Annotated in this window: 84 protein-coding genes and 7 tRNA genes (1 of these 91 running past the window's edge); 22 read left to right on the top strand and 69 right to left on the bottom strand. The window is 38.6% G+C overall.

The features are described from left to right. Positions 1 to 142 precede the first annotated feature (142 nt). The 4 genes from AB4J89_RS08385 to AB4J89_RS08370 all read right to left on the bottom strand — a co-directional run bounded on the left by AB4J89_RS08385 (position 143) and on the right by AB4J89_RS08370 (position 5566). Complete coding sequence (locus tag AB4J89_RS08385; protein ID WP_088493478.1) at positions 143 to 490, bottom strand: YfiM family lipoprotein; 348 nt, start codon at positions 488 to 490, stop codon at positions 143 to 145. Positions 491 to 629: 139 nt separating this feature from the next. Beyond that, the gene (pssA, locus tag AB4J89_RS08380; RefSeq protein ID WP_088493477.1) at positions 630 to 1988 is read right to left on the bottom strand and encodes a CDP-diacylglycerol--serine O-phosphatidyltransferase; all 1359 of its coding nucleotides are present in this window, start codon (positions 1986 to 1988) and stop codon (positions 630 to 632) included. 178 nt (positions 1989 to 2166) lie between these two features. Then, positions 2167 to 4836 carry a bifunctional acetate--CoA ligase family protein/GNAT family N-acetyltransferase gene (locus AB4J89_RS08375; protein ID WP_368468872.1) on the bottom strand — a complete coding sequence of 890 codons (2670 nt, stop codon included), beginning with the start codon at positions 4834 to 4836 and terminating at the stop codon, positions 2167 to 2169. A 28-nt stretch (positions 4837 to 4864) separates the two neighbouring features. After that, positions 4865 to 5566, bottom strand: coding sequence for a tRNA-uridine aminocarboxypropyltransferase (locus AB4J89_RS08370; protein ID WP_088495955.1), 702 nt, complete (start codon positions 5564 to 5566; stop codon positions 4865 to 4867). A 231-nt stretch (positions 5567 to 5797) separates the two neighbouring features. On the opposite strand from AB4J89_RS08370, the gene AB4J89_RS08365 reads away from it, so the two are divergent. Further along, a complete protein-coding gene (locus tag AB4J89_RS08365; RefSeq protein WP_368468870.1) occupies positions 5798 to 6961 on the top strand; it encodes a tRNA/rRNA methyltransferase in 1164 nt (387 codons plus the stop codon). Positions 6962 to 7064: 103 nt separating this feature from the next. Here AB4J89_RS08365 and emrB read toward each other — a convergent pair whose 3' ends face one another. The 8 genes from emrB to AB4J89_RS08325 all read right to left on the bottom strand — a co-directional run bounded on the left by emrB (position 7065) and on the right by AB4J89_RS08325 (position 16619). After that, positions 7065 to 8582 carry a multidrug efflux MFS transporter permease subunit EmrB gene (gene emrB, locus AB4J89_RS08360; RefSeq protein ID WP_368468868.1) on the bottom strand — a complete coding sequence of 506 codons (1518 nt, stop codon included), beginning with the start codon at positions 8580 to 8582 and terminating at the stop codon, positions 7065 to 7067. A 15-nt stretch (positions 8583 to 8597) separates the two neighbouring features. Then, a complete protein-coding gene (gene emrA, locus AB4J89_RS08355) occupies positions 8598 to 9776 on the bottom strand; it encodes a multidrug efflux MFS transporter periplasmic adaptor subunit EmrA (RefSeq protein WP_102949398.1) in 1179 nt (392 codons plus the stop codon). Between the two features lie 192 nt (positions 9777 to 9968). Then, positions 9969 to 10496, bottom strand: a complete 528-nt coding sequence (gene mprA, locus AB4J89_RS08350; RefSeq protein ID WP_023581117.1) for a transcriptional repressor MprA — start codon at positions 10494 to 10496, stop codon at positions 9969 to 9971. A 492-nt stretch (positions 10497 to 10988) separates the two neighbouring features. Then, positions 10989 to 12197 (bottom strand): MFS transporter, encoded by a 1209-nt coding sequence (locus AB4J89_RS08345; RefSeq protein WP_311755091.1) that lies wholly within the window; start codon positions 12195 to 12197, stop codon positions 10989 to 10991. Positions 12198 to 12363: 166 nt separating this feature from the next. After that, the gene (locus AB4J89_RS08340; protein ID WP_368468866.1) at positions 12364 to 12771 is read right to left on the bottom strand and encodes a hypothetical protein; all 408 of its coding nucleotides are present in this window, start codon (positions 12769 to 12771) and stop codon (positions 12364 to 12366) included. A 10-nt stretch (positions 12772 to 12781) separates the two neighbouring features. Continuing rightward, positions 12782 to 14113: a phosphatase PAP2/dual specificity phosphatase family protein gene (locus AB4J89_RS08335; protein WP_368468865.1), complete on the bottom strand. Its 1332-nt coding sequence runs from the start codon at positions 14111 to 14113 to the stop codon at positions 12782 to 12784. A gap of 104 nt (positions 14114 to 14217) precedes the next feature. After that, on the bottom strand, positions 14218 to 15987 hold the full coding sequence (locus AB4J89_RS08330) for a bifunctional alpha/beta hydrolase/class I SAM-dependent methyltransferase (RefSeq protein WP_311755092.1): 1770 nt from the start codon (positions 15985 to 15987) through the stop codon (positions 14218 to 14220). Then, complete coding sequence (locus tag AB4J89_RS08325; protein ID WP_088493468.1) at positions 15984 to 16619, bottom strand: CDP-alcohol phosphatidyltransferase family protein; 636 nt, start codon at positions 16617 to 16619, stop codon at positions 15984 to 15986. Before AB4J89_RS08325 ends, AB4J89_RS08330 begins: the two co-directional genes overlap by 4 nt. A 549-nt stretch (positions 16620 to 17168) precedes the next feature. Here AB4J89_RS08325 and AB4J89_RS08320 point away from each other — a divergent pair. Next, entirely contained in the window at positions 17169 to 19502 is a 2334-nt protein-coding gene (locus tag AB4J89_RS08320; protein ID WP_102949397.1) for a TonB-dependent hemoglobin/transferrin/lactoferrin family receptor, read from the top strand. A gap of 83 nt (positions 19503 to 19585) precedes the next feature. Here AB4J89_RS08320 and AB4J89_RS08315 read toward each other — a convergent pair whose 3' ends face one another. The 8 genes from AB4J89_RS08315 to AB4J89_RS08280 form a co-directional block, all read right to left on the bottom strand. Beyond that, complete coding sequence (locus AB4J89_RS08315) at positions 19586 to 19936, bottom strand: ribonuclease G (RefSeq protein WP_088493467.1); 351 nt, start codon at positions 19934 to 19936, stop codon at positions 19586 to 19588. 285 nt (positions 19937 to 20221) lie between these two features. Continuing rightward, a complete protein-coding gene (gene proX / locus AB4J89_RS08310; protein WP_088493466.1) occupies positions 20222 to 21217 on the bottom strand; it encodes a glycine betaine/L-proline ABC transporter substrate-binding protein ProX in 996 nt (331 codons plus the stop codon). Between the two features lie 121 nt (positions 21218 to 21338). Next, a complete protein-coding gene (gene proW, locus AB4J89_RS08305; protein ID WP_368468864.1) occupies positions 21339 to 22538 on the bottom strand; it encodes a glycine betaine/L-proline ABC transporter permease ProW in 1200 nt (399 codons plus the stop codon). Then, positions 22531 to 23730: a glycine betaine/L-proline ABC transporter ATP-binding protein ProV gene (proV, locus tag AB4J89_RS08300; protein WP_088493464.1), complete on the bottom strand. Its 1200-nt coding sequence runs from the start codon at positions 23728 to 23730 to the stop codon at positions 22531 to 22533. Before proV ends, proW begins: the two co-directional genes overlap by 8 nt. Before the next feature lie 623 nt (positions 23731 to 24353). After that, entirely contained in the window at positions 24354 to 25322 is a 969-nt protein-coding gene (gene nrdF, locus AB4J89_RS08295; protein WP_088493463.1) for a class 1b ribonucleoside-diphosphate reductase subunit beta, read from the bottom strand. Positions 25323 to 25346: 24 nt separating this feature from the next. Beyond that, positions 25347 to 27473, bottom strand: coding sequence for a class 1b ribonucleoside-diphosphate reductase subunit alpha (gene nrdE, locus AB4J89_RS08290; RefSeq protein WP_088493462.1), 2127 nt, complete (start codon positions 27471 to 27473; stop codon positions 25347 to 25349). A 5-nt stretch (positions 27474 to 27478) separates the two neighbouring features. Beyond that, on the bottom strand, positions 27479 to 27898 hold the full coding sequence (nrdI, locus tag AB4J89_RS08285) for a class Ib ribonucleoside-diphosphate reductase assembly flavoprotein NrdI (protein ID WP_088493461.1): 420 nt from the start codon (positions 27896 to 27898) through the stop codon (positions 27479 to 27481). A gap of 11 nt (positions 27899 to 27909) precedes the next feature. Next, positions 27910 to 28134: a glutaredoxin family protein gene (locus AB4J89_RS08280; RefSeq protein ID WP_075671554.1), complete on the bottom strand. Its 225-nt coding sequence runs from the start codon at positions 28132 to 28134 to the stop codon at positions 27910 to 27912. 283 nt (positions 28135 to 28417) lie between these two features. Here AB4J89_RS08280 and AB4J89_RS08275 point away from each other — a divergent pair, with 283 nt between their 5' ends. Continuing rightward, the gene (locus AB4J89_RS08275) at positions 28418 to 28891 is read left to right on the top strand and encodes a methylated-DNA--[protein]-cysteine S-methyltransferase (RefSeq protein WP_088493460.1); all 474 of its coding nucleotides are present in this window, start codon (positions 28418 to 28420) and stop codon (positions 28889 to 28891) included. Between the two features lie 197 nt (positions 28892 to 29088). Continuing rightward, positions 29089 to 29298, top strand: coding sequence for a transcription antiterminator/RNA stability regulator CspE (cspE, locus tag AB4J89_RS08270; protein WP_023581133.1), 210 nt, complete (start codon positions 29089 to 29091; stop codon positions 29296 to 29298). 213 nt (positions 29299 to 29511) lie between these two features. Here cspE and crcB read toward each other — a convergent pair whose 3' ends face one another. The 10 genes from crcB to rsfS form a co-directional block, all read right to left on the bottom strand. Further along, positions 29512 to 29886: a fluoride efflux transporter CrcB gene (crcB, locus tag AB4J89_RS08265; protein ID WP_368468863.1), complete on the bottom strand. Its 375-nt coding sequence runs from the start codon at positions 29884 to 29886 to the stop codon at positions 29512 to 29514. A gap of 13 nt (positions 29887 to 29899) precedes the next feature. Beyond that, complete coding sequence (gene lipA, locus AB4J89_RS08260) at positions 29900 to 30865, bottom strand: lipoyl synthase (RefSeq protein ID WP_075671558.1); 966 nt, start codon at positions 30863 to 30865, stop codon at positions 29900 to 29902. Between the two features lie 101 nt (positions 30866 to 30966). Beyond that, positions 30967 to 31611: a lipoyl(octanoyl) transferase LipB gene (lipB, locus tag AB4J89_RS08255; protein WP_088493458.1), complete on the bottom strand. Its 645-nt coding sequence runs from the start codon at positions 31609 to 31611 to the stop codon at positions 30967 to 30969. 160 nt (positions 31612 to 31771) lie between these two features. Beyond that, on the bottom strand, positions 31772 to 32035 hold the full coding sequence (ybeD, locus tag AB4J89_RS08250; protein WP_036912266.1) for a DUF493 family protein YbeD: 264 nt from the start codon (positions 32033 to 32035) through the stop codon (positions 31772 to 31774). Between the two features lie 200 nt (positions 32036 to 32235). Continuing rightward, entirely contained in the window at positions 32236 to 33447 is a 1212-nt protein-coding gene (gene dacA / locus AB4J89_RS08245) for a D-alanyl-D-alanine carboxypeptidase DacA (RefSeq protein ID WP_088493457.1), read from the bottom strand. A 121-nt stretch (positions 33448 to 33568) separates the two neighbouring features. Continuing rightward, complete coding sequence (gene rlpA, locus AB4J89_RS08240) at positions 33569 to 34564, bottom strand: endolytic peptidoglycan transglycosylase RlpA (RefSeq protein WP_311755096.1); 996 nt, start codon at positions 34562 to 34564, stop codon at positions 33569 to 33571. A gap of 10 nt (positions 34565 to 34574) precedes the next feature. Continuing rightward, entirely contained in the window at positions 34575 to 35687 is a 1113-nt protein-coding gene (gene mrdB, locus AB4J89_RS08235) for a peptidoglycan glycosyltransferase MrdB (RefSeq protein ID WP_088493455.1), read from the bottom strand. Positions 35688 to 35692: 5 nt separating this feature from the next. Next, positions 35693 to 37588: a peptidoglycan DD-transpeptidase MrdA gene (gene mrdA, locus AB4J89_RS08230; protein ID WP_088493454.1), complete on the bottom strand. Its 1896-nt coding sequence runs from the start codon at positions 37586 to 37588 to the stop codon at positions 35693 to 35695. Between the two features lie 38 nt (positions 37589 to 37626). Beyond that, on the bottom strand, positions 37627 to 38097 hold the full coding sequence (gene rlmH, locus AB4J89_RS08225) for a 23S rRNA (pseudouridine(1915)-N(3))-methyltransferase RlmH (protein WP_004246050.1): 471 nt from the start codon (positions 38095 to 38097) through the stop codon (positions 37627 to 37629). A 2-nt stretch (positions 38098 to 38099) separates the two neighbouring features. Next, complete coding sequence (rsfS, locus tag AB4J89_RS08220; protein WP_006537732.1) at positions 38100 to 38426, bottom strand: ribosome silencing factor; 327 nt, start codon at positions 38424 to 38426, stop codon at positions 38100 to 38102. 390 nt (positions 38427 to 38816) lie between these two features. On the opposite strand from rsfS, the gene AB4J89_RS08215 reads away from it, so the two are divergent. After that, positions 38817 to 39563, top strand: coding sequence for a DUF1722 domain-containing protein (locus AB4J89_RS08215; protein WP_349473131.1), 747 nt, complete (start codon positions 38817 to 38819; stop codon positions 39561 to 39563). A gap of 6 nt (positions 39564 to 39569) precedes the next feature. On the opposite strand, the gene nadD is transcribed toward AB4J89_RS08215, so the two are convergent. From nadD to AB4J89_RS08175, 8 genes are all read right to left on the bottom strand, one after another. After that, entirely contained in the window at positions 39570 to 40241 is a 672-nt protein-coding gene (gene nadD, locus AB4J89_RS08210; protein WP_368468862.1) for a nicotinate-nucleotide adenylyltransferase, read from the bottom strand. Further along, a complete protein-coding gene (gene holA, locus AB4J89_RS08205) occupies positions 40234 to 41268 on the bottom strand; it encodes a DNA polymerase III subunit delta (RefSeq protein ID WP_368468861.1) in 1035 nt (344 codons plus the stop codon). Before holA ends, nadD begins: the two co-directional genes overlap by 8 nt. Next, complete coding sequence (gene lptE, locus AB4J89_RS08200; protein WP_088493449.1) at positions 41265 to 41813, bottom strand: LPS assembly lipoprotein LptE; 549 nt, start codon at positions 41811 to 41813, stop codon at positions 41265 to 41267. Before lptE ends, holA begins: the two co-directional genes overlap by 4 nt. A gap of 12 nt (positions 41814 to 41825) precedes the next feature. Beyond that, positions 41826 to 44408: a leucine--tRNA ligase gene (gene leuS / locus AB4J89_RS08195; protein WP_194952036.1), complete on the bottom strand. Its 2583-nt coding sequence runs from the start codon at positions 44406 to 44408 to the stop codon at positions 41826 to 41828. Positions 44409 to 44734: 326 nt separating this feature from the next. Continuing rightward, entirely contained in the window at positions 44735 to 45460 is a 726-nt protein-coding gene (locus AB4J89_RS08190) for an amino acid ABC transporter ATP-binding protein (protein WP_088493447.1), read from the bottom strand. Beyond that, a complete protein-coding gene (gene gltK, locus AB4J89_RS08185) occupies positions 45461 to 46135 on the bottom strand; it encodes a glutamate/aspartate ABC transporter permease GltK (protein WP_006537724.1) in 675 nt (224 codons plus the stop codon). Next, positions 46135 to 46875: an amino acid ABC transporter permease gene (locus AB4J89_RS08180; RefSeq protein WP_069370058.1), complete on the bottom strand. Its 741-nt coding sequence runs from the start codon at positions 46873 to 46875 to the stop codon at positions 46135 to 46137. Before AB4J89_RS08180 ends, gltK begins: the two co-directional genes overlap by 1 nt. A gap of 115 nt (positions 46876 to 46990) precedes the next feature. Further along, positions 46991 to 47884, bottom strand: a complete 894-nt coding sequence (locus AB4J89_RS08175) for an amino acid ABC transporter substrate-binding protein (RefSeq protein ID WP_088493446.1) — start codon at positions 47882 to 47884, stop codon at positions 46991 to 46993. A 365-nt stretch (positions 47885 to 48249) separates the two neighbouring features. On the opposite strand from AB4J89_RS08175, the gene AB4J89_RS08170 reads away from it, so the two are divergent. The 4 genes from AB4J89_RS08170 (at position 48250) to AB4J89_RS08155 (ending at position 51997) form a co-directional block, all read left to right on the top strand. Then, a complete protein-coding gene (locus tag AB4J89_RS08170) occupies positions 48250 to 48639 on the top strand; it encodes a metal resistance protein (RefSeq protein ID WP_088493445.1) in 390 nt (129 codons plus the stop codon). A gap of 84 nt (positions 48640 to 48723) precedes the next feature. After that, positions 48724 to 50763 carry a protein-disulfide reductase DsbD gene (locus tag AB4J89_RS08165; protein WP_088493444.1) on the top strand — a complete coding sequence of 680 codons (2040 nt, stop codon included), beginning with the start codon at positions 48724 to 48726 and terminating at the stop codon, positions 50761 to 50763. Continuing rightward, positions 50763 to 51494 (top strand): DsbA family protein, encoded by a 732-nt coding sequence (locus AB4J89_RS08160; RefSeq protein WP_023581150.1) that lies wholly within the window; start codon positions 50763 to 50765, stop codon positions 51492 to 51494. The genes AB4J89_RS08165 and AB4J89_RS08160 overlap by 1 nt, the downstream gene beginning before the upstream one ends. Next, positions 51494 to 51997: a protein disulfide oxidoreductase gene (locus AB4J89_RS08155; protein WP_088493443.1), complete on the top strand. Its 504-nt coding sequence runs from the start codon at positions 51494 to 51496 to the stop codon at positions 51995 to 51997. Before AB4J89_RS08160 ends, AB4J89_RS08155 begins: the two co-directional genes overlap by 1 nt. Before the next feature lie 8 nt (positions 51998 to 52005). Here AB4J89_RS08155 and AB4J89_RS08150 read toward each other — a convergent pair whose 3' ends face one another. The 6 genes from AB4J89_RS08150 to miaB form a co-directional block, all read right to left on the bottom strand. Then, on the bottom strand, positions 52006 to 52692 hold the full coding sequence (locus tag AB4J89_RS08150; protein WP_088493442.1) for a hypothetical protein: 687 nt from the start codon (positions 52690 to 52692) through the stop codon (positions 52006 to 52008). A 71-nt stretch (positions 52693 to 52763) separates the two neighbouring features. After that, a complete protein-coding gene (gene lnt / locus AB4J89_RS08145) occupies positions 52764 to 54287 on the bottom strand; it encodes an apolipoprotein N-acyltransferase (RefSeq protein WP_088493441.1) in 1524 nt (507 codons plus the stop codon). 7 nt (positions 54288 to 54294) lie between these two features. Beyond that, a complete protein-coding gene (gene corC, locus AB4J89_RS08140; protein WP_023581153.1) occupies positions 54295 to 55176 on the bottom strand; it encodes a CNNM family magnesium/cobalt transport protein CorC in 882 nt (293 codons plus the stop codon). Between the two features lie 71 nt (positions 55177 to 55247). Further along, entirely contained in the window at positions 55248 to 55715 is a 468-nt protein-coding gene (gene ybeY, locus AB4J89_RS08135; RefSeq protein WP_075671597.1) for an rRNA maturation RNase YbeY, read from the bottom strand. Further along, a complete protein-coding gene (locus AB4J89_RS08130; RefSeq protein WP_088493440.1) occupies positions 55708 to 56769 on the bottom strand; it encodes a PhoH family protein in 1062 nt (353 codons plus the stop codon). The genes ybeY and AB4J89_RS08130 overlap by 8 nt, the downstream gene beginning before the upstream one ends. A gap of 28 nt (positions 56770 to 56797) precedes the next feature. After that, on the bottom strand, positions 56798 to 58228 hold the full coding sequence (gene miaB / locus AB4J89_RS08125) for a tRNA (N6-isopentenyl adenosine(37)-C2)-methylthiotransferase MiaB (RefSeq protein ID WP_088493439.1): 1431 nt from the start codon (positions 58226 to 58228) through the stop codon (positions 56798 to 56800). 205 nt (positions 58229 to 58433) lie between these two features. Between miaB and ubiF the strand changes: the two genes are divergently transcribed. Next, the gene (ubiF, locus tag AB4J89_RS08120; protein ID WP_088493438.1) at positions 58434 to 59621 is read left to right on the top strand and encodes a 3-demethoxyubiquinol 3-hydroxylase; all 1188 of its coding nucleotides are present in this window, start codon (positions 58434 to 58436) and stop codon (positions 59619 to 59621) included. A gap of 54 nt (positions 59622 to 59675) precedes the next feature. Here the strand turns inward: ubiF and fghA are convergent, their stop codons facing one another. The 13 genes from fghA to nagB all read right to left on the bottom strand — a co-directional run bounded on the left by fghA (position 59676) and on the right by nagB (position 66689). Further along, entirely contained in the window at positions 59676 to 60506 is an 831-nt protein-coding gene (gene fghA / locus AB4J89_RS08115; protein ID WP_088493437.1) for an S-formylglutathione hydrolase, read from the bottom strand. A gap of 53 nt (positions 60507 to 60559) precedes the next feature. Continuing rightward, positions 60560 to 61672, bottom strand: a complete 1113-nt coding sequence (locus AB4J89_RS08110; RefSeq protein WP_088493436.1) for an S-(hydroxymethyl)glutathione dehydrogenase/class III alcohol dehydrogenase — start codon at positions 61670 to 61672, stop codon at positions 60560 to 60562. Positions 61673 to 61691: 19 nt separating this feature from the next. Beyond that, entirely contained in the window at positions 61692 to 61967 is a 276-nt protein-coding gene (locus tag AB4J89_RS08105) for a metal-sensing transcriptional repressor (RefSeq protein ID WP_036938507.1), read from the bottom strand. A 261-nt stretch (positions 61968 to 62228) separates the two neighbouring features. Beyond that, positions 62229 to 62313 (bottom strand) — tRNA-Leu (locus AB4J89_RS08100). Positions 62314 to 62363: 50 nt separating this feature from the next. Beyond that, positions 62364 to 62438, bottom strand: a tRNA-Gln gene (locus AB4J89_RS08095). 5 nt (positions 62439 to 62443) lie between these two features. Beyond that, a tRNA-Met gene (locus tag AB4J89_RS08090) sits at positions 62444 to 62520 on the bottom strand. Positions 62521 to 62552: 32 nt separating this feature from the next. After that, positions 62553 to 62627: transfer RNA gene (locus AB4J89_RS08085), tRNA-Gln, on the bottom strand. Positions 62628 to 62668: 41 nt separating this feature from the next. Next, positions 62669 to 62743, bottom strand: a tRNA-Gln gene (locus AB4J89_RS08080). A 27-nt stretch (positions 62744 to 62770) separates the two neighbouring features. Then, positions 62771 to 62855, bottom strand: a tRNA-Leu gene (locus tag AB4J89_RS08075). 7 nt (positions 62856 to 62862) lie between these two features. Then, a tRNA-Met gene (locus AB4J89_RS08070) sits at positions 62863 to 62939 on the bottom strand. A 412-nt stretch (positions 62940 to 63351) separates the two neighbouring features. Beyond that, complete coding sequence (locus tag AB4J89_RS08065) at positions 63352 to 64584, bottom strand: N-acetylglucosamine repressor (protein ID WP_088493435.1); 1233 nt, start codon at positions 64582 to 64584, stop codon at positions 63352 to 63354. Between the two features lie 13 nt (positions 64585 to 64597). Next, positions 64598 to 65758: an N-acetylglucosamine-6-phosphate deacetylase gene (gene nagA, locus AB4J89_RS08060; RefSeq protein WP_270756642.1), complete on the bottom strand. Its 1161-nt coding sequence runs from the start codon at positions 65756 to 65758 to the stop codon at positions 64598 to 64600. Positions 65759 to 65882: 124 nt separating this feature from the next. Continuing rightward, positions 65883 to 66689: a glucosamine-6-phosphate deaminase gene (nagB, locus tag AB4J89_RS08055; protein WP_368468854.1), complete on the bottom strand. Its 807-nt coding sequence runs from the start codon at positions 66687 to 66689 to the stop codon at positions 65883 to 65885. A gap of 354 nt (positions 66690 to 67043) precedes the next feature. Here nagB and nagE point away from each other — a divergent pair, with 354 nt between their 5' ends. The 4 genes from nagE to AB4J89_RS08035 all read left to right on the top strand — a co-directional run bounded on the left by nagE (position 67044) and on the right by AB4J89_RS08035 (position 74374). Further along, the gene (gene nagE, locus AB4J89_RS08050; protein WP_088493433.1) at positions 67044 to 69086 is read left to right on the top strand and encodes an N-acetylglucosamine-specific PTS transporter subunit IIBC; all 2043 of its coding nucleotides are present in this window, start codon (positions 67044 to 67046) and stop codon (positions 69084 to 69086) included. A gap of 197 nt (positions 69087 to 69283) precedes the next feature. Then, positions 69284 to 70951: a glutamine--tRNA ligase gene (gene glnS, locus AB4J89_RS08045; protein WP_088493432.1), complete on the top strand. Its 1668-nt coding sequence runs from the start codon at positions 69284 to 69286 to the stop codon at positions 70949 to 70951. A gap of 638 nt (positions 70952 to 71589) precedes the next feature. Further along, positions 71590 to 72984: an OprD family outer membrane porin gene (locus AB4J89_RS08040; RefSeq protein WP_088493431.1), complete on the top strand. Its 1395-nt coding sequence runs from the start codon at positions 71590 to 71592 to the stop codon at positions 72982 to 72984. 550 nt (positions 72985 to 73534) lie between these two features. Beyond that, positions 73535 to 74374 carry a DUF817 domain-containing protein gene (locus tag AB4J89_RS08035; RefSeq protein ID WP_088493430.1) on the top strand — a complete coding sequence of 280 codons (840 nt, stop codon included), beginning with the start codon at positions 73535 to 73537 and terminating at the stop codon, positions 74372 to 74374. Between the two features lie 79 nt (positions 74375 to 74453). On the opposite strand, the gene fur is transcribed toward AB4J89_RS08035, so the two are convergent. From fur to ybfF, 4 genes are all read right to left on the bottom strand, one after another. Further along, positions 74454 to 74900: a ferric iron uptake transcriptional regulator gene (gene fur / locus AB4J89_RS08030; RefSeq protein WP_023581171.1), complete on the bottom strand. Its 447-nt coding sequence runs from the start codon at positions 74898 to 74900 to the stop codon at positions 74454 to 74456. A 189-nt stretch (positions 74901 to 75089) separates the two neighbouring features. Next, positions 75090 to 75617, bottom strand: coding sequence for a flavodoxin FldA (gene fldA, locus AB4J89_RS08025; RefSeq protein WP_004244384.1), 528 nt, complete (start codon positions 75615 to 75617; stop codon positions 75090 to 75092). Between the two features lie 274 nt (positions 75618 to 75891). Further along, a complete protein-coding gene (ybfE, locus tag AB4J89_RS08020) occupies positions 75892 to 76200 on the bottom strand; it encodes a LexA regulated protein (RefSeq protein ID WP_036912278.1) in 309 nt (102 codons plus the stop codon). A 212-nt stretch (positions 76201 to 76412) separates the two neighbouring features. After that, entirely contained in the window at positions 76413 to 77195 is a 783-nt protein-coding gene (gene ybfF / locus AB4J89_RS08015; RefSeq protein WP_088493429.1) for an esterase, read from the bottom strand. Positions 77196 to 77654: 459 nt separating this feature from the next. Here ybfF and seqA point away from each other — a divergent pair, with 459 nt between their 5' ends. From seqA to AB4J89_RS07980, 7 genes are all read left to right on the top strand, one after another. Beyond that, positions 77655 to 78206, top strand: a complete 552-nt coding sequence (seqA, locus tag AB4J89_RS08010) for a replication initiation negative regulator SeqA (RefSeq protein ID WP_069370079.1) — start codon at positions 77655 to 77657, stop codon at positions 78204 to 78206. 74 nt (positions 78207 to 78280) lie between these two features. Further along, complete coding sequence (gene pgm, locus AB4J89_RS08005; protein ID WP_088493428.1) at positions 78281 to 79921, top strand: phosphoglucomutase (alpha-D-glucose-1,6-bisphosphate-dependent); 1641 nt, start codon at positions 78281 to 78283, stop codon at positions 79919 to 79921. 146 nt (positions 79922 to 80067) lie between these two features. Next, positions 80068 to 80550, top strand: coding sequence for a DUF1456 family protein (locus AB4J89_RS08000; RefSeq protein WP_036938475.1), 483 nt, complete (start codon positions 80068 to 80070; stop codon positions 80548 to 80550). Between the two features lie 155 nt (positions 80551 to 80705). Next, entirely contained in the window at positions 80706 to 80948 is a 243-nt protein-coding gene (locus AB4J89_RS07995) for a type II toxin-antitoxin system ParD family antitoxin (protein ID WP_088495954.1), read from the top strand. After that, a complete protein-coding gene (locus AB4J89_RS07990) occupies positions 80941 to 81234 on the top strand; it encodes a type II toxin-antitoxin system RelE/ParE family toxin (RefSeq protein WP_088493427.1) in 294 nt (97 codons plus the stop codon). The genes AB4J89_RS07995 and AB4J89_RS07990 overlap by 8 nt, the downstream gene beginning before the upstream one ends. Positions 81235 to 81600: 366 nt before the next feature. Further along, entirely contained in the window at positions 81601 to 81807 is a 207-nt protein-coding gene (locus AB4J89_RS07985) for a YbfA family protein (protein WP_036912074.1), read from the top strand. Between the two features lie 222 nt (positions 81808 to 82029). Next, complete coding sequence (locus AB4J89_RS07980; protein ID WP_165125216.1) at positions 82030 to 82773, top strand: type 2 GTP cyclohydrolase I; 744 nt, start codon at positions 82030 to 82032, stop codon at positions 82771 to 82773. Between the two features lie 93 nt (positions 82774 to 82866). Here AB4J89_RS07980 and AB4J89_RS07975 read toward each other — a convergent pair whose 3' ends face one another. The 7 genes from AB4J89_RS07975 to AB4J89_RS07945 form a co-directional block, all read right to left on the bottom strand. After that, entirely contained in the window at positions 82867 to 84939 is a 2073-nt protein-coding gene (locus AB4J89_RS07975; protein ID WP_368468847.1) for an SWIM zinc finger family protein, read from the bottom strand. Next, positions 84936 to 86090, bottom strand: coding sequence for a VWA domain-containing protein (locus tag AB4J89_RS07970; RefSeq protein ID WP_088493424.1), 1155 nt, complete (start codon positions 86088 to 86090; stop codon positions 84936 to 84938). Before AB4J89_RS07970 ends, AB4J89_RS07975 begins: the two co-directional genes overlap by 4 nt. Beyond that, positions 86077 to 88659: a DUF5682 family protein gene (locus AB4J89_RS07965; protein ID WP_368468845.1), complete on the bottom strand. Its 2583-nt coding sequence runs from the start codon at positions 88657 to 88659 to the stop codon at positions 86077 to 86079. Before AB4J89_RS07965 ends, AB4J89_RS07970 begins: the two co-directional genes overlap by 14 nt. 99 nt (positions 88660 to 88758) lie before the next feature. After that, a complete protein-coding gene (locus AB4J89_RS07960) occupies positions 88759 to 89868 on the bottom strand; it encodes an AAA family ATPase (RefSeq protein ID WP_088493422.1) in 1110 nt (369 codons plus the stop codon). Positions 89869 to 89893: 25 nt separating this feature from the next. Further along, complete coding sequence (locus AB4J89_RS07955; protein ID WP_088493421.1) at positions 89894 to 93625, bottom strand: DUF4132 domain-containing protein; 3732 nt, start codon at positions 93623 to 93625, stop codon at positions 89894 to 89896. 397 nt (positions 93626 to 94022) lie between these two features. Next, positions 94023 to 96641 carry a DUF4132 domain-containing protein gene (locus AB4J89_RS07950; protein ID WP_368468842.1) on the bottom strand — a complete coding sequence of 873 codons (2619 nt, stop codon included), beginning with the start codon at positions 96639 to 96641 and terminating at the stop codon, positions 94023 to 94025. A 109-nt stretch (positions 96642 to 96750) separates the two neighbouring features. Next, positions 96751 to 97881 carry a multidrug effflux MFS transporter gene (locus tag AB4J89_RS07945; protein ID WP_311755113.1) on the bottom strand — a complete coding sequence of 377 codons (1131 nt, stop codon included), beginning with the start codon at positions 97879 to 97881 and terminating at the stop codon, positions 96751 to 96753. A 101-nt stretch (positions 97882 to 97982) separates the two neighbouring features. Here AB4J89_RS07945 and AB4J89_RS07940 point away from each other — a divergent pair, with 101 nt between their 5' ends. Next, positions 97983 to 98744, top strand: coding sequence for a helix-turn-helix transcriptional regulator (locus AB4J89_RS07940; protein WP_368468840.1), 762 nt, complete (start codon positions 97983 to 97985; stop codon positions 98742 to 98744). An 80-nt stretch (positions 98745 to 98824) separates the two neighbouring features. Here the strand turns inward: AB4J89_RS07940 and AB4J89_RS07935 are convergent, their stop codons facing one another. Next, on the bottom strand, positions 98825 to 99429 hold the 3' end of the coding sequence (locus AB4J89_RS07935) for a citrate synthase (RefSeq protein WP_088493417.1). 679 nt of this gene lie beyond the right edge of the window; the window shows 605 of its 1284 coding nt (coding positions 680-1284); its start codon lies beyond the right edge, outside the window — the gene reads right to left on this strand; it ends in the stop codon at positions 98825 to 98827.

Below are 99429 nucleotides of genomic sequence, written 5' to 3'. Positions count from 1 at the left end.
AGTGAAACGTTGTAGCGCCGATGGTAGTGTGGGGTCTCCCCATGTGAGAGTAGGGAACTGCCAGGCATTAAATAAGACGAGAAAGCCAACCCAATGGGTTGGCTTTTTTGCGTTTGGAAGTTTAGGTACTCTGAATAAAAAACTATTTTAATTGCTGATAAAGCAATGAACCCGCAACTGCTCCTGCAACATCGTAAGCAAAATCATGCCAACTCCAGCCAGTGCCTTCTGGACGACTATCATAAAGCTCTTTCGCTGCACCTAAACTAATCGAAAATGAGAGCCCTATTAATAATCCCTCTCTATGACCATAATTTTGATGATCTGCATACGCATTTGCACCCGCGGATGCTGCCATTGAAAATAAGAAATGCTGAGCTTTATCTTTGCCTTTCCAATTATCATTGGAAAAATGAAATGACTGGCAACCATTTAAAGTCATTATTGAGAATAAAATAATCAGAGAGTGACATTTGAGCTTTAGTTTCATAAAAATAAAAGCCTTTTCACTGATAACAATGTTTTTAATATAGAAGATTATTAAAGATAAGGGATGATTTGAGAAAATAATTTTATTAAACAAAAAAGCCTTGCTGTAATTTAGCAAGGCTTATCAAATGAAGCGTCAATTAAAGTATGCGGCTGATTAATCTATCAACACGAATACGGCGTAATCGCTTAATTAATTTCTTCACTTTTAGAGGATAAAGCTTAATACTTTCTAGATCTTGGTAATGTTTCACGACAATAGTATGTTGGCGAATGCATTCTAACTCTTTGTGTCGTTGCTCATGTAATTCATGTTTAGGATCATGAATTAATATGGCATTCTCTAAATCTAATCCCCATGCACGTGGATTAAGATTATTACCAGTAATTAATTGCCAGCTATCATCTACCCACATACCTTTTAAGTGATATGTATTATCGCTATCTTTCCAAAGTCTTACTGTTAATTGGTTGCTATCAATAAATCGTTGGAAACGTTGGGTAAATTTACGCAAATTCATTTCATAGAGATAAGGTAGAGCACCAATAATTTTAAATGGTTCTTCTGGTGGAATATAGAAGTCATTTGCTGTTTTATCACCAATAATAATTTCAACTTGCTTGCCATTTCTTAATAAATGACTGATTTGGCGTACAAGGATTGCAGGTAAATTAAAATAAGGTGTACAAATAACAAGTTTCTCTTCAGTAGAAGCCATAAGGTGAGAAATTGTCTTATTTAAGATATTTTTCTTACCTAAACCCATTAAAGGTGTTACTGCTAGCTCGTTGTTAGAAGCATTGGCTTTAATATCATAGCCATCACGAGTACGTAAATTGAAACGAAATTGACGAATACAATTTTTAATTTCGGCACAACGAACTCTATCTTTGATATCCAGTCGTTGAATCGCTTCTGATTGCAAAAGATCAGACACGATAAATTGCTTCATTGTGGAAGCTAATTCGCTATTTTGGATAATGTGATATCTGTCATAACGATACTTATCAAGCTTGTGCAAATAAACATTATTAATACTTGCACCACTATAGATAATCGTATCATCAAAGATAAAGCCTTTAAGGTGTAATACACCTAATGCTTCGCGAGTGTTTACGGGAATACCGTAAATAGGGATCTCGATATCAGGGTGTTGCTGTGCAACATGGTAGTACCAATCTGCATTTGTTGCATCAGCAGAGACACCAATACGCCCACGTTGAGCACGGTGCCAGTCAACAATAACGGTAATGGATAATTCAGGACGTTGTTGTTTTGCGGTGTAAAGCGCATCAAGGATCTCTTCACCAGCCTCATCGTGCTCTAGGTAAAGAGCTGTAATAAAGATCTCTTTTTTTGCTTGAGCAATGTATTTCAATAAGGTGCTGCGAAACGCGGACGTCTGATAAAGCGTTTCAACATCAGCAACTGACTGAGCTAATTTAGGCAGTTGTGCAAGGTGTTGTTGATGCTTAGCAAGTTTTAGTTTAGACAACATCACAGTGCTTAATTCTCTTGTTTATGATGGCAGATGGAGCCATCGTCCATGTAGATTTTCTTTAACCGATCTTCTGATCATAACATTAGTTATATGGGATGTACGCATAAAATCATCATATATAGCTAATTTATCAAAGGATGCGTGAACAATCACATAAAGAAACTTTCTCTAATGATTATAGCGTTGGGTTATCTTTTGAAGGTCCAAGCTGTAAATCAAGATTGACTATTCCTTCATCAAATTGTACTTCAACAGAAAATCCCAGTTTTTTCGCTAAACTTATCATGTTGCGATTTTCAGGCATTGTAATCGCGGTTAAACGTTTAATGCCATGTTCTCTAGTATAGTTGATAAGTTTAGTCATAAGTTGATGACCTAGAGTATTTCCTTTTAAATCAGAACGCACAAGAATAGCAAATTCTGCATGCTGATTATCGGGATCTGCCATTGCACGGGCAACACCAATGATTTCAGGCCTTTCTTCTCGATTTCGGATCGCGACAAAAGCCATTTCTCGATCGTAGTCAATTTGCGTCATATTCGCGAGATCGTCATGTGTAAACTCACTGATCTCACTAAAATAGCGATAATAAAGATCTTCTTTTGTTACTTGGTTTATAAACGTTTTCAGTAACGGTTCATCTTCCGGCAAAATAGGGCGGATAAAGCAAGGATTGTTATCTCTTAGGAAAAAGGTTTCTTCTAATTCATTGGGATAAGGGCGAATAGAGAGTCTCTGATGAGGATCGCCTTGCAGTGGCGCTAACTCCATCGCGACATCGAGTAATGTAAAATCATTACCTGAAGCTAATAGGGGATGAATATCTAATCTGACAATTTGTGGGCAATCTAAAAGTAAGTGAGAAACCTGCACTAAAAAATGACTTAGGCTTAAGATATTTAGAGGTTGTAAAGCACTTCTTGGCTGTATCTTTCCACTTTTTATCGCATTAATAACCAGATAACGGGCAAGTGCCATATTGAGTGGTGGCAGAGCAACAGCAGCTTTAGTTTCTATTTGCCACTCAACCCCCCCTTCACCCAACACAATTAATGGGCCAAAAATAGGATCTTGTTCTATGGCGACGCGTAGTTCTTGAGAGCCAGCGCGATTTGCCATACTTTGCACCAATAAACCCTGAATTTGTGCTTGAGGGTAGAGTTCTGTAACGCGCTCTATAATGGCATGTGCTGCTGATGATACTTCTGTGCTATCTCGAAGATAAAGCATAACACCTTGTACTTCGGACTTATGAGGGATATCAGGAGAACGCAATTTTAGTGCAACAGGATAACCAATCTTTTCAGCGATATTGACAGCTTCTTGTGCATTATGAGCAATCCAAGTCGGAAGTGTATTAAAACCGTAAGCTTCCATAATTGGCTGAACTTGGTGTGTGTCTAATCGATATTGCTTATTTTTTAATGCCTCTTCAATGCAATGGTGCGCTTGTTGCGTATTCATTTTGACATCTAAAGGCAATGCTGGTGTTTCTTTTAGCTGCTTCTGATTTCGACGATATTCCACCATATGCATAAATGCGGTGACAGCACCTTCAGGTGTTCGATAGGTTGGAATTCCAGCTTCACTAAATAATTTACGCGATTGTTGAGATGAATATTCTCCGCCCCAGTTAGTGAAAACGGTAAGCCATTTACGTCGAGGGTGTTTATTGATGGCTTCTATAACTCGTTGTGCCGTTTCAATGCTAGGGGCTATGGCACTAGGTGTGTGAATAAGAAGTAATGCATCATGATCATGGCTATCTAACAAACAATTCAATGCCAAAATATAACGATCAACCGTTGTATCATCACCTAAATTTAGCGGATTACGAATGGCATTTTCTTCTTGAATAATACTTTGTAGCTTTTGTTTTGTTTCATCCGTAAGTTGTGCAAGCTTTCCTGAATGCAAAAATAGCTCATCAACGGCCATTGCAGCAGGTGCCGAGCCATTACTTATAATCATCAATCTTTCGCCTTTTAAAGGCGTCATATAGCTAAGTGTTTCAACGGCAGAAAACATTTCATGGGTATCTTGTACTCGTAATAAACCTGCACGTTGAAAAGCTGCATCATAGGCTACGTCATAACTCGGTGTATCTCCCAATAGCAGTTGAGCTTTTTGGGTACGACCACTTTTTATCACCAGAATCGGTTTGTTGCGCGAAGCACTACGAGATGCTGACATAAAACGCCGAGCATCTTTTATATGCTCAAGATGCAATAAAATTGCACTGGTTTTACTGTCTCTTGCTAGAAAATCTAGTAAATCATCGACTTGGATATCTTGATTGTCACCTAACGCAATAAAATAGGAAAAGCCAATATTGCGATAATAAGCCCAATCTAAAATCGTATTGGCGACAGCCGCTGATTGCGAAATAAAAGCGAGCTTTCCTTTTTTAACTGGAAGAGGTGAAAAGCTGGCATTTAAACCTTGCCATGGTGCTAAAAGCCCCAAACTATTTGGGCCAAGTAAACGGATGTGATATTGCTGGCAAAGTAATTTTATTGGCTGAAATTGTTCAGGTTGTGCAGAAAGTACAATTACGGCTTTGCAGCCAGACTCACCTAATTGTTTCAGTAGTTCAAGGTTGCGACGATGGTGTGTACAAATAATCGCGAGATCAGGTACTTGAGGTAATTTATCAATAGAGGGATAAGTAAAAACACCAGAGACAGAGCCACGAGCGGGATTAATCGGAAACACTGGACCATTAAATCCACCACTGAGCAAATTTTTCATCATGGTGGTTCCTGCTCGACCTAATTTTTCAGAGGCACCAATCACCGCAATAGATTTAGGACGTAATAGTGCTTCAAGACCTCGTTGGCTCATATCTACTCCAGAGTTTCATTATCAACTGCTATTCAATGTAGCTGATTTGATCTTCTTTTGCCTGACTCCGGTCTGGTTTTCCAAGTAAATATTGTTGACGAAAGTAACTAAAATGAGAAAAAAGTTGTTGTGAGGCTTGAATATCGCCGACATTTTCTAAAATAGAAGCTGCAACTTCTGCTGTACAATGTTGATCTTCTCTTGCTGCTTGGCGAAGCACATACTCACATTTAATTGCTTCATTTAAAGAAAAAAGAGGCAATGAATCGAGATAAGGGCTTTTGCGAAACATCTTACGAGCTTCACTCCAAGTACCATCGAGGAGGATAAACAAAGGCGGTTTGCTATTGGTTGGAAGTTGGTTGTATACAACACGTTCATTTGATGCATAGCTTTCAGGGAAGACAACATAAGCTTGTCTATCAGGTGTATTGATTAGATCAAGCAAAGCTTGTTCAGGCTCGGTTCTAGACCATAAAAATGCCTGCGTATCTGGTAATACATCGGCAATTAATTTTCCTGTATTACTTGGCTTCATCACTTCAGTATCATACATCAATAAACAAAATTGGCTTTTTGCTGGTTGATTGATAATCGTGTCACAAAGGCACTGTTTTTCAGGTAATAAGCAAAAAGAGCAACGTTTTGTACGAAAACCACGCGCTTTAAAAGGGCGAGTTGAAATCGAAAGTCGATATTGACGAAGTCGAGAGACTGCATTGTCATGCATAACAGATTGACCAATACTCATAAAAAAGAATCGAATATTATCATGTTCAAAACAAACAAACTATTCAGTGTGTTTTTATCATAAAAATCATACTGATATATTAGTTATCTATGAGATGAAGTTAATTATCAATTGATCCTGATTAGTTTATCGATTCCTGTGCGTGATTCTCTCGGTGACAGTTGCTAAACTATCATGTAATCTGCGCCCCTATTGCAGTTGGAGAGACAAATGAACGATTCTTATGAAGGTAAAAACGGCAAAGTAAAAGTGATGTATGTCCGTAGTGAGGACAATGCCGATAATAAACCTAAAAAACCATCCCGCCGTCCTGAAAATAGTCGTGGTGATAGCCGTGATAACAAACGCGGTGACAACCGTGACGACAAAAATCGTGATAATAGACGTGGTGACAACCGCGATGATAAAAATCGCGATAACAGACGTGGTGATAACAAATTTTCTCGTCGTGATGACCGCGGTGCAGGTAAGCCTTCAGGGCGTGGCGCATCACGTAATGAATCAAAACCTTCTCGCGATAGCGAAGGCGGAAATTTTTCTCCGTGGAAAACGGTTTCTCGCCCAGCTGGTGAAGAGGCAATTAAAGAGCACGATGGCATTACAGGTAAGAGCCAAATCGATCCTGAACAGCTACGTCGCCAGCGTTTAGAAGAAACGCGTATTTATGGTGAAAATGCCTGCCAAGCAATGTTTAAGAATCGTCCTGATGCGATTGTTCGTGCTTGGTTTTTACAAGATGTGACACCACGTTTTCGTGATGCATTGAAATGGATGGCAGCAAACCGTAAAGCTTATCACGTTGTTGAAGAAGAAGAGATGGTGAAAGCCGCTCGTACCGATCACCACGGTGGCGTGTGCTTCTTAATTAAAAAACGTATGGGTCATGATGCAGAAACTTATCTGAAAGATGCACCTGAACATGATTGCGTATTAGCACTTGAAGATGTGGGTAATCCACATAACGTAGGTGCAATTATGCGTAGCTGTGCGCACTTTGGTGTGAAAGGGGTTATTTCTCCTGATTCTGCTGTATTAGAATCTGGTGCTGCTGTTCGTACCGCAGAAGGTGGTGCAGAATATATCCAAGGTATTGATGCTGATAATTTTGCTGAAACTTTAGATAAATTTAAAAAAGCGGGTTATACGCTGGTGGCAACATCAAGCCATAAAGGCAGCGTGCCATTATCAAAAGCACAATTACCGGCGAAAATGGTTCTTATCTTAGGTCAAGAGAAAGATGGCTTAAGTGAAAGCACTTTAAATCAAGGTGATATGAGCATTTACATCGGTGGTACAGGTCACGTTGAAAGCTTAAACGTCTCTGTGGCTTCTGGTGTGTTATTAGCTGAATGGTGGCGTCAGCACCAAGGCTAATTGCTTTAAAAAATACTTGCTTTTTTAAAGCAGAGTACAAAAAATCCCGCTTAGTCATTATGATTTAAGCGGGATTTTTATTTATACAGCTATGCTAATTGTATTATTTTCCTGGTGAGAAAGGCGGTTTAGCAAACCAAACCACGATCATCATGATAAGGAAAATACCGGCTGCTAACCAAAAAATCTCATTGGCTGAAATAATTAATCCTTGTTCTGTAATAGTTTTCGCTAAATATGCAGACGCTTGTTCATTTGAAAAACCAAGATCATTCATTTGTTGGTACGCCATTTGCGAATCAGGATCGAGTGGATTAATTTTTTCTACAAAGGTTTCATGGTGAAGTGATTCTCTTTGTGTCCAAATTGTTGTGGTTAACGATGCACCAATTGCCCCTGCCAATGTTCTTAAAAAGTTTGAAAGACTTGAGGCTGATGCCATTTTTTCTGGGGGTAATCCAGATAATGTCATTGTCGTTAATGGCATAAAGAAACACGCAACCGCTAAACCTTGCCAGAATTGAGGCCATGCCACAGTGGCAAAATCCATTCCTGGCTCGAAGGTATAAGCTCGCCAATAAAAACACACAGAAAACATAATAAAGCTAAAGCTGATGATATAGCGTAAATCCACTTTACCACCAAACTTACCTATAATCGGTGTGATAATTAAAGGTAATAAACCTATTGACGCTGATGCTAATCCAGCCCATGTTGCTGTATAACCAAAGACTTCTTGTAAAAGCAGTGGTAGTAAAACAATGGTGCCAAAATAGATCATATAAGCGAGGCTGAGCGTGACACAACCAATGGTAAAGTTTCGACTCTTAAAGAGTGAAAGGTCTATCACTGGATGATCGTCCGTTAACTCCCAAACAATTAAGAAGCTAAGCGCAACCACGGCAATAATAGTGAGGACTATAATTTCTGTCGAATTAAACCAATCTAGCTCTTTACCCTGATCGAGCATGATTTGTAACGCACCAATACCCACGACAAGTAAAACAAGGCCGATAGTATCTATTGGTTTAATTTCAGTTTTTGTTTCGCGTCCAGCTAAGGTGTTTGATATACACATAATAATCAACACACCAAATGGAACGTTAATAAAAAATATCCATCCCCAATGATAGTTATCGCTGATGTAGCCACCTAAAATAGGTCCTAAAATAGGTGCTACAACAATGGTTACTGACCATAGCGCAAGCGCCATATTTCGTTTGGCAGGTGGATAGTTATTCAATAACAAACTTTGTGATAAAGGAATTAGTGGCCCTGCAACTAAACCTTGAAGCACACGAAAGAAAATAAGCATTTCAAGGCTTTGTGAAATACCACAAAGCCAAGACGTTAACGCAAAAAGCGCTGTTGACCACATAAAGAGTCGAACTTCACCAATGCGTTTTGCTAACCAACCTGTAATTGGGATAGAAATAGCATTTGCCACACCAAATGAGGTAATAACCCAAGTCCCCTGTGAGTTAGAGGCACCTAAGTTTCCTGCAATAGTTGGAATGGCTACGTTAGCGATTGTAGAATCGAGAACTTGCATAAAGGTTGCCAACGCAAGGGCGATGGTCATTAAGGCAAGTCTTCCTCCTTGTAATGGCTCTTTGATCACCTTTACACCTCGCCTTTATTGTCCTGCATTTTGTTCAATGATTTCATTGATCAGTTTATTAATCTCTGACATATCAATTGTTAAAGCATCAGTATGATAAGCAGGTGCTTGGCGTTCGCTGTGTGATAATACTTTTCCATCAAGGTTAATCGTATCGACAGTCACTTCAGAAGAAAGACCAATACGCAAAGGTTTTTCTGCTAATTCTTTTTCATCTAATGAAATACGAACGGGTAAGCGTTGAACCACTTTTATCCAGTTACCACTAGCATTTTGCGCAGGTAATAATGAGAAAGCACTACCTGTTCCCATGTCTAAACCTAACACAGTGCCGTGATAAATGACTTTTTTACCGTAAAAGTCAGTTGTTATCTTTGCAGGTTGACCAATTCGCATATTCGCGAGTTGGGTTTCTTTAAAGTTGGCATCAATCCACATACCTGTTACAGGAACAACGGCCATTAAAGGTTTACCCGGTGAGACTTGTGCACCAACTTGAACGCTACGACGTGAAACATAGCCATCTGTTGGGCTTAAAATTTTAGTACGTTCTAAGGCAAGCCATGCATTACGAACATCAGTTGATGCTTGTAAAACAGAAGGTTGTTTTGCAATTGGTGTATTTAAGATAATGGCTTGATTAGCATTATATTGCTCTCTTGCAACTTCTAAAGCCGCTCTTGCGGTAGAAACAGCTTCTCTGGCGTGTTGAAGTTCTTCTTTACCAATGACATTGCGTTCACCTAAAACTTCACGGCGGCGAAGATCATTTTGTAATTTAGTGAGCTCAGTTTCGCGTAAAACGATGTTTGCTTTTAATTGACGACCATTGATGATTTGCTGATGCATTTGACGAACACTATTAGCTAATGCTGTTTTTGCTTTTTCTAATGCGAGTTTTTCATCACTTGAATCTAATAAAACTAAGGGTTCACCTGCTTTTACAAAATCGGTGTTATCCACATAAACAGTGGTAACAGAACCAGAAATCTGTGGCATTACCATGATCTGATTGCCAGTCACATAAGCGTTATCTGTTGTTTCATGATGTCTTAACACCATAAACCAATAAGCTGTGTAAGCTGCACCAGCAACAATAAATAGGATAGTTAGCAACAGTAGAACGTTTCGGCGAGTTCGTTTTTTATTGCGAATGGGAGCCTGAGGGGGGGTAGTTTCCTCATTAACACTCATTTAGAAGATCTCCATAAAACCAGAAAAACATCATTAGATATGTTTCCAGTATTAAAACTGGAAACATAATTATAAAGTCAATCTTAGAATAATTATTAGCGTGAAGGTAAATTATAAATGCTAATGGGTAAGTATGTTTGCCGATTTATGGCGTAAATAGGATTAGATCAATAAAACTATTTATTATGCTACTTATTCACAACCTTTTTCAGCCAAAGTATCTAATTGTAATAATAACTTACGCATTAGCGTTTCAAGCTGTCTTTGTTCTGATTGATCTAATACAGACCAGATTTGTTTTAAACACTGATGTTGCGGTGGTAATAAGCTATTTAAAAACTCTTCACCTGCATCAGTTAAATGGAGATGTAAACAACGGCGGTCATTATGACTTTCACGACGTTCAATCCAACCTTGCTTTTCAAGCTCATCAGCAATACGTGTTGCGTTTGTTCTTGAAGAGCCTAAAGCTGCACTTAATTCTGATGGTTGAATACTACGATTTTCTGTCGTATCTAAAATCATTAGTGCCATAAATAATGTCTCGTTAATACCCTGAGACTTCAACATATTATTACGACTTTCAAGAAGTTTGCTTTGAACATGCATAGAAAGGCGAGTTAACAAAATTTCTTGATAAGGAATATCTTTGTTAAGCGATTTCTGTTGTGTAGCGCGAGTGTTTAGTAATTCTTCTGTTGGCGTAAATGAGCTTTCCATTTTTAGACACCTTGTTAGTTTCGAAAATTAGGATAATGCTGTTATCAACATGTTAAATGGTATATTAAACACACAATTTAGCAATTTTTATTATTTATAGTCACTATGTTTTTTTGATTATGTTACCTGATTCATAAATTTTCTGAATGATAACACAAAAAAAAGAATAGGTACTTATCTCTTTACAATAAGTTAATAAAATCAATTTATCACTTATCTGACAATGAATAGTAGTCTATTTGCGAAAAAAGGGATCATTTTTTACGATAAAACACGTAATAAATTTATTATCACTGCCAATGGTTGTTATGCAGATAATACCGAAGTGAAATTATTTATATAATGCTTTATTGATGAGATTGATATAATTTTCTTAATAAAGAATGGGATGATGATATACATTAATAGTAATCACGCTGTTAAAACATTCACATTTTATTCTGATTAGAGTGGGATTGAAGAAATAATGTAACCCATCCTTGGGTCTAAAAATTATTCAGCGTGGATTATTGGATCATTTTTATAACCTAAAAACCAAACAATAAGACCGATAACGCCAATGACTAATCCAGCGATGGAAACACCAGTCCATCCATATTGATGATAAGCATAGCCTGATAGTAAAGATCCTAATGCACCACCAATAAAATAGCTTGTCATATAAGCGGCAGTTAGGCGGTTTCTAGCATCAGGTAAAATACGGTATATGGTGCTCTGATTAGTGACATGAACACCCTGAACAGCTAAGTCTAGCAGGACAACGCCAATAATAAAGCTGATGAGTCCAATCCAGTGATAATAAGGCGCAATAATGATAAAACCCCAAGAAAGAAAGAGGATGATTAATCCTACAGTGGTGGTTTTCTTGCCTTTTCCTTTATCCACTAATACGCCAGCTTTACCCGCCATTAATGCACCTGCGGCACCCACAAGACCAAATAAACCAATAACAGCGTCAGAATAATTAAAAGGATCAGAAGCCAATAAAAAAGCCATTGAGGTCCACAATAAACCAAAGTGAGCAAAAATAAGTGCGCCAACTAATGAACGAGTTCTTAAGACAGGAGTTGTTGCAAATAATTTGAAAATAGAACCTAGCAATTGGAAATAATTTAAGTTTGTTTCACTTTTATAAGTAGGTAAACAGCGCCATAAAGTGATAGCTAAAATCGCCAGAAAAATACTTGCTACCCAAAAAATACCCTGCCAATTAGTAAATGACGCCATTAACCCAGATGCAGTTCTTGCCAGTAAAATTCCGAGTAAAAGACCACTCATAATCGTGCCGACTGCTTTGCCTCGTTGATGAGGTGCGGCAAGGGTTGCAGCAAAAGGAACAAGAATTTGAGCCACAACGGAGAACATCCCTGAGAGCGCAGTTCCTATTAACATCACCCAAATATTGGATGCCATAGCGGTAATTAATAGGCCACTCGCTGAAATTAATGTCATGGTAATAATCAGTGAGCGACGTTCAAAAATATCGCCAAGAGGCACTAATAACATTAACCCTACGGCATAACTTAATTGCGCAGTGGTAACAATAAATCCAGCCAACGTCGCAGATATGTGGAAGTAGTTTGCGATTGAATCTAGTAGCGGTTGTGCGTAGTAGTTACTGGCAACAACCATACCTGTGGCAACCGCCATAAGTAAAATAAGACCTTTGCTTAGCGATGTTTGTGGTGCGGTGTTTTCCATAATACTCATAACAAATCATTTATAAGGTAAATGATAGTAACATGAGTCATTTTTTTGAGAAAAGAATTACTGTGATAGAGATGTTCAATTAATTTGAGATAAACACTTAGATTTTATTCTTATAACATATTGTTTTATATAATAAATAAACGTTAGCCTTAGCCTGTTAATAACTAAAAAGTGTAAAAAAGAGCATAACCAGACACCATATCCATTGAACTGAAACACCAATCACGGCAAAAGAAAATAGGCGCTTAGTCCCTAGCCAGCGAGCTTCTATCGTCTGTTTTTTGGGGCGTTTAGGGAATAATATAGAGAGACTTTCATCAAAGCTAACATCATCTTGATAGCGATAAAGTGCTTGAAAAAAATGACTATCAAGCCATAAACGAAAAAGGTGATATTGCGTAAATAAAAATAAAATAGAAGCTACGAAGAATGCCAGCTTATTATGAAAATGAAGGCTAAATACAGGCGATGTACTTATATAAGGTAATAGTGATAAAAGCAGTAAATAGCGCCAACTTTGTGTTAAAGACACAATCACTTTACCGCTTGTTTTTGTTGTCAGCATCGTTATCTCGTCATCTATTTTGTTGGAAATGCGAATACCAAATTTGTAATGCCTCTTGTGTTTCTGGATTTAAAATCACTTGAGGACGAACTTGATACACCTGTTTTATTGCGTCTTCCAAAGTATCTACTGTGCCACTGTAAACTAACCATGCAACTACAATGGTTGCACTGCGCGAATAGCCTAATTTGCAATGAATATAAACAGTTCCTACTTGGCTAAGTTGTTCCATAGACAACATGGCTTTGCTGATATCATCAGGAGATAATGGTAATAAATCGATTTGAGGTTGCGCTAAATAAAGCTGATTTTGGCTAAATTTGTTTCTTGGCCACTCACAGGTTAAATCAAAGACGGCGTTCGCTTTTAATTTATAAAGAGGGCGTCCGCCTAATAAAATACCTTCAGCTACTAAACTGGGTGTTTGGCAACGTGTTAAATAATAGCGATAAGTACACCAAGCAAAAAAGCGATATGGTAATAGGATTATCTGTGCGGAAAGGGGAATTTCACCCTGTGCATTTTTTTGAAAAATAGAGGCTCCTGCGCCTAAATAACCTAAAGTCACAAAAGTTAATGTGATTGCAGGCCAGAGAAAAATCCAAAAGAAACCTTGTAAGCCAAAAGATAACAGATAAAACACCATTGCTGATAACGCATAGTTTTTACCAATACGTAAACTGCGTTTACTGCCAGTAAAATGCCATTTCCAACGAGAGTTTATTGGTAATAAATAACAAATAAACACGCCGACACCAAAACCCGTAATAATATCGATAAAGTGATGTTGCCACGTTGTCAGTACAGAAACAGCAATAAGCAATGACCATAAATTTAAAAACCATTGCCATGATTTTGGAGTATGTGCGCGAAAACGTAACCAAAGTATCCACAATAAGATTATGTGCAAAGAAGGAGCTTGGTTATAAGGTAAATCGAAACCTTCTAATTGGGTAAATAACCAACCAGAAAACCCTTCTGTTGTTGGGCGAATAAAACTAAATTTTAAAGGGAATAATAAAAAACCAATACAAGCAATAAGAGAGGCAACAATTAAACGTAGTCCATGTATAAATTGTTCTCTTAACGTTGTACAAATAATCAGTGAAATACCATAGGCAATATTCACACTCCAATAAGGAATGATTGTCCAAGGTAAAAAGGGGATCGCTTTTTCCCAGGAGTAAACAAAAGAAGGAACATCAGATAAAGTGGAAGTATAAGTGTTAACTTGCATATAAGTTAAATAGAAAAATGGGGCAAGAAACAACAGCCATACAATACCAGCAAGCCAGATACTTTTTCTTGATGATGTTATTTGAGTGTGTTGGGTTCCACCCATACTAAAATTCCTTTCTTTATTTATGTTTATATTTTTACAATGACTTAAAACTATCGCTATGTGTTGCTATATAGCGATAGTTTGATTATTTATGGCGCATTCCGTTAGCGACGTTTTGCTATCGATACACTAAAAATACCCCAATGATCAATTTGTTGATCTAACTTTTCAAAACCTGCTTCATTGACTAAAGCATCCATTTCACCTTGACTACGGCAACGCATGATCCAAGGTTGTCCGTTTTGGTGACTAGGTAATACACGTGCAATCATTTCAAGCTGAGGGTGCCAAGGTTGGCAGGTATAAATCAATAAACCGCCACTTGGGATGGCTTGCGATAGTCCTTTTAAAGACTCTTTTAGCAGATGATTTTCAGGGAATAATTCATAAAGTCCGCTGACAATACCTAAAGTTGGTGACGGAGAAACAGCACTCAAGCTTTCTGCATCAAAGGCGTTACCTTCTTCAAAACGTACTTTGTCTTCTAAGTGGCGCTCTTTAATCGCAATGTTGCCTTGTTCAACGTTAATGGCGCTATAATCACGCATTAAAATTGAATCGACCTTACCATAATCGTTAATTGCATCAAAAAGATAGCGTCCTTGTCCTGCTGCGATATCCATAATATGCACCGGCATATTATTTTGTATTAATTGGCGAATTGCGTAGCGGATTGTATTTTCAATATTGATTTTACGTTGGCGAATACCTTGCCAACCAATGCTATTTAAATATTGTCTATCGACAATACGACCAAATAATCCTTTCCCTTGAGGCTGATTACGGTAGACATAATCCAGCGTCGATCCGGAATCAAAACCTTTATCATAACCCAGAGCAACACCTTCAGATGCCTTTCCTAAAGTGCTCATAGAGCGACTAAGTACTTTGTAATAAAGTCTTTTTGGACAATATTTAGGAAGTGGCGTTTGTAATGCGCGATAAACATCAGCACTATGACTCCAAGTATCTTCATATTGGTAATCATGTTGATAAAGTGGTTGTGCAAATAAGGTTTCAATAAAACTGCGCATTTTATTGATAGGAATAACTCTGTCTTTCTCACCTAAAGTATCGTGATAAAAGCCCGGTAATACATGCTTTTCTTTGATAGATGTGTTTAAACGTTCATAGAAAAGATGTTGAGGTTTGGCGTGAACCACATGATCATTGCCTGAAATAAATAACTGTGTTGGTAAAGTAATTGCACTTGCATCTTCAACAACACGATCAGCCGTTTTATAAAGCTCTAATAAAATATTGACGGCAATAGGGCGAGTGATCAGCGAGTCTTGATTAAAAGAATCGATGCGGCTTTGGTCATGGGTTAAGTATTTTGCTTTTACGTATGAATTGACATAGAAAAGCCCACGAATTTTTTGCATCAAGGCAAGACCTGTGCGTGCAAAAGGAACATATAACTTCACTTTAAATGCAGGAGAAGCCAACACCATGCCGCGGATCTTAGGGGCATAATCATGTACCCAACCGGTAACTAAAACGGCACCTACACTTTGACCAACAACCAGAATATTCTCCATTGGAATATTATAGTTGGATGAAATGTAATGAACGAATTCGTCTATATCTTTTATTGAAGTTCCCATTGATGGGCTATAACCGCGAGCACCTTCATTTTTACCATGTCCACGAGCATCCCAAGCAAACATTGAAAAATCAGGAAGATCTAACTCATCCACTAGATGAGAAACACGACCTGAGTGTTCATGACCTCGGTGAAATAAAATAATTGCTTTTGGTTCAGTGGTAATTTGAGCAGGCCAATGGCGATAATACAAAGGTGTTTTATCGCTGGTGGTAAATTCAGACTCAATCATATTCCTTTGAGTTTGATATTGCGGTTGTTGATTCATAACGATGTATCCTTATCTTTATCTGTCATCGTTGCTTCTTTTAGTGCGCGATGAATTCGGTGATAACAAGTCAACAAAAGTAATAAATTAATAATAATAAAAAGATAATGCGTGTTTTCTGATAATGTCAGTGAGGGGAATAATCCGATAAAAAAGGCGATTGCACCGAAAATAAAGGCTCTATCACTTTTTCCCATCGGGCCATCATAACGACGAGAAGCATGTATAGTTTGGGCAAGCACACCTAAGAACTCAGTCATTATCATTAAAAAGAGTGCCAGCATGATCCACCAATAGGCTTGTGGAAAAATAAAAGCAAAGGGTAGATAGAGTGCAATGTCTGAAATAACATCGCTGGCTTCATTTAATATCGCTCCAAGCGCACTTTTTTGATTATGTTCTCGTGCAAGCATGCCATCTATGGCATTAAGTGCCATACGAAAAAAGAGAACAAAAGGGAGCAATAAAAATAAACGAGGGTAAGGATAGAGCAAAAGTAACCCACCAACAGCAATGGATAACAGTAAGGCAAAAAGCGTGATCTGATTTGCTGTGATCCCTTTTGTGAATAACTGTTCTACATAAGGGCGTAATAGAGCTTGGAATTTGGGTTTTAGGTCATAAATTGTCATGACGCATCCTTGTGTTCAAAAGTGCGTATATACCTCATAATTATAATTTTATTATTAGCTGATTTTTATCTCATTGAATATCTTTATTTCAATGCTTTAATTTATTTACGATTTAAACATAAAACTAAGACTTAAAATTTACTTGAGTTAATAATTATTTAGCTCTCAAAATAAAGAGAAAATAAGATCCGCAAAACTGTAATTATCAGACTGTTCCGTGTCTGCTCTATTCTTTTTATTTTAAAAATCATTAAATTTTCTTTAGTAATATGTACGTAATTATAATTAGTAAATTAAATGAGGAAAATAAAAATAAGAGATATTAAATACCTTATAATAACTAATGAAATTAGTTTAATTTATAATAAATATTATTTTAGATAAAATTTAAATCTAACAAGAGTGTATCGATAGTGTAGTTATCTGTATTGAGTGATAAGTGCAAAAAAACTAGATAATGATAATTATTATCATTATCATAATTGGCGCTGTTAGTTACAGCTCTAATCATCTATCAAACTAATAACCATACAAAAAGATACTACTATTATGATCCATTTCTTAGCAAAAAATGATGCTTATCGTCAGGGAATTGGGATATTTTCATTTTCGTCATCAGCGATAGCATTATTATTGACTTCACTCACTTCGTTAAATAGCTATGCAACTGAAAGTGTAAAACCAGAAATAACGACATCTACAAAGTCGGAAAGTCCTGCACAACTAAAATCGCGTGAAAAGATTATTATTGAACCTATCTATGTATCAGGTGAACTCAACTCGAGTGTTGATGCGGGAAGTACCGTTCTGACATTAAAAGATATCGATAGAATTCAGCCTAATAATATTGCAGAGCTGGTGGATAAATTACCCGGAATTTCATCATCGGGTTCACCAAGACCAGGCGGTCAAACATTAAATATCTGGGGGATGGGCAATCCTGAAGATATTAAAATTACCCTTGATGGTACGCCTAAAACCTTTGAGAAATATCGCCAAGGTTCAATTTTTATTGATCCTGAATTAATCCGTCGTATAGATGTTGATAAAGGGCCTCATAATATTACTCAAGGAAATGGCGGTTTTGGTGGTTCGGTGAGAATTGAAACCAAAGATCCCGATGACTTATTACTACCCGATCAGAATATTGGGATGTTTTTAAAATATGGGCATCATACCAACGATAGACAAAACCGTTATAGTGGCGCGGTATACGGTAAATTACTGGATGGGCAAGCAGACGGATTGTTCTATTTTAACCGTCGTGAAAGTGACGATCTGCGTCGCCCTGATGGGACTAAATTTGGCTATTCACAATCAGATCAAGATTCTTTTTTAATTAAAACTAATATCTATTTAACTGAAGCACAAACATTAACGTTATCAGCATCACGATCAGAAAGTGATGGTTGGACGCCTTGGGCGGCTAAACGTGATGAATTAGCTAAACCTAGCCAAGCTGAAGTGGATAAATATGGTTTTGATGCGGCGATGAAACGCAAATTAGTTTATCGTGATCAAAAAGATGACACCTTCAGTGTGAAATGGAATCTTCAGCCAATTGATTCTGATTTAATTAATCTAACGCTTACCTACGGTTATTCAAAAACCAAACAAAATGATAGTCGCCCAGAGACTGCTAGCTCCTATTTTAGTGGCAGTATGGGCAATCAAAGCTGGGTAGATTATCGAAATCATCAAATTGAAATTAAAAATGAAAGCACAGTTATGCAAGGTGCTTTAGAGCATAAGGTATTAGTAGGAACACGTTGGCATCGTAATGATCGTGATGTCTTAATGTTTACTCGCGATAAAGCTAAAAATCCAAATTATAACTATGGATATTATGCGCCTCCTTATATGCCAGAAGGTACGCAAACGACAACCAGTTTTTATCTTCAAGATTCGATGAGTTATAGAAATCTGACGATAACACCGGGCGTTCGCTACGATATCGTTAAAAATCAAGGCAAGGGAAGTCGGGCTATTACCTATCAAGATCCAGATCCCTATTATGGTCATGATTACTCTGATGTGACTTATAGCGGGGCAACACCTCATTTAGGTTTATTATGGAAAATGAATCAGAATTTCAGATTCTTTGGTGATTTAACCTATACATGGCGCGCTCCATTGATTGATGAGCAGTATGAAGTACAAGGAAGTATTTCTAGCTTAACAGGAACGAGTCGTCATCTAGACAAAGAAACTGTAAGGGCTGCACGAATTGGTGCAATTGCGGATTTTGAAAGTGTTATTCAGCAAGAAGACCAACTGCAATTAAGAACAACACTGTTTGATACTCGTGGTAAAGACGAAATTTTCCGTCGCCGTGGTGTCTATTGTGAAAGTCAAAAGGTGGATGGACATAATGGAAATTGTCCACCTTCGATTGGTAATTACCGTAATTTACCGGGCTATCATATCCAAGGGTTGGAAATCGAAGCCTTTTATAATAGCCCTAATGTATTCGGCCGTTTAGCATATTCAACAATGAAAGGAAAACGTGACCAATCACCGCGTGACCCGTGGTTTGGTCAAAAAACATGGATTGCTGAGATACAACCTGACGCTTTACATGCCACTCTTGGCGTAAAAGTACCCAGTATTAATGTCAATATGGGATGGACAGGTGATTTTATTGGTGCTCAACGCCGTTCACCAATGGATGCCGATCCTGATGCAGGATATTGGTCACTACCAAAAAGTAAAGGTTATGCAATTCACGGTTTATTTGCGAATTGGGAACCCTCTTTTATAGATAATACAGAAGTTCGTTTTACGGTCGCAAATTTATTTAACCGAGATTATTACCCTTATTTAGGTGAATCAGTTTCGGGTGTAGGGCGTGATTATCGATTTACTGTGGTAAAACGTTTCTAATATTACTGAAAATAAAAACAGATAAACCCCATAGATATTATGGGGTTTATTGTAATTAAGAATTCAATATTCGATATATTGCATTAATAACCATGTGATGCAGAAGTTGCAATCATCGCCATCATAGTCGTGAAGAAGAAAATAAAGAAAAGAACAGCCATAACAATACTAATAATAAAGTAAACAAAGCCAGCTCTGTTCCATGTTTCTTGCACTTTCATAAAGGTTTCAACAGAATCATAATCACCACTTTTCCAAGCCCACTCATTTCCTTTAATACCACAGACAAAAATCCAAACAAGATTAAGTAAAGGAACAAGCGCTAATAATGGAAGATAGGATTTATTACCAAAACCCCAAATAATATTAAACATGAAAGCACCCCAGTTCCAACGTTTAATTTCTTCAGGTACAGGCTTGTTAGTGTAAGACACAGTTTATTCCTTATCTAAAATAATAAATATAAAAATGAGAATGCCAAAATGGCAACTGGAGAAAAGGATAATCATAATTGAAGAAATGAGAGAATGAAAGGTGGGTATGTCTCTGCCATTAATAAAAAGAATAATCTTAATAATAAAATAGTATTAAGATGACTTTTAATTTTTATATAAACTTATTTTATCTAATTACATGTAAATTTAGTTTTTTATAAATAAAAACAGGCCACAATAATGTGACCTGTTTTGTGACAATCTTAAATGAAGATTATTTATTGATTATTTTGCAGCAGCTTGAGCTTGTTCAATCCAACCATCAAAGGTTTTTTGATGTGCTTTGATCCATGCATTAGCATGACGTTCAATATCTGCCTGTGATTTTTGACCATTATGCATACGTAAGTTTTGCGCATTAATATCGGCAACAGACACTTTCATAACTTCAAAGAGTTTTGCCGCAGCGGGATTTTCTTCAGCCCATTTTTTATTTGCTGCAATATGCATGGTACTTGGCGGGAAGCCATAGTTTTTACCATTTGCTAATGTGGTATCGGTTTTATCATCACCCGGTAATGAAGAGAAAGGCACTTGTAACCAAACAACATCTTTACCCGGTTTTAATACATCACTTATCCAGTAAGGTGTCCATGTGTAATAAAAAATGGGTTTGCCTTCTTTATAGCGAGTAATGGTATCTGCCATCATTGCCGCATAGTTACCTTGGTTATGTGTAACAGATTTTTCTAATCCATAGGCTTTTAAGTGATTGTTAATCGCTTCTTCACAACCCCATCCCGGATTACAACCCGTTAAATCGGCTTTACCATCACCATTGGCATCAAATAATTTGGCAATTTTAGGATCTTTTAATTGCTCAATATTCGTAATGTTATATTTCTCTGCCGTTTTCTTATCAATCAAGTAACCTTGAGCGGCATTAACGACATAATCCCCTTTACGATAAAAGGTATTATCACCTCCTGCCGCTGCATATTGTGAATTATGAAGAGGAACCCAACTGACTGCCATAAAAGTGGCATCACCATTGGCGATAGAGGAATAAGCAACGTTATAGTCAACTTCTTTAATTGGCTGAACGGTGTAACCTAATTGTTCTAGTGCTTTATTAACGATTAAAGTTTGAAATGTTTCTTCAGAAATCGTACTTTGCACGGGTTGAACCGAAATCCCTTTTCCAGGTAAATCAGCAGCGGATAACTGGGTGCTTATCAGTGTGGCGGACAATACTGTTGCCCAGAGAACTGGATTACGCATAGTTTTTCCTTCTGTTGTTATGGTAAGAGATAAATAGCGACAGCGAACTGTCGCCTCTATTTCTTATATTGATTGAACGTGATGTTCTTTATTGATTTTTAATTAATAGTAAAAATATTTATTACGATGCTTTTTTGCCAAAGAGTCGATAAATTAAACCGATAGGCCCTGTCATATACCAGCATCGATTGCCTTTATGACGGCTGTTTTGACCTAAAGATTGTGTTAATCGGTCAAGGATAATGGCAAGAATAACAATACCTGCACCCCCTACGGCAGCCAGTCCCATATCAAGACGACCTATACCGCGTAATACCATTTGACCTAATCCACCAACGGCAATCATTGAGGCAATAACAACCATTGAAAGCGCTAACATTAGCGTTTGGTTTACACCTGCCATAATCGTTGGCATGGCGAGAGGTAATTGCACTTTAAACAGCATTTGACGAGGATTTGCACCAAATGATTGTGCTGCTTCGATTAAATCTTCAGGGACTTGTTTGATCCCCAAAATGGTCAATCTCACAATTGGAGGTAAGGCAAAAATAATAGTGACCACAACGCCGGGTACGTTACCAATACCAAATAACATGACGATAGGAACTAAGTAGACAAACGCAGGTGTTGTCTGCATCGCATCGAGTAAAGGCCGAACAATTTTGGATGCTCTATCACTGTTAGCCAGCCATATTCCTAATGGAAGCCCGATAATAAGACAAAACAGTAACGAGGTTAGTACCAATGCAAGGGTAACCATGGCTTCAGACCAAGCACCAATCGCCCCAATTAATATTAATGAGATAAAAGAAGTGACACCCATGACTTTGCCTGAAAGCTGCCATGCAATCAGAGAAAACAGAATAATGGCGATAGGTGCTGGCATTGAAGTTAAGGAATTTTCAAAACCACTTAAGACCAAATCAACCGGTACACGGATACCTTGGAAAACAGGGCGAAAGTGCAACACAATCCAGTCAATCGCATCAGTAACCCATGAATCTAAGGGGATCAGCGTATTATGAAACGGCTCCATTAGATTGAATGAATCGGGTGCTACATCTGTTGGTGTTGCATCTAACCAATCACTGCCAGTGGATGAGGTATCAATATTTTCAGTACCACTGCCAGCACCCCAAGGATCAGCATCTGTTGATGAACTGTCGGCACTACTCCAAGGATCACTTTCTGTTGTAGTGGTATCAGTTGTTGCCCAAGGATCATCATTTACGTTATTGGTTGTCTCTGGTGCCGTTTTGTTTGTTGTGGTTTCTTGGATATTTGTATCCAAAGCCACATCTTTATCTGTTGTATTACTCATTTGGCGTCTCCTTATCCAGTGCTTGTAGTAACATTCCTTTAGAAATTAAGCCGATATAACGGTTTTTTTCATCAATAACAGGAATTGCACAGGGAGATTGTGCAACAGTTGAAATCAGCTCGTTTAACGGTGTATCACCATTAATGGCACAAGGCTCAGATAAAATAGCTGACTCTATAGGTTGTTTATTTTTCAGCGCCTCTTCAAGAGATGTGACAGAAACGATGCCAACAAATTTTCTTCCTCGTTCAATGAGATAGCCAAAGTTTCTATCTTCATCTTCGAGTACTTTTAAGGCAGATCGAGGACCAAAACCGGGCGCAACATGCAGTAAGGTTTCAGGGCGACGTTTGGCTATATCTTTTGCACTAAATACGTGGCTAATATCAACACCACGGAAAAAAGTACGCACATAATCATTTGCTGGATTGTTAAGTATTTCATCTGGTGTACCCGTTTGAACAACAACGCCACCTTGCATAATGGCAATTCGGTCGCCAATACGCATAGCTTCATCCAGATCATGGGAGATAAACACAATGGTGCGCTGTTTATCACCTTGTAAGCTTAATAACTCATCCTGCATTTCTGTACGAATTAATGGATCGAGTGCTGAAAAGGCTTCATCCATCAATAAAATATCGGGATCATTAGCTAGTGCACGCGCAAGACCGATACGTTGACGCATCCCACCAGAAAGCTCATCAGGCCAAGAGTTTGCGTAACTGCCCAAGTTGACTTGCTCTAAGGCATCCATCGCTTTTTTATAACGCTCATCTTTGCTTAATCCCGCGAGATCCATTCCAAATGCAGTGTTATCAAGCACGTTCATATGGGGCATTAATGCGAATGACTGAAACACCATACTGATTTTTTTACGGCGCACTTGTCGTAATTCTTTATCCGACATAGTGGCAATATTTTCACCATCAATAAGCACCTCTCCCTTTGTTGGAGAGATCAGACGATTGAGAAGGCGGACTAGTGTGGATTTACCTGAACCAGATAATCCCATGATGACAAATATTTCGCCTTCTTCAATTGCCAGATTTGCATTTTGAACGCCCACTGTAAGCCCTGTTTTATCAAAAATCTGATCTTTATTCATACCAGATCTTAATAATTCAAAAGCGCGTTTAGGGTGCTCGCCAAATACCTTGTAGAGATTTTTTACTTCGAGTTTAATTGCCATGCAATATATAGTTTCCTATTTAAATATTGAAAGGAATAAATTAGATATTAATTAATAAGTGTTGTTATTTTTCCTAAATAAGATTTTTAGTAAGGGAAATACCCTACCACAATGATTGAGTCTGACAACCCTATGTTAATTATAATTAACTAAATAATTCAGCTGTATTTTCTTTGTTTTTAATATGATTAATAATTAAATAAAGTGAAATAAATAAAATTTATTAAAAGATATATTTACCGCTAACTGACTGAAATAACTTTATTTTTAGAGATATTGCAAATTTGATTAGGATCTCAATAAAAATGAAGACTCAATATCAAAATAGAAGGGAAATAGAGAGATAAATTAAATGAAAAAAAATCCGAATTCATTAGATAAACTAATATTTAATATCTTGTGATAAGGTTTATATACTAGAAATAGGCTGAAATAATTCGAAAAAAGTTGATTTTTTGACAATATTGAACGGCAAAAATCAATCAATTAGATCGTTTAGTGAACAAATAAAAATACACCAAAAAATAATCTATATTTTTCAGTGTATTATGCTTTATATGGAATACATAATTAAATTGAATGTATTGTGTGGTTTCTTTTACCTTCAATTAGGTTAATAAACCTTAAAAATCCCAATCGTCATCTTCAGTGTTAATGGTTTTTCCAATAACATAAGATGAACCTGAACCAGAGAAGAAATCGTGATTTTCATTTGCATCTGGTGATAATGAAGAAAGAATAGCAGGGCTTACATCAGTTATTTCATCAGGGAATAAAGCTTCATACCCTAAATTCATTAATGCTTTATTTGCATTATAATGAAGAAATTTTTTGACATCTTCTGTCCAACCTACCGTGTCGTAAAGATCTTCGGTATATTTCACTTCATTGTCATATAAATCTAATAATAATGAGAAAGCAAAATCTTTAATATCTTGCTTCTCTAATTCGGATTTATTTAATAACTGATTTTGAAATTTATAGCCAATATAATAACCATGAACGGCTTCATCTCGAATAATAAGACGAATTAAATCGGCTGTATTGGTTAATTTTCCTCGGCTTGACCAATACATTGGTAAATAGAATCCTGAATAAAATAAAAAGGATTCTAAAAAGACGCTGGCGATTTTTTTCTTTAAAGGATCTTCATCTTGATAATAACGCAAAATAATTTCTGCTTTCTTTTGTAAGTAAGGATTTTCCTCACTCCAACGGTATGCTTCATCGACATCGGTTGTTAAACAGAGTGTAGAAAATATCGAGCTGTAAGAGCGAGCATGAACCGCTTCCATAAAACAGATATTAGATAACACGGCTTCTTCATGAGGCGTGAGTGCATCAGGCATCAAAGTCGGTGCGCCTACGGTATTTTGGATCGTATCAAGCAAAGTTAACCCTGTAAAAACACGGATTGTGAGTTGTTTTTCAGCTTGGTTCAGGGTGTTCCATGAAGGAATATCATTAGAGAGTGGAATTTTTTCAGGTAACCAAAAATTCATGGTTAAGCGATTCCAAACTTCTAAATCTTTTTCATCTTCAATGCGATTCCAATTAATCGCATTAACGTGACTTAATAAAGGTGATGACATGCTATGTTCTCCTTATTGTTATTATTAAAGTGCGCACGAAACACAGCCTTTGATTTCAGTACCTGCTAATGCAGATTGTCGGATACGAATGTAATACAAGGTTTTAATACCTTTACGCCATGCATATATTTGCGCTTTGTTAATATCACGGGTTGTTGCTTCATCAGAAAAGAATAATGTGAGCGATAAACCTTGGTCGATATGTTGAGAAGCCTCAGCATAGGTATCAATAATTTTCTCAGCCCCAATTTCATATGCATCTTGATAATACTGACGGTTTTCATTGGTCATAAAGGGGGCTGGGTAATAAACTCGCCCAATCTTACCTTCTTTTCTAATTTCTATTGGTGCGGCAATAGGATGAATACTCGATGTAGAGTGGTTGATATAGGAAATAGATCCTGTTGGTGGTATCGCCTGTAAGTTTTGGTTATAGATCCCATGCGTCATAATAGATTGCTTGAGAGCCTGCCAATCTTCCTGTGTTGGAATATGAACATTAGATTGACTAAATAGCTGGTGGACTTTTTGTGTTTTAGGCAACCATTGTTGTGATACATATTTATTAAAATATTCACCCGTTGCGTATTTCGAATTTTCAAAGCCTTTAAACTGCTGTTTTTTTTCAATAGCTAATTGATTTGAAGCTAACAACGCATAGTAAGTGACGGTATAAAAATAGATATTAGTGAAATCTAATGCTTCTTCAGAGCCGTAATAAATCCCTTCACGCGCTAAGTAGCCATGTAAATTCATTTGTCCTAAACCAATGGCATGAGAAGCGAGATTACCTTTTTCAATAGAAGGAACGGACTCAATTTTCGTCATTTCAGAGACATTGCTTAATGCTCTAATTGCCGTGCTGACGGTATGTGCAAAATTAGGTGAATCCATTGCCATAGCAATATTCATAGAACCTAAGTTACAACTGATGTCATGACCAATATGGCGATAGCTTAAGTCTGGGTGATACTCACTGGCGCTGTTTACTTGTAAAATTTCAGAGCAAAGATTGCTCATATTAATTCTACCAGCGATAGGATTGGCACGATTTACCGCATCTTCAAACATGATATAAGGATAGCCAGACTCAAATTGAATTTCGGCAAGTGTTTGGAAAAACTCTCTCGCTTTAATTTTCTTCTTACGAATTTGCGCGTTATTCACCATCTCACTGTATTTTTCACTCACACTGATTTCCGACATAGGTACGCCATAAACACGCTCTACATCATAAGGTGAGAAGAGATACATATCTTCATTGCGTTTCGCTAATTCAAACGTGATATCAGGGATAACAACGCCTAAAGAGAGCGTTTTTATTCGCACTTTTTCATCTGCATTTTCTCTTTTTGTATCAAGAAAATGGTAAATATCTGGATGATGAGCATGAAGATAAACAGCGCCAGCTCCTTGTCTTGCACCTAACTGATTAGCATAAGAAAAAGCATCTTCAAGCATTTTCATAACAGGAACAACGCCAGAAGATTGATTTTCTATACGTTTAATCGGTGCACCTGCTTCACGTAAATTAGTGAGCAAAAATGCAACACCACCGCCACGTTTAGAAAGCTGTAACGCGGAATTTACCGATCGACCGATAGATTCCATATTATCTTCTATACGCAATAAAAAGCAGGAAACCAACTCACCGCGTTGTTGTTTTCCGCAATTTAAAAAAGTCGGTGTAGCGGGTTGAAAACGACCACTAATAATTTCATCTACAAGATGAATAGCAAGATCAGTATCGCCTTGTGCAAGCGTGAGAGCCACCATACAAACGCGATCTTCATAGCGTTCAAGATAGCGCTCTCCATCAAAGGTTTTTAAGGTATAACTGGTGTAGTACTTAAAAGCGCCAAGGAAAGATTGAAAGCGAAATTTTTTACTATAAGCATGTTTGAATAGCTGTTTGATAAAGGCAAATTCATACTGTTCTAACACTTGCGCTTCGTAATAGTGTTGTTGTACTAAGAACTCGAGTTTTTCTTTTAGATCATGAAAAAATACAGTGTTTTGATTGACATGTTGACGAAAAAAATGGTGTGTCGCTAATTTATCTTTATCAAACTGAATATTACCTTGCTCATCATAGAGATTTAGCATGGCATTCAATGCATGGTAATCCAGTTGTTCTGTTGATTGTGTCATGTTAATTATCTCGTGACGCATTGGTCAGTAAGACTTGACCAAAATGTACTTAAACCTGTTTTTACGCGATTCACATCTTCTGGCGTACCTAATAATTCAAATCGATACAAAAAAGGGATTTGGCATTTTTGTGCAATAATATCGCCAGCTAATCCGTAAGCTGCACCAAAGTTAGTATTTCCAGAAGCAATGACTCCACGTATTAATTGGCGGTTTTCAGGAATATTTAAAAACTGAATAACTGCTTTAGGAACTGCACCTTTAGTACCACCACCACCATAAGTTGGGCAAAGCAACACAAAGGGTTGTGTTGCAAGCAATGTTTCATCTTCAATAATTCTGGTCGCATTTAAATTGAGCTTTTGTACAAAGCGATGGCAGTTTTCAGAGCGACTTGAAAAATAGATCAAAGGTGCAGTTTGCATGAGATGCTCCTTTAGAGCGTGATCTGTCTGATTTTATCAGGACAGAAACCTGACCAATGCTGTTCACCATGAACCACAACAGGTACTTGGCGATATCCCATAGAAACGATACGGGCGAGAGCTTGTGTATCTTTGGTGAGATCGACTGCAACAAACGGAATATTTTTCTGTTTTAAAGCGCGTTCTGTGGCACTGCATTGAACGCAATTCGGTTTGGTATAGAGGATAACAGACATAAAAATAACCCTTATAAAAATATGGATGCGTCTGTTTTCACATCCATAATGAGAAGTACTTAAATACTATATATAGAGTTATTTATTTTCAACCACACAATATATGGTGATTTTCATTTTTGATAATGATTATCATTAAAATTAAACAGTTAGTGAACTAATTTTATTTTTAGATCGCTCGATTGATCAATTTTTATTAGATATACGAGTAATTAGATGATTGCTTTATCAATCAAGCATGATTTAATCTGATTGCTAAAGACAAATCAGCAGAGAAAACATTATGTACCAAGACTATCTCGATGCACCTAAAGGCTTCCCAAAACCTTATATCTCTATCACTGCAAATGAAAAAGGGATCACGAGTCTCTATTTTGTGAATGACAAAGAGGCTGCCGTAAGTTCGAGCCCTGTTATTAACCAATGTATAAAACAATTAAAAGAGTATTTTGCAGGTAAACGCACGACATTTTCGGTGCCATTAGCGCCAGAAGGAACGGAATTTCAAAGCCGTGTTTGGAAAACATTACAAACCATCCCTTATGGTGAAATTTGGAGTTATAAAAAATTGGCGCTTACATTAGGTTCGGTCAATTATTGCAGAGCGGTCGGAATGGCAAACTCACGCAACCCAATATCTTTAATTATTCCTTGTCATCGAGTTATTGGTCATAACGGTAAGTTAGTCGGCTATACCGGTGGATTAGATATTAAGCGTTGGCTACTTCAATATGAAAAGGTAGAAGTCGATGAATAGTTCAGATTGTAAGTATTAAGTATTGTTTCTTAAGTGAACTATGTGTTAAGGCATGGGATTTGTCTGAATATTAATCATTTGGCAGAAAAAAAATGTGAGTTTCGTGATCTAGACTGTGGACAGGGAATCATCATTTTTGTTTTACTATAGCCAACGCAAAACGCTTGCGTTTATTTTCTATTTTAAAGGTAAACTTGATGTCTAAATTAAAAGGTAACGTTAAGTGGTTTAACGAAACTAAAGGTTTTGGTTTTATCACTCCAGAAGATGGCAGCAAAGATGTATTTGTACACTTTTCCGCTATTACATCAGAAGGCTTTAAAACCCTTGCTGAAGGTCAAAAAGTAGAGTTTGAAGTTACTGACGGCGCGAAAGGGCCATCTGCTGCAAACGTTGTCGCTATCTAATTAACGACTTCTTTGAGACAAGTAAAAACCCGTTGAATAACGGGTTTTTATGTATCTAGAGCAAAGCCCGTTGAATAACGGGTTTTTATGTATCTAGAGCAAAGCCCGTTGAATAACGGGTTTTTATGTATCTAGAGCAAAACCCGCTGAATAACGGGTTTTTATGTATCTAAAGCAAAACCCGTTTTATAACAGGTTTTTATATTCCAAGCATTACATCTCGCGTAGTAACCAAAACGCAAAAGCGGTCATTAAAAATGAACCTACCAAGTTAGCGCCCATCGTACTTAATGCCCATCCTATCTTCCCCTCAGTTAAGAGTGCGACAACTTCGACAGAAAAGGTTGAAAACGTTGTCAAACCGCCACAAAAGCCCGTAGTTAGCATAATTTTCCAAATAGGATCAATATGTGGTGCTTTGCTAAACCAAGCGATACCAAAGGCAATAATAAAAGCACCAATACAGTTAGCAATAAAGGTGCCTGTGGCAAAATGAGGAAAAATAGAATTTAGGCGGTAGCTAATTAGCCAGCGTAATACGCTACCTAAACCACCACCTATAAATACAGCAATTGCAATATTAAGCATGAGAGATTAATTGTTATTTAACCTCAATCCCCTGAGCTTGAAGATCAGCATGATAAGACGAGCGAACAAACGGCCCACAAGCTGCATGGGTAAAGCCCATCGCAAGTGCTTGCTCTTTCATATATTCAAACTCGTCAGGACTGACGTAGCGTTGAACAGGAAGATGGTGACGGCTTGGCTGTAAATATTGCCCTAATGTCAGCATCGTTACCCCATGTTTACGCAGATCACGCATAACGTCAATAATTTCTTCGTTGGTTTCCCCAAGACCGACCATCAAACCTGATTTTGTTGGAATATCAGGGTGAGCTTGCTTAAAACGCTCTAACAATGTCAGCGACCATTGATAGTTAGCACCTGGGCGTACTTGACGATAAACGCGAGGAACATTCTCTAAGTTATGGTTAAAGACATCTGGTGGAGTGTCAGTGAGGATCTCAAGCGCTTTATCCATACGACCACGGAAATCAGGAACTAATGTTTCAATACGGATCGTTGGATTTTTTGCACGAATTGCAGCAATACAATCAGCAAAATGTTGAGCACCACCATCACGGAGATCATCACGGTCTACGGACGTAATTACGACGTAGCGTAATCCCATATCTTTAATAGTTTGAGCAAGTTTTTCTGGCTCTTGAGGATCGGGAGCATTAGGACGGCCATGAGCGACATCGCAAAATGGGCAACGGCGTGTACAAATTGCACCCAAGATCATAAAGGTTGCCGTTCCGTGGTTAAAACACTCAGCAAGGTTAGGGCAAGAGGCTTCTTCACAGACGGAATGAAGGCCATTTTTACGCATTGCTGCTTTGATACCCTGAATTTTACTTGAGTCAGCGGGTAGCTTTATTTTCATCCAATCAGGTTTGCGTAGCAGTTGTTCACGTTCTGTAGCGACTGTTTTAACAGGAATAAGTGCCATTTTATCGGCGTCGCGATATTTAACTCCGCGTTCCATCTGAATAGGTTTACTCATAATTGTGCCAGTTCCAGTTATCTAGAGTGATTAACACGATGTGACTGAGGTAATCAGGGTTTTAAAAAAATATGACAAATGTTAAAAAAATTATAGCATTTTTATTGCTGTGGTTGAAATCCTAGTTGTGTACAAAAATGCTTAACTAATAACGGTGCTACCTGTGTCGTTGTCGTATTCGGTGCAAAATCAATTAACTGCGTCATTTTTAGATCAGAATAACCGCAAGGATTTATTCGTGCAAAAGGGGATAAATCCATATCGATATTGAGCGCAAGTCCGTGAAAGGAACAACCTTTACGAATGCGTAATCCTAAAGAGCAAATTTTATCACCTTTTACGTAAACGCCGGGTGCATCAGCGCGGGCATAAGCTTCTACATTAAACTCTGCTAGCGTGTCTATAACGGTGTTTTCAAGAGCGGTGACTAATTGACGAACACCTACATGATTGCGTTTTAAATCAATTAAAACATACATCACTTGTTGACCGGGGCCATGATAAGTTACTTGACCACCACGATCGGATTGAATAACCGGGATAGTTCCCGTATTTAATAAGTGTTCAGCTTTACCTGCTTGGCCTTGGGTAAAAACCTGTTCATGTTGAACGAGCCATATTTCATCAGGTGTGTGACTTTCCCGTTTTTCCGTAAACTGATGCATAGAATCAGAAACCGGTAAATAGGGTTTCACACCTAATTGGCGAATAATGATTGTCTTGTCTTGCACCGTGAAAATCTTCATTTGTAGCGTAATTGTGAAGAGCAGTATAACGCTCCAGTAAATGAACTACCAGATTGAGATGTTTTTTTTCCGAGGTAGGGTGAAAAATGAGGAAATGCAGAATAAGAAAAAGCGCCTTGATGAAAGGCGCTTTTAAAAAGTCATTTGCTAAAAGAAGAGATTACAGAACCATACGTACTAGTTCAAGTTCACCTAATTCTTTATACAACGTTTCTACTTGATCAATATGAGTTGCGTTGATGGTAATAGAAACAGAGTGGTAATTACCTTTGCTACTTGGTTTAACCGATGGTGTGTAATCACCAGGCGCATGGCGTTGAATAACTTCAACAACTTGATCCACTAATTCTGGTTTTGCATGGCCCATCACTTTATAAGTGAAAGAACATGGAAACTCTAACAGTTCATTTAATTTTGTTTTCATCATAATGTAATTCCTTAAGACAACAGGTGCTGTTGTTTTAATAATTTATTTCTACACCTAATCTTAGCAAATAAAAAGCGCATTCCTTACATAATAAGGAATGCGATACTGGTAATTAGGGTAAATATGGGAATGGTAAATGTGTTTCTGCCAATATCTGTATAAAAGTTATATGTGGTCACATTTACCTTTTTCAAGTCTTAGCCAAACCAGTGTGAGAATAATAATTTGATATAGTCAATAATACGGCTAAAGAAACCGCCTTCTTTTACTTCATGCATCACAACTAGCGGACGCTGTTCGATAACTTGACCATCAAGTTGAAAATTAATTGTTCCTACAACTTGGTTTTTAGTCACTGGTGCATGTAATTCTACATTATCAAGAACATAGCTTGCTTTTAAATCTTTTAAACGACCACGAGGAATAGTTAAATAAACATCTTTATCTACCCCTAATTGTACTTTATCTGTCTCGCCATACCAGATAGGCTCAGCAGCAAATTCTTTACCCACTTGTAATGGTTTTACGGTTTCAAAAAAACGAAAACCCCAAGTAAGTAGCTTTTTACTTTCGGCATCACGACCTTTAGATGAGTGACCACCCATAACTGCAGAAATTAAACGCATATCGCCTTCAGTTGCAGACGCAACAAGGTTATAACCTGCTGATGCAGTATGGCCTGTTTTAATACCATCAACATTTAAACTGGTATCCCACAACAAACCATTTCGGTTTGTTTGGCGGATATTGTTGTAGGTGTACTCTTTTTCTTTATAGATGGCGTATTCATCAGGCACATCGCGAATTAATGCAGCACCAATTAGTGCCATATCGCGAGCCGAGCTATATTGTCCCGGAGCATCAAGACCATGAACGGTTTGGAACTGTGTGTTTTTTAAACCAAGACGTTTAACGTAGTCGTTCATCATGGTCACAAATGTATCTTGGCTTCCTGCAACATAAGAGGCCATTGCGACACAAGCATCATTCCCTGATTGTAAGTTAATACCACGGGTTAACTGCGCAACAGTAACTTGATCACCCGGTTTTAAGAACATTAAAGATGAGCCGCGAAAAACAGGATTACCCGTCGCCCACGCTTCTTCACCAATCGGTACGATATCGCTATTAGAGATTTTACCAGCACGAATGGATTGACCGATAACATAGCTGGTCATCATTTTGGTTAAACTTGCAGGATCACGACGAACGTCGGCATTCATTTCAGCCAGTACTTTCCCAGAATTATAATCAATAAGAATATAAGATTCGGCTTCGATACTAGGAACAGCCGGTATCATTGTTTTTAGGGAATCTTCCGCAATACCTTGATGGCTTACTGTGAGTAAAGCGAAAGTGGCGCTTAATAGGCTTGTTCTTAGTAATTTTGCTGGGAGTATTTGTTTCATTCTGTTTGTTTAATCCGAAAATTCAGGGAAAAATAGGGACTGATAAATAAAATATCAGCAAATCCAGACGATTCTACGCTTGAATTTGCTGATATAAAAAGGATTTTACGTAAATTATCCTTTATTGGGTAATAATAAACCCAGTAATATCTTTAACTTGTTTTAGCTTGTTTTTTATCGTTTCGGCTTGATCTTTAGATGAATAAGGGCCGAGTTGTACTTTATATAATCCATCTGTTTTGTTGATCACACCTTGAGTGTTAAATAACGACGATAAATCATTGAGCCAAAATTGTGCATTATTTTCGTTACTGAGAGCACCAACTTGGACATAAAAGCCTTGTGCTATGGAATTTGAGGATAAAACGGGTTTGGGGGCTTCTGCCTTCGCCGGAGCCGGCGTTGGAACTGGTGCCGGAACTGGAGTAGGTGCTTTTACTTGCACAGGAGCCGATGGTTCAACAGGCATATTGTTGTTGATAGGTGTTGATGTCGTTAATGGCGCAGGTGTTGCTGGTTGAGCATTAAAATTAGGACGCTCTGGTAATGCGGTCGTTTTCTTCTCTATTTGCGCACCATGTGTACCGATACCGCTCATATGGCCACTTTGGTCAACAACAATTCCTTCAATAAGCAAGGGTGTTGTCGGCATTAAACGTAAGCTATCAGAAACCGCTGGAGTGACTTGGATCTGTTTTCCATTGACGTAAGGGCCACGGTCGTTAATACGTACAACCATTGTGCGCCCATTGAGCAAGTTTGTGATTTTTGCATAGCTTGGGATCGGTAATGTAGGATGAGCAACAGCAAACTCATAAGGATTAACGCGTTCACCAATGGTAGTTAAACGACTCATCGCTAAACTATCATAGACAATCGCTTCTCCTCGCTCACTAAAGTTTGCAGGATCAGTCACAATACGGTAAACCACCCCATTTTTTCGATAATCTTGATTTGCCGTAGGATGATAAGGCTCGTAACGTGGCTCTGCACCGAGAACACGTTGAGCTGGCACATTGGGTAATGGTGCTGGCGGTTTATTGGTATTCGTTTTATCAACAACACACCCCGACAGTAGCAATGCACTGATACCAATCAAAACCCATTGCAGACGCATAAAAACCTCATTATAAACTTTTCGATAGTAGTTTTCGGTGTGTATGAATCGACATCACGATACCAAACCCTGCCATTAATACAATCAGGGCCGAGCCTCCATAACTCATCAGCGGTAACGGAACACCGACAACAGGAAGAATGCCACTCACCATTCCTATGTTGACAAAGACATAGACAAAGAAAATTAGCATTAATCCGCCAATCATTACTCTACCAAATGTATTTTGTGCTTTCGTTGCAAGGTAAAGGCCTCGCGCGATTAAGAGTATATAAAGAGTCAGTAGTATCAAAACACCAATTAATCCGAGTTCTTCCGCCAATACAGCAAAAATAAAGTCTGTATGGCGCTCTGGTAAGAATTCTAATTGAGATTGAGTGCCTTGTAACCATCCTTTTCCATGTAATCCACCAGAACCAATGGCAATTTTAGATTGGATGATATGATATCCTGCCCCAAGCGGGTCTGATTCAGGGTCGAGAAGCATCATTACTCGTGCTTGCTGGTAATCATGCATGAGGAAAAACCAGAGTATGGGGATAAAGGCGGCAACAAGAATAATAGCCACAGTGATAAGTCGCCAGCTCATTCCTGCAAGGAAAAGGACGAATAATCCAGAAGCTGCAACAAGAATAGATGTTCCTAAATCTGGCTGTGCGGCGACTAATAAAGTTGGCACAAAAATAAGTACCAGAGCAATGGCCGTATTACGTAATGTAGGAGGGCATACATCGCGATTCATAAATCGAGCGACCATTAAAGGCACAGCTATTTTAGCAATTTCTGAAGGCTGAAAACGCACAATACCTAAATCTAGCCAACGTTGTGCTCCTTTACTGATTTGCCCAAAGACATCAACAAGAATAAGTAAAATAATACAGAAGAAATAGAGATGAGGAGCCCAGCTTTCATAGACTCTTGGTGGGATTTGCGCCATGACTATCATGATCATGAAACCCATAGCAATCTGTCCTAACTTACGTTGCATCATTTCTGGATCTTGCCCGCTGGCACTCCACATAATAAATGCGCTGTATCCTAATAACGCAATAATACAAAGTAAGAATAATGGATCGATATGTATCCGTGTCCAGAAGGATTTTTTCTTATTATTTTCAGTCATGAGTATTATTCCTCTGAACCACGCGGTGCTGGTGGAGACGCTGGCAATACAGTGTTGTTATCACCAAGGAGAATGTGGTCAAGGATTTGTCTTGTAATATCACCGACAGAAGGGCCTGCACCACCATTTTCTAAGATAATAGAGATAGCTACAGTTGGATTATCATAAGGCGCAAAGGCAATCATCAACTTGTGATCACGAAGATGTTCTGCCAATTGGCTCGCATTGTAGGTTTCGTAACTAAACACCTGTGCCGTTCCCGATTTTGCTGCCGCTTTATAAGGTGCATCAGCAAAACTTCGGCGACCTGTACCATTTGGGAAGTTAGCCACACCATACATACCGTATTTTGCGAGTTCCCAATAACCTGAGTGGATATCGCCAATTTGGCGAGTTTCAGTATCAACATAAGGCAGCATTTCATTGCCTAGTTTTGTACCGTAAAGTAGGTGAGGAGTTTTAACTTGACCGTCATTAATCAATGTCATTAAAGCTTTCGCCATTTGAATTGGCGTTGCTGTCCAATAACCTTGTCCAATACCTACTGGGATCGTGTCACCTTGATACCAAGGTTTTTTATAACGTTGCTGTTTCCACTCACGTGTTGGCATGATGCCATTGCGCTCTTCAGAGAGATCAATACCTGTATATTCGCCATAGCCAAAGCGACCCATCCAAGTTGATATACGATCAATTCCCATATCATAAGCAACTTGGTAGAAGAAGGTATCCGCTGATTCTACGATAGATTTTGTGACATTAAGTTTTCCATGTCCCCAACGCTTCCAGTCTCGATAACGTTTTTCTGAGCCAGGAAGTTGCCACCAGCCGGGATCATGAATGGTTGTATTGGCTGTGATCACACCTTCGCTTAATGCCGCAACAGACATAAAGGGTTTCACGGTTGATGCTGGTGGGTAAAGACCTTGAGTTGTTCGGTTGATCAGCGGTCTATCTGGGTTATTTAGTAACCCTTGATATTCTGTGTTCGATATTCCACCGACAAATAAGTTAGGATCGTAACTAGGGTTTGATACCAGTGCTAAAATTTCACCGTTGCGAGGATCGGTTACTACAACCGCGGCTCGGCTTGTAGTGAGCAATGTTTCAATGTAAGTTTGCAGTTCAAGGTCGATGGTAAGATAAATATCTTTACCTGCTTGTGGCGGCTGTTCGTGTAATTGGCGAATAACTCGACCACGGCTATTAACTTCAACCTCTTCATAGCCTGTTGTGCCGTGCAATGTAGACTCATAATAACGTTCGATGCCTAACTTACCGATATCATGAGTTGCAGCATAGTTAGGTGATAAACCTTCTTTATCTAGACGTTCAACATCTTTATCATTAATTTTTGCGACGTAACCAATCACATGCGTTAATGCTGAGCCATAAGGATAATAACGACGTTGATAGCCTTTGATTTCTAAGCCGGGATAGCGGTATTGGTTGATAGCGAAACGCGCGACTTGTACTTGGCTTAATGTTGTTTTTAAGGCGATAGAGCTAAATCGACGTGAGCGCTTGCGCTCTTTTTCAAATGCCGCAATATCTTCGTCAGTTAAGTCAACAACATCCCTTAAACTTTCCAGCGTTTCTTGTAAGTTTGCTACTTTTTCAGGCACAACTTCTAATTGGTAGATAGTACGATTAAGCGCAAGAGGGATGCCTTTGCGATCGTAAATAATACCTCTGCTAGGAGCAATCGGTACTAATTTAATTCGGTTATCATTTGAACGTGTCTGATAATCATCATGGCGAGCGATCTGTAAGTGATTGAGGTTAAAAACCAAAACACCACTCAATATAATAATTACTGAAAATGCGACAATCACACGACGGATAAATAGCTTTGATTCCGCAGTATAATCTCGAAACGGGGTACGTTTTTTTCTTTTCATCCCATTTGACTTCACTTACTGACCCGCCAATTTATTGATTATTCACGATGATAAGGATGGTTTGTGGTAATGCTCCATGCTCGATAAAGGCTTTCTGCAACCACGACACGAACAAGGGGATGTGGCATTGTTAAAGGAGATAAAGACCAGCTTTGTTCAGCCGCAGCTTTACAAGCGGGTGCTAATCCTTCCGGGCCACCAATGAGTAAGCTGACATTTCTACCATCGAGCTTCCATCGATCAAGCTGTTCTGCAAGTTTTGGCGTATCCCAGCGAGCGCCAGGAATATCGAGAGTGACGATACGATTTCCTTTACCTACTGCAGCTAACATCTGTTCACCTTCTTTTTCGAGAATACGTTTAATATCCGCATTCTTTCCTCGCTTGCCTGCGGGGATCTCGATAAGTTCTAAAGGCATGTCTTTGGGGAATCGATTAAGATAATCCATAAAGCCGGTCTGTATCCAGTCCGGCATTTTTGTACCAACGGCAATGAGCTGTAATTTCAAACTCAGCTCCAGAGTTTTTCAAGTTCGTACATACGGCGACTATCTTCTTGCATAACGTGTACCATGGCTTCGCCAAGATCAACGACAATCCAGTCAGAAACGCCTTGTCCTTCAACACCTAAAGGTTGTAATCCCGCTTCGCGGCAATCATCAACGAGATTATCTGCAACTGACATGAGGTGTCTGCTTGATGTACCCGTACAAATAATCATGTAATCAGTTACACTTGATTTTCCACGGACATCTAATGCAATAATGTCTTGAGCTTTAGAATCTTCAAGTTTATCAATAATAAATTGCTGTAATTCAGAACCTTGCAAAAGGATCACCTTTAATCTAATGGGTTGATTCAGTCGAAAAAATAATAAGCGCTATTTTAAAGGAATTTATACCAATAAATCTATTTTACTGGATGATTAATTCTAGTTAGCAATAACAAGAACATAAACCTCATTTTCTTGTTTTTCGACGTTTGATTTAGAAAAATTCATATATGCCCATAAACTGCGTCATAATAAATAACAAAAAGAAGGCAAATAAGAACTTTTCCGTTTAGACGACAGTTTTACCTTACAGTTCCCTTAAGGGAGCAGAGGGTGAGAATAACAGCTAAACCTCGTCTGTCAATGCTCATGAAACACCTAATTAGCGTGTTTTCACTTTGTTAAGTTTAGATTATACAGACTAATACTCATACTTTTTAGTTAGAGAGAAAAAGAATGGAAAGAAAAGAAAATTATCTCGGGTTATCTTCAGAAATTGTGAGTAACACTAATCACCAATTGCAAGAAAAGTTAGCATTGCTTTGCGATACTGTTCAGGCGGAAAAGATAGGTATTATGCAGATAGAGGCTCAAAATAGGGATAACCTGTTGCCGCTTTATGGTTATGTTGGAAAAAGAGGAGACAGCCTTTCCTCACCTCCGAATTTTACTTTACCTCAATTAAATATTGATCAATTTTTACAGCCTATTGCTCTTGACCATTTTCTTACCCAATTTTTCACACTGTTTGATTACCAACAACAGGTTAATCAGTCATTAACTAAAGGGGCTTTAGTTAAATTTCATAGTCGATACAAATATTTAATTATGGCTTATTCACAAGCAGCTTATCGAGAGTTGGGGCATGATATTGCTAATTTTTCTGATACCATTCCCCTTGAAGATGTTGCATCGAAATATCAGGAAAAGCTAATGAAAGCATTTAGTGTTGCAGCAAATAGAGAAGGGCAAACTAATGCGTTAATGCATATGGCTGGATATTTTAAGCGAAATCTAAGTTCACAACAAAAACAAGAAATGACACAGACAATTTTACAATATCGTCAAGGTATTGTGCCTTTATCTAAACCTTATGATTTACTCAAATATTGGTTAGCTGTTTATCCTGATGAATATTTGAGCCATCAACGCTATTTTTCGCCTTATCCGCTCGCTTTTAATTATTTAAGAGAGCAACTTTAGTCTTAATTATTTATAGAGTTGTTGCTGGCGAATATAGTCTTCAACAGAACTTGGTAGTAAATCGTGACAATCTAATCCTGCTTTATGGCGAGCACGAATGTCAGTCGCTGAAATATTATAAAGTGGTGTGTCAGCGAGGAATATTTTACCCGCAGGTAAACAATGAATATCTTCTTGCTGATGAGTTTGATGTTTGGTCAGCCATGTTTGCATTTGCGCTGAGCCAAAATGTGTTTGATAACCAGGACGGGCACAAACTAGTAAATGGCATACGTTCAATAGTTGATCCCACTGATGCCATGTATTAATTGATAGCAATGAGTCTTGACCAATTATAAAAGCCAAAGGTTGCTTATCGCCGATTTCTTTTCTGAAGTCTCTTAATGTCTCAATAGTATAAGAAGGGGTTGGCTTCTCAAGTTCACGAGTGTCGACTTTAAATGAAGAATATGGCTCAAGAGCCAGACGTACCATCTCAAGACGTTGTTGAGAAGACGCCTCTGGTTGAGGGCGATGAGGAGGAATATTGTTAGGTAACCAAATCACTTCTTTTAAACCAATTAATCCGGAAAGGGCTTCAACAGGACGTAAATGCCCATAATGAATAGGATCAAATGTACCACCATATAAAGCAATGGCTTGGTTAATTAAAGGTGTTGAGTGATTGGTTTTAGGCATGATTTACAAATCCTTCTGGCAATGCTTTTCCACAAAGTAATAAGCCCAGAGCACTAAGAGAGGGCCAAACAGTCTGTCCATAATCTTGCTTAATCGTAATTTCAATTGTTGCGAGTAATCGTATGGCTGTCAGCAATTGATGTTCAGATAAACGTTGTAGTGCTGCTGTGAATATTGGGCGTCGGTTTTGCCAAACTCGATGCTTATCGAAAATTGTTTTTAACGAAGCCGTTTTAGATTCTCGATGCAGCGTAATCAACTGCATTAACTCACGTTGTAAAGTTCTGAGTAAAATAACAGGTTCAGAGTCTTCTCTTTTGAGTTGTTGCAAGATATGCCATGCACGTTGTGTTTTCCCTGCAAGTAATGCATCAACCCAGTGATAAGGGGTAAAATGTGACGCATCATTGACCGCCGCTTCTACTCTTGGGAGCGTTAGCTTACCGTCAGGGTACAACAGAGAAAGACGCTCAATGGCTTGTGCTAGTGCCAATAAATTCCCTTCATAACAGTAGCAAAGTAATTGATTACCTTGTTCATCCAGCGCTAATCCTTTTTGTTTTGCTCGTCGCGCAACCCAATTAGGTAATTTATCAAGTTCAGGTGTTAGACAAGAAATATAGGTTCCGTGTTGGCTTAATGTTTTAAACCATTCACTGTTTTCTTGTGCTTTTGTGAGTTTATTGCCACGTAAAATCAACAATAAGTCTTGATGTAATTCTTGCGATAGGCGAGTAAGTTTCTCTGACATCCCTGCATTGGGGCCATTTTCAGGTAAATGCAGTAAAAGAGATTGCCTTTGAGAAAAAAGGCTTAGCGATTGACAAAGCGAGTAAATTTCATTCCAGTCCGTATTATTATCAAGGGTAAATTGATAATGCTCGACAAATCCTTGGGATTTAGCAGCGGATTGAATAGCATCTTGAGACTCTTGGAGTAACAGAGGTTCGTTACCCCAGAGTAGGTAACTTTGGCGCAGCCCCTCTTGGAGCTGCGCATTCAGTTGTTCTGGATATAAGCGGATCATTTGGCGGGTGAGATTATCTGTTTTGCCTGCTCAGCTTGTGCGGCTTTTTGGCGTTCAGCATTGTGAACAACCAATAATTTACGCACTAATATTGCTGTCGCTTGTTCACGCATCTCTTGCTTGATAATGTCATTTTCAGCATCTTTCGCTAATGCTTCTAATGGGTTATCGAAGAATGGGCGTGAAACCTGTGATGAAATTGGGTAAATCGTACCATCAGGCATAATCACTTGTGCATCAAGCACAAATGTTAACTGACGTTCTGCTGATTTACCGTCTTGATACACAGAAACGGTCTCTTTACTTTCAGATGAGCCGACAATTTTAAGAATAGGGATATTTGCTGTTGGATTTTCAACAAGCTGAACACCACTCAATCTAAGTTGCTGACGCATTACACGAGATAATGGGCCATAAGGGTCACCAGAGCTAAGATAAAGCGTTTTTAATTCTGCTGGAACCTGAGTTTTACCTTGAAGGTGAAAACCACAGCCAGCGGTGATTAACACCGCTAAACCGAAAAATAGCGAAAGTAGATATCGCACTAGGCCTCCTTATCAGCCAACAACGATGTTCAGTAATTTTCCTGGAACATAGATGACTTTACGAACAGTCACATCTTCCAAGTATTTAGCAACACTGTACTCTTTTGTCGCCATTTCCTGAACATATTCTTTTTCTGAATTAGCCGGAACAGTGACTCGACCACGCACTTTACCATTCACTTGAACGATGATCAGCTTGGTGTCATCGACCATTGCTTCTTCATCAGCAACAGGCCATGGTGCAACATCAACATCCTCTTTCCCACCTAATGCCTGCCACATAACAAAACAAGCATGAGGGATGATTGGAGAAAGCATACGAACAATGGCTTCTAATGCTTCTTGCATTAAAGCGCGATCTTGTTCTGTTTCTTGTGTTGCACGAGTTAATTTATTCATTAACTCCATAATGGCTGCAATCGCTGTGTTAAAGGCTAAACGACGACCTACGTCATCAGATACTTTCGCGATCGTTTTATGTAAGTCACGACGTAAATCTTTTTGTTCTTCTGTCAGTGCAGAAAGGTCAAGAGACTGTGTCGCTCCTTTTTGAGAATGTTCGTGGACTAAACGCCATAAACGACGTAAGAAGCGGTTTGCACCTTCGACGCTAGATTCCTGCCATTCCAGTGTTAACTCTGGTGGAGCAGCAAACATCATAAATAAACGAACGGTATCTGCACCATAACGTTCAACCATCGTTTGTGGGTCGATACCGTTATTTTTAGATTTAGACATTTTGCTCATGCCAGCATAAGTCAGTTCATGACCTTCACTGTCAGTCGCTTTTATGATGCGGTTTTTCTCATCACGTTCAACGATAGCTTCAGCAGGAGATACCCAATGACGAGCACCATCTTCACCAGTGTGATAGAACGCATCAGCTAATACCATGCCTTGGCACAGTAAGCGTTTTGCCGGTTCATCAGAGTTCACTAAACCTGCATCACGCATCAGTTTATGGAAGAAACGGAAATACATTAAGTGCATGATGGCGTGTTCAATACCACCAATATACCAGTCAACAGGTAACCAATAGTTAGCTGCTTTCGGATCTAACATGCCTTTATCGTAATCTGGGCAGGTATAACGAGCGTAATACCAAGAAGACTCCATAAAGGTGTCAAAAGTATCAGTTTCACGCAGCGCTGGCTGGCCATTGATCGTAGTTTTTGCCCACTCAGGATCTGCTTTGATTGGGCTGGTGATCCCATCCATTGTTACATCTTCTGGCAGGATCACTGGTAGTTGATCTTCAGGAACAGGAACAACAGTACCATCTTCTAAGGTTGCCATTGGAATTGGCGCACCCCAGTAACGTTGACGAGAAACACCCCAGTCACGTAAACGGTAGTTAACTTTACGCTCACCAACACCCATTTGCGCCAGTTTATCTGCAATTGCGTTAAAGCCAGCTTGGTTGTCTAACCCAGAGAATTCACCAGAGTTAATCAGGCTATTTTTCTCGGTTAATGCACCTTCAGATAAGTCAGGTTGATTACCTTCAGCATCTGCAATAACAGCCTTGATTGGTAAGTTGTATTTGGTTGCAAATTCCCAGTCACGTTCATCGTGACCTGGAACTGCCATTACAGCACCTGTGCCGTATTCCATTAATACAAAGTTAGCCACCCAAATAGCGACTTTCTCTTTAGTTAATGGATGAATAGCATACAGACCTGTTGCAATCCCTTTTTTCTCCATTGTTGCCATATCGGCTTCTGCCATTTTCATATTACGGCATTCATCAATGAAGTGTTGAACTTCAGGGTTATTTTGAGCAGCTTTTTGCGCTAATGGGTGACCTGCTGCAACTGCAACATAAGTGACACCCATAAATGTATCTGGACGCGTTGTATAAACGGTCATGGTGTCGTCGCTGTCAGCAACATCAAATTTAATTTCGACACCTTCAGAGCGACCAATCCAGTTACGTTGCATGGTCTTAACTTGTTCTGGCCACTCATCTAACGTATCTAAATCGTTTAACAGCTCTTCAGCATACTCGGTAATTTTGATAAACCACTGTGGAATTTCTTTACGTTCAACAGGGGTATCACAACGCCAGCAACAGCCATCAATAACTTGTTCGTTGGCTAAAACGGTTAAGTCGTGTGGGCACCAGTTAACAGCAGAGGTCTTTTTATAAACTAAGCCTTTTTCATATAACTTAGTAAAGAACCACTGTTCCCAGCGATAATATTCTGGAGTACAAGTAGTGACTTCACGATCCCAATCGTAACCAAAACCCAGTTTTTTTAACTGGTTTTTCATGTAATTGATGTTTTCGTAAGTCCATGGTGCTGGAGCTGTTTTATTTTTTACTGCGGCACCTTCTGCTGGTAAACCGAACGCATCCCAACCAATAGGTTGTAAGACGTTTTTACCTAGCATACGTTGATAACGGGAAATCACGTCACCAATGGTGTAGTTACGGACGTGTCCCATGTGAAGTCGGCCAGAAGGATAAGGTAGCATTGACAGGCAGTAATATTTTTCTTTGTTATTATCTTCTGTCACTTTAAATGTATTGTTCTTTTCCCAGTGTTCCTGGATAGTTTGCTCTATATCTTCGGGACGATATTGTTCTTGCATGGCACCGATAATCCTATGGTGAATTAATGGCTACCGGAGGGTAACCGCTATTATGAAATTAAGACTTGCATAGCATAGCTGATTTTGTCTAATAGCCACAACTATTGATCTCAATGAAAGCCACTGTTTGCATAACTTTTTCAAGACAATTGCGAGATATCTTGGAAAGAGTTAAAGCAAAAAGACAATAAATGCGTATTTTGTGAAAAAATAATAGTGATGTTGCGAGAAAAGAAGATTACTTGATATTTAATTGCGAGGTTAATCGAAATTATTATTTTAGGCTGACGTGCTAAAAAAGCACGTCAGCAGGAGGGATGTGGAGATTAGTGCAGAATTTTAGCGAGGAAATCTTTTGCCCGCGCTGATTTTGGATTATCAAAAAAGTCATTTTTAGGTCTATCTTCTACAATTCGACCTTCATCCATAAAAATAATACGGTCGGCAACTTTTTTAGCAAAACCCATTTCATGGGTTACTACCATCATCGTCATACCCTCATTTGCCAGTTCTACCATTACATCAAGTACTTCATTAATCATTTCAGGATCAAGTGCTGATGTGGGTTCATCAAACAACATTGCAATCGGGTCCATACATAATGCGCGAGCAATGGCGACACGTTGTTGTTGACCACCTGAAAGTTGAGCAGGGTATTTGTTAGCATGACTTGCTAATCCCACACGTTCTAATAGCTTTAATCCTTTCTCTTTTGCGGTAGCTTTCTCTCTATTAAGCACTTTAACTTGTGCCAAGGTAAGATTTTCAATAATAGAGAGGTGAGGGAAGAGTTCAAAATGTTGGAATACCATACCCACTTTTGCTCGTAATTTAGCAAGATCAGTATGTTTATCATTTACTTTGATTTCATTAACAAGGATCTCGCCTTGTTGTATAGGCTCTAAGCCATTCACTGTTTTGATCAGTGTTGATTTACCTGATCCAGAAGGCCCACAGACAACAACAACTTCCCCCTTTTTAACTTCAGTGGAACATTCAGTCAGTACTTGGAACTGACCATACCATTTGGATACGTCTTTTAGGGAAATCATCTAGGTAGTCCTTTTTTTAAGAAAGTTCACTAACATCGAAGCGGCGAAGCTAATGACAAAATAAACAAAACCAGCAAAGAGGATCATCTCAACTTGTGTACCATCTCGCTCTCCAATATTTGCCGCTGTTCTGAAAAAGTCAGTAAGACTTAAAACGTAAACTAAGGAGGTATCTTGGAATAATACAATTCCTTGAGTCAGTAAAAGCGGGATCATGGCTCGAAAGGCTTGAGGTAAGATCACTAAACGCATTGTTTGTGACTTGGTCATACCTAACGCGAGTGAGGCTGAAAATTGCCCTTTGCTAACACTTTGAATGCCTGCTCTTATAATTTCAGAGTAATAAGCCGCTTCAAATAAAGAGAACGCTATCATTGCTGAAATTAAACGGATATCACTTTTCGGTGAAAGTCCTAGAACATTTTGTAATATGTTAGGCACAATTAAATAAAACCACAGTAATACCATGACTAATGGGATAGAACGGAAGGTATTAACATAAGCGGCTGCAAACCAGCTAATAGGTTTAAAGGTAGATAGGCGCATAACAGCAAGCACCGTTCCCCATAAAATACCGACTACAATAGCGGTGATAGTAATTTTTAGCGTGATTGCCATTCCATCGACTAAAAATGGTAGGCTTGGAACAACAGAACTCCAGTCAAATTCGTACATTATTGACCTCCCGTTGTGCCGGGTAAGCGAACGCGTTTTTCAAGCCAATGCATTATTAGCATAATGATGACATTGATAAATACATAGGCAAGTGTGATTGCTGTGAATGATTCATACGCTTTTGCTGAATAGTCGAGCAGTTTATTCGCTTGTGCCGCCATATCAATAAGTCCGATAGTAGAAGCAATCGCTGAGTTTTTTACGAGATTGAGCATTTCGGATGTCATTGGTGGAATAATGACGCGGTATGCATTAGGTAATAAAACATAACGATAGGTTTGGGGTAAAGTTAAGCCCAATGCTAAGCCTGCGGCTTTTTGACCACGAGGTAATGAGTTTATTGCGGCTCTAACTTGCTCACACATACGCGCTGCGGTAAACAAACCTAAGCAGAGTGCTGATGAGACAAAAAATTGCACATTTGGCGCTAAGTCCATTTTAAACCAGTCGCCAATAGATTGAGGCAATAATTCAGGAATGACGAGATACCACGTAAAGAATTGAACAATAAGTGGTACGTTACGGAATAACTCAACATAAACAGTGCCTAAGCTTGAAAGCCACCGATTAGGTACTGTGCGTAAAATTCCGAATAAAGAACCGACAAGAAAAGCGATAACCCAAGCGCATAGAGATAAGGCAATGGTGACTTGGAAGCCAGAAATCAGCCATCCTAAGTATGTGGTGTTTCCGAATGGGGCTTCTTGGAAGAATATCCCCCAATCCCAATCAATCGACATGATTTCACCTCCGGTGAAAAAGAGGGGCAGGGAACGACTGCCCCAAACTTCACTGATCTGTCTGTCCAACAGATACTTTATAATTATTTATTTTGCATCAACTGCTTATGTGTTTTTAGTTCAATGCTTTATCATTTGGTGATGCAAATAATGCTTTCATTTCATCAGAGATGGTGAATTCTAAGTTAAGATTTTTAGGTGGGATTGGTGCATTAAACCAGCGACTGAACGATTTTTCTGCTTCACCTGATTTTTGTGCTTTAGCGATAGTTTCATCAATTAACGCTTTGAATTGAGTGTCATCTTTACGCAACATACAACCATATGCTTCTTCAGATTGTGGGGTTCCTACAATTTCCCACTCACCCGGTTTTTTCGCTTTAGCACGTTCACCAGCCAGTAATGCATCATCCATCATAAAGGCAACAGCACGACCTGATTCAAGTGTACGGAATGAGTCTCCATGATCTTTTGCGCTGATAATGCGCATATTCATCTTTTTCTCATCATTTAACTTGTTGAGTAACATTTCAGATGTTGTTCCTGATGTTACAACAACGTTTTTACCGGACAGGTCAGCGAAATCTTTAATTCCACTGTCTTTTTTCGCCAGTAAACGTGTACCTACGATGAAAATAGTATTAGAGAAACTAGCTTGTTGCTGACGAGCTTCATTGTTGGTTGTTGAGCCACACTCAAAATCAAATGTGCCATTTTGTAATAATGGAATACGATTCTGAGAAGTAATAGGAATGAGGCGAACTTGTAAGTTTGGTTTGCCTATTTTGTCTTTCACAGCCTGTACAATGAGGTTGGAATAGTCTTGAGAATAGCCAACCACTTTTTGTTGATTATCATAGTAAGAGAAAGGAACAGAGGATTCTCTGTGTCCAACGATGATAATATCGTTGTCATTGATTTTCTTTAAGGTTCCAGTGAGTTCTTCTGCCTGCACAGCTCCTGCAGCCCCTAAGATCATTAATGATAATGCTAGTTTACGCATGCGCATAATAACTCCTGTCGTGGTGATAAGTGATATTTATGTTTTGCTTTGTGTTGCTTTTTTGTTTTAATTTGTTTTGATAATGTTAATAGATAGAACAAATAACATACTGTTGGGAAGTACAATTTGTGAAATACGAGAGGTATCTCCCAATAAAAGAATGAAATCAAATGTAGTTGATTATTTTTTTGGAAGTTGTTTTCAATATTTAAAATTATTGTAGTAGAAACCTTATAGAAATAAAGGTTAAAGATGAAAAATGGAGATAATACGAAAAATAAACTCAGTAGGGATTTGTAAAGTTTGTCTTAAGGAGTTGTTTGTCTGTGGATTACCGTTAAGATAGCGGGTCATATTGATGAGGAACATCTATGAGTAATTGGCGGTCAGGTCGCTGGCTAGTGGTGATAACAGTTTTGCTGATCTTGTGTTGTATTGTTCAGCGTTCATTAGGTGCCCACATCATTAGTGAGCGCTTAGCAACGGCTGTCTCTCAAACACAATACCCACTATCAACACCGATTGCCGATGAGAATAGCGCAACAGAGCACACCTATTCACTGTCTACCTGTGAATTGAGCGCCAAATCATTATTATCTGTTCCTCCATTAACAATAGAGCCATTTTTCCATTCATGGGCAGTATTGCTATTGTTAAGCATGGCTGCCATCTATGTGTCGCGTCAGCGTAATCAGAAAAAACATCATCATCCACCTCCTCCAATCAGACTTCACCTTCATTATTGTATTTTGAGGGATTAGAAATTTCCTTTTAGCTAAAAGATTGCGCGTCTATTTTGGGCGTGGCTCTATGTGTAGCGTTGTAGGAATTTTTAGGGAGTTGTTATGTTTCGTTCTTTTGCTATGGCGTTGATATTAACGCTATTTACTTTATCTACCTCTCAAGCAGCAGATACAGGCTGGCTAACCATGCCTGATAATTCTCATGCACAAGTTAGGGCGACAGCACAAAAGTCCCCAACAGGTGACGTGAAAGTTTTACTTGAGGTACAGCTTGAGTCTGGATGGAAAACGTATTGGCGTTCTCCTGGAGAAGGCGGCGTTGCCCCTGAAATTAATTGGTCGCAAGATGTAAGTGCAATAACTTGGCATTGGCCATCACCTTCAGCTTTTGATGTGGCGGGTATTCACACTCAAGGCTATGACAAACAAGTTGTTTTTCCTATTGAACTATCCTCTGTTCAGGCTGATCGTTTAACGGGAGTTTTAACTTTATCGACATGTAGTAATGTCTGTATTTTGACTGACTACACTTTAGATTTGGATCTTACTGAACCTGTGCCTGCTGATTTTGAATGGCAATATAATCAGGCAATGGCAAAAATTCCTGTTGGAACAGGATTAGTATCATCAGTTTCTTCTGGTTATAACAATAGCCAACTCACTATCTCTTTACAAAAAGAGCAAGGTGCTTGGGTTAAACCTAATATTTACCTCGATCCCCCTGAAGGTATGCTTTATGGCATTCCAAAATTAAATCATCAAGATAAAAATCTATTTGTCACCGTTGATGTGACTGATGATTGGGGAGATGCTGCTGGTGATATCTCAGGTAAGGTGCTTTCTTTTGTTATTACTGACCAAGATTTTTCTCGTCAAGTTAATGACACGATAGGGCATGGCGGAGCGGAGATTGCTCCTACTTCCAATTCAGGTGTTGGGCTTTGGAGTATTCTTGCTTTTGCGCTATTAGGTGGCTTAATTCTGAATTTGATGCCTTGTGTATTACCTGTACTTGCGATGAAAATGGGATCAATTCTACATCTTGAAAATCGCGATAAAGGGGTTATTCGCAAGCAATTTTCTGTTTCTGTTCTAGGCATCTTAGTTTCATTTTGGGCGCTAGCTCTGTTTATGACAGGCTTACGTTATAGCCAAGAAGCCTTAGGCTGGGGAATTCAATTCCAAAGTCCTTGGTTTATTGGTTTTATGGTATTAGTTACTGCTATTTTTACTGCGAATCTCTTTGGATTATTTGAACTGCGTTTAAGTAGCAATATAAATACTAAAATGGCAACAGCAGGTGGGCAAGGATATAGCCGACATTTTTGGGAAGGTGCATTTGCGACGCTACTCGCAACACCTTGTTCAGCACCATTTTTAGGAACAGCGGTTGCTTATGCACTTATTGCGCCACTAAATGAACTATGGCTTATTTTTACCGCTCTAGGGATTGGAATGAGTTTGCCTTGGATCTTAGTGGCTATATTCCCATCTATCGCTAAAGCGCTACCAAAACCGGGCAAATGGATGAATCGCCTAAGAGTGGTTTTAGGTTTTATGATGTTATTGTCCAGTATTTGGCTAATTACATTACTTATTCCGCATCTAGGATTGCCAATCGTTATGGCTATTTTTATTGCCATTACTCTGCTGTTATTGTTTGCGATAGCACGGCATTATGGCAAAAAAACGGTATTTATTTCAGCCGTTATTGCTCTATTTTTAGGTACGGGTACTTACTTGTTTGTGGAACAACCAGCAAGCCAAACACTCGCAGGTCAAGATTCGATAAATTGGCAACCTTTATCAGAAGAAGCGATACACCAAGCATTAGCAGATAATAAACGTGTATTTGTCGATGTAACAGCAGATTGGTGTGTAACCTGCAAAGCAAACAAATACAATGTATTATTGCGAGAAGAGATCCAGGCTGCACTTTCAGCGCCAGATGTTGTCGCATTAAGAGGGGATTGGACTAAACCCTCTGATAAAATCACTCAGTTTTTAAAACAACGTGGTCAAGTTGCAGTACCTTTTAACCAAGTTTATGGACCTTGCCATAAAGATGGCGTGGTTTTACCTCCTATTTTAAATAAAGATTCAACATTGACAGTTCTTTCAGAGGCTAAAGGAGCCCAATAATGAAAAAAACACTTTCTGCACTGGTTATCTCTTCGTTACTTTTTGGTGCAAATGTGCAAGCTGCGGCATTAAGTGCTGATCAGGAAAAAGAAGTTCGCGCGCTGGTTCGTGATACGTTGATCAAAAATCCAGAAATTCTGGAAGAAGCTATCACTGCATTACAAGCACAAAAAGCAGATGAGCAACAAGCTCAATTCCGTACGGCATTAAATGCAGAGCATGACGCATTATATAACGATGCAGCAAGTCCTCGAATTGGTGCAAAAGACGCTAAGTTAGTGTTGGTTTCTTTTACTGATTATAACTGCCCTTACTGCAAACGCTTCGATCCATTATTAGAACAAATCACAAAAGATTATCCTGAAGTTGCCGTGGTGATTAAGCCTCTGCCATTTAAAGGTGAAAGTTCTGCAAAAGCTTCTCAAGCTGTACTTTCAGTTTGGAAAGAAGATCCAAAAGCATTCTTAGCATTACACCAACGTTTAATGCAGAAGAAAACAATGCTAGATAATGCAAGTATTGATGATGCAATGAAAACAACCAATACAAGCAAAGTGAAATTAACGGATGAAAGCTTAAAAGCGTTACAAAATAACTTAGATCTTTCTCGTAAATTAGGTATTCAAGGTACACCTGCAACTGTTGTTGGCGATATGGTTATCCCGGGTGCCGTTGATTACGCTCAGTTAGAAGTGATTGTAAAAGAGCAACTGGCTAAAGTGAAAAAATAATGCGTAGTCGCTTACGAAAGTGGAGTAAAGAACTGATTGTTCTGGTTGTCATTTTCGTTATAGCTTCTTTTGCAATGGATTGGTGGCGACAACCTACGCCACCCTCCTTAACGAATTTACCTGAACTTTATACTGTTGATAATAAAGTTGTTTCATTGACTGAATTGAGTGCTGAAAAGCCCTTGTTAATCTATTTTTGGGCAACTTGGTGTGGGGTTTGTAAACTAACAACACCCGCAGTAAATTCGTTAGCGCAAGATGGTTATAACGTGACATCTGTTGCGATCCGTTCTGGTGATAACGCGAAATTAGAGCGCGGTATCCAATCTAAAGGACTGGTTTTTCCTGTAATAAATGATAGTCGAGGGGATATTTCTCAACAGTGGGAAATTAGTGCAACACCTTCATTTGTTATTGTTTATAAAGGTGAAATGGTCGGCTTTACCAGTGGTTGGTCATCTTCGTGGGGATTAAAACTACGTTTATGGTGGGCTTCTATCTAAATCAGCCATCAGAATTTTAGTAAAGAAAAAAGGGTACCGGGTAAGCTGACAATAAAATAGATTATTTCATAAATAATATTTTTACGTCTGCGTTCAATTTTTGCTTCTTCGGTATTTTGGGCAATTAATGCCTTTTCATCGGCAATGCGTTTTGCAGTATTAATATGTATTGGCACAATATTAATAGGAATAACGGTTTGGTTATTTTTATTAGCGGAGGTTAATTGAGCTAATGTCCAGCCATATTGATGTTGTTTATTCCCAAACGCATTTTGCTGAATAACATAACCGTAATGATCTTTACGAAAACCTTTTTCTTCGTTATCGCTGGAAATTTTATGTGCATATTGCCAATAAGATTGAATATTTACAGGTGACTGAATTAATTGGGATAGAGCTGGTGGTTCAAGTGGAGTGACATTAACGCGTTTAGACTCGGCCTCTTGTTTTTGTTGATCGGTAACCGCTGTTTTCCAATGCACAGGTACAATGGTTTTATCTTCAATAAGTTGGCTAATTGACTCTGGTTGTTTTGATAATACCCAACCAAATTCATGTTCTTGTTGATTGAACATTTGGCGTTGGAGCCATTTATTTTCTTTATCCGTACGAAAGCCCTTTGTTTCATTATCTGCTGATATTTCTTTAGCTCTTTGCCAAATGACATCAAGAATATGTTCAGGATAATTTTCCATAAAAAAGCTCTCTTATTAGAAAAAGCCCAACCTAATTAATATTAACTTAATAGGGTTGGGCTTTATTCATCTTAATTACGGCGTTTAATAAATGCGATGGTAAAAAATAATCCAACCAATATCCACAATGGTGTATTACCCCATTTGTAATAAGGGGTTAACCCAGTTGTTGGTGTAATTTTTTCCGCTAAAGCACCTTCTTCAAATTGAGGAAGTTGAGAGATTACATCACCATTGGCAGCAATAAATGCGGTGATACCGTTATTTGTCGAGCGTAATAATGGTCTTCCTAACTCTAGAGAACGCATTCTTGCCATTTGGAAGTGTTGCCAAGGACCAATTGAATTACCAAACCACGCATCATTAGAAATCGTTAATAAGAACCGTGTATCTGGTTTGAAATTAGCGCGAACTTGCTCACCTAAAATAATTTCGTAGCAAATAGCTGCGGTTATTTTGGCATCATTAACAGTAAGCTGAGGTTGTACATATTCACCTTGGCTTAATGATGACATCGGCAAATTAAAGAAAGGCGCAAGTGGGCGTAAGAGTGATTCTAATGGTACATATTCGCCAAAAGGAACAAGGTGATGCTTATTATAGCGATCTGTTGCTGGATATTGATAAGCATAGTGTTCACCTAATGTGATGACACTATTGTAGAAACGATAGCCTTCTAATGTCGGTCGAGCATCAATAATCCCTGTCATTAAATGGGTATCTTGCTCTCTTAATTGTTTATCTAATTCTGCTAAAAAGTTTTGCTGTTGAATTTCAACATCAGGGATCGCAGATTCAGGCCAAATAATGAGATTTGCATTACCAATAAAAGGGCGACTCAAGGTGAGATAGGTTTTTAATGTGCTCTCTAATGTACCCGGTTCCCATTTTAAAGATTGTGCGATATTACCTTGGATTAATGCAATTTCTTGCGTTTCATCAGGCAAAGGTTGATACCACTGATAGGATTTAAAGCTAATAGGTAATATTAATAAAAGCAGTGCAACCACAAGGCTGTAAATTGATTTACGATAGATTGTAAATGCAATTAATCCACTAATAACGGTTAAAAGCAGCGTTATCATGGTGACACCAAAAATAGGTGCAATACCTTTTAATGGGCCATCAATCTGGCTATAACCAAACTGTAACCATGGAAAGCCTGATAATACCCAACCTCTTAAAAATTCGGTAATTTGCCATAGCGCAGGGGCTGCAAATACAAACCGCCAGAGTGTTGGTTTGGGAAAAAACTTATTCAGTGATCCTGCAAATAACAGTGTGTAGAGTGATAAATAGAGTGCTAATAAAATCACTAAAAAGATATTTATCGCAAACGGCATACCACCAAAATCAGCGATACTGACGTAAACCCAATTTACACCGCTACCAAATAACCCAAATCCCCAAGCAAAACCAAGGAATGCACCTTGGCGAGTTGTGCGGTGAGTGATTATCAGTAATAAGCCGAGTAGTGAAATTAACGCCGCAGGCCAAAAATCAAATGGGGAAAATGCTAATGTGCCAATGGCACCGAAAAAAACCGCCAGAAGGGCGCGAACCCACTGGCGGTTTAAGAAAGAGATCTTATTCATTGATATCCTATGCATCATTACCTAGTTCAGGAATTGGCGCATCATCGGGGATATGCACATAAACCTGAATGATCTTACGGCTATCTGCCATAACAACTTTAAATTGGTAATTATCAATGGTAATAGTTTCACCACGAGCAGGAAGGTGACCAAAGGCTTGCATAACTAAACCGCCAATTGTATCAACTTCTTCATCGCTGAAATGTGTACCGAACGCTTCATTGAAATCTTCTATCTGGGTTAAAGCTCGAACTGAGTAAGCGTGACGACTTAACGGACGAATATCAATGTCATCCTCATCATCATACTCATCTTCAATTTCGCCTACGATAAGCTCAAGAATATCCTCAATTGTGACGAGCCCAGATACGCCTCCGAATTCATCGATCACAATCGCCATATGATAGCGTTGAGAGCGGAACTCTTTTAATAGGCGATCAACCCGTTTGCTTTCAGGCACAACGACAGCAGAGCGTAAGACTTTATCCATACTAAATGGCTCTGCGTCAGTACGCATAAATGGCAGTAGATCTTTCGCCATTAATAAGCCTTCAATATGATCTTTGTCTTCGCTAATGACTGGGAAACGGGAATGTGCTGAGTCAATAATCACATCTAAACATTCATCAAGGGTTTGATTGCGTTTTAGTGTGACGATTTGAGAGCGAGGGATCATAATGTCCCGAACGCGTTGTTCAGCAATATCCATTACCCCTTCAAGCATGTCGCGGGTGTCAGGATCAATTAATTCTTTCTGTTCAGAATCGCGGATAAGCTCCATCAGATCATCACGGTTTTTAGGTTCACCGTGGAACCACTGATTAAGCAGTGTGAGAAACCCTTTCTTAGGACCAGGGTTATCGTTACTCGAAGATTGGTCGTCGCTCATGGCGTTTTAACTATTTTTCCTCATTGAATGGTTAATTAGATATAGTATTTATCATAAAAATAAGAGAACTGTTACTCTTTTTCAATCAAATAGGGATCTGCATAACCTAAATTTTGTAAGATTTCTGTCTCTAAACCTTCCATTTCTTCGGCTTCATCATCTTCAATATGATCATAGCCCAAAAGATGCAGACATCCATGAATAACCATGTGTGCCCAATGCTCTTCAACAGTCTTACTTTGTTCAACCGCCTCTTTTTCTACTACTTGACGGCAAATAATCAAATCACCTAATAGAGGCAATTCAATTTCAGGCGGAGCCTCAAAGGGAAAAGAAAGCACGTTAGTCGGTCTGTCTTTTCCACGATAAGTGAGATTCAGTTCGTGACTTTCTGCTTCATCAACAATGCGAATAGTCACTTCACTTACAGGTTGAAACTGCGGTAATACCGCTTCCAACCATGTCATAAATTGGGCTTCAGTAGGAAGCCCTTGCGTATTTTCACTTGCTACTTGTAAATCAAGGATAACTTCACTCATGATTTTCTCTCTGAAGCTTCTCTTTTTCTGCTTTGATAGCTTGGCGGCGTTTTTGATCTTCCGTTTCCCAAGCTTCATAGGCGATAACAATTTTGGCAACCACAGGATGGCGAACAACGTCTTCACTGTGGAAAAAGTTAAAACTTAAGTCATTGACATCAGATAAAACTTCAATGGCATGACGTAAGCCTGATTTATTGCCTCTTGGCAGGTCAATCTGGGTAATATCCCCAGTAACAACCGCTTTAGAGTTAAAGCCAATACGCGTTAAGAACATTTTCATCTGTTCGATGGTGGTGTTTTGGCTTTCATCAAGAATGATAAAGGCGTCATTTAATGTGCGCCCACGCATATAGGCGAGAGGCGCGACTTCAATGACATTACGCTCTATTAGTTTCTCAACTTTTTCAAAACCTAACATCTCAAATAACGCATCATAAAGTGGTCGTAAATAGGGATCGACTTTTTGACTTAAATCGCCCGGTAAAAAGCCCAGTTTTTCACCGGCTTCAACCGCAGGACGTGTTAATAAAATACGACGTACTTCTTGACGTTCTAGAGCATCAACAGCGGCAGCAACAGCCAGATAAGTTTTCCCTGTACCGGCAGGCCCAATACCAAAAGTAATATCATGGGTCTGGATATTGGCAATATATTGTGCCTGATTTGGTGTACGAGGTTTTATCACACCTCGCTTAGTTCGAATATTGGTCGATTTCCCAAATTCAGGAACATGCTCATCACTTTGCTCAAGCACACGGCTTTCTTTGATTGCTAGGTGAATTTGTTCAGGGTCGATATCGGGGATCACGCCTTTAATTGGCGAGGTTTCCACATACAGGCGACGTAAAATACCTGTGGCTGCATTGACACACAATGATTTTCCCGTGAGTTTAAAACGGTTATCACGATGATTAATCTCGATACCTAAACGGCGCTCAAGTTGCTTAATATTATCGTCAAATGGACCACATAGGCTCATTAAACGGGCATTGTCAGCTGGCTCTAAGAAGATTTCTTGGGTCGCTACCTGTGCATGTGCTATTACTGTCACTGATTATCCTTTTATTAAATCTGATCAATTAAGGTTGGTAAACACCTACCCCTAATTCATCTTCTTTACGTGTACGTGCAATGACGGATTCTGGAGATTCGTGAATACGTAAATCCATTTGATCTTCCGTTCTAATGACTTTACCACGTAGTGAGTTGGCATAAACGTCAACAATCTCAACATCAACGAATTTACCAATCATATCCGGTGTACCTTCAAAGTTAACCACGCGGTTATTCTCAGTACGGCCAGAAAGCTCCATCACATTTTTACGTGAAGGGCCTTCTACTAGAATACGCTGTACAGTGTTTAACATTGCACGGCTAAAGTTCATCGCTTGCTGATTGATGCGCTGTTGTAGCAGATATAAACGCTGTTTCTTCTCATCTTCACTGACATCATCCGGTAAATCAGCAGCTGGTGTGCCAGGGCGTGCTGAATAGATGAAACTAAAGCTCATATCGAAATTAACATCTGCAATTAATTGCATGGTTTTTTCAAAGTCATCTTGAGTTTCACCCGGGAAACCAATGATAAAGTCTGAACTTATCAGAATACCTGGACGTGCTTTGCGTAGTTTGCGAATGATGCTCTTATATTCAAGTGCAGTATGGTTACGCTTCATTAATGTTAGAATACGGTCAGAACCACTTTGCACTGGCAAGTGTAAATAGCTGACTAATTCTGGTGTATCTTCATAAACGGCAACAATATCGTCAGTAAATTCGATAGGGTGGCTGGTAGTAAAGCGAACACGGTCAATACCGTCAATTGCAGCGACTAAGCGAATTAATTCAGCAAAACTACAGATTTGACCATCAAAAGTGGCACCACGATAGGCGTTAACGTTTTGACCTAACAAGTTTACTTCGCGCACACCTTGTGCCGCTAATTGAGCAATTTCAAATAGCACATCATCACAAGGACGGCTAACTTCTTCACCGCGTGTATAAGGAACTACGCAGAAAGAGCAGTATTTATTACAGCCTTCCATGATAGAAACGAAAGCAGAAGGGCCTTCAGCGCGAGGCTCTGGTAAACGGTCAAATTTTTCGATTTCAGGGAAGCTGATATCGACAACTGGGCTTTTAGTCCCTTTAACCTGATTAATCATTTCAGGCAAACGGTGTAAAGTCTGTGGTCCGAAGATAATATCGACACACTGCGCACGTTGACGGATGTATTCACCTTCTTGAGAAGCAACACAACCACCGACGCCAATGATAATATCGGGTTTATTATCTTTAAAATATTTCCAACGTCCTAACTGATGAAAGACTTTTTCTTGTGCTTTCTCACGGATAGAACAGGTATTTAGCAGTAGAATGTCCGCATCTTCGGCGACATCGGTTAACTGATAACCGTGGGTGCTTTCGAGTAGGTCTGCCATTTTGGATGAATCGTACTCATTCATCTGACAGCCCCAAGTTTTAATGTACAGTTTTTTTATCGTCGACATTGTGTAAATCCGGTATTTTCAGTGAGACAATAGCTAATCATTGGAAAACGTTGCGTGTAATAAGCCAATAAGGCGGTTATTGTAGTCATTTGTGTGGTCAGTGACTAGAGCAAGTCGGCGCTAATTCTCTATGGCGTTTAGTTTAATAGAAATAAACTGAAACAGCGCTTACCTATTATTTAAAGTAATGAGTTATGGCATAACAATGATGAGTAATGTAAAAAACGATTTTGATGCAATCATCGCTGGTGGCGGGATGATTGGCGCTGCTGTTGCAATTGGGCTGGCGCAAGAAGGATTGCGTGTTGCAATGATTGAACGACAGTCTCCAGCACCTTTTGATGCGTCATCTCATCCTGATATCCGTATTTCTGCGATTAGTTGCGCGTCCGTTAGTCTATTAAAACAATTAGGTGCATGGCAACATGTTTTAGCTATGCGTTCTGCGCCTTATCTTACCTTAGAAACATGGGAAGAAGAAAATGCCCATGTAATTTTTGATGCTAAAAGCCTAGGTTTACCTGAATTAGGGTATATGGTTGAAAACCGAATTTTGCAATTAGCGCTTTGGCAAGAGGCTGAACGTTATAGCAATATCACCTTATTATGTCCAAATAGTCTAAGTAAAATGACTTATTTAGATGATAAATGGAAAGTAACGCTTTCTGATGGCAGTGAAGTCACTACAAATTTAGTGGTAGGTGCGGATGGTGCAAATTCTCAAGTGCGCCAATTTGCGGGTATTGGTAGCAATGGCTGGCAATATCGCCAATCTTGTATGTTGATCACGGTGAAAACAGAATTACCCCCAGAAAAGGGCACATGGCAACGCTTTTACCCTTCAGGACCTCGTGCTTATTTACCGCTTTTTGATAATTGGGCTTGTTTGGTTTGGTATGACTCGCCTGACCGAATTAGAAAACTGCAAAACATGCCGATGGCGCAGTTAGAAAAAGAAATTCAACACGCTTTCCCAGAGCGATTAGGCAAAGCGACACCTATTGCAGCTGGTTCATTCCCATTAACTCGTCAGCATGCAAGTCGTTATGTTGATAAAGGAATTGTTTTGTTGGGAGATGCGGCTCACACCATTAATCCATTAGCAGGACAGGGCGTTAACTTAGGTTACCGTGATGTAGATTGTTTCTTGGACTTAGTGGCTGAGGCTAAAAAACATTTCGAGCCTTGGGATTCAATGGCGTTATTGAAAAAATATCAGCGTCGTCGTATGCCTGATAATCTAGTTATGCAAGCGGGTATGGACGTATTTTATCACGCCTTTAGTCACCAATTACCGGGTTTAAAAGTTGTTAGAAATATTGGCCTTTTAGCAGCTCAACATGCAGGAAAAGCGAAAGAAGCGGCATTGCGTTATGCGTTAGGTATTAAATAATTAGAAATGCGATGATCTGCGTTGGATATCAACAATAAGATCATCGCATAATTGTTACGCTTTTAAATGCTTGGCATGAAAAGCAATATGCTCACCAATAAAACTCGCCACAAAATAGTAACTGTGATCGTACCCTTGATGTAAATTCAATTGATAAGGGAACTGTTTTGTATCGCAAGCTTGAGCAAATAATTCAGGCTTCAGTTGCTCTTGATAGAAAGGATCATCGAGTCCGACATCAATACGCATAGGTAACACACTTTCTGCTTGGTTAATTAATTCAACCGCATCATATTGTTGCCACTGTGTCGTATCATCGCCTAAATAAGCGCTAAACGCTTTTTTACCCCAAGGAACAACTGATGGTGCCACAATTGGAGAAAACGCTGAGACACTGCTGTAGCGTGCTGAATTTCGCAATGCAATCGTTAATGCACCATGACCACCCATTGAATGGCCACTAATAGCACGTTGATGAGTTACAGGAAAATGCGTTTCTATTAGTGCAGGAAGTTCATCAACAATGTAGTCATACATATTGTAATGAGTATTCCACGGCGATTGTGTCGCATTAAGGTAAAAACCAGCACCTTGCCCTAAATCATAAGCACTATCATCAGCAACATTCTCACCGCGAGGGCTAGTATCAGGTACCACTAAAACAATACCGTGTTGTGCTGCAAATTGTTGAGCACCTGATTTAGTAATAAAATTTTGCTCGTTGCAGGTTAAGCCTGATAACCAATATAAAACAGGGTATTTTTGCTCTTCTTCCATAGGAGGAAGATAGATAGCAAATTTCATCTCACAATTTAACGCCTTTGATGTATGTTGATAAACTTCTTGCCAACCACCAAAACAGGCGTGACGTTCAATCCTTTCCATTTTGACTCCTTTAAAAACAAAGACAAACCTATGAGACATAGGCTTGAGAATGATTAATCGAAATGAATAACAGTTCGGATTGATTTACCTTCATGCATTAAATCAAAAGCTTCATTAATTTTATCTAACGGTAGTTTATGGGTAACAAAAGGCTTAAGTTCGATATTACCTTTCATTGCATCCTCGACCATACCGGGTAATTGACTACGACCTTTAACACCGCCAAAAGCAGTACCTTTCCATGAGCGCCCTGTAACTAATTGGAATGGACGGGTTGAGATCTCTTGTCCTGCACCAGCTACACCAATAATAATGGATTGACCCCAACCACGATGCGCACTTTCTAATGCAGCTCTCATGACATTGACGTTTCCGATACATTCAAAAGTATGGTCAATACCCCATTGTGTCATTTCAACAAGGACTTGCTGAATAGGCTTGTCGTAGTCATTAGGGTTTAAGCAGTCAGTTGCACCAAACTGGCGCGCTAATGCAAATTTTTCAGGATTTGTATCGATAGCAAAAATACGACCTGCTTTGGCTTGTCTTGCACCTTGAAGAACGGCAAGACCAATACCGCCTAAACCAAACACAGCAACAGAGTCACCTTCTTGTACTTTTGCCGTATTGTGAACTGCACCAATACCAGTTGTTACGCCACAACCTAATAAGCAAACTTCTTCGTGATTGGCTTCTGGATTGATTTTTGCCAGAGAAACTTCAGCCACCACAGTGTATTCGCTAAAAGTAGAGCATCCCATATAGTGATAAATAGGTTGTCCGTTGTAAGAAAAACGTGTTGTCCCATCTGGCATTAAACCCTTACCTTGCGTTGCTCTGACTGCAACACATAAGTTTGTTTTGCCTGATTTGCAAAATAGACATTCGCCACATTCGGCAGTGTATAGAGGAATAACGTGATCGCCCGGTTTAACACTGGTGACACCTTCACCGACCTCGACAACCACACCAGCGCCTTCATGACCAAGAATAGCAGGGAATACACCTTCAGGATCATCACCTGAGAGCGTAAAAGCGTCTGTATGGCAAACACCTGTATGGCTGATTTTTATGAGTACTTCACCTGCTTTTGGTGGCATCACATCAACTTCAACGATTTTTAAAGGTTCTCCTGGTCCAAATGCGACCGCTGCACGAGATTTCATGGTGTATCCTTTTTTGTTATTAACGCAGGTAAGTGCGGATAAGTGAAATGGCATCATCAACGGAATTTTTTTGATCTTCAGGAGAAGCGACAGCATCCATAAGACCTTCACGTAAATGACTTTCGAGCACACCTGCCATCAGACCGTTGATAGCACCTCTGATGGCGGCAATTTGTTGTAATACCTGACCGCATTCATTTTCATTTTCAAGGGCAGTTTCTAATGCAAGAAGTTGCCCTTTAATTTTTCTTACGCGAGTTAACGCGGCTTTTTTTTCTGCTGGTGAGTGTGGCATACATAATCCTTAAATATACTATGGGGGAGTATAGTATCTAGGGAGATATATGTACAGAGAGATCAAGAAAGTGTGAAATGATGAGAATAAAAATGATGGTGTGGAGAATGTTAGCTTTTGAGAGCAGAGGTGTAAGAAGATAAAGGGGTGATGAAGTTGAGAGAAAAGACCGAGACAAGAAAAACGTAAGAGACAAAAACAAAAAAGACCCGCAATGCGAGTCTTATCTGTTGATTTCGTGATTAACACGTTAGTAATCAATGGTGCGGGAGGCGAGACTTGAACTCGCACACCTTGCGGCGCCAGAACCTAAATCTGGTGCGTCTACCAATTTCGCCACTCCCGCAACAACTTGGAGAAAAAAAGACTCGCTCAGCGAGTCTCTCTTTCAAAATATGGCTGGGATACCAGGATTCGAACCTGGGAATGCCAGGATCAAAACCTGGTGCCTTACCGCTTGGCGATATCCCAAAAAATGGTGGCTATGACGGGATTCGAACCTGTGACCCCAACATTATGAGTGTTGTGCTCTAACCAGCTGAGCTACATAGCCGTATTGAATCTAGCTGTCTTTCTTTTGAAAGATGGCTGGGGTACCAGGATTCGAACCTGGGAATGCCAGGATCAAAACCTGGTGCCTTACCGCTTGGCGATACCCCATCCGCTAATTCAATTGTCAACACACTTATTTATCAGAAATATGGCTGGGATACCAGGATTCGAACCTGGGAATGCCAGGATCAAAACCTGGTGCCTTACCGCTTGGCGATATCCCAACTGATAAATTCTTGACGAGGTTAAAATGGTGCGGGAGGCGAGACTTGAACTCGCACACCTTGCGGCGCCAGAACCTAAATCTGGTGCGTCTACCAATTTCGCCACTCCCGCAAAAAGATGGTGGCTATGACGGGATTCGAACCTGTGACCCCAACATTATGAGTGTTGTGCTCTAACCAGCTGAGCTACATAGCCATCTTTTTTTTGCATAACCTTCGTCGGCGTTGCGGGGCGCATTATGCGTATTACAGACAAATCCGTCAACTGCTTTTTGCATTAATTTTCGAGAAACGTGTCCGTTTGCTCGATGGTTAATCATTTTGTCGAAAAAAGATCCAAAAAACAACCTTATTGATGAAAAATATCTCAAAGAATAAGGCGCAATAGTGTGTGAATAAAAAGAAAAAACAAAGCAGTAAGAGAAATGATATTAAGTCAAAGAGGGAAAGGATGGGAAATAATGAGTATAAAAAAAAGAAATGAGGTGAGAAACTCACGCTACATTTCTTTTTCTTTGAATATTACTGATTGAATTTTAGACTTATTTCACAATGAAAATCAGAAAAGTATACATTCAACGCAAAAAGTGTAATTTATCAACAATAAATTACTTTTCTAATAGCTGTTGAAGCAATTCTCCGTTAAGCATTGCGCGTTTAGTCAAGGCAAAAGCCCCTATGGCAGAACGATGATCAAGCTCTGATGTGACGACAGGAAGCTCTTCTCTGAATTCTTTTAATACTTGTGTATTAATGCAACTTTGAATTGAGGGAAGTAAAACTTCAGCTGCTTCAGTCAATTCACCCGCTAAAACCACTTTTTGTGGGTTAAATAGGTTAATGGCAATCGCAATAGCTTTACCTAAGTGTAAACCCACTTGTTTGATGGTTTCGACTGCTAGCGGGTCATTTTTAACAGCGGCTCGACAAATATCTTGGATTTGGCACTGTGTTGGCGATAAATACTGGCTTGGATAGCCTTGCTCTAATTGATAGCGTACTTTCGCCTCGATTGCTGTATTGGATGCAATCGTTTCTAAACAACCAAAGTTACCACAATGGCAACGTTCACCTAGAGGGTCGATTTGAATATGACCAATCTCTCCTAAGTTACCACGTTGGTTGAGCAGAATTTTATTATTAATAATAACACCAGCACCTGCACCCCGATGGATACGGACGAGTAATGAGTCTTCACAATCTCTTGTAGCACCAAAATAGTTTTCAGCTAAAGCTAGGCTTCGAATATCATGTCCTGCATAACAAGGCAGACTAAAGCGTTTTTCTAAGCTATTTACTAAAGCCCAATTATCCACTTTCATATGAGGCATATAACGAACAATGCCTTTATTTGGATCAACAAGACCGGGGAGGATCACAGAAATTGAAATAAGCTCACGAATACGACGCTGATTTTGTTTAATAAAATCATCAATTGCATTGATAAGCAGAGCTTCAACTTCATTTTGAGTACTTTGTTCTAAAGGGTAGTGTTGCTCAATGATGACTTTTCCACTTAGATCATAAAGAGCAACAGTGGCATCATTACGCCCCAATCGCACACTAACTGTATTAAAATTGCGGTGTTCAACAATAATAGAAATTGCGCGACGTCCACCTGTTGATGCTTGTTGATCAACTTCTTTAATTAAGCCTCGTTCAAGCAACTGACGAGTAATTTTAGTCACACTGGCTGGCGCTAGCTGGCTTTGTTCGGCTATTTGGATACGGGAAATTGGCCCGTGTTGATCAATCAGTCGATACACAATCGCACTGTTAAGTTGTTTAACAAGATCGATATTGCCAATTTGCGTTTCAGTGTTGTTATGACTCATCAGCATATACATCCATTAGTTATTCAGTTATTTCGATACCATTGACAAACGTTGTACAAAGGTTGAAGTCCTTATCAAAAGAAGCGAGGTTAGCAATTTTTCCAGCTTCAATTGTTCCCAATTCTTTTTCCATTCCAATTGCACGAGCAGGATAAAGTGTTGCCATCCGCAATGTTTCATCTAATGGAATACCTACATGGATCACGCTATTTTTAATTGCACCAATCATGGTTAGTGATGATCCACTTAATGTACCATCTGCATCGACACAAAGACCATTACGATAATATATGGTTTTACCGGCAAAAACGAAGCTATCCATCTCATTTTTGCTAGGATCAAGCCCCGCTGGCGCAGTTGCGTCTGTGACTAAAAGTAATTTTTCACCTTTCAAACGCTTACTGTTACGAATATTTGCCCATGAAACATGCAACCCATCAGCAATGATACCAGCATAAACTTCAGGTGTATCATAAATGGCACCTACAAGCCCTGGGCCTCTGCCTGTAATATAAGGCATTGCGTTGTAAAGGTGAGTCGATAATGAGATACCATTACGGAATCCTTTACGTGCTTCTTCATAAGTCGAATTAGAATGACCCGCAGAAACAATGATACCTGCTTTGATTAATTGACGAACATACTTTTCATCAACCATTTCTGGCGCGAGGGTGATTTTGGCGATGACATCAGCATTATCGCACAAATAGCTAATCATCTGAGCACTTGGTTGACGAATAAATTGTGGATCGTGAGTCCCTTTTTTAATCACATTGATATATGGGCCTTCTAAATGTAATCCCAATACTTTATTTTCATGTTTCTTCATATAAGCACGAGTTGCTTCAATGCCTATTTTCATCAATTCATCAGAACAGGTAATTAGCGTTGGCAAATAGCTAGTGCAACCTAAGCGTTCATTCGCTTTTTGCATAATTTCTAACGTTTCAACGGTGACATTTTCAGGAGTGTCATTAAATTGCACACCGCCACAACCATTAACCTGTAAATCAATAAAACCAGGAGAGACAATTGCACCTTTCATATCACGAACAGTGATATCTTTTGGCAGTTGATCCTGTGGGCAAACCTGCTCAATACGGGAGCCGTTAATAATAATGGCGTGGTTTTCTAAACGGTCGTAACCTGTATAAATAACAGCATTTGTTAAGGCAAACATACCTTTGTCTCCTGATAAGGGAAGTCAATCTAAAAAGCCGATATCAGCCAGCAAATTCTGGCTGATAAGTAAGAGAGCTTAGCCTTTTCCGCTACTTAATCAGTAGGTACTTATTTTACTAAACTTAGTCTTGGTATTTCTGACACTCTTGCGCTTCAATTTGTTGGAAATAACGCAATGTTTTTACACGTAATTCCATTGTTGCAGGATCATCACACACTAAAATTGCTTTAGGGTGAAGTTGAACACAGGAAATCGTCCATAAATGGTTAACAGCGCCTTCTGTTGCTGCATGTACTGCTTGTGCTTTATTAAAATCGGTCGCCAAAATCATTAATTCTTCAGCATCTAATAATGTGCCTACACCGACTGTCAGTGCATATTTAGGAACATGATTAACATTATTGTCGAAGAAACGTGAATTTGCTAAGCGTGTATCTTCAGTTAGCGTTTTCATTCGAGTGCGTGAAGAGAGTGAAGACGCTGGTTCATTAAATGCAATGTGACCGTCGTTACCTACACCGCCCATAAACAGATTGATTTTGCCATAAGACTTGATTTTAGCTTCATAGCGTTCGCATTCTGCTTGTGGATCTTCAGCATTACCATTTAATAAATTGATATTTTCATCTTTAATATCAATATGATTAAAGAAGTTTTCATACATAAAAGTACGATAACTTTGTGAATGATCTGATGGAATACCAACATATTCATCCATATTGAACGTCACAACGTGTTGGAAGCTGACTTTTCCTGCACGATGCAATTCAATTAATTCTTTATATGTCGCCAATGGCGTGCCACCAGTCGGTAAACCAAGTACGAAAGGGCGCTCTGCGGTTGGATTAAACGCATTGATTTTCTCAACGATATAATTTGCAGACCACTTACCAACTTGTTTTGCCGTGGATAGGGGGATTAACCTCATAGTAACCTCATAGAAAAAAGACAAATCTGATAACTCAGTAACGTGTTATTTCATCGTGTGATTATCAGTGGCTCATCTATAACACGAATTTCTTTTCATTTTTAGCTGATGATCGAAATGTCCCGCCAAAAGATATTTTTAATCATAAAATAAGCTTTCTGACTTAGCCAGCATTTCAGCTAAAAATTATACGATATTAGTGACTTTAATCACAAATTATGACTAATTAATTTGCGATACGAAATAATTTTTTTAGACTAAAAATGGAATTAAATAATTAGCTCATCAATTTTATTATAAAATATGAATGAGTATGAATAAGATCCCGCATAGGGGCTATCCAAGGGGGAGTTTGTGAATATTTTAAGTTATCTGCAGAAGATAGGACGGGCGCTGATGGTGCCTGTTGCTACATTACCTGCAGCAGCAATTCTGATGGGGATTGGCTACTGGATCGACCCAGTAGGCTGGGGTGGCGATAACGCGCTTGCTGCCTTACTTATCAAATCTGGTGCTGCCATCATCGACAATATGTCAGTCTTGTTTGCCATTGGTGTTGCTTATGGTATGTCGAAAGACAAAGACGGTGCTGCCGCTTTAACAGGATTTGTTGGGTTCTTAGTCGTGACAACACTTTGCTCTCCAGCAGCGGTGTCAATGATCAAAGGCCTGCCTTTAGAAGAGGTTCCTGTTGCTTTTGGTAAAATAAATAACCAGTTTGTTGGGATCTTGGTTGGTGTACTCTCTGCCGAGCTTTATAACCGCTTTAGTAGCGTTGAACTGCCTCGCGCACTGTCATTCTTTAGTGGCCGCCGTTTAGTTCCTATCCTAACCTCATTTTTAATGATCATCGTCGCCTTTATTCTGATGTATATCTGGCCTGTGATTTATGGCGGATTAGTCAGCTTTGGTGAAAGCATTAAAGATATGGGCGCATTAGGTGCGGGTATCTACGCATTCTTTAACCGTTTATTAATTCCAGTTGGCTTACACCATGCGTTGAACTCCGTATTCTGGTTTGACGTTGCCGGTATTAACGATATTCCTAACTTCCTAGCAGGTCAGCAAGCTATCGATTCTGGCTTAGCAACTGTGGGTGTAACAGGTCGTTATCAAGCAGGTTTCTTCCCAGTAATGATGTTTGGTTTACCGGGCGCGGCGCTTGCTATCTATCACTGCGCACGTAAAGAGAACAAAGCAAAAGTTGCGGGTATCATGATTGCAGGTGCATTTGCTGCCTTCTTCACAGGTATTACTGAACCACTTGAATTCTCCTTTATGTTTGTGGCGCCTGTGCTCTATGTTATTCACGCATTCTTAATGGCGATTTCTGTTTATATCGCAGCAAGCATGGAGTGGATTTCAGGATTCGGCTTTAGTGCGGGCTTAGTGGATATGTTCTTATCTTCACGTAACCCACTGGCTGTTCATTGGTACATGCTGATTGTTCAAGGTATTGTTTTCTTCTTTATCTATTACGGTATTTTCCGTTTCACTATCACCAAATTTAACCTGAAAACTCCGGGTCGTGAAGATGATGTGATGGGTGATGAAACTGCTGATGGCTATGATGAAGATATCAAAACAGCGCCAGCAAATAGTAAAGAAGGTATTCAACAAGAAGCTCGTCAATATATCGCAGCTATCGGTGGTACTGATAACTTAACGGGTATTGATGCTTGTATTACCCGTTTACGCTTAAATGTAAAAGATGCCACTGTTGTTAATGATGCCTATGCAAAACGCTTAGGTGCATCAGGTGTTATTCGCTTAAACAAACAAAGTGTTCAAGTGATTGTAGGTACACGTGCTGAATTAGTCGCTAACGCTATGCGTGATGTATTGACTCAAGGTCCTGTGCCAGCTTATGAAGCGCCAGCTACCTCTACAGTATCTACTGAAAAAGCACCTGTAAAACAAGCCAACACAAATGCAAAAGTGTTACTTGAAATGATTGCGCCTTTTGATGGTGAAGTCGTGGCATTGAAAGATGTGCCTGATGAAGCGTTCTCTAGTGGTGTTGTTGGGGATGGTGTAGCAATAAAACCAACCTCTAATATCGTGATGGCACCTGCAACAGGTACTGTTGTTAAGATTTTTGATACTAATCATGCATTTTGTATCGAGACTGACAATGGGGTTGAAATCATCGTACATATGGGAATTGATACCGTTGCATTAGGTGGCAAAGGCTTCAAGCGTTTAGTTGAAGAAGGTGCGGACGTTAAAGTCGGTCAACCTATCTTAGAATTAGATCTTGAATATCTGAACGCTAATGCCAAATCGATGATAAGCCCTGTCATTGTTAGCAATATCGATGATTTTGATAAGATTGCTGAACAAGTTGCAGGTGTTGTGGTCGGAAATAAAACGGTTATCTACAACGTGTTAAAATAAATTCTATCTAGATATTTAATCCTCTATAAAGAGATGGTTAAATAAGACGATAAAACGGGGAGTCTTTCAAACTTCCCGTTTTTTTATCTCTATTTTGATAAATATCTCAGGGGTGTATTTAGCTAAGGTATTTATGAAACCTGCTTATTGGATTATAGTGGGTTAATTATGCGTTTTGCTTTGAGGAAAAAATGACCATGAATGAGGCAGATGCCCGCCCAACGAACTTTATTCGTCAAATTATTGACGAAGATCTGGCTACTGGGAAACATAATAGCGTTCAAACGCGTTTCCCACCTGAACCTAATGGCTATCTTCATATCGGCCATGCGAAATCAATTTGCCTGAATTTTGGTATTGCTAAAGATTATCAGGGAAAATGTAATCTACGTTTTGATGATACCAATCCAGTAAAAGAAGATATTGAGTACATCAACTCAATTCAAAAAGATGTTCAGTGGTTAGGTTTCCAATGGGAAGGTAGCATTCATTACTCCTCAGATTATTTTGATCAACTTTATCAATATGCGATTGAGCTGATTAATAAAGGCTTAGCTTACGTTGATGAGTTAAGCGCTGAAGAAATTCGTGAATACCGCGGTACATTAAAAGAGCCAGGTAAAAACAGCCCTTATCGCTCACGTAGCGTAGAAGAGAACTTAGCGCTGTTTGAAAAAATGCGTGCTGGTGGCTTTGAAGAAGGTAAAGCGTGCTTACGTGCGAAAATTGATATGGCATCACCATTTATTGTTATGCGTGATCCTGTGCTTTATCGTATTAAATTCGCTGAACATCACCAAACTGGAAATAAATGGTGCATTTATCCAATGTATGATTTTACCCACTGTATCTCTGATGCACTGGAAAATATCACACATTCTTTATGTACTTTAGAATTCCAAGATAACCGCCGTTTATATGATTGGGTGCTGGATAATATCACTATCCCTTGTCATCCTCGTCAATATGAATTCTCACGTCTTAACCTTGAATACACAGTGATGTCAAAACGTAAGCTGAATCAGCTTGTGACAGAAAACATTGTGAATGGTTGGGATGATCCTCGTATGCCAACAATTTCAGGCTTACGTCGCCGTGGTTATACCGCAGAATCTATTCGTGAATTCTGTCTACGTATTGGTGTGACGAAACAAGAAAACAACGTCGAAATGGCAGCTCTGGAATCTTGTATTCGTGATGACTTAAACGAAAATGCACCACGCGCAATGGCTGTTATCGATCCTGTTCGTTTAGTGATTGAAAATATGCCAGAAGGTGAAGAAATTCTTGTTGCACCAAATCACCCAAATAAACCAGAAATGGGAACGCGAGAAGTGCCATTTAGCCGTGAAATCTATATTGATCGCGCTGACTTCAAAGAAGAAGCAAACCGTCAATATAAACGTCTGGTGCTAGGTAAAGAAGTACGTTTACGTAATGCTTATGTTATTAAAGCAGAACGTGTTGAGAAAGATGAACAAGGCGAAATTACGACTATTTACTGTACCTATGATGCAGAGACTTTAAATAAAGATCCTGCTGATGGACGTAAAGTAAAAGGCGTTATTCACTGGGTAAGCATTCCACATGCGATCCCAGCTGAAATCCGTCTTTATGACCGTTTATTTAGCGTACCAAACCCAGCGGCAGAAGATGATTTCTTATCAACAATTAACCCAGAATCATTAGTTATTCGTGAAGGTTTTGTTGAACGTAGCTTAAAAGATGCGGTTATCGAGAAAGCGTATCAATTTGAGCGTGAAGGCTACTTCTGTGCTGATAAGCTTTCAACAGCGGATAAACTTGTGTTTAACCGTACTGTGGGCTTACGTGATACTTGGGCGAAGATTTCTCAACAAGGTTAATTTGACGTTCCTTAAGTCACATTAATGTCTTAATGAATAAAATGCTCGGTAATTTATTTATCGAGCATTTTTTTATCTGTTTTACAGCTTATTTTGCCTAATTTTTCATCTATTGATATTAAATATTTACTATTCTTAATTTGATTAGCCTCTCGTTTTGTCTTTTTTAGGTGATTAGTTTTCATTTATTTCGTTTGAAATAGTTTATTCACTATCACTTTATTCTTTTGTTTTTTCATATCATCACGCTAAATAAAACTGTAATAAGAAAAGTGTGATTCACACCACATATTTTACATCATTAAAAAAGATTATTTATAAATACTATTTATTATTCCTTTCTATAAAAACGAAATTTTATATCATTTAAAGATTGGTTTATAAAACACAATTAAATCAAGTGATTATATTTATTTTGAATCAATCCTTATAAAAGCAAGAAAATGAAACGATCATTTAGTTATGTGCCCTTTGTCATATTTTGATAAAAATTCTTTTTTTTGGGTTGATAATTCGCGTCGCGAAAAATATGCTGTTTATAACCTAATTTAGGTTTTTTCCCCACTTGGGGTTTTATATTTGGAAATAGGCATTGTGCTTATTTCTTTTTTAGTCAAAGTCAAAGAGGAAACAATGCTATGGTTATGCAAAATGCTAAACCAGGCAGGGTGGCACTTGCCGTTATGGGCGCATTGCTTGTAACTGCACTACCTGCAAAAATGTCTCATGCTGAAGGGTTTATTGATGACTCAACCTTAACAGGCGGTCTTTTTTATTGGCAACGTGACCGTGATAGAAAAGAGTTAACACCAAATAGCCCAGATTACGGCAAATACAAAGCTAACTTACACCATTCTACTTTCAACGCTAATCTCGATTTCTCATCAGGTTACCTTGGTGATTTTATTGGTATTGATTTAGCTGCCTTTGGTGCGGCTGAATTGAATAACAGTGGCCCTGCTGCACCTAACGAAATCGGTTTTAGTGATGCAAAAAGTCGCTGGGATGAAAAATGGACTGGCGATCGCAGTGGCATGAGTGTTTATAAAGCGGCTGCGAAATTCAAATTAGGCAACTTTTGGGCTCAAGGTGGATATATTCAACCTAAAGGCCAAAGCTTATTGCGCCCACACTGGAGCTTCTTACCGGGAACTTACCGCGGTGCTGAAGCGGGTGCTGTCTTTGATTTCGATAAAAGTGGTGAATTATCTTTCTCCTATATGTGGACAGATGAATACAAAGCACCATGGTATCGGAATATGTACAATTTCCGTAAAGCTGATCTAGAAACCAATATCAGCTATCTTCACTCTTTCGGCGCCAAATATGATTTTAAAAACAGCCTAGTGTTAGAAGCTGCATTTGGTCAGGCTGATGGTTATATCGATCAGTATTTTGGTAAAGTTTCTTATGATTTCCCAATTGCTGACAATGCATTAAGAACGTCTTACCAATTCTACGGTGCTAAAGATAAAGTTACCGGTGGTGGCGTTAATGATGTTTATGATGGGCTGGCATGGTTACAAGCACTGACTTTTGGTTATACCTACAATGTATTTGACTTCAAAGTAGAAGGAACGTGGGTTAAAGCTGAAGGTAATCAAGGTTATTTCTTACAACGTATGACTCCGGGCTGGGCAACATCTAATGGTCGTCTTGATGTCTGGTGGGATGGTCGTTCTGACTTTAACGCCAATGGTGAAAAAGCACTTTATGCTGGCGTTATGTATGATCTGAAAAACTGGGATCTGTCAGGCTGGGCAGTAGGTACTTCTTATGTTTACGCATGGGATGCTAAGCCAAGTGGTAAAGCTATTTATGACCAAGGTCAGCGTATCAGAGAAAGTGCATGGAATGCGGATATTATGTATACGGTTCAAGAAGGTCGCGCTAAAGGCACTCTCTTTAAGCTTCACTATACCCGTTATGATAACCACTCCGATATTCCAAGTTATGAAGGTGGTTTTGGTAATATTTTCCAAGATGAAAAAGACGTTAAGTTTAACGTGATAATGCCATTTACTATTTTCTAATATCAGCATAAGGATAAAGTGTATTAATTGCACTTTATCCTGAATAAAACTAAAAAAGTTAAATACGATTACGATAAGTAAAAATAAGTAGTAGAAAGGTAGGGATGCGGTAATTAAGAAGAGCCTTACAAATAAGCCTCGTTAATAAAGTGAAATTGTCAGCAGTAGTAAGAAGTGGAAGTAAGAAGTAAAAGAGTAGAAGCAAAAAGTAGTAAAGAGTCGTTTTAAAATCGCAGTATGTAGTAAAAGTAATGAAGTAAAGTCGTCATGTCATGTCGTCTGAGATAAATGTGAGTGGGTTATGTTTATCTCCTGTGCTTCAGTTATTTCGCAAAATTTGCGTAAGGTATTTACCCTAAGTAAAGGCAGTCAGAGTGGGTATCGTAGTGGGGGGTAAATACCTTTATTTTTTAATTCCTTTCTTTTTCGTCCTTTTCATCCTTGTAGGTTTTTTTATTCTATGGCAAATTTCTTGCCATTCATTTTATCTCACCTTATTTATTATTCTGCATTGAATGCTGTTCGATAATGCGAGTTTTCAGGAAGAAGCATGTTAAAGCGATTGGATGATTTTTTATTAGAACCACCATTGAAGCCCTTTAAAGGTATAAAGCGATTTATTGTTGAATTTCTTTTCTTTGGTGTGAAAGAAGCACGTTCCTGTTTATTTGCCGGATTTTTCTTTTTTATTTTATTTGCAACACCAAGTAAAGGTATCTTTGGTATACCTCGTTATGATGTGCTTCTTATTCTCGCTATCGCTTTTCAATTATGGATGGTGTGGGGAAAGCTAGAAACATGGGATGAATTAAAAGCGATCTGTTTTTTCCATATTGTTGGTTTTGTGATGGAATTATTTAAAACATCAGCGGCAATTGGTTCATGGAAATATCCTGATTTTGCTTACACGAAATTGTGGGAAGTCCCTTTGTTTACAGGGTTTATGTACTCTGCGGTAGGAAGTTATTTAATTCAAGCATGGCGTTTTTTAAAAGTACGAATTGAACATTATCCGCCTTATTGGATGGCTACTTTGGTTGCGCTCGCTATCTATATTAATTTCTTCTCTCATCACTTTATTGGTGATTATCGCTGGTACTTAACGGCCTTTATTTTAGGTCTTTATGCTCGTAGTGTGGTTTATTTTACGGCTTATGATACAGAGCGAAAAATGCCCTTATTACTTGCTTTTGTTCTGATAGGTTTCTTTATTTGGCTTGCAGAGAATTTCGGTACATTTTTTGGTGTTTGGCAATATCCTAACCAAATTGGTGCTTGGTCTGCTGTACATGCAGGCAAATGGGGCTCTTGGTCACTGTTAGTCATTGTTACATTTACTATCGTGGTTCATTTAAAACACATTAAACACAGTATCAGTGTGGCTAAGTAGAGTTATCCTCGGATTTTAGGCAATAAAAAAGGAACTGTGAACAGTTCCTTTTTTTTACTGAGAGATTATCCAGAATGAATTATTTCTCATCATGTGCGTGGCTATCTTCTTTGCAATTGCCTTCAGCGCAGTGGCCATATAAGTAAAGGCTATGATTGGAAAGCTTGATACCATGACGTTCAGCGATGTTTCTTTGGCGTAATTCAATTGCATCGTCTGTAAACTCGATAACTTTACCACAATCAAGACAAATTAAATGGTCATGATGGTGTTGTTGAGTTAATTCAAATACTGATTTACCACCTTCAAAATTATGTCGGGTAACAATACCAGCATCATCAAATTGGTTTAAGACGCGATACACTGTTGCCAGACCAATCTCTTCACCGATATCGATGAGTTTTTTGTAGAGATCTTCAGCACTGACATGATGGCACTCAGGATCCTGGAGCACTTCCAAGATCTTTAAGCGAGGAAGTGTAACTTTTAACCCAGCATTTTTTAACGCTTTATTATTGTCGGTCATGCGGATTTAATCCTGTTGCTAATGGTGAATTTAATTTTTGTGCTCACAAATAGGTTTTATTCATTAATACTCGGGTGAATAAATAACCTCATTGATTATAGGCATGATATTTAAAAATAAACACCCCACCTATCACACTATCTTAGCACACCATTGAATAATTATCATTCTCAATATTGAGTATTTATTTTATCCCAGAATTTCGTCTAGGCTCATTTCTTCTTTGATTTGAGCAACCCAAGCGTCAACACGCTCTTCGGTTAATTCTGGTTGACGATCTTCATCAATCGCAAGACCGATAAAATGATTATCATCTGCAAGCCCTTTAGAAGCTTCGAAATGGTAACCTTCTGTTGGCCAATGTCCTACGATAACTGCACCACGAGGCTCAATAATATCGCGGATAGTACCCATTGCATCACAGAAATATTCTGCGTAGTCCTCTTGGTCACCACAACCAAATAGTGCAACAAGCTTACCATTGAAATCAATATCTTCTAGTGTTGGGAAAAAATCATCCCAATCACATTGTGCTTCACCATAATACCAAGTAGGAATACCTAGTAACAGAATATCGAACGCTTCGATGTCTTCTTGACTGGATTTTGCAATATCATGAACTTCGGCATTATCAGCGCCCAGTCTTTCTTGAAGCATTTTGGCAATATTTTCAGTGTTGCCAGTATCACTGCCGAAGAATATTCCTATGATTGCCATAAAGTGAGATAACCTCTTTTATTCTAAATTCGTTATATTTCAAATTGTAGCGTTATTGACTACGTATATTTTCACAAGTTACATACTTTCTTGTATGTTTCCAGTGACTCATTCACTTGTCACCTAGCTACACTTCAAAATATTTAGAGTATATTTGTCTGTGTTTGAACAATTACTAGTGAAAGATAAGCATTGTGTTTTCATAATAGAAAACTAAAAACGTATTTTGACGAAAATAGCAGGCTAATTCTGTCGAATTTGTGTGGTTTATCTGCTAGCTATTTTTGTTTTGATGCATTTTTAAGGCGTGATTTTGCGCCAATTGCTCTAGTAATATTTCTTCAATAAGCTCACTACGACTGACGTTTCTTTCTGTCGCCAACTCATTGAGAGCATTCACAGCATCTTCATTTAATTTTAACTCAACTCGACGTAAGCCATTAACTCTGTCACGTCTTAATTGATTGCGTTTATTAATTCTAAGCTGTTCATCCCGAGAAAGCGGGTTTGTTTTAGGTCGCCCAGGTCTGCGTTCATCTGCGAACAAATCCAGTGTGGTGCGATCAGTTTGTTCTTTTGCCATAAATTTTGCTGTGAAAGGGCGTATACCAATGACTAAATTGCGAAACGCCCAATAATACCCCACATAGTGATGTCTCGCCACTGCTTCCTGACTTTAACCTATTGTGATTTGGTCTTTTTATCAACAGATACTGTTTTTAAGTACAATAATTATACATTCTATTAAGTTATCATTTTTTCAGTGGCGTTATTTTAAGCAGTTAAGTTTATTCGCTAAGCTTTCTCTAAAAAGCGACGAATTGCCTTAATGACGGTATCTGGTTTTTCTGAATGCACCCAATGCCCCGTGTTTGCAACAACAAAGGCGGTTGCGAGAGGGAATTGACGAGCTATGTTTTCACGATACTCATCCAAAATATAAGGTGATAAACCTCCCCGAATAAATAATACAGGGTGATGCCAAGCTGGTACTTCTTGCCAGCCAATAATGTCTGAATAGGCATTTTTTATTGCAGGTAAATTAAATAGCCACTCACCATTTTTGAATGATTTAAGTAAAAATTGGATCACACCGTCTTCTTTAATAAAAGGACGCATGATTTCCACCGCATCTTGACGGCGCGTGACTTGGGCTTCAGTTACAGCTTCAAGTGCAGCAAAGATTTTGTCATGACGGCGAACATTATAGGCAACAGGTGACATATCAATCACAACAATATTTGCGATACGCTCAGGGGCTAATGCTGTCATCGCCATCGCAATTTTGCCTCCCATTGAGTGACCAATAATAATGGCTTTTGGGATATTTAAACTATCAAGCAATGTAAGCACATCTTGCGCCATATCTTGATAATTCATACTTTCACTATGAGGAGAATGCCCATGATTACGCACATCAATTTGTATCACGGTATTATCTTGGCGAAGTGCGCGACCTAAAACGCCTAAATTATTCAGATCACCAAAAAGGCCGTGGATCAAGACGATAGGTAAACTGGATGCAGGTGTCGTTTCAGGTTGGTGTAATTGATAATTTAATAATGTATTGAGTTTCATATTAATGACCAAAATAATTACGATTTTCTTCTATGATGACATGCGCAAGGTGCTAAGCCAACTTATCGCAATAATATGAAAGAGTGATGAAGTTCAGAAATAATTAATAAGAGAAATTTATAAAAAACCATAAAAATACCATTATCTAGATATATATTCTAAACTTATTTAAAAAGTTGAAATCTTGACATTGCTCAAAAATAAATAATTAGAATTTTATATTATTTGGGGGCTGGGTGGTGTGATATGGCGGAATTTAAAGCTGGCTTTGTGCGAATAAGTTCAAAGAATAGAAGATGATACCGAGATAAACAATAGGATAAATACCGAGCTTAGCCTTTAAAACGGTAGGATCTTGAATAGATCCTCTTTAAGTTATTGAAATTTTACCTATTTTGTTTTTAAAGATTATATCTTATAATCCTAATTACTTTTTTTTGAAAATAGTACTGGGTAGCAATGAAAAAGATAGAAATTGATGACGAACTTTACCGCTATATTGCTAGCGAAACTAGACATATCGGTGAAAGCGCTTCAGATATTTTAAGGCGTCTACTGAAGCTCGATGCCAAACAGCCCGTACAGCCAGTCGTTGTCACTGAGTCAGTACAAGCACCTGTTATTAAACAGGAAGCTGAACCTACACCTATTACACCAGCAAAAAATCCGATCCGTGAAATGCGAGAACTGCTGTTATCTGACAGTTATGCAGAAAAAACAAAATCAGTTGATCGCTTTTTACAGATCCTTTCTACGTTATATAGCCTAGATAGCGCTACTTTTACTCAATCTGCTGAAACAGTACATGGACGAACACGTATCTATTTTGCTGGTGATGAACAAACATTACTCGATAGTGGACGTCATACAAAACCGCGCCATATTTCAGGCACGCCGTTTTGGGTTATTACTAACTCGAACACAGAGCGTAAGAGAACAATGGTACAAAGCATCATGCAGGATATGCAATTTCCTGCAAATGAGATTGATAAGGTGTGTGGAACTATCTAACCACTATTGTTAATTGATGCATTGCAAAGGCTTTTGTTTAAAGCGTGATTGTGATGTCAAATAGGAGAAGATTTGTGGCAATTCATCCAAGAGCAGGGCAGCATACTCGTCAAAGTGATCTGATTAATGTGGCGCAATTAACGTCTCAATATTATTCACTTAAACCACAAGCTAGCAATAACGCTCATCGTGTGAAATTTGGTACATCTGGTCATCGCGGAAGTGCAAATCGCCATAGCTTCAATGAAGCGCATATTTTGGCAATTGCACAAGCTATTGCTGAAGTACGTGCTAAAAATGGAGTAACAGGGCCATGCTACGTGGGTAAAGATACTCATGGACTGTCAGAGCCTGCATTTATTTCTGTTTTAGAAGTACTTGCTGCCAATAAAGTTAAGGTGATTATTCAAGAAAATAATGGCTATACACCAACACCGGCAGTTTCTTTTTCTATTTTGACATACAACGAAGCACATCAAGATATTGCTGATGGTATCGTGATAACACCATCTCATAATCCACCTGAAGATGGCGGTATTAAATATAATCCATCAAATGGTGGACCTGCGGATACAGATTTAACTTCAGTTATTGAGAAACGTGCCAATGAACTGCTTGAAAACAATTTAGCGGGCATCAAACGTCTTTCTTATGATGAAGCATTAGCAAGTGGTTATATTGAAGCTCAAGACTTAATTATGCCTTATGTCAAAGCGTTAGGTGACGTTGTTGATATGGAAGCTATTAAGAAAGCAGGCTTAAAATTAGGTGTTGATCCATTAGGTGGTTCCGGTATCGAGTACTGGAAACGTATTGGTGAGTATTATGGTCTTGATCTTGAATTAGTTAACGATCAAGTTGATCAGACATTCCGTTTTATGACGCTTGATCATGATGGCGTTATTCGTATGGACTGTTCGTCACCATGGGCAATGGAAGGTTTATTACAACTGCGTGATAAATTTGACTTAGCTTTTGCCAATGATCCTGATTATGACCGTCATGGTATTGTGACACCGTCTGGTTTAATGAACCCAAACCACTATTTAGCGGCTGCAATTAACTATCTTTTCCGTCATCGTCCACAATGGGCTAAAGATGTAAAAGTGGGTAAAACACTGGTTTCAAGTGCAATGATTGACCGTGTTGTCGCTGACTTAGGTCGTGAACTTGTTGAAGTGCCAGTTGGTTTTAAATGGTTTGTTCAAGGCTTATTTAGTGGTGAATTTGGCTTTGGTGGTGAAGAGAGTGCAGGTGCATCTTTCTTACGCTTTAATGGCAAACCATGGTCAACCGATAAAGACGGCATCATTTTATGTCTGTTAGCTGCTGAAATGAAAGCCGTCACAGGTAAAGATCCGCAAGAGCATTACAACGAATTGGCACAACGCTTTGGTTCACCAAGCTATAACCGTATTCAAGCATCAGCAACTCATGAACAAAAAGCGCTGTTGTCTCGCTTATCACCAGAAATGGTAACCGCAAGCACATTAGCTGGCGACCCGATTACTGCACGTTTAACACATGCATCAGGTAATGGCGCATCTATTGGTGGCTTAAAAGTGATGACCGATTACGGTTGGTTTGCGGCTCGTCCTTCTGGCACTGAAGAAGCATATAAGATTTACTGTGAAAGCTTCCGGGGCCCTGAGCATCGTGAATTAATTGAAAAAGAAGCGATTGAAATAGTAAATAATGTTTTTGCTAACAAATAAGTTAGTGCAATAAACTATTTATATAGAATACACTCTACCCAAAGGTAGAGTGTATTTTTTTAATTATTGAATATTTTTAGATCACAGCATTGATATCCATCATTGAGGTTGATTTAGAATTAAAAATAGAGTGGATAATCAATACAATGCAAAATAATTTTGTTTTACGAAGTGTACGTTACATGCTGGATCTAAGTGATGCGCATGTTGTTGAAATCATGAAACTGGCTGATTACACAGTTACAAAAGAGTTAGTAAATAGCTGGCTGAAAAAAGACGATGAACCTGAATTTGTCGAGTGTGACGATAATGCAATGGGGCATTTTTTAAATGGTTTAATTTTTTATCGTCGCGGAAAAGATGAAAACTTCCCAGCACCTGAAGTTGAAAAGCGTATTACAAATAACATTATCTTAAAAAAACTGCGTGTCGCTTTTGAATTAAAAGATGTGGATATTCTAAAGATTTATGAGCTTGCGGACTTCCGTGTTTCTAAGCCTGAATTAAGTGCTGTATTTCGTAAACCAGGACATAAAAACTACCGTAATTGTGGCGATCAGCTTGTAAGATACTTCCTGAAAGGATTAACCGAAACCCTACGCGGTAAAGGTAAAGCAGTTAAGAAATAAGTTCAGGGTATTTTAAGCTATAAAATTCTCTATTTACTGTGACACCCCCAAAATTGGTTTTCAATATTGGGGTGTTTTTTTATGGTATTAGCTGGCAAATTAATAAATTTATTGCTACTGTTGTATTACTAAGTAATACAATGTGGGAAGGATTTATGGCACGAGTAACTAGCGTAACTTTGGGTGAACATTTTAATGGTTTTGTTGGTGAAATGATTAATTCAGGACGTTATGGAAATACCTCTGAGGTAATCAGAGATGCTTTACGTATGATGGAAATCAGAGAAAAACGGCTCCAAATAGTTCGCAAAATGGTACTAGATGGTGTGAATTCACCAGAGAGTGAAAACAACATGGATGATATTTTTTCAAGAGCTGAAAAGGACTTAAATGTATAAACTCTCTAAATTAGCAGAAGAAGATATTTATCAAATTGCACGTTATACCATTCAGCAATTTGGTGTAACTCAGGCAAAAAAATATCATAATGAGTTACAACAGACTTTTGAGCTACTTGCTCGAGCACCTTGGATTGGGCGAGAGTGTAATTGGGTATGTGACGGTATGAGTCGATTTGAGTTTAAAAAACACTCAATTTATTATCTACCAAAAAATGATACCTTATTTATCGCTCGCCTTATCCATCATTCAATGGATGTGGATTTTCTTGATTTCCCTGAATAAGTATTTCATTACTCACTGCTAAATGTATTATTCAGTTGTATATTATTTAGCAGTAGATCTATATTATTATACTAAAACCCGCATTCTTGAATACTCTACTTCTCCTCTCTATTTGATTTTTTCTTTTTTGATAATTTATCCTCGAAATTATTTACTACCACTTTTATTAAGTAAAAATACCGATCTGGTTTTGTTAATAAATATGTCATTTATGTTTCATTTTTGTTTCTGTTCTGAAATTTAATTACATATCAAGCAAAATAAAGGTGATTTTTCGCACGAATTAAGTGGTCTGATCAGTAGTAAAATTTCATCAAATGAGGTAAAATTTCAGTCATCAAATTAATCTCTATACAGGAGAGCACTATGCCAGCTTATAACGAATATACAAAAAAACATGTTTTAGCCCGTCGTACTGGTGCTGTTGCGCTAGGTGTTGTGGCATTTCCTGTTATGATTTTCCATCCTAAACGCGCACAATTTTATAGCTATATACATCGTGTATGGTCTAAAACAAGTGATAAACCAGTTTGGCTGGCAAAATCAGAAGTGGCACTAAATAGTCACAAATAACAGAATATTAAGATAACGCCTGCAAAAGTAGGCGTTATTTTTATCTCTTTTTAAGCACTTTTCTGGTGCGGCCTTCTTGTTTTTTCTTATCCTCAAATAATCTTCAATTTTTACGTTACAATAAACAATAATGAGTCATTTAAACGAATGCCATTAGTCTATTGCTATTTGTACTATTGTTATATAAATAGTGGCATTCGTGATAACAGGGAAATAAATGAAATGAAGAATACTGATCTGGAATTAGTGATTAATGAGAAGTTAAGCATTGAGAACTTTCAAGATTATGCGCCTAATGGACTTCAAGTCGAAGGACGCCCTCATATTCAAAAAATAGTAACGGGTGTGACTGCAAGCCAAGCATTACTTGATGAAGCAGTACGATTAAACGCTGATGCAATTTTAGTACACCATGGTTACTTTTGGAAAAATGAGCCTGTTGTTATTCGTTCAATGAAGCGTAATCGCTTAAAGACATTGCTTTGTAATGACATTAATCTTTTTGGTTATCACCTGCCGTTAGATGCCCACCCAATCTTAGGAAACAATGCTCAATTAGCGTTAAAAATGGGCGTTAAAGTTGAAGGTGAAATATTACCTTTAGTGCCTAAAGGTGTATTTGATTTGCCTTTAACGCCTCTTGAATTAAAAGAACGTTTAGAAAAAGCATTACAACGCAATGTATTACATTGTGGTGATAATGCACCTGAAACTATTCGTAATATTGCTTGGTGTACGGGGGGCGGACAGGGCTTTATTCAAGATGCAGCTGAGCAGGGTGTGGATGCTTTTGTAACGGGTGAAGTTTCGGAACAGACTATTCATATCGCCAGAGAAATGGGCGTTCATTTTTTTGCAGCGGGACACCATGCGACAGAGCGTTATGGTATTAAAGCATTAGGTGAATGGCTTGCTCAAACACATCACTTTGATGTGACGTTTGTTGATATTGATAATCCAGCATAAGCCTACTTATTCTTATTTTATCAGCTATCTCTCTAATTAAAGAGAGATAGCTTTTTTGTATATAGAAAACCCCGGCAATACCGGAGATATTTATTACTCGTTAAGCTGAATGGGTAATGGACTTTGTAATTGTTGCAGATTATCGCATAGCCAAATTAACTGTAATAAAGCCTGAGAGTCACGTGTAGTTAATGCCAGATAACGAGCCAATTGGTTGGCAATTAATGTCATTCCTAAATCATCAGCAGTATGCTTGCTTATTTCTAACTGCTCTTTTTGCATTTCAGAAAGCAATTCTCGTCCGGTACATGCTTGGGCTTCTAATACAGACAAAATAGGGCGACAAAATTTTTGTGCTAATGTCGGTTCACTGTGATGCATTGCCGTTTGTTGCTTACGTTTAGCCATATATTCTTGAATACGACTAATAAACCCCGATTGTTTTTTCTTACGTGGAAATTGGTCAAAATCGAGATAAAACATTTCAATGCCTTTTTCGGTTTTGAGCCAAATAGTCGTTGGCAATAAATCCATATTTAAATCACGTCGAACAGGTTGCACGGTGACTGCAACTATCTCTAATTCTCGCTTAGTGAGATAACGTAATTCTTCCAGATTATTTTGCATTGTTCCTTCCCAATAAAGACGTAAGAAGGCTGAATTATCATGATTATCTGAAACATCCCAAATAACACATTGCTCTATTTCATACCAAATTAAAGGCTTATAGCTTTTGATATGTAAGACGAGAGGGGAAAGAAATCCATCAGGTTGATTAGCAAAATAGTCTGGTAACTCTTGCCAATTGTTGATCCCTAATTCAGTTTGTAGATTGTGATAATCGGTAATATCAAGAAAATCCGTTTGGTTTTGTGCGAAGCTTTCGCCAATAGTTGCCAGTTTTCCTTCATCAGAAATACGAGGCTCTTGTAATAAAAAAGGGCGACGCATTAATTTATCGGATGTTTGTTTCCATAAGGATAAACTATTCCAAACACTATAACGATTAAACAGAGTATCAAGTTGATTAGGGCGAGCTTGAGTCGCTTGTAAGAGCTGTTTCTCTTCTTTATCCCAAAAGGTAAAGGTTGCGCCTAATGCACCACTTTGCGCTGTCCACCAATTTGCGCCAACAGGGATAAGAGAGAGGCTGGTTTTTTTATCGTCATATTGACGACGAAGTTGTCCTCGTAACACTTTTAGCTGTTCTGGCGTCGCACTGGATAATTGAAATAGATAGGCTGAAATATGCGCCAGCAAGCGCAAGACATTACTTTCATCCATAGTGAAATGTCTTTCTGCCAACAGTTTGACTTGAGTGCTCAATGTTCGTAAATAAGATGCCAAACGAGGTAAACCTTCTGCTCGAGCAGACATATTCAATAAGTGCAATTGTGTGGCACTGCTCAAGCTGATATGTGATAGCCCTTGGCGCAATAAATCATAAATAAATTGTTCAACCGTCGTAATTAACGCTGCTTCTTCTTCATTGAGAGGGCGCTTTGAAGATTGCACAATGATTAAATCTTCAGGCCAACTCCATGGTTGAGCATGTTGTTCAAATATTTTAGCCACAATAGCAAGGTGGAATGCTTTTTTCTGTGAGTCAGAAAATGGCGATAACATGCCATCGTAACCACTACCTTGTAAGAAAATAACAGGCTCATCAACATCAGGGAGTTGAATTTTTAACTGTGTCCCTGTGTCTTCTAAATCCAATGTTATTGTTTCCCACTGCTCAACTAATTTAATCGCCACACGACAGGCTGGTTTTCCTGCTTTTTTGATTAAGGTTTCCGGATCAAGCGTGAATAGCGCGGGTAACAGTGGAGAAATTTCAACAGGCTCCGCAATAGCTTCTGATGAAGTTTCATCACTATTATCGTTACTTGAATTATCAGCACTATTATTAGCTTGTAGCCATAAAACAGCGGCTAAAATATGTTTGCAACAACCAGATGCAGAACAATCGCAACTGGCTTGTTGAATTCCCGCTTCGTGTAAAACAACATTTTGTCCATCACTGCTAAATTGCCCAGTATTGGCATCAGTGAGAGAAACTTTTTCGTTATCAACATCTTTTCTTGCGCGTCTTAATAATCCTGCATTAGCAAATACAGTGAGCGCATCTTCATCGTAATGAAAGTAAACAGTTTGCCAACTCATTGCATTACCTCTGCCAACCATTGTGCGAAATGTTCAGGTGTTAACGCTGCAACTTGCATGCCTCTATCTGCAAGCTTTTGTGCAATAGCAGAGTCATAAGCAGGTTGAGCCTCATCATCAAGTGCTGCAAGACCCAATAATTTAACTTGTTGGCTATTAAGACGTTGCGTGCAATCTAATAAACGGTTTAATGAGCCACCTTCTTCAAAGTCACTGATAAGTGAAATAACTGTGCGTTTAGGGTTTTTGACCAAACTTTCACAGTATTGCATTGCACCTGCAATATCAGTACCGCCACCCAATTGTACCGTCATTAAAACTTCAACGGGATCGTCTGCTAAATGCGATAAATCGACAACTTGGGTATCAAAAACCACTAAAGAGACATTAACAGCAGGTAAAGAGGCTAAAATACTGGCACAAACAGCCGCATACATAATTGAGCTAGACATTGACGCACTTTGGTCAACGCAAAGAATGACATCCCACGGAAAATGTTGTTGCATCCGTGAGTTAAAGTAAGGAGTTTCAATCACTAAACGGCGATTTTGAGTATCGTAATGTTTTAAGTTTGCAGCGATGGTGGCACGCCAATCAAAGTTACGGCTATTAGGCACTAAAGAGCGTCTAAAACGATTACGGCGACCTGTTAATGATTGGCGAAAGTTATTGCGAATTTGACGCAAAATATCATCGACCACTTTACGAATAATCGTTTTAACTGCATCTCGCGTTTCTTCACTCATACGTCCACGTAAACTTAATAATGTTTTCGCTAACGCTTTTGTTGGCTCCATCGCTTTTAACGTATTGGGATCTTTAAGAAAACTACTGATTTGATAACGTTCAATAGCCTGTGATTGCATACGTTCAAAGGTGCTATTAGGGAATAGCTTACGTGCTTGATTTAGCCAGTTTACCGCAGTAAGTTGCGATGCATCGAGTGATCCATGACGTCCTCGCTCTTGGCGAAGACCTCGGCGCTGATATTCTCGGCGGTAGAGAAAGTCGAGTGTACGCTCCACTTTTAAATCATCAGCATTAAAAGTCGCTTGCCCAAGGGCATCATCAGCATATTGACCTAAAATCAGACGCCAACGTTTTGCTTGTTTTATTTTATCTTCAGGCACATCGTCATTATGCTGACTCATAAGTCGTATCTCCTTTCTCTATTTTCTTAGCGTCAAACCAAGAAATCATGCCTTGTTCCATTATTCGCTGTTGTAATTTTTGATTGAGTTTAGTGGCTTCAAGCATCTGTTTAGCACTAAATTCTGACTGCCATAAAGATAACGCTTGGGTATCTAAACCAATATCGTTGGCAATATATTGCGCCAGCTCTGCATTTTGTTTGGGATTAAGTTGGCTAAAGGCAAAACGCAGATCAGGTAAGATCTGAATAAATCGCTCTTCATCCCATTGCTGTAGCAAGGTATTTAAGTGATCGACCAATAACGGAAGGCGAATAACTAACTCTGGTGCTGTTCGCATCATACCAACGAAATAACCAATGGCATGTTCAGGAGAACTGCCTGTACTGAAGGTCGTATTTAGCGCGGTGACCAACGTATTTTCATCAATATATGAACCTAAATAACGTAAGGCATCTACTGCACCTTTTAATAAAGGCACTGTATCTAATTGACCATCAAGGCGATTGAGTTGCTGATAGAAATCACTTTTATAATCATGCTGATTATTGAGCGATGGCATAAATTCAATCAATTCACGTAAAGAGAGTAGAGCTTGTAAATTGCTTTCTTGTTGTTGCTCATCACCTTGAGCCAATTGCTCTAAACAAAAGAAAGCTTGAGGAATAACTTGATGTAGGCGATTTTCAAGTGAAAGCTCATCGGTAATATCAAGATATTGGCGACCTCGCCATAAATGGATCAGTTTATGTCCACACTGGGTCAGTGATTCAAGCCGGAAATCTTGCTGAATATAGCTATCTAACAGTTTAAAGAGTGAAGGAATGCGCTGGTGGAGCCCAATTAATGCTGCTTGGATTAATAATGTAACCGCACTCTGGCTTGAACGACTTTGCCCTTGTTCTTCAAGCTGTTTTTCCATTGATAACAGCTTATTTAAGGCGATAGCTTCAAGTTGAGAGCCTTTCTCTGATAATGAAATTAGCTCGCCTTCTACATTGGGTGTCCAAGCGTATTGCCACTCTTCAAATAACAGATCTAATTGATGACCAGAAAGAAAATCAGGACCATTTACACGGTGTGCAAAATGGATCTCTAAGAAAGCCAACAAATGTAGAAAACGGCTTCTTAAGCGATGTTGTGGGTTACGATAAACATCACATTTAGTTGTTTTTGCTAAAGTATCGTCAAGTTTGAAACGAAACGCTCTAGCTCGCTCATAAGTCTCATTAACTAAAGGAGGTGTTGCCGTACCTAATGGAATTTTACCTAAGAGATAGCCTGAGAAACAGGTTTTGATTTCAGCCCATAATTCGCTTTGGCTATCATCTAAACTGCCCTTAATAAAGGCACTTTGTAAACCATCAAGCAAATCATAGCGACCTGTACCTGCGTGATCTCTTAATAAAGCGAGGCGTAAGCTCTGTTCGGCTGCGAGTTTTACAGCTAAATAACTCGGTGGATTATCAAACTGTTTTTCTCTAATCGCTTGGGCAACAGAGCTTAGAAAAGCAATCCCCATTTTATTGCGATAAACTTGGGTTGGTTGCTTTGCAATATCATTATTTTCTAATTTATCATGGTGTTGTTGCATCAAACTTTGCCAAGCTTGTTGATAAAATGCAGGAGAAGGCATTCCTGAAGCATAACCATTAAGCGCATCTAGTCTGTCAAAACTGTAGCGAATAAGCCAAGCTTGCTCATTTTCGCCCATTTTTTGCATTTTAGTGAATTGCTTTTGTTCTGTGCTAGAAATGGCGAAAGATTGAGATTGTGAGTTAGCTAGACCTTCAATTAATGCAAGGGTATGGAATCCCCCTGTGACGATTAAAATTTTAGCATTAGGCTCTTGCTGTTTGATGGTTTGAATATGAGCGAGCATATGTGCTTCACGCTGTGAAGAGCCCTCAGATTCAAGCACTTCAGGTTCATAATCAAGACGTGCAAGTGCGCACCAAATAAAGGTGTCATTAAAAAGTGTTTGCCAATCAGCCAAGGCTTCAATACTACGTAATTCAAAAAGATGCTCCCAAACATCATCATGATCACGACAGTGGCATTTTTTAGCTAGTTGCGCGATAAACTGGCTATGTGCTAAATAACGTTCTTTTTGTAAGCTCCGACTTTGCGAGTCGCTATACTCTTCGTTATTAACTTGTGCAGCCCAAGGTAAATCAATAAAACGTGTTTTGGCATTGATGCGCAAACCACCTCGCAAAGCTTGCCATTCAGGCGAATATTCACAAAATGGAAAATAAGCAGAGTGCAGTGATTTCTCACGCTCTTCTTGGTTTCCATCGTTATGCAAATACTCCGCTTGCCCCATAATCGCAACGGGAGGTAGGGTATCTTTATCTGTTAGGCTAGGAATAAGTGAATTAAAGGTATCTGGGCCTTCAATTAAAATATAGTCAGGTTTTACAGAATCAATTAATGATAAAACCGCATAAGCACAAGCAGGGCTATGGTGGCGTACAGGGGCAAAATAGATATGTTGTTGCTGTAACGACGTCCATTTCAGTCGTGCTTGGTCAATTCTTTCTGGCAAAGGTATTGAAGGTAGCGTCACCGTGTCGATCCCTTTTCTGGGTGAAAAGGCAGAGTAAGTTAACTCTGCCTTTAATAGATAAATAACGTATTTTAATGTGTAGCTACAAGCTTTAGCGTTTTATTGCCAAAACTCTTTTGATGCATCAAAGAAAGCTTTCCACTCTTTACTGTTTCTTGCTCTCTCTCTAGCGACGTTGTCCATGTAATAACGAATACGTTTGATATCATCAGCATTGTCTTTTAATACAACACCGATTAATTGGCGGGCAATTGCGCCTGCATTCATCACTCCATCACCTAAATAATGCGCTTCTAAGGCACAAGCATAAGCGATGTTCACGGCTTCTGCGGTTGACATAACCGCATCAGGTGTTTTGATATTACCGCCATCTTTCGTATTACCTGAGCGCAACTCTTGGAATGTTGTGACCAGTAATTCCACAACATCCGCCGGTACAGTGACTTCATTGGCTAAGGAGCCTAATTCGTTCTCAAGCTGTGATTGGATCAGGCTGATTTCAAATGCAGGATCACGAATAGGTTTCACAGTTTCAAAGTTAAAACGGCGCTTTAATGCAGCCGACATTTCATGAACACCGCGATCACGTAAGTTTGCTGTACCGATAAGGTTAAATCCCGGTCTTGCACTAATACGCGCACCATCACCCATTTCAGGGATCATCAATTGTTTCTCTGACATTAAGGAAACTAGCACATCCTGAATTTCAGGAGGGCAACGAGTTATCTCTTCAAAGCGAACAATTTTACCTTGTAACATACCTTGATAAAGCGGCGAACCCACTAAAGCGCGTTCTGTTGGGCCTTCTGCTAATAGCAATGCATAGTTCCAAGAATACTTAATATGATCTTCTGTTGTACCCGCTGTTCCTTGGATGGTTAAACCTGAATCACCACTGATGGCAGCAGCAAAAAGCTCTGAGAGCATTGATTTTGCCGTACCCGGTTCACCGACCAACATTAAACCTTGTTTACCCAATAATGTGACAATTGCACGATCAACCAATGCATCATCGCCGAAAAACTTAGGTGTGATGCCTAATGCATCATCACCTAAAATAAATTGGCGTACAGCACGGGGTGAGCGAAGCCATCCTTGTGGTTTAGGATTATTAGCATCAGCTTTTGTTAAACGCTCTAACTCTTGAGCAAATCGAACCTCAGCACTTTCCCTAATTGCTTGTTGATCTGCGGGTGCTTTTTTAGCCATATTCTTTCCTAATTATCCCTATCTTTTACCAAGGTGTTTTCTTTTCCCATTCAGGATCAAATCCTGCACAAGCTTCAGCGACTTTTAGATAATCCGCATAGCTTTCTGCTAATAGAATAGGTGGTACATCTTTTAGCTCAACATTATTGCGATCCCAGTAATCTTGCTGATTTTTCTCAAAGCTTAAATCAAATAAGACAGCTGGAATGTTTTCTTCTGGAACATAGCTACCACTGAAACCGATATTCACGTAGTAGTTTAAACTAGAGAAGAATTTATAATAGTGAGAGAACGAGCCACCATCTTCTGCTGGGCCTCGTTGATAACCCATTTTGGTTAAAATACCACGTAGAGTGAAGGTGTCTGTGATCCAGCCTTTTCTGTCTTCCACTTCTGTTTGTTTCAGATCTAATTCTGGGATTTTATGCTCCATTTGAGAGAACAAGAATTTCACTTTGTAATCTTTAAAGTGAGCAATCCATGCCTTACGCTCATCTTCATTAACCAATGCTGCGTGAGCAAGTTGGATCAACGAATCGTTTTGTAAAGTCACTTCATCATCTTCAAGATTGAGCAATGCACCGTCATCAGAAGGGCGGAATGTATTGATAACCTTGCCATCTTTCACTTCTTGCCAAACCAATTGTTCAATCAGTTTATGCATGATTGGGTGAGCTAAGATATATTCTTGCCAATCCGCGCTTAACCACTGACGTTGAGCACACATGGCTTCATATAAACGTACACTTTGCAGCTCAATAACTTGTTTAAGTTCTTTTTTACTCGAAGTGAAGAGCTTTTTCGCTTCTTTGATAAGCTCAGCATCGTCATTTTTACGCGCAGCAGGTAAGGCTTTAACTTCTTTACCTTCCGGATTAAACAAGACCAGTTTTTGTTTTGCATCCATCTTCGCAGTAAAGATACGCTCACCATATTCCAGTACTAATGTACCCGTATCATCAAAGCCAGCAGTCGGAATAGTTCTGTCTGCTAATTCATCTGAGCTCCAACCATTACGTTCAGCAATTTGCGTGACTAAATTACGGGCTTTTTCTTGAACCGATGCGGTGCGATAACGGCGTGATAATGAAAGAAGAAGCTGAATGATAATTGGATCATTGCTTGATGCTACTGCATCAATCATGGCTTCAATTTGAGCACGGCGCTGATAGTGATCACGCATATAGTTACGTAATACAGATACTGCAACATGGCCTTCAATACCGCAGATAAGCGCTAACATACCTTTATCGCTGATTGCAGAGCCTAAATAACGACGTAACACCTCGTTTTTAATTTCTTCAACCACTTGCTCTAACGTATAGTTTTCATATTTAGCGTAATATTCAGGATAACGCTTCGCCCAGTTTTGATAGTTGCTTAAACGCCCCGGAGCTTCACGTTGTGCTTCGACCATTGCTTCTTCAAGTGATGGACCTTTAATATCCTGAGCAACAAAGGTATGCAGAATAAAGCTTGAAAGTTTATGCTGGCTATCAGTAGAGAGCAGACCGATATAACGTTGTAATAACGCGTTTCCTCCTGGCATTTTTAATTTCACTGCCAGAATAATCCACCAACGAATAATCGCCGGATCAACCGCTTTCTTGTTTTCCCATGTTAATGCAGGAATAGCATCAAAGTTAAACCAAGCAAGGCTTGCAGGAGCTTTGGCTTTAAGGCCTTTTTCAGCTTCAGCTAATAAAGTTTTTGGTGATAAGTAACTTGAGATATCTTCACCCAGTTGCTCTAACGCCGTTAATAAAGAGGCGCGTACAACTTCGCGTTTCTCTTTTTTCAATAAGGCATTCAGTGCAGGCAATGATTCTGGATTTTTTAAACGTGCCAACCACTCAATAGCGGTAACGCGAATTTCTTGTTTCGCAGAAGATAAACCTTCTTGAGCACTTGTATGAATATTTGGCAGTGTCTCAAGTAAATTCTGCGCTGAAACACGGTGCATTTTATTTTCACCTAATGCCAGTTCCATAATTCGAGGCACGAATTGTGCTGGAATGGTAGGGAAACGACCTAATACTTTAATACCTTGTGAAATCTCAAACTGGCGATAGCGACGCTCACTTTGACTTGGCATTAAATTCAGGGCTTCAGCGATATAATCGGTATGTTGAGAGAAGAAAGGCCAAACTTGCTCCGGTCTACGGAAGCGTTTTAAACCATCTTCATAAGATTCTAAACATAATGCAGCAGTCAGGCGGGCTGCATTTTTAAAGTTGCAACGTTGCAATACATCTTCAAGGTGACGTAATTCAATATCACTAAATAAGCGTTCAGGAATTTCGCCATTAAAATAGTGAGAAGAGAAGTGATCGGCATGTTGGCGATTATTAACTATCACACGCACAGCGTGGAATAGCGTATATTCAGGCAAGTTTAAAACACGATTTTTATGTTTAATGATTTGAATTTCATTTGATTGGATCGAACCTTGTCCGCTATTGAGTTTATCAACTAATGCACGACACTGTTTTTCATCAATTTTACCTAAATCTTTTAAATGGCGCTGTGCCCAATTATAAGTGTGTTTAGCCGTTTTATTTTCTTCAATTTCACGTTCAGCATTTTCTTTGGCTTTGACCAAGATCTCATTGAAGTTATTGACCATCATATCGCGAACGCTATCAGGCAATGGAGTGTCTTCTAATGGCGTGAAATCAGGAGCCTCAATAGCCTCTACGGTATTGGCATCATCTGCAACATTAAAACGTAGTAGGGCGCTTTCAATACTTTTCATGACCGCTTTTGAAGTTTCATGTTTTAACGCTTCTTCAAGTACCTCACGGTTTTCACCTTGGCGTGCAAATAAATCGGCTGCTTGAGTACGTTGTTTTGGCGTACCATTCATTAAAACATGAGTAAGATTTTCTTTAACAATTTCAGGCGGTAAGGTGACTAAAATAGGCTCTGCGGCTTTTTTAACAGTTTTTAAGCTGCTGGTGGCAAGTAACACGATAATGTCAGCAAAATTGTCACGTAACACAGTGTTTTTATTAAGATAATTAATTAACTCAACTAAGCCATTTGCTGACAGTTTTTCAATTAATTCTGTTCTAACAAACTCTTGATGTGAAAGTAGGTAGTCTTTTAAATCACTTAATTCATAAATACGCTTCAGATTAGATGCATAGTATTCAGAAACATCTTTTCTATCAAACACCGCGAATAAGGCATTTTCACCCGCAATATTGGCCTCTTTTTCGACCATATTAGCGATAAATTCCATATTCCAATGTTTGCGATGCTCTAAATTGAGATTACGCGCATTTTCATAAGTGTTGTAAAACACATCAATTAAAAGATAAAGCACCCAAGTTGGTACTTCTTTTGTAATAACTTTAATATTGATATCTTGGCAAGCAGCCGCAAGGACTTTACCGAAACGCGCTACTTGTTCTGATGAAAAGCCATCGCCGACTTTAGAATAGAGTTTGTGTCGTGCGTTCAGCCCTTGAGTGATCACTTTGCTATATTGGCCAGTATTCACATTATTGTGTGCATACCACCACTCTAGAGTACCTGGTTTATCAAAATAAACCGCCGCTTTTGAAGCATCCAGCTTGTTTAATTCGAAAAGGATCTCCGGATTTTCACCTGTAAGTACATAATTTAATGTACGTTTAGGTAAGCTCTCATCAAATACTGCAAGCAATACCAGTGATTCTTGGAGATGTTTTTCGGTAATTGCGACGTCTTTTTTCCCAAAAAGAGGGAAAATGTCTAAGATTTTTTTTATCACGCCAGTTCCTTAAGCTATGTATGGATAAACAGTTTTTTTTACCATGAAACGGCGTAACGAACAATTTGATTATTACTGGTGAAAATAAAATCAACGCATACCATTTATCAAATTTATAGAGATAAACGCTAAAAAAGTTAACTGAACTTTATTAATATTCAATTTGGCTTTATATAAAGAGGTATATCAGGAAAAAGTGCTAAAAATGAATAAATGATAATAAAGGCATTTTTTGTGGCATTTAAAAAGTTTAAGAATTGTCTGCTAAGCAAAATAAGCGTTAACACTTAGCTAGATTGATTAAAAAATTAACAACAAAAAATAGGCTTAATATTGTAAGAAAAAATCCCATACTTTTAATGGAGTACGGGATAAGAAAATCATCAGTGAATAGTGCCTACCAAGGTAATTTCTTTTCCCAATCAGGAGAAAAACCAGCACAGGCAGCTGCAATTTTTAGGTATTCAGCGTAGCTTTCTGCCAATAAAATCGGTGGGATATTTTTAATAGCTAATTTATGTCTATCTAATCCACTTTGGCGACCTTTTTCAAAAACTAACTCTAATAGCGCGACAGTAACATTGTCTTCTGGCACACAATTACCACTGAAGTTGATAATGACACTGAGATCTAAGCCAGAAAAATATTTGTAATAACAGTTATAAAATCCAGCATCTTCTACCGAACCACGTTGATAGCCTAATTTTGTCATGGCACCCCTCAAGGTATAGGCATCCGTTAACCAACCTTTTTTCTCTGCGATCTGAGTTTGCTTGTCTTCTAAGATTGGTGTGTCATGCTCTATCTGGGAAAATAAAAACGCCATTTTGTAATCTTTAAAATGTGCTAACCAAGCATGTTTTTCATCTTCATTTAAAAGTACGCGGTGTGCTAAGCGAAGAGATGAATTACTTTGTAAGGTAATTTCTTCATCTTCGATATTTAATAAAGCACCATCATTTGAAGGGCGAAATGTATTAATGACTTTGTCATCTTTAATTTCTTGCCAAATTAATCGCTCCATTAATTTATGCATAATCGGATTAGTTTGAAGAAATTCTTGCCAGTCAGCACTTAACCATTGGCGTTGAACACACATCGCTTCGTACAAGCGTAATGTCTGAGATTCAATAATCTGCTTTAACTCTTTTTTACTTGATGTGAAGTATTTTTTGGTCTCTTTAATCAGTGTGCTGTCATCATTAACACGAGGTGCTGGTAATGCTTTTATTACTTTGCCCTCGGTATTAAATAAGACAAATTGCAGTTTATCGTTAATTTTTGCAGTGAATGAGCGTTCACCATAATCTAAAGTCAGTACGCCTGAATCATCAAGTCCTGCTGTTGGTATGGTTCTATCTGCCAGTTCATCTTCAGTCCAATTATTACGTTGCGCTATCTGGGTAATTAATTGTCGAGCTTTAGCTTGAATAGATGCGGCACGATAACGACGTGAAATAGAGAGTAAAAATTGAATAATAAGTGGGTCATTACTTCCACCAATAGCATCAATCATTGCTTCTATTTGTGCTCGGCGCTCGTAGTGGTCTCGCATATAATTTCGCAATAAAGGTACAGCAATATAACCTTCAATAGCAAAAATAAGCCCTAACATACCTTTTTCTTTAATGGCTGACATAGGAGCAGAATAAGATAATCCTGAACTTAGATAAACTTTGTCTTCTGATGGTGTATCAACATCTTGAGTAATAAATTTAATTAACAAAAATTGGGCAAGATCTTGTTGGCTTTTTAGAGAAAGCAAACTGATATAACGATGTAATAGTGTGTTACCTGCCGGAAGTTTTAATTTTACCGCTAACACTATCCACCATTGAATAATTCTGGGTTCAACGACTTTATCATTTTTCCAAGTGAGTTGAGGAACGGCATTAAAATCAAACCAAGATAAATTATCAGGGATCTTATTTTTTAAGCCAATTTCAGCTTCTGCAAATAAGGTAAGAGGATCGAGAAAGTCTGAAATATCTTCACCAAAATGTTCTAGAGCAGTAATTAAAAGTGTGCGAACAACTTCGTCATTTTCTGTTTTTAATAAGGTGATTAGTGCTGGAACAGCATCATGATTATTGAGTTCAGTTAGCCAATTTATTGCAATCACTCGAGCATTCTTTTTCTTTGATGTCAGACCTTCTTGAATAAATAAGTGAGGCTCAGGAAGTTTTTCAATAAGCTCTTGTGCATCAAAGCGATAAATTTGTATATCACCTAAAGCGAGTTGTAATATTTTAGGAATAAATTGTGATGGAATAACAGGGTAGGTTTTTAATACACGAATTGCATTATCAAGGCTAAAAAAGTCATTATTAGTATTACTTTGACTAGGAATAAGTTGTAAGGCTTCTGCGAGATATTCGGGATGTTGGTAATAAAAAGGCCAGATTTGCTCTGGTTTTGATAAATCCTCAATACCATATTGTCCAAGAAAAAAACTAGCGATAATGCGTGCTGGATCAGAATAATTTCGCTGAATTAAGATCTCTTCAATATGACGTAATTCAATATGCTCGAAAATATGCTTGGTGTTATAGTGATTAATCGCATAACTCGACATATATTGAGGTTTAAGATAATCATCTATTGAGCGAATAAGATGAAAAATCGTGAATTCAGGTAAGTTTGTAATAATATTTTCATACTTAATAATTTCACGATCTAATTCATTGAGTGAGCCTTTAGGCGAATTAAGCTGATTTAAAATATTTTTCAGGCTGATTTCATTGTATTGAGACAATTCTTCATAAGACTCTTGTGCTTTTTTATGAACAAATGAAGAGTGCTTATTCCAATTTTTCTCATTAATTGCCTTTTGCTTCATCTCTTTTAATAATTCTTTATATGAGTGAACAATGTGCTCATAAATATTATCAGGTAAGAGAGTGTCTTTAAGTTGAGTTAATTTAGGCAATTCAAGTGGATAATGATTATTTTCGTTATTATATAGGGCTAATTTTTTTTCAAGATTTTTTTGAGCAACACTTATTCCATTTGACATATTTTATCCTTATTTATTTTTCATTTTTAACTCTACACCTCCTGATTTTATATAAAAAGAGCAAAATAAAAAGAGCTCACATTAAATATAAGGAGCTCTTTTAGGTTTATTATTTTGTCGTTTGACGAGAAAAAGAGAGCAGCAATGAACTTAGACTACAAATCAGTAAAGTAATTGCTAAGCTTTGTCCCCATCCTGCAAGTGCAAGCCCACCACCAATTAACAAATAGTAGAACAAGCCTAATAATGCACCCGCAGTACCTAATCTGTCTTTATATTGTGCTAATGCTGTGGCTAAGATATTTGGAATAGCAATGCCATAAGCAACAACACTCGTCATCATTGGAATAATAAAGCTAATGTGGTTACGTAATAAATAAACACCTACGGCGCTAACTAATGCAATAAAACTCGCGAGTAAAACTAGTTTTCCACATTGCCAATGATGGTTTAATAGTGCTTTATTAATATAAGAGCCAATACCGACACCTATTGCTAATACAATACCGCTATAACCAAAGATACTTGCACTATAACCTTGTTTATCAAACATAAAAGGTGCTAACTGATAATAGGCAAAAAGGCTGATATTAAAAAAGGCTATTAATAATACTGTTTTGGCAATTTGCTTATCCTTAAGCATTTTTATTGCAGTTTCTCCTAATGGTGCTGTTTTTATTGTTTCAGGGCGACTTTCAGGTAAAGCAAAAGTACTCCATAACAGTAAAATTACAGCAAGAAGGGCAAGACCACTAAACACACCTTGGTAACCAGCATAACTCACTAATAATGAGCCACTTAACATACCAATTGCTGGGCTTAGGGCGATTGCCGCTCCCATCACTGAGAAAACTTTAGCCAGTTCATCGCCACTATATACATCACGCATAATGGTTTGTGTGCCTACTGAGCCTACCGCCGCACCAAAAGCAGAAAGCATACGCAATCCAAGTAATACTGAAAAATCTTGTGTCATAAAAACGCCAAGACAAGCAACAGCATAAATAAGCAATCCAGCTAACATTGTCGGACGACGGCCAATGACATCACATAATCGACCCCATATAATGACGCCCAATGCAAACGCAAAGAAATAGAGCGAAAGTGTTTGCCCAGCTTTATTTGCACTGACATGAAAGCCATTTGCAATATCAGTAAGTGCTGGGCTATAAATGGTTTCTGCAATTTGTGGAAACATCATTAACGCAATTGCTAACCATAAAGAGAGTTTTTTGTTCATCTTTTTTTCCTACATCCTTAAATCTTGATGAACAGAATACAGAGATAATGAGTGTCTCGTTATAAACATAAAGACATATTATTTTTCAAATAGGACAAGTGATGGCTTGGCTTAATCAATACGACCACTTTGTGCCAGAAGAGCATCTTGCATCAGTCGTTGGTATTGCAGCAGAAATGGGAAAGCACGACTCAGGGCTTCATTCTCATGATAGAGGGCAGTTATTATTTACGCAGTCAGGGTGTATGCGAATTACTTTGGCTTCTCGTGTTTCTGTATTACCTCCCATGAGGATTGCGTGGATACCTCCAAGACTTGAACATCGAGTCGAAATGTATGCCTCTGTTGGATATCGTTCTGTTTATATTAGTGATAAATTCCATGATAATTTTCCAAGTGAGAGCGAGATCTTAACGATTTCACCTCTTTTACGAGAAATATTAGAACGAATTTCTATTGCTGATTTTGATACTCAATGGGATGAAGGGCGCTACGCAAATTTATTGGCCGTTTTTTTTGATGAAATCGCCCAAGCACCGCGGCAAACCAATCATTTATTTATGCCTAAAGATAGACGGTTAAGTCGTTTATCCTTTGATGATTTACCGCCAGCATTACAAGAAATGGCAAAGTATGTAGGGGCGAGTGAAAAAACGATCACACGCTTATTTTACAAAGAGACGGGGCTGAGTTATCAACAATGGCGTCAACAGTGGCGATTAATGAAAGCCATTGAATTATTAGCTACCCATCATCGCTATATTGATATTAGCCAGATATTAGGATTTGCCAGTGACAGTGCCTTTATTACCTTTTTCAAAAAAATGACAGGGCAAACACCACAAGAATATTTGAAAAGCTGATTGAATTTTATCGATAATTTTAAAACATAAAGCCCCGACTTAAACGGGGCTTAGCAAGATAAATAATTAATAAAAATCAATTATTTCTTTTTAATTTCACTTTTAAAATCACGCGCATCATAACCGGTATAAAGCTGACGAGGACGCGCAATTTTTAGACCATCTTCGTGCATTTCATTCCAGTGAGCAATCCAGCCAATTGTACGTGCAATAGCAAAAATAACAGTAAACATATTGGACGGAATACCTAACGCTTTCAGGATAATACCAGAGTAGAAGTCAACGTTAGGGTACAGTTTTTTCTCAATAAAGTACGGGTCATTTAGAGCAATACGTTCTAATTCCATTGCCACTTCAAGCAGGCTGTCATTGAGGTTTAATTCTTTTAACACTTCATGACAGGTTTCACGCATTACCGTTGCACGAGGATCGTAGTTTTTGTAAACACGGTGACCAAAGCCCATTAAACGGAAGGAATCATTTTTATCTTTTGCACGTTTAATAAATTCCGGAATGTGTTCAACCGTTTTGATCTCTTCCAGCATACGTAGACAAGCTTCGTTAGCACCACCGTGAGCTGGTCCCCAAAGTGACGCGATACCTGCTGCGATACAGGCAAATGGGTTTGCACCAGAAGAGCCCGCAGTACGCACCGTTGAGGTTGACGCATTTTGTTCGTGATCAG

Origin of the sequence: Proteus sp. STS61-E (genome assembly GCF_040932335.1) — a bacterium.
GTDB lineage: Bacteria > Pseudomonadota > Gammaproteobacteria > Enterobacterales > Enterobacteriaceae > Proteus > Proteus mirabilis_B.
This window is presented reverse-complemented; position numbering and strand designations above follow the sequence as displayed.

Bases quoted from the DNA above. Each gene is read 5' to 3' on its own strand.
- mprA (WP_023581117.1), bottom strand. From the start codon at position 10,496: ATGGAAAGCTCATTTACGCCAACAGAAGAATTACTAAACACTCGCGCT.
- AB4J89_RS08035 (WP_088493430.1), top strand. From the start codon at position 73,535: ATGTTAAAGCGATTGGATGATTTTTTATTAGAACCACCATTGAAGCCC.
- mrdA (WP_088493454.1), bottom strand. From the start codon at position 37,588: ATGAAAAGAAAAAAACGTACCCCGTTTCGAGATTATACTGCGGAATCA.
- nadD (WP_368468862.1), bottom strand. From the start codon at position 40,241: ATGCCTAAAACCAATCACTCAACACCTTTAATTAACCAAGCCATTGCT.
- AB4J89_RS08370 (WP_088495955.1), bottom strand. From the start codon at position 5,566: ATGCATGACAATGCAGTCTCTCGACTTCGTCAATATCGACTTTCGATT.
- AB4J89_RS08160 (WP_023581150.1), top strand. From the start codon at position 50,763: ATGAAAAAAACACTTTCTGCACTGGTTATCTCTTCGTTACTTTTTGGT.
- AB4J89_RS08275 (WP_088493460.1), top strand. From the start codon at position 28,418: ATGTACCAAGACTATCTCGATGCACCTAAAGGCTTCCCAAAACCTTAT.
- holA (WP_368468861.1), bottom strand. From the start codon at position 41,268: ATGATCCGCTTATATCCAGAACAACTGAATGCGCAGCTCCAAGAGGGG.
- AB4J89_RS08325 (WP_088493468.1), bottom strand. From the start codon at position 16,619: ATGACAATTTATGACCTAAAACCCAAATTCCAAGCTCTATTACGCCCT.
- AB4J89_RS08105 (WP_036938507.1), bottom strand. From the start codon at position 61,967: ATGCCACACTCACCAGCAGAAAAAAAAGCCGCGTTAACTCGCGTAAGA.
- lipA (WP_075671558.1), bottom strand. From the start codon at position 30,865: ATGAGTAAACCTATTCAGATGGAACGCGGAGTTAAATATCGCGACGCC.
- AB4J89_RS07985 (WP_036912074.1), top strand. From the start codon at position 81,601: ATGCCAGCTTATAACGAATATACAAAAAAACATGTTTTAGCCCGTCGT.
- nagA (WP_270756642.1), bottom strand. From the start codon at position 65,758: ATGTTTGCCTTAACAAATGCTGTTATTTATACAGGTTACGACCGTTTA.
- AB4J89_RS08280 (WP_075671554.1), bottom strand. From the start codon at position 28,134: ATGTCTGTTATCCTCTATACCAAACCGAATTGCGTTCAATGCAGTGCC.
- AB4J89_RS07940 (WP_368468840.1), top strand. From the start codon at position 97,983: ATGGCTTGGCTTAATCAATACGACCACTTTGTGCCAGAAGAGCATCTT.
- ybeY (WP_075671597.1), bottom strand. From the start codon at position 55,715: ATGAGTGAAGTTATCCTTGATTTACAAGTAGCAAGTGAAAATACGCAA.
- AB4J89_RS08110 (WP_088493436.1), bottom strand. From the start codon at position 61,672: ATGAAATCTCGTGCAGCGGTCGCATTTGGACCAGGAGAACCTTTAAAA.
- AB4J89_RS07990 (WP_088493427.1), top strand. From the start codon at position 80,941: ATGTATAAACTCTCTAAATTAGCAGAAGAAGATATTTATCAAATTGCA.
- AB4J89_RS08375 (WP_368468872.1), bottom strand. From the start codon at position 4,836: ATGAGCCAACGAGGTCTTGAAGCACTATTACGTCCTAAATCTATTGCG.
- ybeD (WP_036912266.1), bottom strand. From the start codon at position 32,035: ATGAAAACAAAATTAAATGAACTGTTAGAGTTTCCATGTTCTTTCACT.
- AB4J89_RS08330 (WP_311755092.1), bottom strand. From the start codon at position 15,987: ATGAATCAACAACCGCAATATCAAACTCAAAGGAATATGATTGAGTCT.
- lnt (WP_088493441.1), bottom strand. From the start codon at position 54,287: ATGAATAAGATCTCTTTCTTAAACCGCCAGTGGGTTCGCGCCCTTCTG.
- AB4J89_RS07995 (WP_088495954.1), top strand. From the start codon at position 80,706: ATGGCACGAGTAACTAGCGTAACTTTGGGTGAACATTTTAATGGTTTT.
- ybfE (WP_036912278.1), bottom strand. From the start codon at position 76,200: ATGGCAAAAGAACAAACTGATCGCACCACACTGGATTTGTTCGCAGAT.
- fur (WP_023581171.1), bottom strand. From the start codon at position 74,900: ATGACCGACAATAATAAAGCGTTAAAAAATGCTGGGTTAAAAGTTACA.
- nagB (WP_368468854.1), bottom strand. From the start codon at position 66,689: ATGAGGTTAATCCCCCTATCCACGGCAAAACAAGTTGGTAAGTGGTCT.
- fldA (WP_004244384.1), bottom strand. From the start codon at position 75,617: ATGGCAATCATAGGAATATTCTTCGGCAGTGATACTGGCAACACTGAA.
- AB4J89_RS08065 (WP_088493435.1), bottom strand. From the start codon at position 64,584: ATGCTGATGAGTCATAACAACACTGAAACGCAAATTGGCAATATCGAT.
- AB4J89_RS08190 (WP_088493447.1), bottom strand. From the start codon at position 45,460: ATGATTTCCCTAAAAGACGTATCCAAATGGTATGGTCAGTTCCAAGTA.
- AB4J89_RS08345 (WP_311755091.1), bottom strand. From the start codon at position 12,197: ATGGAAAACACCGCACCACAAACATCGCTAAGCAAAGGTCTTATTTTA.
- AB4J89_RS07975 (WP_368468847.1), bottom strand. From the start codon at position 84,939: ATGAGTTGGCAAACTGTTTACTTTCATTACGATGAAGATGCGCTCACT.
- AB4J89_RS07945 (WP_311755113.1), bottom strand. From the start codon at position 97,881: ATGAACAAAAAACTCTCTTTATGGTTAGCAATTGCGTTAATGATGTTT.
- AB4J89_RS07970 (WP_088493424.1), bottom strand. From the start codon at position 86,090: ATGAGTCAGCATAATGACGATGTGCCTGAAGATAAAATAAAACAAGCA.
- proW (WP_368468864.1), bottom strand. From the start codon at position 22,538: ATGAGTAATACAACAGATAAAGATGTGGCTTTGGATACAAATATCCAA.
- AB4J89_RS08365 (WP_368468870.1), top strand. From the start codon at position 5,798: ATGAACGATTCTTATGAAGGTAAAAACGGCAAAGTAAAAGTGATGTAT.
- AB4J89_RS08040 (WP_088493431.1), top strand. From the start codon at position 71,590: ATGGTTATGCAAAATGCTAAACCAGGCAGGGTGGCACTTGCCGTTATG.
- seqA (WP_069370079.1), top strand. From the start codon at position 77,655: ATGAAAAAGATAGAAATTGATGACGAACTTTACCGCTATATTGCTAGC.
- leuS (WP_194952036.1), bottom strand. From the start codon at position 44,408: ATGCAAGAACAATATCGTCCCGAAGATATAGAGCAAACTATCCAGGAA.
- AB4J89_RS08170 (WP_088493445.1), top strand. From the start codon at position 48,250: ATGAGTAATTGGCGGTCAGGTCGCTGGCTAGTGGTGATAACAGTTTTG.
- AB4J89_RS08175 (WP_088493446.1), bottom strand. From the start codon at position 47,884: ATGCGCATGCGTAAACTAGCATTATCATTAATGATCTTAGGGGCTGCA.
- glnS (WP_088493432.1), top strand. From the start codon at position 69,284: ATGAATGAGGCAGATGCCCGCCCAACGAACTTTATTCGTCAAATTATT.
- rlpA (WP_311755096.1), bottom strand. From the start codon at position 34,564: ATGCGTCTGCAATGGGTTTTGATTGGTATCAGTGCATTGCTACTGTCG.
- AB4J89_RS08215 (WP_349473131.1), top strand. From the start codon at position 38,817: ATGGAAAGAAAAGAAAATTATCTCGGGTTATCTTCAGAAATTGTGAGT.
- nrdI (WP_088493461.1), bottom strand. From the start codon at position 27,898: ATGCAAACTGCACCTTTGATCTATTTTTCAAGTCGCTCTGAAAACTGC.
- AB4J89_RS08385 (WP_088493478.1), bottom strand. From the start codon at position 490: ATGAAACTAAAGCTCAAATGTCACTCTCTGATTATTTTATTCTCAATA.
- gltK (WP_006537724.1), bottom strand. From the start codon at position 46,135: ATGTACGAATTTGACTGGAGTTCTGTTGTTCCAAGCCTACCATTTTTA.
- nrdF (WP_088493463.1), bottom strand. From the start codon at position 25,322: ATGTCATCACCTTTATTAAGTCACGTTAATGCGATTAATTGGAATCGC.
- ybfF (WP_088493429.1), bottom strand. From the start codon at position 77,195: ATGAAACTCAATACATTATTAAATTATCAATTACACCAACCTGAAACG.
- proV (WP_088493464.1), bottom strand. From the start codon at position 23,730: ATGGCAATTAAACTCGAAGTAAAAAATCTCTACAAGGTATTTGGCGAG.
- proX (WP_088493466.1), bottom strand. From the start codon at position 21,217: ATGCGTAATCCAGTTCTCTGGGCAACAGTATTGTCCGCCACACTGATA.
- emrA (WP_102949398.1), bottom strand. From the start codon at position 9,776: ATGAGTGTTAATGAGGAAACTACCCCCCCTCAGGCTCCCATTCGCAAT.
- AB4J89_RS08150 (WP_088493442.1), bottom strand. From the start codon at position 52,692: ATGGAAAATTATCCTGAACATATTCTTGATGTCATTTGGCAAAGAGCT.
- AB4J89_RS08155 (WP_088493443.1), top strand. From the start codon at position 51,494: ATGCGTAGTCGCTTACGAAAGTGGAGTAAAGAACTGATTGTTCTGGTT.
- cspE (WP_023581133.1), top strand. From the start codon at position 29,089: ATGTCTAAATTAAAAGGTAACGTTAAGTGGTTTAACGAAACTAAAGGT.
- nrdE (WP_088493462.1), bottom strand. From the start codon at position 27,473: ATGACACAATCAACAGAACAACTGGATTACCATGCATTGAATGCCATG.
- AB4J89_RS07980 (WP_165125216.1), top strand. From the start codon at position 82,030: ATGAAGAATACTGATCTGGAATTAGTGATTAATGAGAAGTTAAGCATT.
- corC (WP_023581153.1), bottom strand. From the start codon at position 55,176: ATGAGCGACGACCAATCTTCGAGTAACGATAACCCTGGTCCTAAGAAA.
- fghA (WP_088493437.1), bottom strand. From the start codon at position 60,506: ATGGAAAGGATTGAACGTCACGCCTGTTTTGGTGGTTGGCAAGAAGTT.
- miaB (WP_088493439.1), bottom strand. From the start codon at position 58,228: ATGTCGACGATAAAAAAACTGTACATTAAAACTTGGGGCTGTCAGATG.
- dacA (WP_088493457.1), bottom strand. From the start codon at position 33,447: ATGAAACAAATACTCCCAGCAAAATTACTAAGAACAAGCCTATTAAGC.
- AB4J89_RS08000 (WP_036938475.1), top strand. From the start codon at position 80,068: ATGCAAAATAATTTTGTTTTACGAAGTGTACGTTACATGCTGGATCTA.
- AB4J89_RS07950 (WP_368468842.1), bottom strand. From the start codon at position 96,641: ATGTCAAATGGAATAAGTGTTGCTCAAAAAAATCTTGAAAAAAAATTA.
- AB4J89_RS08320 (WP_102949397.1), top strand. From the start codon at position 17,169: ATGATCCATTTCTTAGCAAAAAATGATGCTTATCGTCAGGGAATTGGG.
- AB4J89_RS07960 (WP_088493422.1), bottom strand. From the start codon at position 89,868: ATGGCTAAAAAAGCACCCGCAGATCAACAAGCAATTAGGGAAAGTGCT.
- AB4J89_RS08340 (WP_368468866.1), bottom strand. From the start codon at position 12,771: ATGCTGACAACAAAAACAAGCGGTAAAGTGATTGTGTCTTTAACACAA.
- AB4J89_RS08335 (WP_368468865.1), bottom strand. From the start codon at position 14,113: ATGGGTGGAACCCAACACACTCAAATAACATCATCAAGAAAAAGTATC.
- lipB (WP_088493458.1), bottom strand. From the start codon at position 31,611: ATGAAGATTTTCACGGTGCAAGACAAGACAATCATTATTCGCCAATTA.
- mrdB (WP_088493455.1), bottom strand. From the start codon at position 35,687: ATGACTGAAAATAATAAGAAAAAATCCTTCTGGACACGGATACATATC.
- AB4J89_RS08165 (WP_088493444.1), top strand. From the start codon at position 48,724: ATGTTTCGTTCTTTTGCTATGGCGTTGATATTAACGCTATTTACTTTA.
- ubiF (WP_088493438.1), top strand. From the start codon at position 58,434: ATGATGAGTAATGTAAAAAACGATTTTGATGCAATCATCGCTGGTGGC.
- crcB (WP_368468863.1), bottom strand. From the start codon at position 29,886: ATGCTTAATATTGCAATTGCTGTATTTATAGGTGGTGGTTTAGGTAGC.
- pssA (WP_088493477.1), bottom strand. From the start codon at position 1,988: ATGTTGTCTAAACTAAAACTTGCTAAGCATCAACAACACCTTGCACAA.
- AB4J89_RS08180 (WP_069370058.1), bottom strand. From the start codon at position 46,875: ATGTCGATTGATTGGGATTGGGGGATATTCTTCCAAGAAGCCCCATTC.